Below are 115,343 nucleotides of genomic sequence, written 5' to 3'. Positions count from 1 at the left end.
TGTTGATGAAGGCTTACCTGATTTACCCCAAGGCTATGGCGACAGCCGAATTGTACTCATGCCCCGTGACCCACAGTGGGCGTATACCTACTGGGATATTTCCTTCGCAGCCAAGCAAGAATTACGGCAGCAAGGAGGGCAGCAACTTGCCCTTCGTATTTATGATGTGACCGATGTTAGTCTCCTGGTTCAAGCACCCCATAGCATTCAGGAGTATCCCTGCGATGAGCTAGCGCAGGAATGGTATTTGCCAATTCCCGTTAGCGATCGCGACTATGTAATCGATATTGGCTATCGCTGTGCCGATGGGCGTTGGTTAGTTTTGGCGCGCTCAGCCCCCGTACGGATTCCGCCTATCTATCCATCTGATTGGATTGAAGACTACTTCATCACGGTTCCATGGGAAGAAGAATTGCAGGACAAAACCTATGCTGCTTTGACCGCTCCAGGAAAACGGATGACTGTTAATCCATCGGTTTCTACTTATGAGCCAATCGCTGAATTAACCGAAGTTAAGCAGGCTGATCATATTGCAGGATCGATTTCTATTTATAGCTCCATGCAACAGGCGCAAGTCCCAGGCTCAACTCAACATGTGGCTGGATCAGTTCAACATGTGGCTGGATCAATCCAGCAATCTGTGAGTTCTTATGTGCTGGCTTCTGGCTCTGGTCAATGGGCGGCCCCCGGTGCAGTCACAATGTCCGGAACTGGCATGTCTGGCGTAGGTATAACCATGTCTGGATCTGGCATGACAGCCTCTGGCATTGGCATGACAGCCTCTGGTGTGGGTATGTCTGGGGCTGGCATCTCAGGAGTCGGCATGTCGGGTGTCGGCATGACAGCCTCTGGTGTGGGTATGTCAGGAGTCGGTATGTCGGGTGTCGGCATGTCAGGAGTCGGCATGTCTGGGGCTGGCATGTCAGGAGTCGGTATGTCGGGTGTCGGCATGACAGCCTCTGGTGTGGGTATGTCAGGAGTCGGTATGTCGGGTGTGGGTATGTCAGGAGTCGGCATGTCGGGTGTCGGTATGTCGGGTGTGGGCTTCTCAGCCTCTTTACCCATCAGTCGTCCCCGTCAATTTTGGCTGATTGCAGACGCAGAGTTGATTGTGTATGGAGCTACAGAGCCAGATGCTACGGTGACGGTGGGTGGTCGCCCGATCTCGCTCAACGCGGATGGCACTTTCCGTTTTCAAATGTCTTTCCAGGATGGACTAATTGACTATCCAATCATGGCGGTTGCCGCAGATGGTGAGCAAATGCGAGCAATTCATATGAAATTCAATCGAGAAACTCCAGAGCGCCGGGCTAACACGAAGGAAGACGCGGTTGAGGAATGGATTTCTTAGCTTTTTTTCGTTAAAGTTTCCCTTTACGTTTGCCTCCCCTGACCCCTTTCAGGGGAGTTTTTTATTTTTGGCACTCGCTCTTGCTGATGGTGTTGACCCTGATTATTTAATCCCTACACCTTTCGCTTGATGTAACAGCGATCGCACTGTGCGAATATACTCAAAAACCAATGATCTCAACTGAACTATCTACTCAACTGAGCCAGCTATTTGGAGAAAAGGTCGAAACATTAGCCCCTGGGTCGTGGCAAGTAGATACTCCCGAATTTCGCTTGCTAGTGCTGCTGTCGGATGATCAGTCATGGCTACGCATACTGATAGCGATCGCTCCGGCTCAAGAGGCTCAACCGTTTATTGAGCAACTGATGGAAGATAACTTTGATGTCACTCAAGAAACCCGTTACGCCCTGCAACAAGATGTTTTGTGGGGAGTTTATCAACATAGTTGTGCAGGTTTAAATTCAGAAGATTTTGTCTCCGCCGTGCAACGGCTGCTCCATCTTCGTCAGCGGGGCTTCAGTGATTGCTTTAGCCGCCTCATAGAAGCTAGAGTTCGTCAAATTGTCTATGCTGCTAAACAACAAGGGCAATCTCTCGAAGCAACTTTGCAAACATTAGACCGTTTCTATGAAGAGGGACTGCTGGGCGATATGAAAGCAAGTGCCGAAGCACGGGGAGAAACCCTCAGTGCATGGCGTTACCCTAAGTACAGGACAAAAGTTGTAGGGATTGCACAAAGTCGGACTCATTGGACAAGGATGGATTGAGTACCAAATGGCGCAAATAATCGAACCCTAAGCGAAACAGACTTTTGGCGCGACGACCGTGTTTTTTAATCTTAATGGGCTGCCATTGATGCAACCATAACCCGGTTCGCATCGCCCAACATAAAGCTAAAGTCAACAAGGCAAACAATTTACTCAACCGTTTATCATCGGTAAAGTGCGTCGATTCCAGACAGAACCCGCGAGTTTTGAAAATACCAAACAGCGTTTCAATTCCCCAGCGCAAGGCATAGTCTTTGACCAAATCTTGCGCCTTGAGGGGAGCAATCACCACGAGTAACTCCCCATCATCAAGTCGTAGCGCTTCAACGGCAACTGGGTAGCCCCAGACTCGGCAGGTGCCTGTGAGTTGTTGGGATTGACCGGGTTGCAGATGGGCAAAGACGACTCGCGCCGCCAGCACCCTGCCATCATGCTCAATCTGGTCACTGCTGCGAATCCGTAAGCGAAAGGCGAGGGTAGGTTCGAGTAGAAGATAGCGCACCCAGGCTTGCCCAATGAACTCGCGGTCGGCACACAAGTAGTTCACTCTAGCGGTGGGGAACCGTTTGGCAAAGGTCTCCATTAACCGCATCCGCTCGTCACTGTTGGAATTCCCCCGCTTGTCCAACAGCCACCACAGTACCGGGAAGGCAACTCCTTCATGAACTATGCCCAAAGTCAAAATGTTGTACCACTGAGTGCCAAATTTCCAGGTGGTGCGATCCAGGCTCAACACCCAGTCCTCCGGAATCTGCATCCAACTCACCACGACGCTAGCCAGTTGAGCTTCGTCGAGCGCAAACCCTCGGAAAAATCGCTGCAATCGCTTGTAGCTCGATTCGGGCAATGCCCTACCACCAAAGCCTACACACAGTTCGCTCAAGTTCACTGTCTTGACTTTCAGCAAGGCTAACAAGAACAATGCCAGAAATGAAATCCTCGCTCCGTGCCAGTTCAATTGTTCTTGGAGGACTCGCTTTAATTCGCTATATTGGCTCATAGGGTTTCTCCAGAGTGTGGTAATTCTGATGAAACCCTACCCTGCTCATCCTTTCAAGCTTTTTGTCCCGTACTGAGGGCGTTACCAACTAACGCGGCTATGGGAAGAGATAGGAATTAATCCATAAGGTTCAATCTAGTTTTTCTTGGCAAAAAATAGTACCGATTTAACCTCATCGTTGATAGCGTTTTCAGCAACAGTTATTCCCACAAATTAATTATTTTTTTGCTTTAGGAGATGGAGATGGATACAAGAGAGATTAAGCAAGAAGCCAACAGCTTGTATGCAGAAGTTCTACCTTTGCTGCAAATAAACAAGGAATATGAACGCTCTTTGCTAACGGATTTAGCCCGAATTGTGTTGATTTGTGGACGAAGTAACAATGAGATTACTGCCAATGAACTCCTAGGTTTTATCACGCTGTATGCCTTAATTAAGCAAGATAAAGAACGGCTGAAAGCCGTCTTTGATCAGTGGGAGTTTTTACCGGATGTCCGGCTGAAATATCAAAAGGAAGCTATAAAAATCCTATTGGAACTGCAAAAAGACGCGCCCACAGCTAATAATCTTTCCTTGCCATTGCTGCTGAAAAAAATGGATGAGGAAAAGGGCACAAATTTTCTAAACAAAACAGTAAATAGCTTTTACCGTTTTGCTCAATCTGTTGTAAAGGCAGATGGGAATATCACATTAGAAGAAGCGGGGGCACTAGCAACAATTTGGCAGCTCCTACACACCTACGAAAACTCTGAAAGTGCTTCAAAAACCTCACCTAGCAATCCACAAGAGACGCAGACAAAAGTGACTGATCCGGAAGAGCCGGAAAGCCTAGAAAAGGTTTTAGATGAGCTCAATCAATTGGTTGGAATGACAAATATTAAAGAAGAAATTCGCACATTGACCAATTTTTTGAAGGTGCAAAAAGTTCGTACGGAACGCGGATTAGCAAATACTTCAGTGTCTCTACACTCTGTATTTTCTGGTCCACCAGGAACTGGAAAAACGACGGTTGCTCGATTAACGGGTCGAATCTTTAAAGCACTAGGCTTTTTAAGCAAAGGGCATTTAGTTGAAACCGATCGCGCGGGTATGGTAGCAGAGTTTATTGGTGGCACTGCCAAAAAAGTAGATGAAAAAGTAACATCAGCCTTGGACGGCGTGTTGTTTGTGGATGAGGCTTACGCGCTTGTTCCCACAGATAGCTCGCGCGATTTTGGGCAAGAAGCGGTGGATGTGTTGCTGAAACGGATGGAAGATTATCGCAGTCGCTTAGTGGTGATTGCCGCCGGATACACAGATGAAATGGCGCGATTTGTTGAATCGAATCCTGGATTAAAATCGCGCTTCAATCGCTACTTTTATTTCAATGATTACACGCCCGATGAGCTGGTTGCTATCTTCAAAAAAATGTCCAAAGACAGCCACTTTTTACCCACAGAAGAGGCAAATCAAAAATTGAAAACGTTGCTAATGGAGCTATATGAAAATCGCGATCGCACCTTTGGTAATGCACGGCTGGTACGAAATTTATTTGAGAAAACGATTGAACAGCAGGCAAATCGTTTGGCCGTGATTAATTCATTAACTGATGAAATCTTGACGACCATTTTGCCAGAAGACATTCCAGCGGCAAATGTGGTCGATCCCAGGCAGGCAATGCGCGCGCCGGTTCCAATCACAAACGATGCTGATAGCTCTGCCGCAGAGACTCCGACATCAAGCCCTGAAGCGACGCTAAACCAGTTGACAACGCTGATGCTGCAATCTCTTAAACCCATGGGAGTGGATGCCAAACTGCGAATGATGGGCGATCGCCTCCAGGTCATTTTTGAAGGCGATCCTGCTCCTGATCCCGTGGAAATGTCAGCGTTAACGGTAAGTTTGCTCAAACGAGTGCCCTGGCAAGCCATCAGCCAGATTCAGCTTTATGGGCGGCTACCCAACGCAGACTTCCCCGATTGGAGCCGCGAATTTGACCTCAACGAAGACTCTTAATGTAGCTAGTATTCCCCTCGCTGCTGTATCTTCAAAGTGAAAGCAATCAGATTTATTTGGTGAGTATCTGCGCTGATTGAATTCTAATTTTTCTAAGAGTGTTGATTGCTACTGCTTTATGCACCTAATGTAAAACAGCTTGCAAGTTCAAAGTTGAGATGAAGATTGCTGCGATCGCGCTGTGAAAATGGTTGCAATCTTGTGAACACTAGTGGTGCGCGTCGCGCTCCCCCGGCTAAACCATCCTCTACGTTCGGAGAATTTTCATGAGCACCCCCGCTTTAATCCCTGTAATTTTGGCAGGTGGCAAAGGTGAGCGCTTCTGGCCCCTCAGTCGTCGCAGTCGCCCCAAACAGTTCCTTAGCCTAGATGGCAGCGGTAAAAGCCTGTTGCAGTCAACCGCCGATCGCTTACTAGAAATGGCAGGCAGTTGGGACGCCGTCTGGGTGGTGACTGCCTCTCACTTGGCAGAGCTTGTGCGAGAACAGTTGCCTCAGATGCCAGAAAGCAACCTGTTGATTGAACCCGAAGGTCGAGATACTGCCCCTGCGGTTGCCTGGAGTACCCTGGAAATTGCTCGTCGTCATGGCGATGATGCGGTCGTAGGGTTTTTCCCAGCGGATCACTGGATTGCCGATGAAGCGGCATTTCGAGCCACTCTCGCTGCTGCTGCTGAGCTTGCCCTGAAGGAACCCGCGATCGTCACGTTGGGAATTGCCCCAACCTATCCAGCTACAGGGTATGGCTACATTCAGCAAGGCGAAAAGCAGGGTATTTATGGAGCCGATACTGCAACGAGGGAGGCTGGTTTTGCTGCTTATCGAGTTGATCGCTTTACCGAAAAACCTGATCGCGCCACGGCAGAACAATTTTTGGCAACAGGCAAATTTAGCTGGAACAGCGGCATGTTCGTCTTTCGGGCTGGCGTAGCCCTGGATGAATTGCGAATCCATGCGCCCGAAATTTTGTCTCCTCTAGAGGAAAGCGGCGTGGCGATTTATCCCACCCTTTCCAAGAAAAGCATTGACTATGCCCTGATGGAGAAAACCCAACAGGCATACGTCTTGCCCGTATCTTTTGGCTGGGATGACTTGGGGGATTGGAACGCGATCGATCGCCTGATGAAAAGCGACAAGCCCAACGTGGAACTGGCAACCCATGTCGGCTTGGATACCAGCGGCGCTTTACTTTACACCTCCGATCCAGAAGAAGTCATCGTTACTCTGGGTCTAGAAGATGTCGTCGTGGTGCGAGATGGGAAAGTAACACTGATTGTGAAGAAAGACCGCACCCAGGATATTAAGCAAGTGCTAAAAGAAATTCAAGCAAACCCCGATATGCAAGGGCTATTGTAGGGATCTGGAGTCAAGAATCAGGGGTCAGGCAATAGCTGTATCCCTGTTTTCTTGCCTACTCTTCTTCAAATTCCTCAAATAGATCTGTAAGGACAACATTGGAAAAGAGGAAGCCTTCAGGATTGGTGAGCTTGATTCTTTCGATCGCCGCCATCTCAATTGCGTTTTCTGGCTCAATGGCGACCCATCCAGTTTTGCAATAAGGCTGCAAACGCTGCCACACTCTCGCGATCTCTGCCTCTCCAAATCTTTCCACCAAGGGCGCGATTGCCAATCCCTTCTGCAAGCGTAGCCCCAACATCAGCGTATCCAGTAGCAAATCTAGATTCCCGTTCTCTTGCCTTTCCCCTCCCCCTTGATCTCTAGCCCCTAATTCCACCCACTCATAATACTCCCCAGTTTTTCGGGGGCGGGCAAAGCGATCGCCTGAAATGTAACTGGTTGCGCCCATGCCAAATCCATAAAATGGACGGTTTCCCCAGTAAACAAGGTTGTGGCGACATGGGTAGCCCGGTTTGGCATAGTTAGAAATTTCGTAGTGGCTATAGCCTGCGGTAGTCAAGACTCGATGCGCCGTGCGATACATTTCAGCCGTAGTTTCATCCGAGGGCAATGGTTTGATACCGGGCTTGTATTGCCGACCAAAGGCGGTGACTGACTCCACGGTTAGATCGTAGCAGGAGAGATGAGTAGGAGCGAGGGCGATCGCCTTTTCCAAGTTTGTTTCCCAATCTTCTAGGGTTTGATGCGGCAGTCCAGAAATCAAATCCAGGCTGATGTTGGTGAATCCAGCAGCATGAATATAGCCCAGCGCTCTGTAAATGTCTTCTGTGGTGTGCGATCGCCCAGCGGCTTTCAGTAGATTTTCTTGAAATGCCTGAACACCAACGCTGACTCGATTGACTCCGGCAGCGCGATAGCCAAAAATTTGCGCTTGATCGAATGTACCGGGATCGACTTCCATCGAAATTTCTGCATTTGCGGCAATGCCAAAGCACTGATCTAGCGTTTGCAAAACTTGCTCAACTTGGTCAACTGCTAGTAAGGAGGGAGTTCCACCACCAAAGAAAATGGTGTTAAGTGGTTGGATAGGAATAGAGGCATGAGGCTGCTGCCGAATTTCTTGGCACAGGAACTCCACATATCGCGCGATCGTGCCGGAATTGCTGCCATTGATGCGATCTCCCGTCGTCGGATTCTTATCTCCCACTACCGATACAGGAAAGTCGCAGTAGTAGCAGCGTCGCCGACAGAACGGGATATGAATATAAGCAGATAGCATACTTTTGTCCCAAAGAGAATAGATGGGGAGAGTATAATGAAATATGTCAGCTTGTTAGCGAAGCCAGAATAGTTGCCCGTCCTTTTCCATCTATCATCTATCATGGGCAAATTGGTAATACAGCCCAACTTGGCATTTCCTTGAGCCTTTTGGCATGAGGACCCGTCCTCTAACACACTTGAATCTATGCTAGATGCAATCATAATTATTTCATTCATGCTGTCAGGGGCGGGAATTGGCTTTTATGGCATTGAAGATCTGCCGGCTAGTGTCTTGCAGCAAGTGTCGGACGAGGGCGCGCTCCAGTTTGTCATTGCTGTTTTTGGAGCACTGCTTGGGTTAGTTGTTGGTTTCGCAGTTCAAACTGGTTTTCGGCGGTTAGAGCGTCGAGTCCGCGCTATGCCTGTTGATGTGCTGTTGAGTCGGGCGATCGGCTTGGTACTTGGCTTACTTGTTGCTAATTTGCTGCTAGCTCCAACGTTTTTACTGCCCCTCCCCCCAGAATTTTCATTTATCAAGCCGCTGTTTGCGGTAGTTGGCAGCATCCTATTTGCGGTTTCGGGCACGTCACTGGCAGATACTCACGGACGAGCATTACTAAGGCTAATCAATCCAAACTCGGTTGAAACTCTGCTGTTTGCAGAAGGCACCTTGAAACCTGCTTCGACTAAGTTGCTAGATACCAGTTGTATTATTGACGGTCGGATTGAAGACTTACTCGCAACAGGTTTTTTAGAAGGGCAACTGCTCGTACCTCAGTTTATTTTGCAGGAGTTGCAGCAGGTTGCGGATGCTTCCAACGATCAAAAAAGGGTGCGCGGTCGGCGTGGATTGGATATTTTGAACCGGATGCGGGAATCTTACCCTGATCGCATTGTGATTAACTCTGCTGACTATGATGATGTGCCCACGGTTGATGCCAAACTGGTACGGCTGGCGCAAGAAATCAACGGTACTCTGCTGACGACCGATTACAATCTGAGCAAAGTTGCCACTGTGCAAAAGGTTCAGGTTCTAAATGTGAATGACCTAACTCAAGCAGTGCGCCCTAGCTATTTGCCAGGAGACAGTATTGACTTAAAGATTTTGAAAGAGGGCAAAGAACCGACTCAGGGGATCGGCTACCTGGACGATGGCACGATGGTCGTAGTAGAAGAAGGGCGTAGCTATTTGGGTGGTGGAGAAGTTCAAGTCATTGTCACAAGTGCGCTGCAAACTTCGGCAGGGCGAATGATTTTTGCCCGTCCCAAAGCGTCTTTGGTGGCGTAGAAGTGAGTCGGCGAGTCAGGGAAAAAACCTGCGATCGCTGTACCCAGATATCTCCCATTCTCTACCGCATTCAGCAGGATGCTGCTAAAACTTGGGTATTTGTTTGCCCTGCCTGCTGGGAAAGTGTTAGTCAAGACAATCCGTTTTATGTCTATGGCGGCACTTGGAAGGCGAAGAAGCCTTAAGTACGCTAATAAAGTCTGCGAACTGCACTCGCTCGACAATGCTTTGTCGAAGCCCGTGTTTGTCCACTGCTATTATTCTGCTTGGAGCGTTGTTTTGGACACCATGCGGGTTTTCTTGCGATCGGCTTCTGATAGACCTTCACCGGATTGTAGCCGTGTGGCGTTTTGTTGCAGCACGGTGGCGGCTCCTTCATCGCCCATTTGTAGCGCAGTTTTGGCGGCGGTCTGCATCATTGTCGCCGCACCTGTCATATCACCCTGCCGGAGCCTGCTTTCCGCAATTTTGGTTTGTCGGTATTTTGCCAATGCCAGGATTTGTTGCTGCACTTCGGAGCTGGGGGTGGGCTGAAAGTCGCTGAGATAATCGGCATAAACCGAAATTTTTTCAGAGAGTAACCCCTCGGCGCTGGTAGTGGGGTCATCATAGCGAATCTGTGCCTGGGCGATCGCCTGCGATCCTGCCGCCATTTGATTAAGGTACAGGTTTGCCAAAATGATTCTAGGCACCTCAACCATCAGATCTCCTAATCGCACAATGGACTGTGAGCCTTCGTGCAGCACCGTTAACTCAATCGTGTCGGGTGCCACTTGAGAGATAGGTTTCAGTTCTGCCAACCGCACGCCGGGAGCAAGAGACAACACCAAATGGGCGTTGGTTAACCCAATGGACTGCACGCGGTTTAGCAACCGACTAAACTCTGCCACGGCTTCTTCGGGAGTTTGAATGTAAGACATGGCACCCCCGCCCGCATCAGCAATGCTTTCCAATACATCTTGATTCCAAGCATCGCCTAAACCGAGGGTGTTAATAGTTAGGTTATAGCCCGTTGCCAACTTGGCTAATTTCAAGCAGCGGTCGTTGTCGCCATGCTCATTTTCGCCATCCGTGAGTAGAAATGCCTGCGAAATGGTACCTTGCTTCCCTTTTGCCATTTCTTCAACGCCGAGGCGCAACCCCTCATCGATCGCGGTTCCACCGCTTGCTTTCAGTTGATTAATTTGCAATTTTAAGCTGGCAGGATTATCCACTACTTGGTGGGGTACCAACACTTTCGCTTTGTGATCAAACCCAATAATGGAGATGCGATCGCCCAACGATAATCGATCTACCAATCGCTGAGCCGCTTGGCGAATCGTGTCGATTGGTCGTCCGCTCATAGAACCACTGTGATCCAGAATCAAGCAGAGATTAAGCGGTGCTGTGCGGCTAAATTCATCGGCGATCGCCAACAGTGAAACTGATAACTGTCGCTGACTCAAAGGCTGAGCCACATCCACACTCGCATCGCTGAGGGCAATCTGTAAACCAACTCTCATAATAATGAATTGTCCTGTTGCAGCATTAGATAAAACAAGATTAGGGCTTAAAGGCTGGAATTAGGAGCGTTTAAGGATCAGAAGCTCAATCTAAACTCAAGCATAGGCGAAATGCTGGAATAGCGACTGTCACGCTACTATGAATAAACAGTGCCGTTCTCCTAGGCAAAACATTTCAGGCGATACGCTGCTATGACATCATCTATTCAAGCTGCTCAGTCTCCTTACTATGGTGGAGGAGACTCTTACATGCGGACTCCGCCACCGGATATGCCGTCTCTTCTATTGAAGGAGCGCATCATTTATCTTGGATTGCCCCTTTTTTCATCTGATGATGTGAAGCGGCAAATCGGGATTGATGTGACCGAATTGATCATTGCTCAACTCCTTTACCTTCAGTTTGAAGATCCAGAAAAGCCCATTCGCTTTTACATCAACTCCACCGGCACCTCCTGGTACGATGGCGATGCGATCGGCTACGAAACCGAAGCCTTCGCAATTTGTGACACCCTAAGTTACATCAAACCTCCCGTACACACGATTTGTATTGGTCAAGCATTAGGCACGGCAGCAATTATCTTATCTTCCGGTGCTAAAGGATTCCGTGCCAGCCTACCCCACGCCTCCATTGTTCTAAATCAACCGCGCACGGGCACTCAAGGACAAGCAACGGATATTCAAATTCGAGCAAAAGAAGTGCTGGCGAACAAGCAATCTATGCTGGATATTTTGGCTAAAACCACTGGGCAATCTCCTGAAAAGCTAGCAAAAGACACGGATCGGATGCTTTACATGACGCCACATCAAGCGGTGGAGTATGGGCTGATTGATCGAGTTTTAGAAAGCACAAAAGATATGCCCAAAGAAGTTCTTGCCGCTGCAAGTTAGCATTCTGACTCAAACAATTTTTCTTATTCAAAGGAGTATCTCTTATGCCTATCGGCATCCCTAGTGTTCCCTACCGTCTTCCTGGAAGTACTTACGAGCGCTGGATTGATATTTACACTCGACTAAACCAAGAGCGGATTATTTTTTTAGGACAAGAGGTCACTGATTCGCTGGCAAATTCCACCATTGCAGCAATGCTGTACTTGGATTCAGACGACCAAAACAAGCCTATCTATCTTTACATCAACTCTCCAGGTGGTTCTGTGACGGCTGGCATGGCAATTTACGACACCATGCAGCACATTAAATCTGAAGTCGTCACGATTTGTGTGGGCTTAGCGGCATCAATGGGAGCCTTTTTGCTGACAGCAGGCAGTAAGGGCAAACGATTGGCGCTGCCTCACGCACGTATCATGATTCACCAGCCGCTGGGTGGTACAGGGCGGAGACAAGCTACTGACATTGAAATTGAGGCGAAGGAAATTTTGCGAATTCGCCATGAGCTTAATGGTCTGATGGCAGAGCGGACAGGGCAATCGATCGAAAAAATTCAGAAGGATACCGATCGCGACTATTTCATGTCTGCCCAAGAAGCAAAGGAATACGGCTTGATTGATAGCGTGATTGAAACGGTTAATTAGGAATTATCTTCAGTTTCTTGTCACTAAGTTACCTCAGCAATGGCAGAATGCTTATTATTTTGCTGTTGCTGAGCTTGATGAATTCTATAGAATGCTATCGATTGCTGGGACTTTCCGGTGGGGCTTCCTTTGAGGATGTCAAAGCTGCATATAGAGGTTTGGCAAGAAAATATCATCCCGATGTTAGCTCTGGCGATCAACAAGCAAAAGATAAGTTCATTGAAGTAACCATGGCTTACAAGTGGTTATTAAATACGTTGCCCCGTGAAACGAGCCAACGGCATGATGAACCAATGCCTCCTAATCGTCATACTTCTTCGTCAACTTCAAGCTCTGGAAAGCAGTCTAAACAAACGGTGCAGGTTCAAGTAAACCCATCGCTCTCTCCTTTAGAGCAACAGTTAAAGGCTAGTTCGTACCAACAGTTGCAACAGCTATTGAGGAGTCAAAAATTTCCGAGGGCGATCGCTCTGGTAGAAAGCTTGGCTCAACGAATGTCCCGCGATCCAGAGGTGATTCAATGGCAAGCGATCGTCTATCAGCAGTGGGGTCGTTTTCTGATTCGAGAACATCAGATTGACAAAGCCCGCGTTTATTTAAGAAAAGCTCTACAGACGGATCCACATAATCGCTCGCTATGGGCAGAAGTTGAAAAAGACTTTCGCTATATTGAGCAAATAAAGAAAACTGAGTTCTAAATAAATCGCCCTTTACAACCCTTATGGGACGGTGAGACTTCCTTCCATAGGTGCATTTTCAAAGGGACTTTGATATAATTTAAGTGAAAGGTTGCATTCAGGACTGCGGTTTCACACTTTAAGATTTGCTTTTCAAGCACGATTTCTCTAATTTTTTAAGATTGAGCTCATAAAACTAGATTAGCTAAGAACTTCAGTATTTCTCATGAAGAGTTTACAAACTTGATTTATTGCTAAGGCAGCACTTTTTCATTGAGTTGTCCGTTTGACCTGTTGAGTTTTGCAGGGTTTTTAGAGTGGTAGCTATTTCTTCTCAGTCAGTGAAGCGAAGTTGGAACACGGTTAGCTTTGCTTCAACTCTTTATTTAGTCCCTATTTTGGAGTTGCTGCTAGCAGAAATTCCACCCCAATGGCGACCAGAAGTAAAGCTGGGGTTGCAAGAGGCTTTGGTAAACGCAGCGAAGCATGGGAATAAGCTAGACCCTAGCAAGACGATCTTAGTTCGTTTTTCAATTATCACCGACCAATATTGGTGGATCATTTCAGATGAGGGATCTGGGTTTAGACCACCCCAGTTTTGGGAAATCGGGTTAGATCAAAGTCCAGCTTGCCAAGAGCGAGAATGCGGTCGTGGACTTTATATTCTTCACCAAGTTTTTGATAGAGTGCAGTGGAATCGTCAAGGGACAGAACTCCGCTTATGTAAGCAAGTGCACAATCTATCCAAGTTACCAATGGTGCCTTGATAGGGGTATTCTAATTTTTTACCTGCATAAAAATATCATTTCTGATCACGAATCAACCTTTTTTGTGGAAATGAATGACTCTATGAAGTGGTAAGGCGGCAGAGCGGTTTCAACCGAAAATTGGTAGAGTGTGTAATGTTCTTGCCATATTTTGATCATATTTTGAATAACTTCCTCTTCTGTTTGCTTTGCTAGCAAAAAGAGGATTTTTTCAGTCGTAGCAGTCTCGGTAGATAAGATTGCCGGCCAAAATTGATTAATTATTTCTAGCAGTTGCTCAAATTGAGTCAACTGCAATTGATGCTGGTCCTGTTGCGTTTGTATTTGCTGCTTTCTAGCGAGAAAATAGTTTTTTCCTTTAAGACTCGGTGAAATTGGAGTGTCTAAAATTTCCAAAGGAACGAGTTTCAAGCGATATTCTGCTTTTCCGTTGAAATACTTGAGGTAAGCGAGATAGCGGGATTGATTCGTATTCAGGTCGGCAATGAGCTCTTTCTCTGGAAGAAACGCGCTGAATCGGAGCGGTAGTACGGTTGTTTGTAGAAATAGAGCGCGAATGATGCGATCGTGAGCCAGGATTGCTTGTAAAAGTAGCGTGTCATCCTGTTGTAAAACCTCTAGTTTAAGATTTGGTTCTACAACAATCGATAAAGCTCCATTGCCGATCAGTTGCAAGGTTTCTAGGGTTCCTTCTGGAAGCGTCAAATCTATTTCGGCGTTCACAATGGCATAGGAATGCATTCGTCGAATCCATCAAGAAGGGCGAAAAAGGTGATCGTGTTTTGGATCGTACAAGCGCGATCTCGCTTGTGAAATGGTAGCAGAGGAGGTGTGACTAGCGATCGATGCTGGCACCGTGGCAGCAGCCAAAGCAGGGCTGATAATATACATCGTTGTGCGAATAAAATTTTCTGCCTGGGTCACCTTTGCCATATCTGTCAGCGGCACGAGCAAAATTTTTTCATCCTGCCAACCAATGCGAAAGCAAATTGCAACGAGGGTGTGTGCAGGATAGTGTTGCATTAATCGTTGTTGAGCATCCTCCACGTGTCGAGCGCTGAGATATAAGCAAAGACTTGCCTGATGTGCTGCTAAGCTTGTCAACTCTTCTGACTCGGGTACTTGAGTGCGTCCACTAATGCGGGTCAAAATGATGCTTTGAACGACTCCTGGAACCGTTAGCTCAACTCGCAATTTTGCAGCAGCAGCTTGAAAGGCGCTAATCCCTGGAATAACTTCGAAGGGAATCTCGGCTTCTAACAGGGCTTGCATTTGCTCTTGAACTGCTCCATACAAACAAGGATCGCCTGAATGAAGCCGCACAACTGACTTACCTACCCGCACTCGCGCCACCATCAGTGGTAAAACTTCTTCTAAGGTTGTGTGCGCAGTCTGAATCACCTCGGCATCAAACCGGGCAGATTGCAATATCTGCTTAGGCACCAGTGAATCAGCAAACAGAATAACATCCGCTTGTGCTAATAATCGTTGTGCTTTAACTGTCAGCAGATCTGGATCGCCAGGACCAGCACCGACAATGTAAACGGCAGGCTGAAGCAATTGTTGAATAGGAGTTTTCAACGGACTCGTCATAGATTTTGCAATTTAGATCAAATTTCTCCGGATAGGAGTCTGAATTTTAGAAGAAAGAAGTGGTAGATGCACCCTGATTAAAGCCCTAGAGTTTATCTCTGGGGTTTTCTTTTTTATTGCTTTGAGTAAACACTCAATCTATAAATAATCGACTCAATGCTCAACTTCCTGAATTTTATTGGTTAGAATCACTCAAATCCGTTTTTTGAAGTGCAGCAGGCACCACATCGGGTAGCGATCGCCCCAGCTTGTATAGCCAAATTAATCCAAAAACGCCCACAGTAATTTCAACTAGGCTGATCACTTGAGCAATGCGGAGCGTACCCAACATCAAGCTATCGGTTCGCAATCCTTCAATCCACAGCCGTCCAGAGCTATAAGCAATCAGGTAAACCAAAAACAGCGTTCCTATTTTGAGTTTAAGTTTGCCTTTCAAGTCTCTAAGAAACAGCACTATTAACAGAGTGAAAACCATCAGATTCCACAGCGATTCATATAGAAAAGTGGGATGGTAATACTCGACAGTTTCAAAGCCAACTGGACGGCGATCTCTTGGAATAAACAATCTCCACGGTAAATCTGTCGGACTGCCAAATGCCTCAGAGTTAAAGAAATTGCCCCAGCGTCCAATTGCTTGCCCCAAAATCAACGAAGGCGATACCAGATCAGCTAACTGCCAAAAAGAAATCTGCTTTAAACGCGAAAAAATCAGTGCTGCCAGCAACCCGCCCAGGATGGCTCCATGAATTGCAATGCCCCCTTTCCAAATCGCGATGATTTGCTCAGGATGGTTGGCATACTCTTGCCACTGAAACAGGACATAGTATAAGCGGGCGCTAGGAATAGCAGCAACGACTAGCCAAATCGCCAAATCGGCTATCAACTCTGGATCTACCCGACGGCGGCGCGCTAAATACTGAGATAAGTTCACTCCAATCAATACCGCCGATGCAATTAGCAAGCCATACCAGCGAATCGAAAACCCAGTTCCCTGAAACAAAGGAAGCTCCGACCCTGGCGAAGTAAATTGAAAAGCAGAAAGCAGCAAGGAAGAAACCAAGGGACGTTCTCCTAAGAACGATTGACAGGCAACGGCTGCAAATAACTACCGTGCCACAGACTTGATTCTAAGTTGCTACAGGCGATTTTGGAGGATGCTCCCTCGATTCCCCATGAGGATAAGCTTAATAGTTGCTTGGGTTCAGGCACCATTCAAGCACTTCACAGGCAAATCGGTTAACTGTTTTGTTTTCTAGAATGCGCCCTTTTTGTTCAGCACAACTAATACTGTTTTTAGGATTAATTGCAAATCGTAAAGAATTGACCATTTCGCTTGGTAAGCTACATCCATTTCCACGATCGCTTCAAAGTTCAATACGGTTGATCGCCCGTTTGCTTGCCATTCCCCTGTAATTCCGGGCTTTACGTTCAATCGCTCCCAATGGTGCCGTTTATATCCCATAACTTCATCAACCGTTGGAGGTCGGGTTCCCACTAAACTCATGTTGCCTTCTAGCACATTCCAAAACTGAGGAAGTTCATCGAGGCTAGTTTTACGTAAAAATCTGCCAACACGAGTGACTCTAGGGTCGTTGCGATTCTTGAAAATGCCGCCTTTCGCCTCGTTATGAACGAGATGTTTTAATTTGTCCGCATCCACAACCATGGAGCGAAATTTCCAAATTTTGAAGGTTTTACCTTGGTGTCCGCACCGAATTTGGCTATAAAAAAGTGGACCAGGGTTGTCAAATTGAGTTGCGATCGCAACTGGAATGGCAACAAGCACGGTGATAATTAACCCAATCAACGCACCGACGATATCAATTAAACGTTTAATGCTGCTTTGAACGGAAGGATGTACCACAGAAGGGCAATCTTGAGCTTGCCTGGGTGACAGGGGAAGATGACTTGCTTGCTCTAACAGGGCTGATTTGACAGTTGATGAATTAGTGATAATCACGGTCCTAGCCTGCACAAGTAGGAAAAAATAAATTGCCTCAGGACAACCATACGTAATTACGCTGAGAGTACCTAGGGAAATTTAAAGCATTTGCCCAATCTTTGAACTGGCACCGCTTGTTTAAAGTTCCGATGTTTTTTCACAGCTAGATACATTTTGCTGCTAGTACAAAAATTAAGGATGAATCGCCACATCCAAACTATTTTCTGGAAAACCCGCGAATATTTTGGGTAGATAGAGGCATCCTTTTTCACATTGAACGAGTGAACTAGAGAGAGATCGCACCGAATCTGGTTTTGCAGATAATTGCATTTTCCCAGTCAAACGGGCTAAATCAGCACTAATTTGCATGGCAACAACTGCTGCTCCATGGCGATTCAAATGGCTAGGATCGGCAAAGTAGCGATTTGAGTCAAGTCCTGGCTGCAAACCTAGATCTTTAAATCTCAATCGTCGAGACCTTTCAAACCGTTGCATCCCTCTGCGAAACTGATCTTCATATGCAAATCGAGCGGCATCCAAATAGGTTTGCGTCAGTGGAAGATTGACAAATACGAGCGGAATCTGCTGTTTATTCGCAAAATTGACCACTCGCTCTAGGGCATTGATTTGCCTGCCAGCGAGAGTAAACCTGATGTAGTCCGCATCGTAGTAACCCGATACTTTAGGAAACCGTTGAAAGTAGACTTTGGGGTCAAATTGAGTGTTGACAACTTGAAAGCCTAAAGCTTCAACGGCTGTCATAGATGGCATCAACGGCGAGGATGAGGAAATTCCTGATCGGATCGTCACTTTTGCAGTTTGATGACAGGCATCGTTCATGGCACTCAATGGCACTTCTCTAGGTTGAGTCGATATGGATTTGAGTTGAGGGGTCAATTGCAGCGGCAGTATATCCATGCAAATTTGCCCAACTTCTAAACCACTCGTTTGGGAACTAGGTGGACGACGAATTCCTGCACCAACCTTGTAGCCCTGGGAGGCACGAATCTTATTGAAGGTATGGTCAATCCGACCACTGTTAAAGGCGCGTGCTCCATCTGCCCAAACAATCAGACGAGGCAGTTGCTCGGTGGTGAGTAATTGCCGCAGCAGCCAGTCTACAACCTGTGCAGTGGCCCCATTGATTCCAAAGTTGAAGATTTTTAGGTTGGGATAGCCGCGTTTGGCGAGGGCTTGCTGAAGGGCCATCGGATCGACTCCTTGTAATGCGCGAGAACTGCCCACAATCAAAATGTCGGGCTTGCCAAATTGGGCTAAATAGTGAGTATAAAGCTGTAGTTGGCGATCAAGTTGCTGGCTATTAAATGAGGGATAGGAGGAGGAGAAAGGGCCTTGGGCTGGAAGAGTGGAAGTGTCTTTGGGAAAAGATGGAAGTTGGATAGGCTGCTGAAACGGAGGCTGCGATTCGTGAAACGATCCCTTTGGGAATCGCTCGATTGGTGACTCAATTTTAATTTCTACTACAACATCGCCGGGTGCAGATGTCGCTGATTCAATACCTAGAGCAATCGTGCATATTAAAGTGTTTAATATCGCTAGACCCAACCTTGTCCGTTTAAGCCATTCCATATCAAACATAAGAACGCGTTAACTCAAGTCAACCATAGCGTTCTCTAACTCCGCAATCTTCTGCGACCTAATATTGATTAAATCGCTCGTTTTTGCTGGGGCGGGCGACTCGCATTTTTGGCTTGTCGGATCGGTTGTTTTAATCCGTAAGCTACTTGAGGCACTACACATCCTATAGGAATTTCAACCGTTTTGGTGTAACTCTGCATTAGCTGAAAAAACTGTGAGGAGCTAAAGTTTCTAGGGTCCATTCGCTGCCCGGAGCGATCAACGGCTCTATGAGTTGTGATGCGAGTATCTGGCACACCAGTTTTAGAAATGACCCAGGCAAGAGAGTGATATTGCTGGATTGTATAGCCACTGTGAGTAGGGGCATTTGTATTGCCATCGGGTGGGCTTTCCAGCGCAACATGATAGGAAAAGTTATTTACTGATGGCGGAAATTTAGGATGCGTTTTAACGGCTTCTGCAACTCCATTTACCCCAAAAAAGATTGAGTTGCCAGCACCATAAGCCCGTTTGTCCGGAGGAACAAGATACAAAACTGTGCCATCTCGCTGAATCAACGTGTGGTAGCTGGCTTGGTCCTTCTCGTTAGGGTGCCGAGTGCGGAACAAGTTTAAAGTGCCGCCAGCGGACCCAACTGTTTCATGCAGCACCACCAGGGGCGGTAAGAGAGCAGAGTTTCCATTTACGTCTCTTACGTAGCGATCGCCATAGTTTGTCGGATCGATCAAAAAAACCGCTTCTCGTGGCTGATAGCTAGATTGAGCGGATCTTATCAGGTTGCTTGGGTCAGATGGAGCGATCGCGTTGGCAGCCAACGTACGTCGGAAGCGCTCTAACTCAACGGGTCCCAAAGGACGTTGCATTGAATTTGATGAATTTCGCAATCTGGAAGATTTATTAGCTTCGGGTTGCAAAGCACAGTCTAAAGGGTTTACAGATTGGCTGACTTTAAGAATTGCCGGGACAGCTTTTATCGGCTGACTTTTTGCAGGTTGCACCTTTGACGGCGCGATCGGTTTTACTAATGGTTTGATATTGACAGACTTAAAGGCAGTAGGAGACTCAAACTCGGTGCGTTGAGTCTGTCCAGTTGCCACACTGATTATCAGTGTTAGGGCGCAAAGTGTGATTAATAGAGTAGCAGTGAACAGATTTCGCCTCACAATTTGCAATCCCCTCACGGCTTGTATAGAAAAATTACGCTTTGGAATACGATAACGGCTCACTTATAAAATTCAAAGGATCATAAATTGTTAAATTTTGCAACCTCCTTCAGTGTTGTTTAAGATACATTCTCATAGCTTATTTTCAAATATTCTGACAAAATAATTCTTGAATCTTCCCAGTCAGCAATTCACTATTTACAATTCCTCCTCATCCATATTTATGCTGTTTGTTCAATAAGCTATCAAGGAGACTTTTGAAGAGTGAGTAATCGATACATTTATGTTCCCCGCCGTCAGGTCATTCGAGGGATTTTAGCAACAGCAGCATTTGGTGCAACTTCTAAGCTCTGGACGGGATGTTCGTCTTCTCCAACCGATACTGCCAGCACAAGTGGTGGTAGTGCTAGCCCAGATGCAGGCAAACCTATCACAATTGGCTTTATCTACAACGCCCCCAAAGCTGACTATGGTTGGAATCAAGCCCATGCTGTTGGTGCTGCCGCGATCGCCAGCACACCGGGCATCAAGATCATTGAGCAAGAGAGCGTTCCTGAAACCAAAGAGGTACAGGAAGTCATGCGCAACATGATTGATCAAGATGGCGCAACTGTTATTATTCCTACCTCTTTTGGCTATTTTGATCCTCACGTGTTAGAGGTCGCCAAGTCTTATCCAGATGTGCAGTTTTTGCATTGCGGTACGCTTTGGAAAGAAGGTCTGGCTAACAATATCGGCAGCTTTTTTGCGCTGGTCGATGAAGGGCAATACCTTGCCGGACGAATCGCCGCCCAAGCGAGTAAAGAGGGCAAAATTGGCTTCGTAGGCGCAAAGCCTATTAATCCGGTGATTCGGAACATTAACAGCTTCATGCTAGGGGCACGCAGCATCAAGCCAGATATCAAAATGCAGGTAATTTTTACGGGCGACTGGTCATTACCTGTAAAGGAAGCAGAAGCTACTAACTCTCTTGCCGATCAGGGTTTTGATGTCATCGCCGTACATGTTGATAGTCCCAAAGTTGTGATTGAAACAGCGGAAAAACGAGGGGTATTATCCAGCGGCTTCCACTCCGATCAGGCTGCTTTGGCACCCAAAGGCTATCTAACTGGAACAATGTACAACTGGGGCACGATCTATAAGAACTATGTGGAGCTGTTTAAAGCTGGCAAAACGCTGATGAATAGTGGTGTGCCGCACCAATTTATTGGCGGCATTGCAGAAGACTACATTGGGCTTGCAACCTTTGGTCCAGCCGTGACTGAACCGATCAAAAAAGATGTAGAAGCAGCGAAAGCGAAGCTTGTTGATGGTTCAAGCGTTGTTTATAAAGGTGCTATTAAAGACAATGCAGGCGCAGTCAAAATCCCTGCCGGTACTACCTATAAAGTCACCGCTCCTGAATTGACCAAAATAGATTGGTTGGCTGAAGGCGTTTCTGGGAAGACAAGTTGATATGGCACTAAGTCGTTCCAACTGGCGATCTACGGCGGAGTCTATCGCGATTCCGCTAGCAGCATTGCTGGTTGCTTTGGTCTTGTTCGGCATCTTTTGCATGTTTAGCGGCAAAAATCCCTTTGCGATTTATGGTGCCATTTGTAAAACCGCGTTTGGAAGCTGGAATGCTTTTCAAGGAACCTTGCTGCGGGCTGCTCCTTTGATGTTGACAGCACTTTGCACTGCGCTTCCAGCTCGATTGGGATTAATGGTGATTGGAAACGAAGGAGCCTTAGTTTTGGGAGGGTTGGGGGCGGCAGCGATGGGGCTGATTTTGTCCTACGGCAGCATTACGCCTTCTCCAACACAACTGCAAGCGACGCTAGGGCTGGCTCCGACTTTAGTTCAGATTGGCATGGCGCTTGGAGGGATTGTTGCTGGTGGTGTTTGGATTGCGATCGTCGGTGCATTACGCCACTATCGGGCGGTTAATGAAACGATCAGTAGTTTGCTGATGAACTATATCGCGATCGCCCTGCTCAACCACCTGGTAGAGGGTCCCTGGAAAGATCCTTCTTCTTTAAACAAGCCTTCCACTTTCCCGATTCCAGAACTCTATCGGCTGGGAAATATTGGCTCTACCCGAATTCACTACGGGCTGATTTATGGATTGGTGGCTTGTGCGATCGCATATTTTTTGATTCAGCACACAACGTTTGGATTTGCCGCTCGCACTGCTGGCGGCAATGTCAAGGCTGCTCGCATTGCGGGATTGCCTGTGGGTAAACTGACCATCATTATTTGCTTCTTGGCTGGCTCTTGTGCTGGGTTGGCTGGCATGGTCGAGGTGGCAGCCGTTCAAGGGCAGGCAAACGCATCGATCATTGCTGGCTATGGCTATGCTGGCATTCTCGTCGCCTTCATTGCACGGTATAACCCTTTGGCAGCAGCGGTTGTGGCGATTTTGCTGGGCGGCATTATCAACAGTGGTGGTGCGCTCCAGCGATCGTTTGGGATGCCCGATGCCACGGTTCTCGTATTTCAAGGACTGGTCTTTCTAGTGGTTCTATACAGCGAATCGCTGTATGGGCGCTTTAAAGTCTTCAAGGAGCCAGAGGTTCCTCTATCTCCACCACCTGTGTCATCAACAGCAGTGACTGTCTAGGGGTGGGTTCATCGTTGATTATTGCGATCGGTTTGATCAAGTTTGGCAATTGATTTGGAGGATCTCCTTAATGGCAGCAGAAGCACTGGGTTGGTGGGGGGTTCCATTGGGCATCTTGGCAGGTACCCTGCGAGGAAGTGCGCCCTTTCTTTTCGTTAGTTTGGGGGAATGCCTAACTGAGAAAAGCGGCAAGATTAATCTGGGTTTAGAAGGAACCTTGCTCACAGGTGCAATGAGCGCTTATGCCATTTCCTATCTGGCTTCCGATAAATGGGGCATTCCAGCGACAATTTCTCCCTGGTTGGGTGTATTTGTGGCTGGTTGTGCGGGCATGATTTTGGGCTTCATTCATGCCTGGTTGTCTCAGCAACCCAAGGTGAATGATATTGCGGTTGGGATCGCCATGATTATTTTTGGTAGCGGGATTGCCTTCTTTTTTGGCAAAGCTTTCATTCAGCCCAAAGCACCTCAGCTACCAACCATCGATTTGGGTGGATGGAGTACGATGCCAGCTCTCCAGTCTGCCCTTAAAATTAGTCCCCTGTTTATCGTTGGGGTCATTCTGGCTCCCTTGATGGCATGGTTTTTCAAATCGACCCGGTGGGGTTTATTTGTGCGTGCGGTTGGCGACAGTCCTGATGCTGCGTTAGCAATGGGAGTTTCCATTAAGCGTGTGCGTATGCTTTGCATCATTGCCGGCAGCTTTTTGGCAGGAATCGGCGGAGCGTGTTTGTCTCTTTACTATCCAGGGCTTTGGTCGGAGAGTATTTCGAGTGGTCAGGGTTTAATGGCAGTGGCTCTAGTCATTTTCGCCCGTTGGAATCCGGTTCAATGTCTGTGGGCATCCTTATTTTTTGGCGGTGCCCAGGCGATCGGTCCAGCTTTACAATCGGTTGGCATGGATCAAGGGCGCTACCTTTTCAATGCCATGCCTTATATTTTGACTCTGCTAGTTATGGTTATTACCTGTTCGCCTAAGAAGACTCTATCGGGGGCACCGGGTGCGCTAGGAACGATTAATGGCTAAGTGCGATTCATACAACGATCGCCGCGAGAATCGCCAGAACACAGTCTAAATGCTAGAGATTTACGCAAAGCAATCGGAGATTTTAAGATGGCAGAAGTTGCGAACCCAGTTGACCAGGTTGATCAGGCTACCCCGGATGTGATTCATTCCGCTGCTCCCCCAGATTTAGAAGTGGTCAACATGACCAAACGGTTTGGCAGCCTCATTGCCTTAGACAATGTGTCGCTTCATCTCAAGCCTGCTACTTTTCATGCGTTGCTCGGCGAAAATGGTGCCGGAAAAAGCACCTTGGTGAAATGCATCATGGGCTTTTATCGCCCGACCCATGGAGATGTGCTGATCGATCAATATTCCCGCGAAATTGACAGTCCTCGCGACGCTCAACGGTATGGCATTGGCATGGTGTATCAGCATTTCACCTCTGTACCTGCTATGACTGTTGCCGAGAATCTGGTCTTGTCGCGGCTTGAAAGTCCTGGAGTGATCAATTGGAAGCAGGAGATGGAGCATCTTTCTGCCTTTATGGAAAGTTCGCCTTTTAAGGTTCCTTTAGAGGTGCCCGTGGGACAGCTAGCGGCGGGGCAAAAGCAAAAGTTAGAAATTCTGAAACAGCTTTATCTGAAAAGCAAAATTTTAATTTTGGATGAGCCAACCTCTGTGTTAACACCCAGTGAAGCGGACGAAGTGCTGGGTTTGATTCGCGAACAGGTCACGGACGGCAAGTTAAGCGTGCTGATTATTAGCCATAAGTTCCGAGAAGTGACAGCATTCTGCGACGAAATTACGGTGCTGCGGAAAGGAAAATTTGCCGGCACGGGCTTGGTCAAAGACTTAGCTGTCTCAGATATGGCTGAGATGATGATGGGTGAAAAGCGTGAGCCGACCCCCGTTGATAAATCTGCTCATAGTGAAATGATGCCTGTTTTGCAAGTACAGGAGATGCACGCCAACAAAGATAACGGTGTGGAAGCGGTTCAAGGATTAAGCCTGACGGTTAACAGCGGTGAAATTGTTGGCATTGCTGGAATCTCTGGAAATGGGCAGCGTGAATTTGTTGAGGTGTTGGCCGGACAGCGAGCAGCAACAGGCGGGAAGATTTTGGTGAATGGCGAGACATACAGCATGACGCGTGCTGAAATGTATAAACACCGGGTGTTTGTGCTGCCAGAAGAACCTCTAAAAAATGCGTGTGTTTCCCATATGAGCGTGGCAGAGAATTTGGCATTGCGGACATTTGATCGGCCTCCGCAAGCGAAAGGCATTTTGCTGCTGTTTAAAGCCATTCGTGAAACGGCGAGTAGCTTAATTACCTCGTTTAAAATTAAAACGCCCTCTCCTGAAACTCCAGTGGGTCACTTATCTGGAGGCAACGTGCAGCGAACAGTTCTCGCACGTGAACTGTCAGCCGATCATATTAATCTGTTGATTGCTGCAAACCCTTGTTTCGGTCTGGATTTTGCGATGGTGGATACGATTCATACGCAAATTTTGGCAGCCCGAAATCGCGGTGTAGCAGTGCTGTTGGTCAGTGAAGATCTAGATGAATTGCTGAAACTGAGCGATCGCATCCTGGTCATTAGCGAGGGAAACTTTACCTACGATAGCCCGATTGATCAAGCAGACTTTAAGGCGATCGGTCAAGCAATGGCAGGACACTAATCATGACAACGATCGCTGCTCTTCCCTATGAATATGAGCTACCAGAATCAGGCAAGGTGGCGCTGATAGTAATTGATATGCAACGAGATTTTCTAGAGCCAGGGGGGTTTGGAGATGCCTTGGGCAATAATGTGAGCCTACTACAGGCGATCGTGCCTACCCTCAAGTCACTCATAGAAGGGTTTCGCTCTATGGGATTGCCCATCATCCACACCATCGAGTGCCACCAGCCCGATTTATCCGACTGCCCACCTGCCAAACTCAAGCGCGGCAAGGGAAATCTGACGATTGGCAGTGAGGGCGGCATGGGACGAATTTTAGTGAAGGGAGAAGTGGGCAACGGCATTATTGCAGATCTCGCGCCCTTGCCAGGAGAATTTGTGATTCATAAGCCGGGTAAGGGGGCTTTTTATGCCACCACTCTCGACTCGATTTTGAAAGAGCAGGGGATTACCCACTTGTTTATTACCGGGGTGACTACTGAAGTCTGTGTGCAAACCACCATGCGAGAAGCGAACGATCGCGGCTACGAATGTCTGATGGTAGAAGACTGCACCGAGAGTTACTTCCCTGAATTTAAACAAGCGACTCTCGAAATGGTGAGAGCGCAAGGCGGCATTGTTGGATGGACGGCGATCGCGGCAGAAGTACTCAACGGTTTGAAACACTGGCAGCCTGCTAAAGCGTTGGTTTAGTCAGAGTGCGTTTCGGCTGCGCGATCACACTTTGCGCACTCACACTCTGCGCGATCGCGATGTATTTGTCATTCACCCTTCACCTATCGCTTCTCTCGGCACAAAGGCTTTCCCGTTATAATTCCAGGCGATACCTTCGGGGTCGAGCGTTTGGCTCCATTCGCCAAAATTTGTTCGTTCTTTATAGCGGCTGATCGTACTGCTGCTGACTCCAAGGCGTTGGGCAAGTTTCCTGCCAGAGAAGGATTGAGTCTCCGTTTCCTCCATCCACTCCATGTAGGCATCCCAGAAAACCAACAGGAGCGCCATCGCCATCATGGCAACGATTTCTGGTCGCTGCAAAACGGTTTGCAAAGAACTCCAATCCTCATTTGCCAAGCGTGTATCAGTTTGATTTTTTGGTTCAACCAATGCACTGCTTGGTTCAGTCAATGGATTTGATAGTTCGGTTAATTCATTTATTGGTTCAACCAATGCACCGCTTGGTTCAGTCAATGCACTGCCTAGTTCAGTTAATGGATTTGTTGCAGACGATGGTGCAGGGCGTTCAGGTGAAAAGCTGGACAGATTAATCGCTGGGTTTGACATAGCACTTGGGAAAGAAAAAGGAGAGGTCGCTTGAAAGGGTGCTTCAATCGTCTGCGTCCACAACATAGCGCGATCGCCCCGATGCTGCGCATTAATTTCTACCGTTGAAATTTCATCAATTGCCAATTCACTGATCAATTCATACACTAGACGCACCGTAGGCTCCTGCTCGATGCTAGAGAACGTTTCAATGAACACCGATAGGTAATTGCCTAAACGGATGACGCTAGCGGTAGCGTCGTAGTGCTGAGGTAGAGTGTGGCTGAGGATCGTGGCGATCGCAGTAGCGTCACCTCGTTTTGCCAGTTCCAACGTGATTGCAGAAGGCATAATCAGTCAAGTGTAAACTGTGGAGATGGGCATTACGAGGAATTATAGGAGGGTTATTCGCTAGTGGATAGTCAAATGGATAGTGAAAAACTGGCCGGTTACATTGAGGCGACCAATGGCATCTCCAAACCTTGGCTGCTGACCCAACTACGTCTCAAAAAACTACAAGAAATGCGAGAAACTTTGTCAGCAGATGAATATGAAACCGCGCTTACGGATATTCATGCAGACCTAATGAATTTGGGAGAATGGTGGATTGGGCAAGAAGATGAGGTATTTGGTTAATCATGCCTAGACGCAAAATTTCGATGCCGGCTGAGCTAGACCTGAGCGAAACACAATACTATTTCAGCCGTGAACTCAGTTGGCTAGAGTTTAATAACCGCGTGCTGAATGAAGCCTTTGATCCACGCACTCCCCTACTGGAACGGCTGAAATTTTTAGCAATTTTTAGCTCCAACTTAGATGAGTATTTTATGGTGCGGGTCGCTGCCTTGAAGCAACAGGTCGAGGCACAAGTCACGAAGCGATCTCCCGACGGACGAACTGCCCAAGAACAGCTTGACCTAATTCGGCAGCGCTTGCATCCGATGGTATCTCAAGCGCATCTCCATTTTGATCAAGCGCTCCGTCCGCCCCTCTCTTCTCACGGCATTTACCTGCTCGATTACATCGATCTCAACCAAGAGCAGCGCACTTATTTTCAGCAATATTTTGATGAGCAGATCTTTCCAGTGCTCACACCGCTTGCGATCGACCCTAGCCATCCGTTTCCCTACATCTCTAACCTCAGCCTCAATCTTGCCGTTGTCATGAAAGAAGGGGAAAACGGTAAAGAATTGTTTGCGCGAGTCAAAGTGCCTAAAATTCTGCCTCGGTTTTTGACACTGCCTGAAACCCTGCGGCATCAACAGAAAAATGTCACTGCCATCTGGACGGGCGTACCCCTAGAGCAAGTGATCGCTCACAATTTGGCGGAGCTATTTCCAGGAATGGATATTCAGGAATATCATCCCTTTCGGGTGACCCGCGACAGTGATCTGATGCTAGTGGAAGATGATGCAGATGATTTACTGCTAGCGATCGAACAAGAACTGCACAAGCGGCGGGTGGGTGGTTCTATCGTTCGTTTAGAAATTCATACATCAATGCCCGAATTGTTGCGAACCATGCTGATGGAGGAGATGGATCTAACAGCAGCAGATGTCTACGAAGCGAATGGTATTCTCTCGTTGCGAGATCTGATGACGTTTTTAGAAATACCATTGCCCGATCTGAAAGATCCACCGTGCTACTCCTCCGTACCCCAACCATTGCGTGATAGCAGCAAGATCGGCTTGGATAGCACTGAGCAAGAAGATAATTTATTTGCCATTATTCGTAAGCAAGATCTGATGGTGCATCATCCCTACCATTCCTTTTCGCGCACCGTCCAACGATTCATCACCGAAGCTGCCGAAGATCCAGATGTACTGGCAATAAAAATGACTCTGTACCGCACATCCGGGGATTCGCCGATTGTGCAGGCATTGATTACAGCCGCAGAAAACGGCAAACAGGTGGCGGCATTAGTGGAAATCAAAGCCCGATTTGACGAGGAAAATAACATTAACTGGGCACGCAAGCTAGAAAGTGCAGGCGTTCATGTCATTTATGGGCTGGCGGGTCTCAAAACCCATACAAAGGTGGTGCTGGTAGTCCGACGCGAGGAAGGGCGCATTCGCCGCTATGTCCATGTTGGTACAGGAAACTACAATCCAAAAACCTCGCGCATCTACACCGACATCGGCTTGTTGAGCTGTCGGGAAGATTTGGGGGCTGATTTGAGCAATCTATTTAACTATCTGACCGGTTACTCTCGCCATCACACTTACCGAAAATTGCTGGTGGCCCCTTCAGGTTTACGCAATCGCATGACGGAATTGATCAACCGAGAAGCCGCGATCGCTCGGCAAGGTCACCATGCGCGGATTGTTGCCAAAATGAATGCGCTGGTTGATCCAAAAATGATTGCCACGCTATATCACGCATCCCAGGCAGGGGTACAAATTGATTTAATTGTGCGGGGTATGTGTTGCTTGCGTCCAGGAGTAGCAGGCGTGAGTGACAATATTCGTGTGATCAGCATTGTGGGGCGCTTTTTAGAACACTCGCGGATCTTTTATTTCCACAATCAGGGTCAAGAAGAGATCTTTATTGGCAGTGCAGATTGGATGACGCGCAACCTGGATCGACGTGTGGAAGCCGTTGTGCCGATTGAAGACCCCGAGATCGCCAAAGACCTGCAAGAAATCTTAGGCATCATGCTGACAGACAATCGCCAAGCGTGGGATCTACTCCCCGACGGACGATATATTCAGCGTCATCCAGTCGGCGATAGCCCCGAACAAAACTCTCAAAAAAATTTGATGGAAATTACGTAATCATTTTCGCCATCCTCGTGTAGGATAAAGCCTTAGTTTGGATTGACGGAAAGAGCGACTTTAATTCAGTTGCTTGGAAGTAGATTTGAATCTTTTTTACAAGTATTCTTCTGCTTCACAATTCTCACTACTTCGCCGCTCAAAACTTTTGATGAGTCAGTTTTTATAGCGACTCATTCATCGCTGCTTGAAATCCTTTTAAGGAAATGGGCGGTTTTTGCAAAACATCTTGAATGCCCCAATGTTTAATACAAAAATTTAGACTTTTTTTGGAAGTAAGGGGTGCATTTACCAAGATTTTTGATAGAGTTGGAGGCAATTTTACTCAACTTTTTCCTAAAGCTTATGTGAGTGTGTATGAGTGCCGAATCGCCTTCTAAAATTAGCCAAATTGATGCTGAAGTAAGTTCCCTTGAACAAGAATTTGATGTCGATCTCTCTGCTGAAATTGATATTGACTTGGATGAACTGAACAGTTTAGAGAAATTTGAAACGGTTGAATTTGCTCCTAGTAAACCACCCGTTAAAATTAGCAAAGCAGAACGTTTAGGGCTTACAGATGATTCAGTTGGGCTATTTCTGCGTGAGATGGCACGCTACCCGTTGCTGACTCAAACTCAAGAAATTGAGTTGGCACGCGAGATTGCCAAAGGCGGTCCCCAGGCGGAGCGCGCAAAACGTAGATTGGTGCGTTCAAACCTACGTTTGGTTGTTTCTATTGCGAAGAAATACTTAAATCGTGGAGTTCCTTTTTTGGATTTAATTCAAGAAGGTGCCATGGGTTTAATGCGGGCCGCTGAAAAGTTCGACTATGAGCGTGGCTATAAATTTTCAACCTATGCGTATTGGTGGATTCGTCAGGGAATTACCCGCGCGATCGCATCCCAATCTCGAACGGTTCGTTTGCCCGTTCACATGGTAGAAAAACTTAACCAAGTTCGTAAAGCTCGTCAATTACTTTCTCAAAAGTTTGGACGTAAGCCAACGAAGCAAGAAATTGCAGCAGAGTTAGACATTGATGAAGATAAGTTAGATCACGTTTTAGATGTGAGTCAGGGAACTCTTTCTCTTCATGCCTGGGTAGGTCGAGAAGAAGATACCGAATTAATGCAATTGATTGAAGATTCGGATAATGTTGCACCAAACGATTGTTTAGATCACAAACTACTGTGCGATCGCCTCGATTCGGTTTTAGAACACTTGAGCGATCGAGAAAGAGAGATCATTAGACTGCGGTTTGGTTTAACCGATGGGCAACATTACACCCTTTCTGAAATCGGTGAACGGTATCAACTTTCGAGAGAACGAGTTCGCCAAATCCAAGCAAAAGCCATGCGGAAGCTACGCCATCCCAGACGGCAAGCGCTTTTGAAGGATTGGATGCGCTAAGGGAAAGAGACTCACATTACAAGCTTCTGAGCAATCAGGAGATAGAAGCTAGAAGCCAGGAGAGCCTACAAACTTCCCCTGGCTTTTTCATGCGGAGTTAGACCCTCACCGCTCGGCTAATACGGAATTGCGGAAGGCAGTACTTTTTGACCAGATTAAATTGCTTGAATCCAATCAAAGCCCACTTTGCCTTGAACTATCACAGGATGCTGCATCAACCATTGGCACCGCTTGACTAAGACATCCTCTAAAGCATCAAGATTGTCAAACACTTGATTAGCGATTGCTTCGCGCAGCAAAGACCAGACACATTCAGTGGGTTGCAGTTGGAGGGTATAGGGCAATAGCGGGTAGAAGAAAATGCCGGGGGGCACCTGAAGTTTTTGGCTCATATGCCACGCGGCCTGATCAACCAATAGAATGATCAACTGCTGACGATGGGGATTGACCTGAGCCGCAAATAGCTCTAACGCCATCTGCATCATGGAGACATTGGCACGGGGCAATAAAAGGAAGTAGCTCGCTCCAGTGGCAGGATGGACAAAACCATAGGTGTAGACCCATTGATAGCGGCGAGAATGATGCGCTGATGGGCGTTCTCCTATGGGTGCCCAAACCCGCCTGACAATGGGTTGCAAGCCTAATCGAGCTTCGTCTTCCGCCCAAATTACAATCTCCCGATTGGGAAACAACGAGCGCAACCACGCCACATGACCTGCTAATCCTGCTTTGAACTCTGCTTGCTGCTCAAGGGTTGCGCTTTGATGATGCACCGGACGCGGCACCTGCAAGCTCAACCCCAAACGTCGTAGATACTTCCAGGCTGTTGAGGGGTGTAAGCAAATGCCAAAGTAGGTTTCGATATACTCCCCAACTTTCGGTCCACTCCAGAGTCCGCCATCATCCGGGGCACTCTGTAAGCGTTGCCGCAATAGCCGTTGCTGTTCATCACTTAAAGCCAACCGATTGCCCCCAGGGTTCAAGCGTTGCCGATTGACTAGTCCGACCGCACCCTCGGCGTTGTAGCGACGGGCAATTTTCCGCACTCCACTACAACTGAGTCCACAAATCTCAGCGGTTTGTTCGATGCTCATCGGAGTCTTTGGATGACTGAGCAATCGAATCACCAACCAACGGTTTTTCTCGCCAGCATCTTGGCACTGAACATACCGCTGAGTTAGATCTGCGTAGTCTAGATGAGGGCTAATTTGAGTGCGGGGTCGAGGCATGGACAGAGTACCTTTTTCATCTTGCTAAATGATACTCCCCTACTCAATTCCGTATAAGCTCGCCCAGCCGACTATCTCACGTCAAAGCTCAGCCCTACCCTATTAGGAGAGAGAATTTGGAAATTTCTGAATTCTTTCTTGATGGAGAAGAGTTTGGGGTAAGCGCTGCAAAGGTAAATGCATCCAACATCTCCAACACCATAGTTTTGGATTCATTACTAAACAGTCATCATCGCAACACAGCGAAACATTGATTTTCAGTTTTTTAGCAGGTATGAGAATGATCTTAACGATTGAATTTATTTTTGCTTAACAAGCTATTAAAACGTTCTTAAAACACTCAATTTTTTATCGAAAAGATATAGCTTGAATTATCGAAAAAGAAGAGAGTGACTGAAAGAGAGAATATTGGCAAACTCCCATCCCTTAAGGGCGATCGCGCCACGAAAACTAGTTCCCCATGATACAATCAATAGGCTGAAGGTCACCTTTTTGAGAACACAAATTCAGTTAAATTTGTTCGTTTTTCAAATGCTGTTCCTTTCGCGAAAATACTGAATCTCTCGGAGTCTTTCACACTATGACTTTTTCCCAGGAGCCGCCTCAAGATCGCATCGTCCCAACAGATTTACGAAACGAGATGCAGCGGTCATACCTGGAATACGCCATGAGCGTAATTGTTGGACGCGCGCTACCCGATGCTAGAGACGGGTTGAAACCAGTCCACCGTCGAATTTTGTATGCCATGCATGAGTTAGGCTTGGCACCCGATCGCCCCTTTAGAAAGTGCGCCCGTGTGGTGGGGGAAGTGCTAGGTAAATACCATCCTCACGGCGATACGGCGGTTTACGATGCATTGGTGCGGATGGCGCAAGACTTTTCCATGAGATCGCCCCTGATTGATGGTCATGGTAACTTTGGTTCGATTGATAACGATCCACCCGCCGCCATGCGGTATACCGAGTGTCGCCTGCGCCCCTTAACGCGGGATTCACTGCTGCAAGACATTGAATCGGAAACAGTCGATTTTGGCGATAACTTTGATGGTTCGCAGCAAGAACCGTTGGTATTGCCGTCTCGTATTCCTCAACTCTTGCTGAATGGGTCTTCTGGAATTGCCGTCGGCATGGCAACCAACATTCCGCCCCACAATTTGGGAGAACTAATTGACGGGCTGGTTGCCCTGATTCACAATCCCGACATCACGGTTCAGGAGTTGATGCACTACATTCCCGGTCCTGACTTTCCCACGGGAGGGCAAATATTGGGTTTGACGGGCATTCGCGATGCCTACAATACTGGGCGCGGTTCCATCATCATGCGCGGGGTTGCCAGCATTGAAACGATTGAACATCGCGGCAGACCTGATCGCGATGCCATTATCATCACCGAGCTACCCTACCAAACTAACAAAGCCGCGCTAATCGAGAAAATCGCGGAAATGGTGAATGAGCGCCGCTTAGAAGGTATTTCGGATATTCGGGATGAGAGCGATCGCGACGGGATGCGGATTGTCATTGAACTGCGGCGCGACGCCTATCCTCGCGTTGTCGTCAATAATCTCTACAAGCAAACTCCCCTCCAGACAAACTTTGGAGCTAACATGCTGGCGCTGGTGGATGCCTACCCGCAACTGCTCACCCTCAAGCATTTCCTCTCTGTTTTCCTAGATTTCCGCATCGTTACCATCACCCGTCGTACGCAATACCAATTGCGAAAAGCGGAAGAGCGAGATCACCTCCTGCAAGGGTTGCTGATTGCGCTGCTGAATCTGGATGCCATTATTAACCTGATTCGTGGTGCCGCTGATGCCCCCACGGCTCGATTGGAACTAATTGAACGGTTTGGTCTGTCAGACGTACAAGCGGATGCCATTTTGCAAATGCAACTGCGCCGACTCACTGCCCTAGAAGCCGAGAAGATTCAGCAGGAACACGATGATCTGCAAACTCAAATTGCGGACTTGCGGGATATTTTGGCACGTCGAGAACGGATTCTGACGATCATTGAAACGGAACTGGCTGCGATCAAAGCTGCTCATGCCACTCCTCGCCGCACGGTGATTGAGCAGTCTGAAGATGAGATCATGGATGCGGATCTGATTGCCAATGAACGAGCGGTAATTTTGCTGACCGAGCAAGGCTATATCAAACGGATGCCCGTCAACACGTTTGAATCTCAAAATCGGGCAACACGGGGCAAGTCAGGCACCCGGATGAAAGAAGATGATGCGGTAGAACAGTTCCTCGCCTGTCGTGATCACGATAGTGTGCTGTTTTTTAGCGATCGCGGCGTGGTTTACTGTCTGCGGGCCTATCAGATTCCGGTCAGTTCTCGGACTGCCCGTGGCACTGCCATCGTGCAGCTACTGCCCATTCCTCACAACGAAAAAATCACCTCCATCATTCCCGTCAGCGAGTTCAGCGAAGATGAGTATCTGGTGATGCTGACCAACAAAGGATACATCAAAAAAACAGCGCTCTCGGCGTTTGGTAATATTCGCGCCAATGGATTGATTGCCATCTCGCTAGAAGAAGCCGATCTGTTGCGTTGGGTTCGTCGTGCCCGTGCTGAAGACACCATCTTAATTGGCTCCCACTTTGGTAAATCGATTCACTTTCGGGCAAGCCACGATCAATTGCGTCCTTTGGGTCGTGCCACCCGAGGCGTGAGGGCAATGGCACTGCGCCAGGGCGATAGTTTGGTGGGTCTAGATATTTTGCCAAGCGAGATTGTAGAAACTCTTGCGGCTGATTTGGAGTCTGATGGAGGTGGTGAAGATGAGGTGACCTGCGACGACGCGACGGAACTGGAAACAGCACCTTCTGGTCCCTGGATTTTGACGGTGACTGCCTATGGCTATGGCAAACGGGTGCCCGTGACTCAGTTCCGCTTACAAAATCGGGCGGGTATGGGGATTGTGGCAACAAAGTTCCGCAAACCTGGCGATCATATGGCATCGCTGCGAATCGTGCATGAAGGCGAAGAACTGATGCTGATCACCAATCGTGGCATCATCATTCGCCAAGCAATTAATGCTATTTCTTGTCAATCCCGCGCTGCCTCTGGGGTTCGCTTACAGAGACTGGATGAAGACGATGAGATTGTAGCAGTGGCACTGGTGCCTGCTTCCGATGCCGAGGAAGATGCGCTGTTGGATGGGGACGTGGAAAGTGGGGAAGGGGAGATCGCGATCGCAGCCTCTCCAGTTTTAGAAGCGAGCACAGCAGCAGAAAGTGCAGCCGTGGAAGAGTAGTTCAATTCGCAAGGTGCGCTTAGACTTCTTTTGAATTTGGGTTTGGGCTATGGGTGCCCTTTGCTAGCAAATTACCAGCTGCCCAGTTGAAGCGGTCACTACTTTTCACACGGCCATCCCGATTTTGAGGTGCTTCAAAGCATAGAAGTTGCGCTCTGTGCCTACGCTTGCGACAATGGACCCTATGACTTCCGAAAAGACCTCCGAGCAAAAAACATCCCTGCCGATCCCTGTGGTCAAATCTCCTGCTCAGATTTGGTGGGACAACTTTCAAATTCTGTTTATTGCGCTGATTTTAGCGCTGCTAATTCGCGTGTTTGTTGCCGAGCCGCGCTTTATCCCCTCGGATTCGATGGTGCCAACTCTAGAAGTAGGCGATCGCCTTGTAGTTGAAAAAGTCTCCTATCGGCTTCATCCGCCAGAGGTTGGCGACATCATTGTTTTTGATCCGCCACCGCAACTCCAGAGCTTAGGGTTTGCTAAAGATCAGGCATTCATTAAGCGCATTATTGCCACGTCGGGTCAAACGGTTCATGTACTCAACGGCAAGGTGTATGTCAATAATCAAGCACTGACCGAACCCTACATTGCCGCGCCGCCCAATTATTTACTGGAGCCGGTGAAAGTTCCGCCTGGTCAATTTTTTGTTATGGGCGACAACCGCCCCAATAGCAACGACTCCCATGTCTGGGGCTTTTTGCCCAGTCAAAACATCATTGGGCGGGCAATGTTGCGATTTTATCCATTTGATCGAGTGGGTAGGGTGAAATAAGGTAAGTGATTATTTCCTGATATCTGGTTTCACTGATGAAAAAAGGAATCTTAGCGTCACTCATTTTTACAGCTAAAATAGCGCTGACTAGCTGTGTTTACTGATCATTGTTGCTGATTTGTAGGGCGATTCTTCTAAAAGATCTGCTTCGCGATTTTGCAAAACAGAAGTGAAATAGTGGCTTGGAGGGACTGACGGTAGGGAGGAGATGCTATGGTCGGCAAACAATCAAATCCGTTTGAACTAACCCAACCTGATAGCTCTAGCAACCCGGTGGAGTTAGAGGAGGAAAGTTCTCAGTTAACGGTGTCGTTAGAGAAAATCAACCGTTCCCCTGTCCCCTCGCTATGGTCTAGGATGAAATCCTGGCGTTGGCTGTTGGTTAGCGTCAGTATTTTTTGTGTGGTGGGCAGTATTAGTGCCGCTGCGCTGTGGTTGTTGACAACGCCGCCGCCTTCAGCCGACTGCCAAAAAATATCAGCGTTATCCACGGATATGGAGCAACTCTACTGCGCCCAAGAAGCGGCTCGGACTGGAAAGTTGCCCAAATTGCTAGCCGGAATGGATACCTTAAACCAGTGGACACCTGACCATCCGCTCTATCGAGAAGCACAGCGGTTGATTGCAGAATGGTCACAGCCCGTTTTGACAGCCGCCCGCGATCGCATTGCTCAAAGTGATCTCACCGGAGCGGTGGAACTGGCAAGCAGTATTCCTAAAACGAGTCCACTTTACCCAGAGGCCCAGGCAAACATCACAAAGTGGCAGCGATTTTGGCAGAAAGGGGAAGCGATCGCTACGGCTACCAAAACTGCTTTGAAGGCTCAACAATGGGAGATCGCCACAGCAAAAATTGGCTTATTGCGAGAGTTTACGCAAGACTATTGGCGCTATGAACGACCCAACGCTCTTACCCAACAGCTTGAATCGGAACAGCGCAGTCGTCGCTATTTCGCCCAGGCTCAAGACGTTGCAACGCTCAACCAGCCGGAGCAATTGGGAGCCGCGATCGCGGTGGCAAGCCGCATGGATACCACAACCTATGCCTGGATTGATGCCCAAAAATTACTGAGCCAGTGGAGCGAAACGCTCCTATCGTTGAGCTACCAAAATTGGGTCAAGGGTCAGCTGGCGCAATCGATGGCGCTGGCAAGGCTGGTGCTTCCAAATCCCAATCTGACCCAAACGGCACAAGATTTAATCTGGCTGGCTCAGGCACGCAGCCATTCTTTGGACAGCCGCACGACGCTGAAGCCAACGTTGCCCCAACTTTGGAACCTAACCGCCGCGATCGCTACCGCAGATTTGCTTCAGCCTGCCAGTCGCTACTATCCCCAAGCCCAAGCCAATTTAAAAAGTTGGAAGGCACAACTTCAAGATTTTTCTTTACTTCAGTTAGGCTGGGCAGTGGGCAGTTTGCCGCATCCGCAAGCGATTCAACTGGCTCTCTGGCAGGGGCAACAGATCGCCAGCGATCGCCCCCGCCGTGCCCAAGCCCAAACCCTGGTTGCATACTGGCAGCAAGAATTGCTCAAGTCTGAAGATTTGCCCTATCTTGCCTATGCCCGCAAACTTGCAGAAAAACGCTCGATTCCAGCCCTACAAGCTGCGATCGCTCAGGCAACTGTTATTAAAGCGGGTCGTCCTTTACACCCAGAAGCTCAAACCTTCGTTGCTGCCTGGACTGGAAACATCCAAACCATTCAAGACCAGCCCATCTTGGATCGCGCTTGGGCACTGGCATCCCAAGGAGATTTAAACGGAGCCATTCAAGCTGCGGCGGAAATTGCCCCCAAGCGATCGCTGTATGAGCAAGCTCAAGGCGCGATCTACAGTTGGCAAGCTGAAATTAGAGCAGCAGAAATTGCTCGGATTCAAGCGCAAGAAGCTGCGATCGAGCGTTCCCGCCGTTCCTTAAAAGAAACTCCATTAGCTCAACCAGATGAGCGCTTCCCGTCCAATTCTGAAGATTTAGCGCCAGAAGATGAAAATTTACCAGCCGATGAGCCTTTAACACCCGAAGACTCAGGTAGTGGTGCCCCCTATCAACCCTATACGCCACCGCCTCGCCGTCCCTTCACCTATCCCTCACCCGACAGCGCTCTCCCCCCGCCCGTGGAACCTGCCCCGCCGCCAACTGAGCCAGCCCCCCCGGTTTATGAGCCTTATGAACCTGCGCCGCCCCCAGTTCGGTAGTAGAAACAACGAATGACAATGGTAATAGGGATTAGCGATCGCCTTGGTGCCGCCTATGATTTTCGGAGGGGAAAGCGATCGCTGCCGTTGAGAAGTGCCTGAAAGCGAGGGTCAGAGCGGATTGAGTCAAAGTTGGTGTCGGTGGCTACCATCTCGTAGCATTTGTTGGGGGCAAGTTGGAGGGCGTGCTGCAAGTTATCAATGGCAAGTTCAACGTTGCCCTCTAACCCATGACAGCGGGCTTTGTTGTACCAGGCTGCGGGGTCGTCCGGTTTGATTTGCAGCGCCCGGTCAAAGCTGGCGATCGCGTCCTTGATCCGTCCTAGTTCTCCCAGTGTAATGCCCCGGTTGTTCCAGGCTGCGGGGTCGTCCGGTTTAAATTGCAGCGCCCGATCATAGCTGGCGATTGCCTCATCTGTCCGTCCCAGTTCTCCCAGTGTAATACCCCGGTTGTACCAGGCTTCATGGGAGTCCGGTTTAAATTGCAGCGCCCAATCATAGCTAGCGATTGCCTCATCTATGCGTCCCAGTTGTTTCAGTGCCACACCCCGGTTGAACCAGGCTGGATAGTCGTCCGGTTTGAAGTGTAGCGCCCGGTCATAGCTGGCGATTGCCTCCTCTGTCCGTCCCAGTCGTCCCAGTGCGTTGCCCCGGCTGAACCAGGCTTCGTGTTTGTCCGGTTTGATTTGCAGCGCCTGGTCAAAGCTGGCGATTGCCTCCTCTGTCCGCCCCAGTTCTCCCAATGCCACACCCCGGTTGAACCAGGCTGGATAGTCGTCCGGTTTGAAGTGTAGCGCCCGGTCATAGCTGGCGATTGCCTCCTCTGTCCGTCCCAGTCGTCCCAGTGCGTTGCCCCGGCTGAACCAGGCTTCGTGTTTGTCCGGTTTGATTTGCAGCGCCTGGTCAAAGCTGGCGATTGCCTCCTCTGTCCGCCCCAGTTCTCCCAATGCCACACCCCGGTTGAACCAGGCTGCGTGTTTGTCCGGTTTGAAGTGTAGCGCCCGGTCATAGCTGGCGATTGCCTCCTCTGTCCGTCTCAGTTCTCCCAGTGCGTTGCCCCGGTTGAACCAGGCTGCGTGGGAGTCCGGGCTGAATTGCAGCGTCCGATCATAGCTGGCGATTGCTTCCTCTGTCCGTCCCAGTCGTCCCAATGCAATGCTCCGGTTATACCAGGCTGGATAGTCGTCCGGTTTGAAGTGTAGCGCCCGGTCATAGCTGGCGATTGCCTCCTCTGTCCGTCCCAGTTGTCCCAGTGCGTTGCCCCGGCTGAACCAGGCTGCGTGTTCGTCCGGTTTATATTTCAGCACCTGGTCATAGCTGGCGATTGCGTCCTCTGTCTGTCCCAGTTGTCCCAGTGCATAGCCGCAGGCAAAGGACTCGGCAGCTACGGGATAAGTGGGATCTTGACTTGCCATCTGACCGAGTAACCGCAAGAGGCTGGGCAGATAGCGCCCCACATCCACCGCCTCCGTTTTCTTCGCCTCAATTTGCCCATCCTTCGGCTTAAGGATATGCTCTATAGTCACCAGGTAGCGCAGCGCGGGTCGCAAATGCCAACCCTGCCACCAGCGCCGCAGCCCACGCCCTGGCAGCAAGAGTTTGGCGGTTGCTTTCAGCATCGGTGCCGTCAACGACAGGTTTAAGCTGCTGAGTAACTCCACCGCATCATACCCATGCGCCACCAGCGGATAGCGTTGCACCGCTCTGTTATATTTCTGCCGCCAGGTCTGATCTAGCCTGGGTGAAAACTGCTGATCATTTACCGCCAAGCCCTGACTGTAGGCACCGTCCAGATTCGCCGTCATATTCCGAAAGGTGCCATCATTTCGCCGCGCAATCTGCTCATACTCTGCTGGCACACCGTCTAACCCCGCCACCGCCACACAGTCCGTCAACAACTTCACCAGGGCAACCGGCGACGGCTCTACCAGCAGGTAAGGCTTAAACTCACCCCAAAACGCTTTGTACTTTTCCCACTGGAGCTTCTGCCACGGGGTTGGTTTCCCTGGCTTATCGGGTTCCCGCTCATCGCGCGCGGTGGCAATCACTCGCACATGGTTCAGCTTGCACTGCGCCTCAAAATAGTCCAGCAATCGCGGCAACCGCTCCTGCATTGGCTCCCGCAGCGGACGCGCCAAATCTTCCCCCGCTTTGGGATGAATCTGATTCGGATTGCTCGCATCCATCCAGCGGTTCAGATCATCCAAGAAGAACAGCAGCTTATCGTCCTTGCTAATTTTACTCGGAAACCCCTTCGGCACATCCAGCCATTCTCCCGGTTGGTCATCCAGCTTTAGCACCGTCCAGCCTTCCTGGTTCAGCACATCCGCCAAGTGTGCCGCTTCTCGCGTTTTACCCAAGCCCGACTTGCCCAAAATCAAAACCCAGTTCTTCTCCACAAACGCTTGCTCTAGCTCTTGGCAAACAGCGCGATCGGGCTGGCGTTCTTGATAAGGAATTTTGTAGTCAGCTAGGGGGTTCTTCTCATCACCGCCCATAATCTGCTTCAGCAGGTCGGGGCTGCGCGGCTTAATCACCTCAAACGGGAAATCACCAGCGGGAATTTGGCGGATGCGCGATCGCCGTTGACGGTCCTGCTGCCATTTAACAAGTCCCGCAATCCCCGCGCTGAAGATGACCGCGATCGCGGCAAGCAGTTCCCACTTCTCGGTGATCAGCTTGGTAATGTCGGCAAAATTTGGCATCGACTAGAGGCATGAATGGAGCTTGCCCACAATCTTAGTCCGGAGGATTAGAGTCTGATAGAAGTGGTGTGATAGCACAGTGCCAAAGGCATATTACTCGTTGTATTCGCACTTTTCTATCGCAGTGCTTCCTCAAACTTTTGCTGTTCCCAAAGCGATTGGTACAGACCATTTTGAGTGATCAAAGTTTCATGGGTTCCCGATTGCACAATTTTGCCCTGATCCATCACAAAAATCCGGTTTGCCATGGCGGCGGCAGACAGTTGATGAGAAATGAAGATCACAGTTTTGCGATCGCTGCCTTCAGAAAGATTCTTCAGAATTTGGGTTGCCGTCTGATTGTCTACACTGGAGAGAGAATCATCGAGAATCAAAATCGGCGCATCAATGACTAGGGCACGTGCCAAAGCAGTTCGTTGTCTCTGTCCGCCGGATAACGTAATGCCTCGTTCACCCACGACCGTATCGTATTGCTGGGGAAAGTTGAGGACTTCATCATGAATTTGGGCTTGTTTAGCCGCGGCTAAAACCGCTGATTCCTCCGCATGAGGAACGCCGTAGCGGATGTTGTTGCGAATGGTTGTGCTGAACAAAAAGCTTTCTTGAGGAACGTAGGCGATCGCGCCACGCAGATCGTGAATCCGCAGTTTAGTAATGTCATAGCCGTCGAGAAATAGCTGATTGGGCGCTATCTCTAACAGGCGAGGTAAGGCATTTGCCAGCGTGGATTTACCAGACCCAATCGGACCGACGATCGCCACAGTTTCTTGAGGAGACACGCGAAAGCTGACATTATCCAGCGCGGCATGAGATGAACCGCCGCCAAATGAAGGATAGGTAAAAGTGAGATGTCGAGCAATCAATTCTCCCTTCACCTGCGATCGCTCGAGAGACAAAGCACCCACTGCATCTTGAATTTTGGCTTCCACCGTCAAGATCGATTCAATCCGGTCAATACTCACCTCGCCCCGCTGATATGCCGTGATCGTGAAGCCCAGCAGCGCCGTTGGAAATACTAGCCGCTCCACATACAGCAGCAGGGCAACAAAATCGCCGACTGAAATCGACCCATTGCTGATTGCTCCCACTCCAAACCACAGCACCACCAGCAAACTCACACTCGCCAAACCCCGCAGTGCTGAAAATAAAACGGTGCGCGTTTTTGCCAAAGTCAGGTTTGCCCCCAGCAAGTCTTGATTGAGTACTTCAAAGGCTTGCCGCTCATTCTCTTCTTGGGCATAGATTTTGACCAGATTAATGCCGCTCATGTCTTCCTGAATCAGTTCACTGATGTTGGAGAGTTCTTCTTGAACGGTTTGCTGCTGTACCCGCAGGCGATCGCCCGATATCATTACTACCACTAGCATCACCGGATAGACTGCAAGTGCCAGTAAACTCAGCCTCCAGTCAATCGACAACATCACCGGCAGCGTCAGCGCATAGGCGAAAATTAGATTTGCCAAACTCAATACCGCAAAACCCAACAACCGTCGGATATTATCTACATCGCTGGTTGCCCGATTGATTAAATCTCCCACCGTATTCGCTGCAAAGTAGGACGGTTCTAGCGTCAGAAAATGAGCAAATAGCTTTTGCTTCAAATCAAATTCGACCTGTCGCCCCACCCCAAACAGTGCCACCCGCGACACCATTCGCGCCACCCACATAAACGATGCCAGCACAAATGCCAACACCACGAAATACAACACCTGGTTTAAGTTAAAAGCAACCTGCACCTTGTCGATCGCATCGCGAATCAACAAAGGTATGTACGTGCCCAACAAATTCACGATAAATAGCGAACCCACTCCTAGAGCAGCGCCTCGCCAGTGAGGGCTTAGATATTGCCCTAGCTTTCGCAATCGAGATTGAGCCATGAGGATTACAGCCAGGATTCAGTAGAGAGGCTTTCCTATCCTAAACGAATCAGGTAATTGCTGAGCCACACCGGAAACTTCAGGCATTAAACTGTTCGCACACAACCTCTTTACCATCTTTGACCAGGAGATTCAGTTCTACTAGGAGATTCATTTTCACCATAGGTTCCAGTCTCGCCAGAAGTCCCAGTTCCACCAGCCGTTCCACCAGAAGTCCCAGTCTCACCAGAAGTCCCAGTCTCACCAGAAGTCCCAGTTCCGCCAGAAGTCCCAGTTCCGCCAGAAGTCCCAGTTCCGCCAGAGACTCCAGTCTCGCTAGATGTTCCAGTTTCGCTACGGATTCTAGACCTACTCTCTGGAACTTGTTGAGGCAGCGGGCAGCGCGGATTTAGAACTGTAAGAGGTTTGATCCAACCGCGCAAAAAGTAATACAGCGCATTGAGATATTCCTGAAATGCCTTAGAACTCAGCCAAAAAGCATCCACTGTCGGTAAAATATCGGTAATTAAGACATCCCGTTCAATTAGATCTCGCCCACTGGCAACGCGACGCAGCGAGTCAGGTGTGGGAATGCTGAAGAAGTCGGTTGGGCGCACCCCAATACAGCTTTCATCAAATACTCGCTGAAAGGTAAGCGCTGCCCGGTTCATATTTAGTGCGCTGCCAACCAAAATAATTTGCTGACCATAGTTAATTTGCCGCTCTTCCAGCAGTTTTTTCACCTCTACAGCACTGCTGTGAATGTTGCCATTGTTGTGATCCAGCAGAATGTCATCTTCCGGAATGTTGAAGGTGCGAGTCAGCATTGTTTGAATATCCCGCGCTTCGCTAATATCTTCGCGATTTTCTCCCTCTTTTTTGATCCGATCCGCTCTACGTCCCGCGCTGACCGCAATTAATGTGTCTATACCCCGGCCAACTTCTTCTCGATAAAGCTGGGCAGCATAGACAATGCGATCGCCTGCCTCAGTCATTTGAATCGGTAACTGACTGAGCACCTCAAATTGAAATGGTGTAACGGGTCGTTCTATTTTAGGTGGATTAGTTGGTGGTGTATCTCTGCGGGGTTTCAACTGTAACCGGGTTGTATTTTGCCCCAACAGCACAATTACCTGACTCGCTCCTGGATCTAAAACCCGAAGTGGCGCAATTAACTCAGTGGCTTCTATTTCTAACTCCTGGGCGAGCCAATATGACACGACTGGAAGGCTGCCGATCGCCAGCAAAACCAGCCCGATCATAATCAATCGTTTTGCCCAAACTGCTTTCACTGCGCCTAGCAGAATTGCCGATAATAGAATCATCCCCAAGCCAAAGGGAGTCAGCGGAAAGGAAAGCAGCCGCCACACGATCTCCAAAATGCTGCCCGGTTCATCAATTCCGCCCCTAAAAAAGGACAACGCAATCACTGACAGAAATAGCAGCAGCACCAGTAAACCCAAAAACTCTTTCTTGAGAATGTTTTGGAGAAAATACCAGATGATGAACCCAACAACGATCCACAGCAGGATCTGAGTAAGCAGCAAAAAAACATCAGTGAGAAGTAGAACCATGACCCTGCTGCTAAACTTCCGTCGCTAGCTATTCTAGAGCAGCGTATTGCTTGCGATCGCCCAAACTGGTCTTACTATGTAACAAAGTTTATCCAACCAACCCACGGACGACATGTATCCCGCAGAATTACTGGTCAACTTACTTCATTCAGTTGCTTTCTCTGGATCTTCTGATTGGTTCTCTTTATTTCCGATTCAGTTACCTTCAATTCAGCCGTTATTTGCCACTGTTGCCGCCACTGACACGCCCCTCGTGCTGGCAGGAATGCTTTTAAGCCTGGTTGTTATCTATGTGAGTAGCAAAATAGGTGGTGAACTGTGCGATCGCATCAACCTCCCTCCGGTTCTAGGAGAGTTGGTGGCGGGAGTCGTGGTCGGCATTTCTGCCTTTGATATTCTCGTCTTTCCAGGAACCGGAGAAGATGGCAGCGGCTCATTGATCATGACTCTGCTTAAACTAACTTCCACTATTAGCCCAGAAGCGGTCACATCTATCTTTGAAGCGCAGAGCGAGGTCATTTCCGTTTTGGCAGAGCTGGGCGTGATCATCCTTCTGTTTGAAATCGGTTTAGAGTCCGATTTGAAGGAACTGCTGCGGGTAGGTCCTCAAGCAACACTCGTCGCTGTAGTTGGAGTGGCAGTTCCTTTCGCTCTGGGAACGACTGGCTTAATTTTGCTATTCCATACCCCTTTGATACCCGCAATTTTTGCAGGAGCCGCTCTCACTGCAACCAGCATCGGCATTACAGCAAAAGTACTGGCAGAAATTCAGCAGCTTACCTCTAGAGAAGGGCAAATCATCATTGGGGCAGCCGTGCTGGATGATGTCTTAGGCATTATCGTGCTGGCAGTGGTTGCAAGTTTGGCGCGGGAAGGCACTGTTGAAATTGGCAAAGTGGTTTATTTGATTGTGAGTGCGGCTACTTTTTTGGTAGGGGCGATTTGGGTAGGGCGCTTACTGATTCCAGTGTTTGAATCGGTGGTAGAAGGGATGAAAACACGAGGGCAATTGCTAATTTCAGCATTAGTCTTTGCGTTTACCCTGGCATATATTGCCAATGTGATTCAGCTTGAAGCCATTTTAGGATCATTTGCAGCAGGACTAATTTTGGCAGAAAGCCAACGGCGACGGGAGCTGGAGGAACAGATTATTCCGATCGCGGATATGTTCGTTCCGATCTTTTTTATCGTGGTCGGTGCCCGTACTGATGTCAGCGTCCTCAATCCATTTGTGCCAGAAAATCGGGAAGGATTAATTGTGGCAAGCTTCTTGGTAGTGGTTGCCATTTTGGGCAAAGTTGTGACTGGGCTGGCGGTATTTGGGCAACCCGGCATCAATCGACTGGCGATCGGCATTGGCATGATTCCTCGCGGCGAAGTAGGCTTGGTCTTTGCGGCAGTCGGTTCAGCCAGCGGTGTAATTTCTAAATCGCTCAACGCCGCCATTGTCGCCATGGTGATCCTCACGACCTTTGTGGCTCCTCCCTTCTTGCGGCTTGCCTTTACGACATCCAGCGCCACGGCTGAGATCAGCGAGGAGAAAGCAGAGTAGGGGTGAGAGAGATCAAGGTTTTGGGTGTAGGGACGTAGTGCAGCTATTCTGACCCCAAACCTTTGCACTTCCAAAAAACGGCGATCGCTCTAACAAACATCGAGTATAGTTGGTCGCAGCTTTCTGTTAAAGCTCGCCTAGCAATCGGTTCAGCTTAAACATGAGTTGTCATGTTCAGACTAGGCTGTCCTGCTGCGTGAAATTAAATTGTTCACCTAATACTCTTTCGTCTCTGCACCGTGGCACCGTGACAAATTTAAACCCGTGGTTGTGAAATTTTTCGCCTCACTCATTCGTTGGTTCAACTCTCAGCAGCAGTCTCGTAGATTCGATCAGTTTTCTTATTTCTTACTGGTCTCCCTTTTTTCAATATTGGTAGCTGCTCCTGCAAAAGCGGCTCGGTTGGAATCTTGGCGATTTAATGCCAGCCAGAACCAGCTTGAAATCACAACCGATGAGGGAGTGCAGCCAAAAGCTCAACTGGTCTCTGACCCGACTCGGCTCGTGATTGATCTGCCTGGAATCGTGCTAGGTCGCCCCGTCATCAATGAATCGATGAGTGGAACGGTGCGATCGGTTCGGATTGGGCAATTCGATCGCAATACCACTCGTATCGTGATGGAACTGGCACCCGGTTATACCCTGGAACCCAGCCAGATTAAGTTTCGGGGCATCACTGATCGTCGTTGGCTGATCAAACTTCCGACCCCTCAGCTAGCATCCACTTCTACGCCGCCGATTGTTGTAGCGCCCAAAGTACCCACTGCACCCTCTCGCTCTGCTGAATCTGAGATTGCCGCGATCGAGTCAGTGGAACTAAACGGCAGCAGCAATCAACTGATGATTCAAGCAAGTAAACCGATTCGGTATACCTCCCGCTGGGATCGTTCCTTGGCACTTTATCGGATTGAAATCAGTCCGGCGCAATTGAGTAACTCGGTAAAAGGACCGCAGCTAGGATCGGGCGGCCCAATCTCACGGGTAAAACTGCGGCAAGAAAATTCGCAAACTGTTGCAGTGTTAATCCAGCCGGCAACCGGAGTGGAACTGGGACAGGTGAATCAGCCTAGTCAGCGATTGGTCACTTTAGAACTTCAACGAGCGCGTTCACTTCAGTCTGCTACTACAGCAGCGCCACGGGCGATGAATGTCTTCAATCCAGCCGTGGCAACCACGCAATTACCGCGATCGCCCAACGGGAGGATGGTGGTGATCATCGATCCAGGGCACGGCGGACCTGATCCGGGCGCGATCGGCATCAACGGCCTTCAGGAAAAAGGAATTGTGCTAGATATTGGCAATCAGGTAGCGGTTTCCTTACAGCGCCAAGGGATTCAAGCTCTACTAACCCGTGCCGATGATCGCGATCTCGACTTAGACCCTCGCGTCCAGATGGCTGAACAGAGCAATGCAGCGGTGTTTGTGAGTATTCATGCAAATTCGATCAGTCTCAGTCGCCCGGATGTTAACGGACTCGAAACCTACTACTACGATTCCGGCAGAGGGCTGGCACAAACCATTCATCAGAACGTTTTGCAACTCACGGGGGTCGGCGATCGCGGCGTTCGCAAAGCACGTTTCTATGTCTTACGAAAAACATCCATGCCATCTGTTTTAGTAGAAGTGGGGTTTGTCACCGGACGGGATGATGCATCCAGATTATCAAATCCGGCTTACCGAACTCAGATGGCAGACGCGATCGCTCGTGGTATTTTACAATACCTGCAACAAGCGGCGGGGCTGTAATCTTTTAAGGTAATAGTCGCGATCGTGCGTCTAGGTGTGGTGTTTTATACGTTACGAGGTGTGTGGAGTGTTTGGAAGTCAAGATTCTATCAGCAGTTTGCCAACGAATGGATTGCTTAATGCAGCTCCAATCGGATTGTTTGACAGTGGTTTAGGCGGCTTGACGGTTTTACGAGAACTCTATCGCCAGATTCCGCAAGAGTCGGTGCTATATTTTGGCGACACCGCTCGACTGCCCTACGGCACCAAATCTCAGGCTCAAATCCAGCAGTATTTTCGCGAAATTCTCACCTGGATGGAGCAGTGCGGAGTCAAAATGGTGGTGATGGCTTGTAACACTAGTTCTGCCCTGGCGCTGGAAGCCGTACGCGATGAGTTTACGGTGCCAATTTTGGGTCTAATTTTGCCTGGTGCCCGTGCTGCCGTCCAGTGCGGTCGCCGAATTGGAGTGATTGCCACTCCCGCAACGGCAGCCAGTGATGCCTATCGGCGTGCCATTTTGGAAGTGGATGCCACCGTGGACGTTTGGCAAGTCGGCTGTCCAGAGTTTGTGCCCTTGATTGAACAAAACCGAGTGGAAGATCCTTACACTTACAGGGTTGCGCAAGCTTATTTGGAGCCGTTGCTGGCGGAAAAAATTGACACGCTGATCTATGGTTGTACCCACTATCCTTATTTGGCTCCGGTGCTGCAACGCATCTTGCCCTCCTCGGTGCAACTGGTTGATCCGGCAGTCCATGTGGTCGCCGCAGCCGCGCAAGAGTTGGATCTGCTGGGTTTGCGGAATCTGCGATCGCCCCAACCCACCCGCTTCTGCGTGAGTGGTTGCCCAGAAACCTTCAATCAGCTAGCAACCCACTGGCTTGGCTATACTCCCGTTGCTGAGCAAATTCAGTTGCCGCAAGTGATTCATCAATCCGCTGCCCTAGAAGCTGTTGAATAGTGGTCTTGTTGCTTGGAAAACGCGATCGCGCCATTTTGTCCACCGAAGCCGAAGCTGAGGCAGAGGGCATGGTTCACAGTGGCAGCGCGAGTCTGGGTGACAAAATCCAGGTCAAAGTCTGGATGCTGCAAGCCAATATTCGGCGGTAGCTGTTGATGTTTGAGTGCCATCAGGCAGAATGCGGCACCCAATGCTCCAGATGCGCCAATCGTATGTCCCGTTGCACCTTTTGTCGAGCTAACTGGAGCGTTTGGCAAAAGCTGCTGAATTAATGCCGCTTCGTTGCGATCGTTGAGTTGTGTGGCGGTGCCGTGGGCGTGAATGTAGCCAATATTTGAAGGGGTCAAATCGCTGCGCTCAAGACATTGTTGAACTGCGATCGCAGCCGCTCGACTATTGGGTTCCGGGGCACTCGTATGATATCCATCAGCGGTGAAACCCCACCCCCTGATTTGACCGTAAGGTTGAGCCTGTCGCTGTTGGGCTAACTCGGCTGACTCCAATATCAATACCGCACCGCCTTCGCCCAAAACCAGTCCCTCACGATGGCGATCAAACGGATAAGCCCCCGTTTGCGCTAAAGCGCCCATCTGGCGAAATCCAGTGAGGGTCAGTGGTGTAATCGGCGTTTCCACGGCTCCTGCAACCACGCGATCGCAGTAGCCCGTTCTGACCAATTCATAGGCCTGAGCGATCGCCCACAATCCAGTGGCACAGGCTGCCATCGGCGACAGTACTTGAGAGCGAGTACCCAGCAGCCTTGCCGCCGCGATCGCGGCGCCATTGGGCAAGGTATCCAGCCAACCCCGCAGCCTATCATCTTGGTAATGTCCATCAACAGACTGCCTTGCCAAGGATTCCCACTGTGCCTGATGACCTCGACTCGATCCAATCACTACCCCGCAGTCAAGCAACGGCGGATCTAACCCCGCATCCTTGAGTGCTGCAAAAATGACCCGTTCAGTCAAAGTTGCTAGAGCGATCGGTTGAGTTTCAATCAGTGCAGCAGGAAACGGTTTTAGGTCAAAAAAAGGCTGATGGTATTCAATTCCAGAGCTGCCTGTTAACAAATGCTGCCAGGTTGACTCCAAGGAACCGAGCGCAGAAACTAGCCCAATTCCCGTAACTACAACATCCATACACTAAAATCGCAGCGCTACAGTCAACCGGGTGAAATCGTAGTTCAGCCCTTCACTGCTGATTGATCGCTTTACCTAAGTGCCTTTTTTCAAATTGCCACCGCTGACTACTTTGATCGACTCAATGCGATCGCCCTGTTGAATCTTATCAACGGTTTCCATCCCTTTCGTCACATAGCCAAAAACTGCGTAGTCACCATCCAGAAAGCTTAAATCGGTGAGCGCGACGTAAAATTGCGAAGATGCAGAATCCGGTAGGGAAGAACGAGCCATCGCGACCGCGCCACGAGTATGGCGAAGCTTGGGTTTTACAGAGATACCCGCTGTTGCAAAGGTTTGAGAATAAAGTGGCTTATCCGCACCCTGAGGCTTGATTTCTAAGGGTATGTAACGAGGCTTAGACGTTGCTGGATCAATAAAGCTGCCGGTTCCCAATCGTTCAGATGGGAAGTTGGTATCCTTACTCTGAGGATCACCCCCCTGTACAACAAACGGTTGAGGTTCACGCACAACCCGATGAAAGACCAATCCTGTGTAGACCCCTTTTTGTGCCAGGTCAACAAAATTTCCTGCTGTGACTGGGGCGTTGGTGCCATCAACTTCAACGGTGATCGGCTCACCTTTCACAACCATCTCAATAGTAGCCTTACCCTCTAGCTTGGGCAGATTAGTCGGCTGAGTAGCCGCTGCGATGGCCGTTGGAGTCTCTGTTGGGCTTGCCGATGCTTGAGTAGTTACCTGAGATGAACAACCCACGATAGTCAACGCACCTAGAACCAGAAAAAGTGACAAAAAACGCCTAAAAACCTTCATGTTGCTACCCAATTTCCAAATTCAAAGCCTAACCAAACCAATAGAAACTGAGATTAGCTCAATTTCTTCACTCAACTTATAAGTTTAAGTTTGAGCATACTGAAGAGGTTAGAAACAACCTCTTCTTGCCAAAGGCACTATAGACCTTCCAAGGGAACGCCTAAAAAGCGAGCTAAATCAGCCCCTTGATTCTCAAGCGCAGAAAGCGGCAAGGGTTGCCCCACTCGTGTTAATGGCACATCTCGTATGCCTTTGACGCGCAAGTACAATGACCGCTTTGGGTTAATCCCTTCTCTCAAATCCACCCGAATTGCCTGGACATCTTCTGTCTTGCATGTCACCTCAATCTGGCGATTTTTCCCAGGAAATCCCCACCGAAAAATTTTGACTTGACCGGTGACGCGATCAAATTCGTTATAGCCACCACCCACATCCCAAAGAATTGTTAACCACAGGTAAAGCGCAAATAATGTGCCCACGGTGCCATAGAATCCCATCGCAATTCCCTGAGGAATAAAAACTAGACGGGTGGGATCGGAAAATGGTAGTAGATTTATTCTGAGATAGCTCGAAATGCCAGCTAGCAGAAATCCCGTCCCTCCAATTGTGACAACAGCAGCCGATAAATAGTTGCTGGCGCGACGAGAGCCGACTACAGTCTGCCGCAGGAGTTGCTGTTCTTTAGACGGTGTTTGTGCAGTCATAAGTACAACTCAGTTCGTGTTAATTAGATGGATGATGTTCTTTCTATCTCATCTTATCGGATAGGAAGCCTCTCGCAGCCTTGTCGTATCAGAAGCCACAACTTGACGATTGATCTCTAGACTTTAAACACAAAGTTTGAACATTACTGAGAATCTACGTATCAGTTTGTAAAATTTCTGATTTCTCCTATGATGTATAGACATATGAGCCTTTTAACTCTAGACATTTTGCACTTTTAGTAACCCTAGAGGATTTGAATCCATGACCGTAGCAATGGGGCGCGCGCCTGCAAAACAAGGGCTGTTTGACGCTCTTGACGACTGGCTGAAGCGCGATCGCTTTGTCTTCATCGGCTGGTCCGGCTTACTGCTATTCCCCTGCGCCTACATGGCAATTGGCGGATGGCTAACCGGCACCACCTTCGTCACCTCCTGGTATACCCACGGACTCGCATCATCCTATCTAGAAGGCTGCAACTTTCTGACCGCAGCCGTCTCTACCCCCGCCGATAGCCTCGGGCACTCCCTCCTGTTCTTGTGGGGACCCGAAGCTCAAGGTGACCTGACCCGCTGGTTCCAACTCGGCGGTCTTTGGGCCTTCGTTGCCCTGCACGGTGCATTCGCCCTCATCGGCTTCTGCCTGCGCCAAATCGAAATCGCTCGCTTGGTGGGCATTCGTCCTTACAACGCGATCGCGTTCACCGGACCGATTGCTGTGTTTGTCTCCGTCTTCTTAATCTATCCCTTGGGCCAATCGAGCTGGTTCTTTGCACCCAGCCTGGGCGTAGCGGGCATCTTCCGCTTCATCCTGTTTGTTCAGGGCTTTCATAACTTCACCCTCAACCCCTTCCACATGATGGGCGTTGCCGGCATCTTGGGCGGTGCATTGCTCTGCGCCATCCATGGAGCCACCGTTGAAAACACCTTATTTGAAGATGGCGAAGGCTCCAACACCTTCACCGCTTTTTCGCCCACTCAGGCCGAAGAAACCTACTCCATGGTGACCGCGAATCGCTTTTGGTCACAAATCTTTGGCATTGCCTTTTCCAACAAACGCTGGTTGCACTTCTTCATGTTGTTTGTGCCAGTCACGGGACTATGGATGGCATCGATTGGTATCATCGGTTTAGCGCTCAACCTGAGAGCGTATGACTTTGTTTCTCAGGAAATCCGGGCAGCGGAAGACCCTGAGTTTGAAACGTTCTACACCAAGAATATTCTGCTCAATGAAGGCATCCGCGCTTGGATGGCTCCTCAAGACCAGATTCACGAAAACTTTATCTTCCCTGAGGAGGTGCTTCCACGTGGTAACGCTCTCTAATAATTCAATGCTTGTAGGCGCAGGTCGTGACCAACAATCCTCTGGGTTTGCTTGGTGGTCTGGAAACGCCCGTTTAATTAATCTCTCCGGCAAACTGCTGGGCGCTCATGTTGCCCATGCGGGTCTAATTGTCTTCTGGGCTGGTGCAATGACCTTGTTTGAGGTTTCTCACTTTGTCCCAGAAAAGCCTATGTATGAGCAGGGCTTGATATTACTTCCTCATCTAGCCAGTCAAGGCTGGGGCGTTGGTGCGGGTGGCGAAGTCATTGATATTTTTCCTTACTTTGTAGTAGGTGTACTTCATCTCATTTCCTCTGCTGTGCTTGGATTTGGCGGTCTTTATCATGCCATTCGTGGTCCTGAAGTTTTGGAAGACTATTCAAGCTTCTTTGGCTACGACTGGAAAGATAAAAACCAGATGACCAACATTATTGGTTATCACCTGATTCTGTTAGGCTTGGGTGCATTTTTGCTAGTCGCTAAAGCCATGTTCTTTGGTGGGCTTTATGACACTTGGGCACCCGGTGGTGGTGATGTTCGCGTGGTTACCAACCCCACCTTAAATCCTGCTGTTATCTTCGGCTATTTGGCTAAGTCTCCTTTTGGTGGCGATGGCTGGATCGTTAGCGTTGATAATTTGGAAGATATTGTTGGTGGTCACATCTGGGTGGGTTTAATCTGTATTGCTGGCGGTGTCTGGCACATTTTGACAAAGCCTTTTGGTTGGGCACGACGTGCTTTGGTATGGTCAGGCGAGGCTTACTTGTCTTACAGTATTGGCGCTTTGTCGTTGATGAGCCTAATTGCTGCTTGTTTTGTGTGGTTTAACAACACTGCATACCCTAGCGAGTTCTATGGTCCTACGGGTCCTGAAGCTTCTCAAGCTCAGGCAATGACCTTTTTGGTTCGTGACCAACGCTTGGGTGCAAACGTGGGTTCTGCACAGGGTCCAACAGGTTTGGGAAAATACTTGATGCGATCACCCACTGGCGAAATCATTTTTGGTGGAGAAACCATGCGCTTTTGGGACTTCCGTGGTCCTTGGTTAGAGCCTTTGCGTGGACCTAATGGTTTGGACCTCACCAAGATCAAGAATGATATTCAGCCTTGGCAAACTCGTCGTGCGGCTGAGTATATGACTCATGCTCCTTTAGGTTCCATCAACTCTGTGGGTGGCGTAGCAACTGAGATTAACTCATTTAACTACGTGTCTCCTCGTGCATGGTTAGCATCGTTTCACTTTTTGATGGGATTCTTTTTCTTAGTTGGCCACCTCTGGCATGCAGGGCGCGCTCGTGCGGCTGCGGCTGGCTTTGAGAGAGGAATTGATCGTGAAGATGAAGCGGTTTTATCAATGCCAGATCTTGACTAGCTTTTAGTCAAGCGAGATTGTATCTTCACAAAAAAGGCTCCTGTGTTAACACAGGAGCCTTTTAGTTGTTTAAGTTTGAAAACTAGGTTTGTACATTTTGAACTTCAGATTTTTCAGTCGGTGCAACACTAGCAATTGAACGAGAACACATCCAATGGCTAGGTACGGAAGCGGGCCAGCCCATTCTAAGAGCTTCAGGGCAAATAGTATAAATCGTTAATTGGCAATCGATCATTTGAAATCCGGCCCTATCAACTTGCTTTAGCCCTTGCTTCCAAATTGAGTCATTTTCAAACTCAATCGTGCGGTTACATTGCACACACACTAAATGGTGATGATGGTGGGGTGAAGCAGAGTTTAATTCATAATGTTTATGACCTTCAGCAAGTTCAAGTTCACGCAAAATGCCCATGCGCGCCATTAATTTGACGGTGCGATAGACCGTAGAAAGGCTGACTGGATCTCCGCGCTGACCTAATATTTCATGCAGTTCTTCTGCACTCAAGTGATTTCCTCTAGGAAGAGTTTGAAATACCTGTAGGATCGTCTCCCGCTGAGGAGTCAAACGCCAGCCTTTTGAATTTAATTCCGATTTGAGCGAACCAGCCGTGTAGGAAAACATATTCGCCTCTGGAAAATAAGGCTTGCATTTGATGTTGACATCATAATTCTAACGTCATTCAATTTCAAGAAGACAGCTTATTGAGAATATATTGCAGAGATTTGCCTTAATCTGATGTGATTTGAGTGAGCCATCCATACTTAATGACCGTGCTGAGGACATGCGCTAGGGTACTCTTCATTTTCTGAGTTTGCTAATACTTTAAAGAAGCTAAAGATAAAACTATGCGATCGCGCTCATGACATAGGCTAAGTTGATGATTTTAATTCCCATCAGCTTGTAATTTGATGAAAACTTCTTTGAAGAAGTGACGCAAAGACAACGAGCTTTTATCCAGTTGGATGTTTCAAATTGCCTAGCTGAACTTAAGGAGGTGCTAATATGCTCGATTTTGCAGATGTTCTGCGGTTAGTGCATCCGGCGATCGCGGTTACTGTTGTCTTTCCTATCATCGGCATGGTGCTAAGAATGGCGTGGTTGACTCGTGAACGTAGACTCAAAGTCGCTGGGGAGGGAAAGAGCATAATTCCGCCTGGTGTGGGGCAAGACCACCTAAAACTAGGACGGTGGCTAGCTGGAGCCGTCGTTGGAGTAGAGCTACTTGGCATCACACGCCCCATGTTTAGCAAGATTGCGAAAGATCAACTGTGGAACACTGATCCATTCAAATTTATCTTGATCTTATTGATGTATGTGGTCACTATTGGCTCTCTAGTAATGCTTTACAGAGTGCAGAAAAAGCTTTGGCGAGGAATTTTTGCGACCTTATGCGGCGCGGCTCTCGTGGTTCTTAGCCTACAAGACGGTATCTATCGTCGAGATAATGAATGGTTTGTCTCCCATTTTTACTTTGGGGTGACTGCCACGCTATTAATGATTTTTTCTCTGGCAATCATCCAAGATATCTACCAAGACCGCAGTCAGCGTTGGCGCATTGCCCATGCAGCTTTAAATTCTGTTGCCGTATTGCTCTTTATTGCTCAAGGAGTGACCGGAACCCGCGATTTACTCGAAATTCCGCTTTCGTGGCAGGAGTCCCATGTCTATCAATGCGACTTTGTGAATAAGAAGTGTCCAGAACCCGCACCACAGAAATAAGTGCGGAGTAGGGATATGGAGTGAGAAAAGGTGCGAGTAATAGGAAGTAGTTATGAGAAATTTAAGTGATGAGTTTCAAAGTTGGAGTCGATAATCAAAACTCACTATCAAACCTCTCTTAAAAATAGATTAAAGATTTCAAATACTTAGAGAGTCAATCTACTTCTTCTGCCCTGAAGGGTTGCTATTGCGTGGATTGCTAACAGCTGAAGTGAGAAATGGTGGCAAACCTCACCGAAGCTAAAGCAAAATAATTTTGTGCAACTGCTTCACTGTATTGGTAGGTTTAAAGTCGCGCTGAAACCGTGGCTGTAGTCAAAGCTAGCTACAGGAAAAGTAGTTACGCTTGTCTTACCTATCCAAAATACAGCGGATTGCAGTCAGATAGAGGACAATGAAGGATTACAACGTTGGGTCAAAAATGAAGCCGTATTCCATAGACTTTCGAGAGAAGATTGTAAGTGCTATGGAGAAGGGTGATAGCTCGATCCGAAAAGTTGCTGCCCGCTTTGCTGTCAGCAAGAGTTGCGTCGAGAGATGGATGATTCAGAAGCGCACAGAAGGTCACGTCGTTCCCCATAAGCAGGGTGGTTCGGTGAGTCCTGTGATGGAGCACAAAGACCAGTTAGTGGCGATCTTCGAGAACCAGCGCGATGCGACCTTAGCGGAATATTGTGAGCTACTCTTTGATGAGACTGGGCTATGGGTTAGCCAAAGTACTATGTGCCGAACCTTTCAGAGACTCAATTTACCGCGCAAAAAAAAACGCTCCGCTCCAGCCAAGCCACCAGCGAACGAGTCCAACTCCTGAGACAGGAGTACTGGGCACAGGTGACGAGTATAGAACTCAAAGATTTAGTGTTTCTCGATGAGATGGGTGTTCTACTGGGACTCATGCGAACCCATGCCCGTGCTGCACCTGGGGAACGAGCGTATGACTTCAAACCTTTTTATCGGGGCAAGAAGGTGAGTGTCATGGGCGCGATTACCGTCTCAAAGGTGCTGGCTGTGATGACGATAGATCAGTCGATGGACGCGGTTGTCTTTGAGGTGTACGTCTCAAAGTGTCTTGTGCCTCAACTGTGGAAAGGGGCTGTCGTGGTCATGGATAACCTGCCTGCTCACAAGGTAAAAGCCATTGCACCTTTAATTGAGGCGGTTGGAGCGAAGGTTCTGTATCTGTCTCCTTACTCTCCCGAATTTAATCCGATTGAGCATTGGTGGTCACAGTTAAAGGCTTTCCTAAGACAGTTCTCGCCGACAACCTCGAAAAGGGTAGATACCCTCATTGCCACAGCGATGGATTTGATAGATCCTCAACATTTGCACAACTGGTTTGCACACTGCTGTTACTGTCCCTCTTAACACTGCAATCCGCCGTAGTTCAATCGCTACAGCGTTCTATTGCCCAGGGGTTACCTCGACGATGATAGCCATTTCGCTCCCAAAAACCTAGGTCTTCTTGTTCAAGGAACTCCAGCCCATTAATCCATTTGGCACTTTTCCAGGCGTAGAGATGGGGAACAACCAAACGCAACGGACCACCGTGCTCTGAAGGCAATGGCTCACCAAACAATGTATGGGCAAAAAAGTTCTCTTCCCGCAAAAAATCATCTATTGCAATGTTTGTAGTGTAACCGCCATAGCAATGTGCAAGGATATGAGCGGCTTGCGGCTCAACTTTAACTTGCCGCATAAAATCTAGAACCTTGATCCCTGTCCACTGCACATCTAGCTTTGACCAGCCCGTGACGCAATGGAAATCGTCAGTGAAGGTGCTTTGAGACATAGCCATCAGATCTAACCAGCTAAAAAGCACTTCCTTTGTCAGGCCCCATACTTTTAATTGCCAGTCAGTGACATTGATCGAAGGGGTGTCACCAAAGGTCAGCACCGGAAACTTATTTGTTAAGTGCTGACCGGGAGGAACACGATCGCCCATTCCAGTTTCAGAACTTTGGAAGAATTGCCGTAGCCGTTCAGCGGCTAGTGAATCATCGCGTTCCATATCATCAAACTTGATGTAAAGGTAGCGCATACATACTAACCGAAATGTTTTGTCGAGTACTCCTATGCCTCTAAGCAATATGTTTCATGTTGATATCAATTTATACTTTTCCCAAACTATTTGAGCGCTTTCATGAAGAGTTTCGCTGTGCCGAATTATCTTATGAAACTGAAAAATGCTTCTAAGAAATTAGATTTTCAATATGTGTAATCTCACTAACAAATTTAATGTCTTTCACCTTTAGGTAAGTTAGCGCGTGGAATGCTAATGACTAGTCATCTTTATTACTGAGTCGTTCGGCGGTTCGCAGAATTTTTCCGGCTAGCATGGCGGCTCCAAAACCGTTGTCGATATTGACGACACCGACTCCAGCGGCGCAGGAGTTGAGCATAGCAAGCAGCGCGGCTAAGCCGTTGAAACTAGCTCCATAGCCAATGCTGGTGGGCACGGCAATCACGGGGCAGTCGGCTAAGCCTGCGACGACGCTGGGCAAGGCTCCTTCCATGCCTGCAACGACGATCAGCACATCGGCATCGACGATCGCGTCTCGCTGGTTTAGCAATCGATGAATTCCGGCAACGCCCACGTCCCACAGGCGTTTCACCTGAAAGCCACAGAGTTCTGCGGTAATCGCTGCTTCTTCGGCAACGGGTAAATCGGAGGTGCCAGCCGAAAGAATGCTGATTAAACCAGGGTGAGCAAAGTTTGCATTCTGCGGATTGATGTCAGGCTGTGCTTGCACGGTGCAAATTCGCGCCATTGGGTAGTAGTGCAAGTCTGGCACTTGCGATCGCAGTTGCTCATACACATCCGGTTCAATTCGGGTTGCCATGACCACCGGTGTTTGTTGCCGCATCACTTCTATAATTTGGGCGATTTGCTCCGGCGTTTTGCCCAATCCCCAAATCACTTCAGGAAATCCAGTTCGCAGGGTACGGTGATGATCAATATGGGCAAAGTCACCCACTGGCTCGTAGTTAAAATACTTAAGCTTGTCGAGGGCACTATCCGGGGAAACTTCCCCTTGGGCAACAGCGTTGAGTAGATGGCGAATCGCTTCAGGTTGAGTCACAGCAAAAAGAAATACAAATGGATATGGATGCAATTTCTACTTTAGGGCGATCGCTTCAGTTTGTGAGAACCGCTCCTCTGATTTACACAAGTTTAAAGCACAAGGTTTGAAGTTGCTGATCAATCGGCGATTGCTATATCTCCCACGGAGACGCTATGCGAACGTCATTTGCCAGTCGTCATCTTCAAATCCTGAATATTCCACAAGCCCCAACTCGGTAAGCCAGAGTATCGCAAGCCTTGAACGGTGTTGCGGGCAGCCATCAAAGCGCGATCGTTAACTAGAAAAATGACGGGCAAATTCTCTTGCACCACGCGCTGATAGTCTGCATACACTTGCCTACGTTTTGCTTCATCTAGTTCCCGTGCGCCAGCAACCATCAGGCGATCGATTTCCTGTTCAAACTTGTAAGGCTGCCAACCTTGGATAGGCGGCTGACCGGGCTGCTGCTTCAAATTGAAGGAATGGGATGCGCCGCTACTGAGCCAGAGGTTTGCCGCTGAGTGAGGCTCAATGCCACCCGTAAAGCCGATCATGTGGGCGTCCCATTCGCGGGAGCCAGAGGTTTTTTCTACCAGCACGTTGAAGTTCAGCGGCGTGAAATCGACCTGGATGCCAATTTTGCTGAGGTCTTCTTTTACCTGAGCGCCGATCGCCTCTCGCACTTTATTTCCAGAATTGGTCATCAAAGTAAAGCGAACGGGGTGACCCTCTGCATCCAAAAGCTGATTTTGCTTATACTGAAATCCGGCTCCTAGCAGCAGTTGTTTTGCTTTTTCTAGATTGTAGTCGTAGGTCTTTAAACCTTGCTCTGGCTTCAGAAAATAGGGACTTTGCACCGAAATCGGCGAGTTCAACACAATGCCCAGGCCGCGAAAGATATTGGTGTTGATTTTTTGGCGATCAATGGCGTGGGCGATCGCCTGCCGAAACGACAAATTGCTAAACCAACGCAGTTTAATTGGGTCTACAAACGGCTTCCCATCTTTATTCGTCGCCTTGTTCAGATTAAATGTGAGATACAGCACCCCCGACCAAGGACCGCCATTGTAAACCTGAAAATTTCCGCGTGCTTCTTCACGCTTCAGCAAGGAATAATATTCTGGGCGCAGGGGACGGGCATCACCCATCACATCCAGTTCGCCCGAGCGAAACCGTAGAAGCTGCGTGTCAGTGTTTTCGATAAACTGCCAAATGATTCGCTCCACATAGGGCAAAGGATTGCCTTGGGCATCTTTGCGCCAGTAGTAAGGATTACGCCGAAACACGAGCCTTTGTCCTGCCACATAGCTTTCCATTAGATAGGGGCCGTTCACCACCACCTTTTTTGGGTCGGTGTTGGTGCCCCAGGTAGACAAAAACGTTAGGTTTCCATCTGATCCTTTTGTGGTCAAAGTTTCTGCCAAAATGTGTTTTGGCTGAATAGCAATGCCATCCGGACCAGCTGTTGCCCGAAGAAAAGGCGCAAAGGGTTCTGGCAGTGTGAATTCAACGGTTAAATCATCCAACTTGCGGGGCTGAGGATAGGCTTTATTCTCGCCAATTTGAATGCTCTCTTTGGCATCTGTGGGAATGGCGGGGTTGGCAACAATATCTTGATAGGTAAAAACGACATCATCAGCAGTCAGTGGTTGCCCATCCGACCATTTCAACCCAGGACGCAGCTTAAACACGACTCGTTTATTATCTTTCGACACCTGCCAAGATTCTGCCAGGGCAGGCTCAATTTCCCCAGTCACGCCATTTTCATTCGTCAAGCATTCGTACGTAAACAGGAAAATGTTGGGGAAGGTGTTTTTGTTGGCAAAGTTGAAGGTATTGGGGTCACTGAGGGTGCTGAGAATAAGTTGAGATTGCGCTGCCGCTTTGGTTTTGTAGAGGGTTGGCTGGCAACTGCTGAGCGGCACAAGTAACGCGATCGCTAGGAACAAGAGGAGCGATCGCTGCCCAACAGCATCAATCCACCGCACGATCTGGCTTACATCAAAATTACGGCTAAGCCAAAGCCCTACGTCCCATGTCCAATTCCATCTTTTCAAAGATTTCTTCCTCTTACCCAACGACCACCCTAGCCCCAAACCTCGACTTCCGGTTGACACACTATTAGTTCTCTAAGGCGATGGTGTGGGAGATGGAGTCACAATTCCATTTGGAGCGATTGGCGTAACCAGCGCATCGGGTACTTGCCCAGGAATAGGGTTTGCCCCAGGCACAGGGCTGGTGCCAAATGGCTCGAAGGGATTAAATGGCGATGCAGTAGGGCTGGGTACGGCAGATGGATTGGTAGGTAGAGAACCGGGTGAGGGTGCAGCGGCAGGTGTTGTTGCTAAAGTGGCGCGATCGCCCCCGACTGACCGCATCAGATCTAGCACTTGAATCACATCATTGTAAAAGGCTGTGGGAGAAGCATTTAGCACCAGCAGTCCTGATGGATTTTGCTGCACGTACAGTGTTAATAGTTGAGCGAGTTGAGCGCGATCGACGGGTTTTTGATCTGCATAGAGTTGACCTGTCGGCGCGATCGTCACTGTAACCATTTCTCGATTGCTGGTGAGAGGCGCACCGGTAGTGACTTCAGGCAAACTGGTGTTGATTCCCTGCTGACGGGTGAACTGAAGCGCCGCCAGAATAAAAAACGTCAGAATGCAAAAGATCACATCAATCAGCGGGATGATCTGAATTTGTACATCTTCCGAGGGCGCATCGGTATGGATTTTCATAGGGGTAACAGGGCTAGCGGCTAGGAGTTAAGTGATTGAGGGATCATGAGGTGAACGAAAATCGGCTGACTGAGTTGCCTCTGTTTTAACAAATTCTTCCCCATCCAGATCGTTCAACACTTTGCCATCCGTTTGCGCCCAGCGCTGGCGATAGAGCAATTCCAATTCATTGCCCGACTTGCGAAAGACTTTAGTTTGATTGAACAAAAACGCTTGGAAAGTACGATAAAACACGAGCGCAGTGATGGCAACAACTAGCCCAGCCGCCGTACTAATCAATGCTTCTCCAATACCAGAAGTGACTCCAGCAGCAGACCCACCACCAATATCACCAATCCGAATATTTTGTAGGGAGATGATTAGACCAACCACCGTTCCCAACAAGCCGAGCAGAGGAGACAAGGCGATTACAGCCTCCAAAATTTTGTCTCCCCGCCGCATTCCTGCTAGTTCGTCGTCCGCAGAAGCTTCTAAGGCTAGACGCACCAGTTCTGGATCGGGATTTTTAAGTTGCAGTGGACTGTATAAAAAACGCCCAATCGGTTGATCGTATGCCTGTCTCGCAATCTCGGCGGCAGTCACCCAATCATTGCGCCGAATTGGATCTAGAACACGGTTAACGGTTTCTCGCTCTTTGGTTAACACACCAAACCAAAACCACGATCGCTCAAAAATGGCTGTGAGCGCCAGGATGGAGAGCAACAGCAGCGGCACCATGACGGGTCCACCTTTTTGAAATATCTCTGCAACATTCACCGCTCATCCCCTCCTTAATACTGCGCTGTCATAACCAAATTCAAAGCACTCTAATTCTAGAGACTCTGTAGCGCTTTCATGACAGTTTGTTGAATATTTTTCTAATCGCGCGCTCGCGAAAGGTGCGGAGTGCGCGTCGGGGTGGAATGCTGAATCATCCAGCCACTGACGAATCTAGGCAGATTAACGTTAAGGTTTTTTGAATGAAGCATCTAAGGTGTCTTGCGGGGATTCTTCGACTGGCTGATGATGAGCACTGTTTTCTAAGGCGAGAGTGTCAGCGTGGATTTGCTGGGGAATGCCGACTTGAATGTTATTTTTAGCAAGAGCACGACGAATGCGGCGGCGGAATTCTCGCCCAATGTTCCACTGCTCGGAGGGTTTAGTTTTAATCCAAGTGCGAATAGTCATGTCTATGTGGGAAAGATTTTCAACTCCCAGCACTTTGGGCGCTTCTAGAATACGATCGCTCCATTCAGGTTCGGCATAGAGTTGTTGAGCGACTTCATCCACAATCGCGATCGCCTTATCTACATCGGTTTCATAGTCAATCTGGAGATCAAAATTCACTCGTGACCAAGTTCGGGTTAAATTTTCGACTTTGATAATAGAACTGTTGGGAATGGTGATCAATCGCCCTTCTACATCGCGAATTTGAGTGACGCGCAGGTTCATGCTTTCCACCAAACCCGTTGTCCCGCTAATGGAAATCGTATCTCCCAAGCCGTATTGGTCTTCCCACAAAATTAAGCAGCCATTGATTAAATCCTTAATCAAATTTTGGAAGGCGAGAGAAACCCCAAAGGCAACGAGCGCGCCCCCTGTTAGCACGGAGCCAATGGGAATGCCAAACACCTGAAGGGCCAGTGCGCCGCCCATCGTCCACACGGCAAAAGTTTTCAAGCCTCGCAATGCGGTAATTGCGGTTGAAATTCGCAGTGACTTGCGCTGAAGATCATCAAACTCAAAAATTTGAAATGCCCTCAACTGATCGGTTTCCCAGGCAAGGGCGAAGCGATCGATGAGAATTTCGCCAATCCAGTTTGCCAGCACCATCAACAACCAAATCAACAGCAGTAGAGTAGGAATGCCGAGTAGATCGGCACTCAGACGATTGGTTTGAGGAAAATAGCTGAGAATTGCCGCCAAACCCAAGAGGTAGACTGCCACTTGCCCCCAGCCCAAAAGCCAGCGAAAGATGTTTAATAAGTGGCGATGGGATAACACCAGGGGCGATCGCCCCGCTTCCAATTGTTTTGTGGGCTGAACAGTGGAGCTGGTAGGGGGTGTGGTGGTCGCTGATGGCTCAATTTTGGTAAGGATATCTTGCTGACCCCTCGCCTGCTGAGCTTTCAGCCGTTTATCTTGTCGTTCCAGAGATCGCTGGATTAACCACAGCAATAAACTAGCGCACAGGGCAAGCAATCCGGCTGTTGTGGCAGCTTGTATGCGTTTTTCAGATTTTTCTGGGAGCCGATCCTGCAATTTAGCATTCAGCTCTGTACTTAAGGTGGTGTGCCATTGTTTTGCTAAATCCTCTATCGACAGCCCATAATACTCGGCATCCAGATTGGTGACGGTGAGCAACGATAAGCGCTGAGTCCGGTAGTTGTCTGTTGCTACTATCACCGTTTCTCCTCGAACCTTGACAAGAGACACTTGGAGCGTTTTGGGGTCAAATCGGGTGGAATAGCCTCGTTTTTTCTGAATATCTTGGGGCTGATCTTGAACAATGACTCGTTTCAGATTGGCTTCTACTTGGTTTGCCCGCACTTCAACCGGAACTTGTTGACCTGGATTTTTGCGATCGAGAACCGTGGGCGAAGCGACCTTAAACAATTCTTGCTCATCTAAAACAACAGAGGCAACCTCAATTGCGCCATAGCGTTGAACGCCTGCCGGAGGTTTATTGGCAGCATCTAATGTTGCAGGAAAAGAGGGCAGGGGCAACTGTCCCATCGATAGGTTGGTAGACAGCCCGGTCGAAATGGCGCGATCGCTCAAAGGGGATAGCAGCAGGATCGCGACGCTACAAGCTAGGAACGCCAGGAATAACAGCCGTCTCATTTTTGGCAGAATCGCCTTGCTATTCATCGTCGTTTTCACTTGCACTCGCTTCACTCTCACCTATTCCTGATTCACTCATTTACTATCCCCTACGAGCGGCGATTCGGCACCCGTGATCCGATAAAGTGCACCCATAGAATGATCAGGCTGAAGTTCGATGATCAAATCCGCTCTTTTTAAGGCGGTTGGCATGAATAATGCTGGATGCAGCGATCGCCAAAAATAATCAACAAATGCGTCGATCTCTGCATCACCCATGCCCGGTTTACCCGCTGCTCTCATTTGCTGTTCTGCTTGTTTGCGCCATTGCTTGCTGAGCCGATAATCTGACAAATTCAGCACCCAGAGGCTATCTAGCCGTTGCCATAGGGGGAGATATGCCTGCAAGCGAGCATTGATATCGCGGGCAAAGGCACGGTCTGCTTCAGTCAAAATCGGTGGCGGGGCTTGATCAAAGGCTGTTGAATCAATGGGCTGCACACCGACAAACCAGCCTTCAAACAAGATGATGTCAATGTTTTGCGCCTGTTCAGGAGTGGCGCGATCGCCCGCTCCGTTATGCAAAGACTTGTCAAATCGCGGGATAGAAATTATCTGATCAGAAGATTGGCAAAGGAGATCGAGGGTTTCAATGCCCAATGCTACATCATGGGTTCCCGGTGGACCGCGCCAGACTAGCCGGGGGTCTTGAGCTTGCAGCCGCTGGCGATCGCTGAATGTTTTATACAAATCATCCAATGACCAGTTAAGCGCGTTCAATCCCATCTGCCGTAACAGCACGGTCAGCAGCTTACTCAAGGTTGTTTTCCCCGTTCCCTGCCCACCTAAAATTCCCTGCACAAACGGTCGTCCAACCTGTTGATGGCGATTGGCAAGTTGTTGGGCGATCGGCAACCACACCCGCCACAGCGTTGTGAGAAAGTCAGCCGGATTGCCAAGGGTTGCCTGACAAAAAGCACGAAACTCTGGATACACCAGCCGAAGCAGCACTGCCCGCCGTTGAATGTCGTGTTTGACTGTTATCTCTGACAGATCAAATGCCTCTGCTCGTTGCTTGTCTGCTAATGCATCCTGTTCCAGCGATCGCCAGTCTGCAATCTCCAACGGGTTGCCAGCCACTAAATTGTTGAGAATGGGTTCAAGCATGGCGGCTTATAAAAAACGGACAATGGCAATTGACGTTACGATCGCGATCGTTTCACATTTTCATCTTTAGTGGTAGTCAATGTCGCTTACTCAAACTATCCCAGTTTTAGATCTGCAACTGTTTCAGGCTGATGATTTTAATCGTCAACGGTTTATAATCCAGCTAGGTCATGCTTTAGAGACCAATGGCTTTTTCGCAATCATCAACCACGGCGTCGATGCAATGCTAATCCAATCTGCTTATCAGGCAGCACAGCATTTTTTTGAATTGCCCACGGCGACAAAATGTCAGTACGAAGTGCCAGCCCTCAATGGACAGCGGGGATTCACCTCTTTTGGCAAGGAACATGCCAAAGACAACGCTGCACCCGATTTAAAGGAATTTTGGCACATCGGGCGAGAGTTATCGCCTGCTCATCCCCTTGCCGCCGCTTATGCAGCCAATTTGCAGGTGGCAGAAGTTCCCCAGTTCCACCCCGTTATGACTCAGCTTTATGCTCAACTAGAAGCCTGCGCGAGCAAGCTGCTGCAAGCCTGTGCCCTCTACCTAGGGGAACCGGAAACCCGGATGGCAGAGATGGTGCGGGATGGAGATACCATTCTGCGCATCGTTCACTATCCACCGATTCCACTGACTACTGATCCTGCCAGTCTCAGGGCGGCTCCTCACGAAGACATCAACTTGATTACGCTGCTGTGTGAAGCCACGGATGATGGACTGGAATTGTTGCAGCGAGATGGTTCTTGGTTACCGATTCGATCGCTGCCAGGGCAAATCATTGTAGACAGCGGCGATATGTTGCAACAACTGACCAATGGCTTGCTGAAAAGCACCACTCATCGGGTGGTCAATCCCGGTAGCGATCGCGATCGGCGCTTCTCTATGCCCTTTTTCGTTCATCCTCGTAAAGACGTTGATTTAACTCCCTTACCAAGCTGCGTTGACAAAACTGGAACCCAGCAATTTCCCTCAATTACTGCCGGAGCTTACTTGATGCAGCGCTTGCGAGAAATTGGATTAGTCCCATGAACCTGACCAACCGATCAGCCACCCGCGGCAAAGGTCGCCATGATTGCGGCAGACAACACCAAGCCAGGAGACAACATCAAAATCAACATCAGTAAGTCGTGAGTATTCATGAGCGTGGGTTGAACTCCAATAGGATCGGCCTTGCTACCTTAATGCTAGTCAGTTCAGGCAACACTTTTCACGAAAAGTGTTGAAAAAAGCTAAAGATTGGCACCAGAATACCAGAAACCTTTTATCCCTGAAGCGAAATGCAAGAAACCACATCCGCATTAAAAGAATGGCAGGTTGCAGTGAACGCCCTAGAACAGGGAGAAACCATTTTGTTATTACGGAAGGGCGGCATTCGGGAGACGGAAGGAAAATTTAGCGTGCAGCATGAAGAGGTGTTGCTATATCCTACCTATGAACATCAGCAACCAGAGTTGCTCAAGCCAGATTATGCGGCTCAGGTGCAGCCTGTGGAGTCTGGTTGGCATCCCAATCAGGTAAGAATTGGGTCATGGGCAAAAATCACGGACATTATCCAGATTACAGAAGCAGACGCGATCGCTCGTCTGTTGCCGCTTCATATCTGGAATGTGCAATGGGTTATAGAGCGGCTCAAATGGAAGCCCAATCAGCCAATACATGGACTACTGCTTAGAACATACCTATTGCCTGAGCCACAGATAATTCCCTACACCAAATCCTATGGCGGTTGCAAATCGTGGATTGAGCTACAAACCGCGATCAGCTTGAGTGACCATCACCCTGTGCTAAGTGAAGCAGAATATGAACAACAGGTGAAGGCGATTCGAGCAGAGGGTGAAATCACGGAAGAAAAGCAGTATTGCTAGATGACAGGGCAAATCAGCTACAAACAGGAACATTAGAGACTTTGAGATAGTCAAATTGACCACAATTGATCCAATTATTTGGCGACGCTCATGTTTTCAAAATATGTTTTCTTTCCTCTTTGCTAGCCAACTTAAACTCAATCTTGGTTTGAATAGGCTAAGGTCTACACAATCTACTGCGTGTGCATCTGTTCGATTTTTAGCGTCAAGAATGGTTTTCTCTGTGTACTACCAATGCTCATGTATAAGAATCAATTTGCGCTACTGATAGCGATCGCTGCGGTGACAATGACAGGATGCTCTACAAACACAACCTCCAAAGCATCCAGTTTGATAATAGACACTTCAACAAGAGAGCGCCAAGCCAAAAGCTCAGTTGACTCTACTCTCTTCAACCAGCAGACTTATTTCTTAGAGAAAAAAGCTTTTGCTAGTTCTTTTGATGCCTTGAAAGATGCAGATAGTATCAACACCAAAGACTACAGCTATCGGATTGTTTTAAAGCCTGATAAATTTAAGGGCGTTGCGGTGGTGGCAACATCTAAAAATCCCAAACTTCGCAGTTACACTGGCGTTGTATACGTCGTCAAATCAAAACAAGCTGGAAATGTCACCTTATCTCAGCTTTGTGAAACAAGAGAACCCTCTAAGGTTGCTCCATCAGCGCCTACCAGCCCTAAGCGTGCTTCCGATAAAATTCGCTGTCCGGCAGGTTCTCGTTCTGCATTTGAACTGTTGGCGTGAGAGTGATTAGTCGAGCAAGTCATAGATTTCTACTCAGAAGCTAACGATCTGTGGCATGATTGCGGCAATATTTGCCCACGATTTGGCAAATCGTCAAATTGTGGGCGCTTTGGGTTAATGATTTGGTTAGCCTTTGGGCGATCGCTGATATTCTAAATACTCATGAAATGGAACTCAACCATCGGACTCACACTCATCTTACTGGTGTCTATGCTAATTGCCGGAGTCTTTAGTGGGATCGCAGGTACAAGCATTGGACGCGAGGCCCTAAAAGGCATTACCCAGCCAGATACCCGACCCAACAATTTGGCAAATCGCAAAGGCGATCTCCCTCGGAAAGATGAAGTGTTGATTTTGCCAGAAGATAAGATTATTGCCAACGTTAAAACCCGCATTAGCGGAGGCAAAGCAGCGGCTGTGGTAGCCAAACCCGTCTCCGCTGCGACTAGTAACGTGGCAGCGGCTCAAGCAAAGTTTCCACTGACTACAGAGAGTGAAGATGTAACCCTAGAAATTCGATCCGTTCAGCAACAGGGCGATTCTTTAATCATCTCGGTTAGCTTGCGAAATGCCAGTAAAGCTCCCGTCAAGTTTCTATACAGCTTTTTGGAAGTTAAAGACAACCAAAATAGAACTCTCAGCGCCAATACCGAAGAGCTACCCTCTGAATTGCCTGCCGATAATCAAGTGTATGCAGGCATCATTCGGTTGCCAATGGCATCGGTTGATAAGGCAGAAAAGTTGTCTTTAGCGCTGTCAGATTATCCTGACCAGAAGGTTCAGCTAGAAGCTGCCAACATTCCGGTAGTGCGATAAAGGGTTAAAGACTTCGGGGGAAGCCGTGGTCGAAATTCGGTGGCAGTTAATTTTGTGCACCGACTGATTTGCGTTTGGCTAGTGATCCCTTGAGGGTCGAGTCGTCATAGCGGACTGCTCTTGAAGCGATCTCCATCCAGCTTGCCAAAGCGTTTTATCCTTCAAAAGCTTGGCATTGAGCCAAAATCGTACTTTTGGATCGCAGGAAGCCACCATTTCTGCAAACACCCAGATTCCCTGGTTTTTTCGATTTGTCACTTGAAAATGCCGCCAACCATCAACTTCAGCATGGGCTGTCCACTTGGAACCCACTAAATAGGGAAATTTTTGTTTATGTTGCATGGTTAAGCAGAAATATCCTAATTAACTCGACTTGATTACCCTGACCATGGCACCGTCAGCATCTCATATTGATTCTATGAAAATATTGATCTTGATACTTGGTCAAATGGCAAGAGCGATCGCAATCCTACTCCAATAACTAAAAGGGAAGGAAAAATTTGATGGGTTAGATTTTGCGCTAGGCATCCAAATCGACCTCTGCCTACAACTCCACTGAACAGGGACAACCATAATAGCAATATAAAATTTTACTCGGAGGTGCATAAACCATACGGACTTGCTTGGAACAGGCTTGTAGATCACCTTAAGAAAAACCACATCACGAAAGGAGAATCATGAGACAGCATGTTTGGAGGATGGGTTTAGGGTTGGGGTTGGCAGTCAGCATGACATCGGCAGCGATCGCGGTTGCTCCTGCGCCTGTGACCCAAAACTCAAAGGTGGCATGGTCGGAGGTTGTCAGCGATCGCTTTGACGGAATGCTGGTTTACGACAAAAACTTTGATGGCGGCGGCAAATTTGTTTTTGTCAGTAGCTGGGCACCCCAAGGCATTCGTGCCACCTACACTGAATATCATTCAGAAGTGGTGGATTACAAGACGGTTTGGCGCAGCAAGTGGATTACCGAAAAAGGTAAACGCCGCGAAGTACAGTATCGCGATCAAGAGCCCATCTATCGCAAATATCAAACTGATCGATCGCCCAAAACTATCAAGTTCGCGATTAATAATCAGGTCTACACCTACGAACAGGGCACCGTTCCTGCTGAACTCGCTGCGGCTCTTGCCAATGCACCTTTAGAAAATATGACCATTCGCCTAGTGTGGGAAAACGACGCAACTACCGATATCGAGATTGGGAAAGGCACTGTCGCTGCCTGGAAAACTATTTTCAAACCGAGCGCCCAGTTTGGCATCAATCAGCCTTTAGCTCCCAGCCCCTAATCGCGAAAAGGTGTCGTTCAAGAACTCGTTTAGTGCGCGATCGCCAAAATCAGGCACAACCAGGGTTGCACCCACTGCATACAGATCCTCTCGCAAATGGGTTGAAGCAATGCCCACAGTTAAAATGCCAGCACCTACCGCAGACCGAATCCCAGAAGGTGAATCTTCAAAGGCGATCGCGCAGTTTGCAGTAGCACCCAAGCGCTCTAATCCAACCTGGTAGGCGAGTGGATCAGGCTTAGCGCGTTCCAGAGTCTCCGCCAGCACAACTGTTTCAAACTGTTGAGTCAATCCCAACACTTGCAGCATGAATTCAGCATTCTCTTGGGGCGCGTTAGTCACTACAGCTTGATTTAACTGCCGATCATTTGCCCACACCAAAATTTCACTTAAGCCTGCGAGAGGTTGCAATTCCCCGGCTGTGCGGCTGCGAAACTCCGCCTCTTTCTGATTGCTTAACTGCCGACCTTCTAATTCAGTGAGATGGGGCAGCAAATCTTGGACGATCGCCGCATTGGTTCGTCCACTAAAATTTGCTTCGTAAAACGGGCGGTCAATAGTCAGCCCATAGTCTTTCAAGATATCTTTCCAGGTTTGGAAGTGAATCGGGTCTGTGTTTACCAGCGTCCCATCCAAATCAAACAGCAGCGCAGTTAACATGCAAAGATCCTTGCGTTTGAGCCAAATCTAGTCATTACCCCTTGACTCCGCTGGCAGCTTCAGTCGGCACAATGTAGCGCTGCATCAGTAAGAAGAATAGGATAATTGGCGCAATAGAGATCACAGAACCCGCTGCAATTAAGCGCCAATCTAGTGAAAAGGTGCCAGCAAGGGAGGCAACGCCTAGGGGCAGCGTGTAGTATTCCGGGCGATCGAGCACAATTAGAGGCCACAAAAAATCGCTCCAAGAGCCGATGAAGACGAAAATTGCCAGGGTGACTAAGGCCGGACGAATGGACGGCAGCATCACATACCACCAGATGCCTAGCTCAGTGCAGCCGTCAATTCGCGCCGCTTCTTCGAGTTCCTTAGGAACGCCTTGAAACGCTTGCCGCAGCAGAAAGATGCCAAAGGCAGACGCGATCGCCGGAAAAATAATCCCCAGATAGCTGTTTCGTAAGCCCAACTGCACCGCCAGCACATACAGCGGAATCATCACAATCTGAAACGGAATCATGATGGTCGCCACGATCGCAGTGAAAATTGCTTCCTTTCCCCGAAACTGGAGCCGCGCTAAAGGATACGCTGCCAGTGAACAAAACAGCAAATTCAGCGCCACCGTCAACACCGAAACAATCACGCTATTGGTGATATAGCGCTCGAACGGATGGGACTTCCAAACCGTGACGAAGTTCTGAAACGTTGGCTGACTAGGAATTAGGCGCGGCGGAAACTGAAATAGGTCTTCCGTTGGCGATTTCAGCGAGGTGCTAACCAACCACACCAACGGAATCAACATGGCGATCGCGATTGTCCCCAACAGGGCATACATTCCAACTATTTTCCAAATGGTAGAACGTTGCTTGTGCTGCATAAGTTAGGCTAAGAACTTGAAATTGAGGGTTTATGAAACTAACACCATCAAAAGATTTTTTTCATGTCGATTTTTTTAGGTCATCTCGATGACTATCCTAGACAGTCGCATTTCCCAAAAATAACTTTACACCTTGCAATGCTCATCATGTCCATCTGGCTTGCGTCCCTGGCTAAAAACACCTTGAAAAGCGGTTTGTTCAGCGATCGCTTTGCCTTCATTCAGCAAATAATCGAAAAATGTTTGGGCAATCAGCGACAACTGCTTGCCAGCCGGATAAATCACATACCAATAGCGCTGAATCGGGAAGTCTTCCACATCCAAAATAGTGAGTTGGCTGTTGGTTCCTTCTAGGGCAAGGGTATGCAGAGAAAGCACGGAAATACCCAGCCCACCGGCGATCGCTTGCTTGATCGCTTCATTACTGCCCAAATCCAGCTTCACTTTCAGTGGTAAGCCAGAGTCATCAAACACTTTTTGAATGGCTTTGCGCGTTCCAGAGCCGGGTTCTCGCATGATAAATGTTTCCTCCGCCAATCGTTTCAGCGGAATATTGACTTCACTGGCTAGAGGATGATTTCGCCATGCCAGCACCACCAGAGGATTCTCTAAAAACGGCTGGACTGTAACATCTAAATCTTCTGGTGGCTGACTGAGAATATATAAGTCGTGGCGATTATTTGCCAAACTGTCAATTACATATTCGTGGTTCGTCACCGTCAGCGACACATCAATCCCTGGGTGACGTTGACAAAAGGGTCCCAAGAGTCGAGGAATCACATATTTTGCAGTGGTCACTACCGCCAGTTTCAGTGCCCCCTGCTTGAGACCTTTAATGTCAGCGATCGCCGTTTCAAACTCTGACAATCGCTCAAAAATCTCACGGCAGGTCGTATACAGTTCCTTGCCCGCGTCAGTCAAATACAGGCGTTTGCCTACTTGCTCAAATAAAGGCAACCCTACTGCTTTAGAGAGTTGTTTCACCTGCATTGAGACAGTTGGCTGTGTTAAAAATAGCTCTTCGGCAGCTCGGGTAAAACTGTTCTGGCGAGCGACTGCTTCAAAAACTTTAAGCTGATGGAGGGTTGCTTGCCTCAAGAGCGGATCTCCCAAAATGCTGTAAGAATCATAGACTCGGTTCGATTATTCTAATCGGAAACAATGATTTTTGTTTATGGACTTAAACGTTATCATGATTTTCAAGAGTCTATCTCCCTTCCAAACCAGCGTTGCACAGATGGATGCTTAGCAAGATTTTTGATAGCCCAAGTTTTTCTTTGAAAAAAACTAAATAATGCTAATTTCTGTTGCGTGCAACGCTTATTTAAACTTTCTGGGTCTATTGCTAATAAGCTCTAATAAGGTGATTATTCACCAGAATTAAGTTGTTAGCCTACTTCTACTGAAAAGATGCTGTTTTGTCGCGATCTCAAATCATTAGATCTCAAAGAAAAGTATAAATCAAGTTAATTATCTTCAATGTAATGACTATTGGTTAAACGATGAATAACCATAATTTCTATGGAGATTGATTCGATATTGAAGAACAATCATTTTTCTTATTGATCGTTAAATTGGGATCTTAAATCACTGTACTTTGCAGCTCATAGAACTATGCCTGATATTGTTGATATTGCAGTAGGCGCTGGATCATTTAGCACACTAGTTGCTGCGGTCCAAGCCGCAGGGTTAGTTGAAACCCTCAAAAGTCCAGGACCTTTCACAGTGTTTGCTCCTAATGATGATGCATTTGCTAAACTTCCACCTGGAACGATTCAAACGTTAGTTCAAAATACTCCTCAGCTTGCCCGTATTCTTACGTTTCATGTCGTTTCTGGCAAGCTGACAAAGGCTGATCTCTCTCAGCTGGGCACCGTAACCTCAGTTGAAGGGTCTGTTATTCCGATTGACTGCTCAGACACTTTTGAAGTTAAGAATGCAACTGTTTTGGCAGCCGATATAGAAGCAGACAATGGCATTATTCATGTAATTGATACCGTTATGTTGATGGGATAGTTTGTTCGCTTTAATCAGTGGAATGATCGTTTTTGCCAGCTATAAAGCTCAGGTTAAACAGTAGATCTAAACCGTTAAATAATGCTTGGAAAAACAAGCTTTTTTAAGTCAAGTAAGCTCTAAATACCTGGACTAGACTAGATTGAAAAATAGTTATTCATGTATAGAGTTTAATTGATAGCTTGTGAGAGCTTTTTCAATGAGCGAATTGATTAAATAAAAGTCATAACACTCATTGTAGATGTTGATGTTTGTTTGGATGCCTGTTGTGGCCGGCAATAGAGCCAATCGTTCTATTATTAATTGAATAGGCATATTCACCTTTAGACATTGACTATGCTAAATAGTATTTAAGTTAAAGATTGAAAAAACTTGATACTTTGCATAAATTTAGGGTTTCTTGTTTTCTTAAGCCATCCTAATTTTTCCGTACTTAAAATTTCCTGATTCATATGAGGTGGGTAAATGGCTCCTCCACTCGTTCAAACTATCTGGCTAGTGCCTTTTTATTCGCTAATTGGTGCGTCATTGTCAGTTCTTTGGTTTCCTTCTATTACTCGACGTACCGGTCCTCGTCCCGCTGGATACATTAACGCGGCGATGACTCTGCTTTCTTTTGTTCATGCACTTTTGGCATTGCCAGCAACATGGAATCAGCCTGCCTATGAAATATCTTTTCAATGGCTGAATGTAGCTGGATTGGATTTGACGATTCCAGTGCAGGTTTCGTCACTCACTGTTGGCGCGATCGCCCTCGTATCCGGACTAAATTTGCTAGCACAGATCTTTGCGATCGGTTATCTCGAAATGGATTGGGGCTGGGCACGCTTCTATTCATTGCTGGCGTTGTTTGAAGCGGGGATGACGGCTCTTGTCTTATGCAACTCCCTGTTTTTTAGTTACATCATTCTAGAGATATTGACTCTGGGCACCTATCTTTTGCTGGGCTTCTGGTTTAATCAGTCGCTCGTTGTCACTGGGGCACGCGATGCCTTCCTGACCAAGCGGATTGGTGACTTATTTCTGCTGATGGCGGTGATTGCTATCTATCCTCTGACAGGCACCTGGAATTTTTCTGAGATGGTTAAATGGGCAACCACGGCGGAGGTTGATCCAATTGTCATTACCTTAATTGGATTGGGTTTAATTGCGGGTCCAATGGGCAAATGCGCCCAGTTTCCGCTGCACCTGTGGCTGGATGAAGCAATGGAAGGTCCAATTCCTTCGACAATCTTGCGGAACTCGGTGGTAGTGGCTACGGGAGCCTGGGTTTTGGTCAAGTTAGAGCCGATCTTAGCGTTGTCGCCCTTTGTCCTTTCCACGACGGTTTTTATTGGTGCCGTCACAGCAGTAGGCGGTTCTTTGATCGCGCTGGCACAAATTGATGTGAAGCGAACCCTGTCTTATCTCGTCAGCGCTTATATGGGGATTGTGTTTATGGCGGTGGGCACAGGGCAAACTCAAGCCGCACTGATGCTCGTGTTCACCCATGCAATTTCGATGTCGCTGCTGATTATGAGCATTGGTGGCATTATTTGGAATAGCGTGACCCAAAATGTGACTCAGTTGGGTGGATTGTGGTCTCGTCGCCCCATGTCTGGGTTGGCATTTATTGTGGGGACTTTGGGGCTGGTGGCATTTCCACCCTTTGGCAGCTTTTGGGCGCTGTTGGAGTTGGTTGATGGGTTACGAGAGACTCATCCCTGGTTGGTAGGTGTGCTGCTGTTGGTGAATGGATTGACTGCTTTTGGGCTAACACGAGTATTTTGTTTGCTGTTTGCTGGGAAAGCGAAACCAATGGCACAGCGATCGCCCGAAGTACACTGGCCCATGATGCTGCCCATGATGGTTCTGCTAGGTTTCACGTTACATTTGCCTTTGGTGCTGCAAGCCTGCGACCTTTTGCCAAGCTGGGTAGACATCGATACGAGCTTGGCGGTGCTGCTGATCGGGTCTAGCATTTTTGGCGGCAGTTTGAGCGCGCTGGTTTATTTAGGCAACGTCGTTCCTAAACCCGTTCGCTTTCCGGTGCAATCTCTGCAAAATCTTGTGGCATACGACTTTTATACACCCACGCTATATCGTTCTAGCTTTGTGTTTGGAATCGATTTGATTTCTCGCCTCACCTCCTGGATCGATAAATATTTAGTAGATGGTGTAGTGAATTTATTTGGTTCTGTCACTATTTTTGGCGGACAAAATCTGAAATACAGCACTTCCGGGCAGTCTCAGTTTTATGCCCTCACTGTTTTATTTGGCGTGGTGCTGCTTGGATTTTTTCTGTGTTTCCCCCTCTTATCCAACATGGCATTTATATTCGCGGCAAATTTCATCCATCAAACCGTTGGTTAGTACCCATCCATCATCCTTTTTACCTATGCTTAGTACCTTAATTTGGTTGCCTTTATTCGGTGCTGCTGTGATGGGTTTCTTGCCGGGAACGATCGCTGCTAGTCAGTTTCGTTTAGGCGCGATTGCGATCGCTAGTGTGCTTTTGTTGTGGACGGCGGCTCTGTTTACCCAGTTCGACATCTCCACCGCCACGATGCAAATGCAGGAATATCTACAGTGGATTCCCACATTGGGCATTAACTATTCCTTGTCAGTCGATGGTTTATCACTGCCATTGGTCATGTTGAGCAACTTGCTGACCTTAGGGGTAATTTACAGCGCAGAGTCTCTAGTTGCCCAAGGTCAGATGATGCAACGTCCTCGTCTGTTTTACTCCTTAGTTTTTTTGATTAATGCAGGCATGGCAGGAGCATTAATGGCACAAAACCTGCTGATGTTCTTTTTGTTCTACGAGTTAGAGCTAATTCCGTTTTATCTATTGATCGTGATTTGGGGCGGCACCAAACGCGAATATGCCGGAATGAAGTTTTTGATCTACACGGCAACCTCCGGCATCCTCATTCTGGCGGCGTTTTTGGCGACAGTTTGGCTTTCTGGTTCTGGCAGTTTTGATTACAACGCCATTTCTACGGCTGATTTGCCGCAGCGAACTCAGTTAATTTTGCTGACCTTATTGCTGATTGGCTTTGGCATTAAAATTCCTCTGATCCCGCTGCATACCTGGTTACCCGACGCTTACGTGGAAGCGTCAACTCCTACCGCCATTTTGCTGGGTGGTGTGCTGGCAAAACTGGGCACCTATGGCTTGGTTCGGTTTGGCATTGGTCTATTTCCTGAAACCTGGTTATTAGTGACACCCGCGCTGTCTTGGCTGGCGGCAATTTGTGTGATCTATGGGGCATTGGCAGCGATCGCCCAAAAAGATATTAAACGCATGGTTGCCTATAGCTCCATCGGACATATGGGCTACGTAATGCTGGGAATGGCGGCTCTGACTTCGCTGAGTATGGTGGGTGCCGTCTTGCAAATGGTTAGCCATGGCTTGATTTTGGCGCTGCTGTTCTACATTGTGGGTGTGATTGAAGTGAAAGTTGGCACTCGTGACTTAGATGTGTTGAATGGGCTGCTCAACCCGATTCGAGGATTGCCGCTAACCAGTTCTCTGTTGGTGTTAGCAGGTATGGCAAGCGCAGGGATTCCCGGAATGGTCGGTTTCGTTGCCGAGTTTCTTGTGTTTCAAGGTAGCTTTACGGCGTTTCCGCTGCCAACCCTTTTGTGTGTGGGTGGAACTGGTTTAACCGCCGTTTATTTTGTCATTTTGCTGAACCGAACTTGCTTCGGTCGGCTAGACACTAAAACGGCTTACTATCCTCGCGTTACCTGGAGGGAGCAGACTCCCGCTTTGATTTTGACTGGGTTAATCGTTTTCTTGGGCATTCAGCCAACCTGGTTAGTGCGGTGGAGCGAAACCACAACTGCGGCACTCGTGGCAGCGGCTCCAATCAATCGCCAAGTGATGAACCCACCCGCGATTTTGCAAAGTGCATCCCTCACGGGAATCGCTCAAAGTTTGAACAATGCTGACCATCTGTGAACTTAGAAAATCTGACAACAGAAATTTTTGTGTAGGACTTTATGGCGATCGCTGCAAGCCTTCCAAAAATCTCTTTACCTCCGTACTCCACACTCCACACTCCGCATTTTTATAAAATCCTATCCTCCACTTGCTCAGTCTTATGAACATGTCTGCCCCACCCACTAAAATTCCTCCTTCCAACCATCCTTACGCTGACATTATCTATCGGTTGGAAGCGGGGGGAGCGATGCTGCCCGATACCCCAGAAAACTTGATGCAAATCATCGGCATCTACAAAGCTTATGCAGTGCCGATGGATTTTTACTGGCGCGATCTTTTATATATTGGCGAACAGGTATTTCTGAATCCTTTGCCGTTTTTCAAGTACTTTATTTCGGATGAGTATCTGCAACGTCACAATCACTATGCAGGCGACGATGCTGACCTGCGAATTTGGCGAGGGCGGGCAACCGTTCACCCAGAACTAGAGGAATTCATCCAGAAAGGCGAAACGAAAAATATGCCTCGTCTGCTGCATCATCTTTGGCACGATCGCATCAACATGGAATTTGCTGAAGCCTGTATGCAGGCGATGCTGTGGCACCGAAATATGTATGCGCCCGTCAATCAATTTGACCCTTATTTAGATAGCGATGAATATAAAGCCAACGCCGATCGCGCGATTCGGGCTTACTTCAAAGGCAATCCGGCAATGTTGGGTTTGTACAAACTCTTTCCAGATATGTTTTTGGAGCAGTGCCGCCAAGCTTCCTACTATGCCAATTTGGGCTTATTTTGGGAAGTGATGGCTCCCGTTTTCTTTGAAATGTCAGATTTGTACGATGAGGGTAAAATTGCCAGCGTTCCGGATGCCATGAACTTTTTGACCAACGGAATTTTTGCGATCGCGGGTCGCCCCATCTATCACCATGTCTATGTTAAAGGTGAGTGCTACGAAATTATTCCCAAGTCCAAAGGGTTCACTTGGCTATATGAAGCGGCACTGCCTTATGTAGAAGCAGTATTTTATCGCACGGCTCCCTTCCGGGGCACCAAGTCTTACAATGCTCAAGCAGGGCAAGTCCCTGACGATCAAAAAGATTTTCACTACGGCGTACTTTATGCCGACCTATTTCCGGTGGGCACGGCAGGCATTCCTCCCACGCTTTTAGCTCAAGATATGCTCCACTTTTTGCCGCCCTATCTGGTGGATTACTACAAAGAGCATTGCCGTGGTGAAGATGACATGCTGATTCAATTGGGAGTTACCTTTCAGCGATCGATGTATTGCGTTACATCCGCTGTCATTCAAGCGTTGCGATCGGCATTGCTGTATCCACTGGATGATCCCAATCCCAAGCATTTGATGGCAAACCGCAAATTTTTTGAGGCGCAAATGGATCGATTTCTTCGTCCAGAGGCACGCCTAAACGATATTCAGAGTGCAAACTATCGCTAAAGCGACGGCGGCATAAACTGAATAATTCAAAAAAGAAGGACAATTGGATAAAGTTTGGCTTGATTGTCCAGATTTAGAATCATTAAGCATTTTTATGTACAGAGATTTGGATAGTTGCATTTTAGCCGTAGCAGGTCTAAGTAATGACGAGTGAAAAATGGGCGGCAAACTGTCATCAGTTATTTCCAACGCCGCTATTTGTTTTTAAGCTGCATGAACACGAGTTGCTCGACCAAGGGCTATTTCAGGTTATTTCACAGCAACGATCGCACGATACCAATGGGCAAGCAGTATCGAATGTTTTGGGCTGGCATAGCCAAGGCAATTTGTTTGCCTTAGATGAGTTGAAACCATTTAAGGAATTGGTCGATTCGGCGATCGCGGAAGCTGCCGTTGCCATGGGGTATGAAAATGTCCGCATGAAGGCAGCAAACTGCTGGGCAAACATTAACCCGAAGCACGCTAGCAATAAAATTCACGACCATGCTAACTGTTTATTTAGCGGCGTTTACTATGTTAAAGCGCCCAAAGAGTCTGGCAATTTGATGTTTTACGATCCTCGAGCAGCGCGCACTTTTTATAAGCCGACGGTGCAAAACTATACTGCTTTTACGGCTGACGCGATCGCCCATGTTGCCGAAGCAGGACTACTGCTGATCTTTCCAAGCTGGCTCAGGCATGGTGTAGAACCCAACCTGAGCGATGAAGAACGGATCAGCATTAGCTTTAATTACATTTTTGGCTGATGGAGAAAACACATTAGTTCATTACATTAATTCATTGAATTGAACGCTCCATACTCCACAAATTGAGTGAAATTTTCAACACAGTGGGTATGCTTAGTTATCCGGATAGGACTTAGTTTCGGACGTTAGAGTATCAATACATATCTTTTATTGTCATCAGGGTGCAGCCACGATTAACCCTATTTCCTCAAAAATTGAGGAGGTGCTATGGATCTCTCCTATTTGGCGGTGCAATTGGTCATCGCTTCTGTTTGCGGATTGCTTGGAAATTTTTTAATTCCTCGCCACGTTCCAGGAAAATTTCTTGGTCTAGTGTTGGTTGGGTTTGTTGGAGTGTGGTTTGGTGCTTGGGGTTATCATTTGCTGAAAACTCAATATGGTGTTGCGGCTCCGTTTTTAAGTTGGAATGTTGTCAATGTTCCTATCATTCCATCCATCGTGGGGAGCGCAGTTGTGATTTATGCACTCACAACTGTTTTAAGGTGGGGACGCTATAACCCATAGGGGTTTCCTGACCTATCGGCGTGGATTGCTAGGAAGATGAAAGGCTGCTTGATAAACTGCTGATAACCCTGGTTGTTAGCACTTTTGCATGGGCTCAACTGAGCAAATAATTGCTCAAGGAAAATCCTTTATTCCACAATTCGATGGTTCCTAGTGCCAAAATTCAGGCGTTCAAGCCCTATCTTCCGCTAGTCAGCGATCTCTGGATAGTGAGCCAACGCTACGATCTGTTTTTTTTCATTGGAAGCTGTGTTTTTACCCTGTTTTTTTTTGGACTTTATCACGTTGCAGATCAGTTCCATTTCTTTCTTCAGGGCGACTCAATTCTAATTACTTACTTTCTGTTTTCTGCACTGTTCGATCAGCCCCATATTTTTCAAACTTTTTCGCGCACTCATGGCGATCGCATTGAGTTTAAGCGACATAAAACTATTCATACTGTGGGGCTTGGATACTTAATTGCAATGGGCTTTCTGCTGACTAGCCTTAAGTTAGAAGCTGAACTGATTGTGTTTGCTGCACTGTTTGGCAGTTATCACATTATTCGCCAACATTATGGATTTTTAAAAGCCTATAAAAACCTTAACCAAGATAGAAATCGCCTGGATGATTGGCTAGATTTTGGCACTTTTTATAGTGGGATGTTTGCTTGCTTTTTTTATGATTACTCTGGCATTGAAGCACCCATTGTGATTTATAAAGATTTTCAGTGCAACTTTCCTAATATTCCTGATGTTTTTGTAGAAATAATCTGGGCGATTTTCATCGGTTTTCTTGCCCTGTTTCTGCTGCGGCAACTGGTGCGCTGGTGGCGTAAAGAGCCGTTAAATCTCCCCAAGCTTTTGCTGATGCTGGCAGTGTTGTCTACTCACTACCTAATCTTCTTTGTCACTGCTACCCCATTTTTAGTGGCAGAAGCGTTAGAAACGGTTTATCACGATGTGCAGTATCACGGTTGGATGATGCACTATCAAACTCAACAGTTTCCTGCACTAAAGCACGTTGCCCTCAAAGGGTTAGCGATCGCTCTGCTCTACGGTGTTGTCGTTGGGGTGATTGAGCTAAAGGGACTGCTTTATCAAGATGTGTGGCTGTGGTTGTTTATGCCTTTCACCATGATCATCCTTTATCACTACTGCGTTGATGGCATTATTTGGAAATTTAGCAGGCAGCCCGAACTGCGCCCAATGCTGGTTGCAGCTAAAACGACAGCAGGGGAAAACAAGACAAAATAGTATTGGCTCATGCCGAGTTCATCAGCGATCGCGTCAAGGATAAGTTCTCGCCCAAATGCTCCTTATAGCGGCGATCGCTTGATTCAATCTAAACTCCATCATTCTTGTCGAATTTACTGCTTTCCACTGAGTCTTCATTTAGGGCTTACATAGCGTTGGGCGATCGCTTAATTATACGGAATTGAGTAGGGGAGTATCATTTAGCAAGATGAAAAAGGTACTCTGTCCATGCCTCGACCCCGCACTCAAATTAGCCCTCATCTAGACTACGCAGATCTAACTCAGCGGTATGTTCAGTGCCAAGATGCTGGCGAGAAAAACCGTTGGTTGGTGATTCGATTGCTCAGTCATCCAAAGACTCCGATGAGCATCGAACAAACCGCTGAGATTTGTGGACTCAGTTGTAGTGGAGTGCGGAAAATTGCCCGTCGCTACAACGCCGAGGGTGCGGTCGGACTAGTCAATCGGCAACGCTTGAACCCTGGGGGCAATCGGTTGGCTTTAAGTGATGAACAGCAACGGCTATTGCGGCAACGCTTACAGAGTGCCCCGGATGATGGCGGACTCTGGAGTGGACCGAAAGTTGGGGAGTATATCGAAACCTACTTTGGCATTTGCTTACACCCCTCAACAGCCTGGAAGTATCTACGACGTTTGGGGTTGAGCTTGCAGGTGCCGCGTCCGGTGCATCATCAAAGCGCAACCCTTGAGCAGCAAGCAGAGTTCAAAGCAGGATTAGCAGGTCATGTGGCGTGGTTGCGCTCGTTGTTTCCCAATCGGGAGATTGTAATTTGGGCGGAAGACGAAGCTCGATTAGGCTTGCAACCCATTGTCAGGCGGGTTTGGGCACCCATAGGAGAACGCCCATCAGCGCATCATTCTCGCCGCTATCAATGGGTCTACACCTATGGTTTTGTCCATCCTGCCACTGGAGCGAGCTACTTCCTTTTATTGCCCCGTGCCAATGTCTCCATGATGCAGATGGCGTTAGAGCTATTTGCGGCTCAGGTCAATCCCCATCGTCAGCAGTTGATCATTCTATTGGTTGATCAGGCCGCGTGGCATATGAGCCAAAAACTTCAGGTGCCCCCCGGCATTTTCTTCTACCCGCTATTGCCCTATACCCTCCAACTGCAACCCACTGAATGTGTCTGGTCTTTGCTGCGCGAAGCAATCGCTAATCAAGTGTTTGACAATCTTGATGCTTTAGAGGATGTCTTAGTCAAGCGGTGCCAATGGTTGATGCAGCATCCTGTGATAGTTCAAGGCAAAGTGGGCTTTGATTGGATTCAAGCAATTTAATCTGGTCAAAAAGTACTGCCTTCCGCAATTCCGTATTATTTGGAGTTCAATGGGCGATTGCTCGTGGGTTGAATAGAGCGATTGCATTCCTAAACTCGTCATCCCGAAATTCAGGCTGCATTCCTGCTTATGATAAAAACAGAATAATCAAACATGGAAAATTACAATGACGGATGATGAACTCAGACAACTGATTGCTTCAAATGCCAGAGCCATTGAAGCAGCCGCTAGTGAGCGTATAGAGATGAGAACGGCAATCCTGAAATTAACAGATCTTCAGGAAGGAGTTATTAATTTATTGAGCCGTTTGGATGAAGAACGTCCGACTATCTTGCGAAAACTCAACACAATTGAAAACAAGATTGATCAGCTTTTGCAAAGTGAATAAGGCGATCGTCCGAGTAATTAGATTCAACATTTGAAGTAATGGGACAATCGCGCTTCTCCTTCACAGCTTAGGCGATCGCACCCTATCAAAAAATTTCCAACTATAACTTTTGCTTACAGCGTGATCAAATCGCCGACTTGGATTGTTTTTCCAGCTTCGGAGGGGTGGGTGCGGGTGTTGACTGCCAAACGGTAATAGTGGTTAAACCGCGAGGCTTCTGCCCAAGTGGGGAAGGTGGCTTTGCGGTGTTCTACAAACATTTTTTGAAAGTCGGGGTAGGGTTCTCCGGTGAGCGGGTCGCGGGTGGGAACGATGCAGCGCTGGCAGGGATTTACGCCCAAGAATTGAACCGCGCCGATGTGAAAGGGAACCAGGTTGCCTGCGGTGCTGAATAGCTGCTCTTCCCAAAAGGGTTCGGCGGCAATTTCTAGGGTGGTGCGGAGGCGCGATCGCATGTTCTCCACGCTCACCGGAAACCATGCCGCAACTGCTTCTACTGTTTCAGTGCTGATGATGGTTGGAGCGGGAGATTCTGTGTCGTCGGGGAAGCCCATTTCTGGGTTTTGAATGAGTTTGACGGGAAAGCCGAAGTAGCGGCCTAGCCAACTTTCTAAAGGGGTACGATCGCCGTCTAAACGAAAACTGAGCGATTCTGAGGCATCTTGAACCTGTAGAGAAACGGTGCGCTGTTCCAGATCAAAATTGGCGCGAAGTTTATGAATGGCAGGAAAGCGTTTGCCGTTCACAAACTGGCCCTGATAGTCGATGATGGCAAATTCTCGATCGCCCTTCAGCGCTCCACTCGTCAGCAGCGTTGCCTTGGTTACCGCGACGCCATCGAGGGATTTAATCGGATAGATGAGAATCTTGGCAAGATGAACCATGGTGGTGTCTACTTTTCGGCTTCTCGAATCAGGTCACTCCACACTGCAACGCCTGCAAATAGGCTGGCGACTAGCAGGGCGATGCTCTGGCTATGGGTGCTAAACAGGGCAACTAAGCCAATCACCACTAACGTGGGTAACTTGCGTTTGACAAACACGGTCTGGATTTGGTTCAAATCATGCCACAGACGTTGTTGCTCTGCAACGCTACAGTTGCCTAGTAAATGGCTGACCAGTGTACCTGTCGTCAGCAAGCTATATAAACGGCTGCGGCTAGCGGGATAGCAGAATGGGTTCAGTGAAAGGGCTTCGTCAAAGCTGGCGATCGCGCCTTCAAAGCGCCCCAATCGTCGCAACGATAACCCACGTTGATACCACAGATGAAACTCGTGGGGCAGTAGCTTTAAAGCGCGATCGTAGCTGATCACTGCGTCCTCTTCACGACGCAAATGGCTGAGTGCCTTGGCTTTATAGATCCATAGCTCGGCATCATCAGGATTTAGTTCTAGCGCTTTATCATAGTTTTCTAAAGCTACGTCTGGCTGTTTTTCTTTGAATAGCAAGCCTCGCAGTCGCCAAGCAGAATGCTCTTTCGGATCAGCCGCAATGGCGCGATCGCAACTTTCTAAAGCCTGTTCGCGCTGGTGTAGTCGTGCCATTTCCAGTGCTTTTAGGCTCCACACTTCCGCTGCATCAGGGTTAAGCTCTAGTGCCTTTTCCAGGCTTGCCAGCCCTTCCGCTTGTTGCTCCAACTGCAACAACACTACACCGCGATCGCGCCACAGTGAATAGTCATTCGGATCTCGCTCAATTGCAGCGGTGTAATCCTTAAATGCTTCGTGATAGCGTCCTAGTTTGCTCAACAGGCTTGCCTCCCCTTTGAGCGCTGGCAAGTAATCAGGATTCGTTTGAATAGCCTGTCTGTAACTGGCGAGGGCTTCCTCATCGCGCCCCAACTGCTTCAGCGCATCGGCGCGATCGCTCCATGCCGGATAATAATTGGGCTGAGCATCAATTGCCTGGTTGTAGTGGGCGATCGCCGCTTCAAACTGCTGCTTATCTGCCCATTGTCGCCCGTGCTGATGCAGCTGTAGCACTTTCATCTCGATTGGTGTCGCTGCATCTTCAATCTGCTGGCGGTATTCTGCTGGCGTTAGGTCAAGAGCTTTTTGATAGTCTGCCTGAGAATCGTTCGGTTGCGTCATAGAAGGTGACACCAAAATAGTAGACTGACGAATGGAAACTGAGATCCTCTAAACACCTAAGGAAACCCGATGAGTGCAGAACTTGACCCCGTAACGTTGATGAAAAAACAAGTTGGAGCCGCCGCCGCCGCAATGGTGCAATCTGGTTCCATTGTAGGACTGGGAACTGGGTCAACCGCAGCATTTATGATTCAGGCATTGGGCGATCGCCTGAAATCGGGCGACCTGAAAGATATTCAAGGCGTGACCACTTCATTTCAAGGGGAAGTGCTGGCACGAGAATGCGGCATTCCACTCACGACGCTGGATATGATTGACGGCATTGATATCGCGATCGATGGAGCGGATGAAGTCGATCCTGATTTGAACTTGATAAAAGGCGGTGGTGCCGCCCATACCCAAGAGAAGCTCGTGGAAGCTTTTTCTAAGAAATTTATTGTGATTGTAGACAGCGGCAAGCTAGTGGATAAGCTGAATTTGAACTTTTTGCTGCCTGTTGAAGTGATTCCGAAGGCACTGAACCCAGTGACTAAAGCGATCGAACACTTAGGCGGCAAAGTGACGTTACGAATGGGCGTCAAAAAATCAGGTCCCGTTGTCACTGATCAGGGAAATTTGATTTTGGATGTGAAATTTGCCAATGGCATTGATGATGCCGTCGCCCTCGAAAAAAACCTCAACAACATTCCTGGGGTGCTAGAAAATGGCTTGTTCGTCAACATGGTAGACCTCGTGCTAGTGGGCGAAGTGATTGATGGTCAGCCTGTCGTGCGGGAGATTAAGCGCTAAGTTAAGAGGCAGTGGGGAGTGCAGAGTGCGGAGTTTTGAACCTGAAACCCCGAACTCTGTATCCCCAACCCTGAAGCCTGACATCCCAACTCCGAACCCCTATGCTTTACCGACGTTTTGGACGGACTGAACTACAAATGCCTGTGTTCTCTTGCGGGGGAATGCGATATCAATACAAATGGCAGGATGTAGCGCTAAAAAGTATTCCGGCGGATAATCAGGCAAATTTGGAGGCAACGATCGCGCGATCGCTCAAGGTCGGCATCAACCATATTGAAACAGCGCGGGGCTACGGCAGTTCAGAAATGCAGCTTGGGCAAGTGCTGCACCAGTTTCCCCGCGAAAAGTTGATTATTCAAACCAAAACTTCCCCCAAAGAGAACGTCAAAGAGTTTCGCAAAACGATAGAGCAATCCCTGGCGCATCTAAAGCTGGACTACATTGATCTATTCGGGATGCACGGGATCAATACTGACGAAATCCTACAGTGGGTGGTGCGTCCTGGTGGCTGCATGGAGGTGATTCGCGATTTGCAGCAGCAGGGCAAAATCCGCCATGTGGGGTTCTCGACTCATGCGGCAAACCCGCAAGTGATTGTCCGTGCCTGCGAAACCGGACAATTCGACTATGTGAATCTGCATTGGTACTACATTAATCAGCGCAACTGGGATGCTGTAGCCGCCGCCACTCGTCAGGATATGGGCGTTTTCATCATCAGCCCCTCCGATAAAGGAGGAATGCTGTATAGTCCGCCCCAGCGCTTAGTAGATCTCTGTGCGCCGCTTAGCCCGATTGTTTTTAATGATTTATTTTGTCTGAGCCATCCGCAAATTCATACGCTCAGCGTCGGTGCGGCTCGACCCCAAGATTTTGATGAACATTTAAAGACATTGGAGTTGATCGATCGCGCCAATGAAGTGCTGCCGCCAATTTTGCAGAGGCTAGAGTCAGCCGCGATCGATCGGCTGGGCGAAGATTGGTACAAAACCTGGCATGTGGGATTGCCTACCCATGATGAAACGCCGGGTCGGTTGAATATTCCGGTCGTGCTGTGGCTGTGGAACCTGGCGATCGCCTTCGACCTAACCGAATATGCCGCCATGCGCTACAACCTGTTGGGGCAGGCAAGCCACTGGTTCCCCGGTGCCAAAGTCAATGAAATTGATGTCAACTCGCTCAAGCCTTATCTAACAAACAGTCCCCACGCCGATAAAATTCTTACCATCTTGCAAAAAGCCCATGACTTACTGAGTGGAAAAGACGTCAAGCGCTTATCTGAGACCTAAAGTTTTTTTGTCATGACATCGCAACTGATCTCTCTGTAATTTTAATGAGTGTTTTCTTTTGGCATTTCATCAGAACTTTATAATTCGCCGCCTGTGGAGCTCGTTAATAAAGTTTCTGTAAAGCTTTAGTCCATATACGTCTGTGACAAGACCGCATCCGTAAGTCACTTCAGCAAGATGGTCTAAGCAATTTTGCTTAACCAGTCCTTCAGTTGCAACACAGACCAAGAAAACTACCATCTGGAGAGTTCAAATGAGCCTGCAAAGATCAAGTGCAGCCGTCGCTTTAGCGGCTGCGGTAACGATGTTCGATGTAATGAGTGTCGCTAATCCAGCGGCGGCAGTGAGTCTAACGGGTTTGGATCTGCAAAATAATCTAGTTTTCTTCGACTCCAACACTCCTGGCACTGTAACTGGGAAAGTTGCAGTTACCGGACTTCAAACGGGCGAGTCGCTTGTTGGCATTGATTATCGTCCCTCTACCAGTGGGCTGTTCGGAGTTGGCAGTACTAGCCGCGTGTACTCGATCAATACCGCAACTGGCGCAGCAACGGCAGTGGGCGCGGCTCCTTTTAGCCCCGGCTTAAGCGGCAACGCGTTTGGTGTTGACTTTAATCCTGTTCCAGATTTAATTCGTGTAACTAGCAATGCGGGTCAAAACTTGCGATTGAGCCCAGTCACGGGCGCACAAGCTGCAAACTCACCCGATGCCTTGCTTGCCTTTGCCGCTGGAGATGTCAACTTTGGTCGGCCTGCTAACGTTGTAGCGGCTGCCTATGCGAATAACATCGCTGGCGTCACCGCTACGACCCTTTATGGAATTGATCCGCTCTTGAACGTGTTGGTGCGTCAAGGTAGCCTTAATTTTCAGGCGGGAAATCCCAACACTCCTGTGTCTCCTAACACAGGACGACTGTTCACGGTTGGATCGCTGGGTGTTGCACTGGGCACTAACTTAGTCGGGTTCGATATCTTCACACAGAATGGCACGGATATTGCCTTTGCAACGGCGGGTTCAAACTTGTACAACATTGATCTAAGCTCAGGTGCAGCCACGTTGCTGGGCGAGATCGGAGATGGTTCAAACCTCCAAGGAGTTGCGGCTGTGCCGGAGCCAACGACCATTATTGGCTCTGTGATTGGTGGCGGCATTCTGGCGCTGAAACGTCGCCGTCGTGCTAAGTCATCTGATGCAGCAAGTAACTAGATTCGGACTGAAGCTGAGAAGCACTGAAAATCCAAACCAAAAATCAATCGTGAGAGATTGCGTTATGCGATCGCACATTGGGGCATAGAGGACTGTGCCCTTTCTTTATGGGTAAAAATATGAATAAAAATGCAATTTTTTATAAGATCTATTACTCAAAATTGTTGAGACGCTTGACTAAATTTGGTTTAGGGTAGTACTTATGTTCTTCTAAGATTTTTTGGTGATGCCCCTGAATTGTTCGCGTCATGCTAAGAAATTGCGATTCTCCTTGGGAGAGGCTACGTCAACGCCTTACCTAAGTTGGCAGCAGAGCCAAGACCTGATCGACAAATGCCTGATGATCAATCACTGGCTTAGAAATATAACCGTCTGCACCACTCTGTTTCAGAAAATTTTCGCGATCGCCCTCCATGGCATGGGCAGTCACCAAAATAATCGGCAACATAGCGGTATTGGGGTCACTTTTTAACATTTGGGTAATTTTAATTCCATCTACTAACTTTCCTTGATACATACTTCGCGACAACGACACATCCATCAAAATAATATCTGCCTCGCCGTCCTGGGTAATCTGCATCACCTCATCCACATTCTCGGTGTGCCGCACATTCAACCCGCCTCGCTTCTGCAAAATTTTCGAGAAAATCTTAGCATTCATTAGGTCATCTTCCACAATCAAAGCTGTCTTCATACAGGCTCCTTACTAAAATGTTCCAGCATGAAAAAGTTGGCAAAACAACAAATAAGACTTTATATCCAAGGAATAGAGAAGATGAGTCCTCAAGTTGCCATTATGCTAAATGGTGTCAGTTCTAGATTACACAACGTGCGTGAGAAGTGCAGATAGTAGGAAAAGCTCATGGCTAAACAATTAGATGTGTTTTCTGGTGGACAGGTGATTGCGACTGCCTTGCATACCGAAATGCAACAGTCCTATCTCGAATATGCCATGAGTGTCATCGTCGGACGGGCGTTGCCAGATGTGCGTGATGGACTCAAACCCGTGCATCGTCGCATTTTATACGCTATGCATGAATTGGGGTTAGTCCCCGATCGCCCCTACCGCAAATGTGCGCGGGTTGTGGGGGATGTGTTGGGCAAATATCATCCCCACGGCGATCAATCGGTTTACGATGCCTTGGTTCGCTTGGTGCAAGAGTTTTCCAGCCGTTATCCATTGCTGGGCGGTCATGGCAACTTTGGTTCTGTAGATGACGATCCACCCGCCGCCATGCGCTATACCGAAACGCGGCTAGCGCCAATTGGCAACGAGGCATTGCTCACCGAGATTGGCGATGCCACTGTTGATTTCATCGGCAACTTTGACAATTCACAGCAAGAACCCACGGTGCTGCCTGCGCAGTTGCCCATGTTGCTGCTGAATGGCAGTTCAGGCATTGCCGTCGGCATGGCAACCAATATTCCACCCCATAACCTGGGAGAAGTCGTAGACGGACTGATTGCCCTGATTGACAACCCCACGTTGCCCGATGAAAAACTGGTGCAACTGATTCCTGGACCGGACTTTCCCACGGGCGGTGAAATTATTGACACGCAAGGCATTTGGGAAGCCTACACCACTGGTAAAGGCAGTGTGCCCGTGCGCGGCGTATCGCGGTTTGAAGAGGTTCCCTTTGGACGCGGACGGAATCGCCGCACTGCAATCATCGTCACAGAACTGCCGTTTCAGGTGAACAAGGCGGGTTGGATCGAGAAGATGGCAGACTTGGTTAACCAGGGAAAGCTAGAGGGCATTGCTGACTTGCGCGATGAGAGCGATCGCGATGGCATTCGGGTGGTGATTGAACTGAAGCGAGATACCAATCCGCAAAGAGTTCTCAACGCGCTCTATCGTCAAACTGCCCTTCAGAGCAACTTTGGCATCACAATGCTGGCATTGGATCATGGCTTGCCTCGCCAAATGCCGCTGCGGGATATGCTCCAGTGTTTCATAGCCTTTCGGGAAGAAACTCTGACGCGCCGCTATCAGCATCAACTGACGGAAGCCGAAAACCGTCACCACATCTTGCAAGGGCTACTGACTGCGCTCGAAAATCTGGATGCAGTGATCGATATTCTTCGCAGTGCGCCGGATGGCAGTACGGCAAAAGCTGAGTTTCAGCAGCGATTGAACCTTAGCGATCGCCAATCAGATGCCATTCTCGCCATGCCGCTGCGCCGCCTCACTGGGATTGAGCGAGAAAAATTGCAAACCGAAGCGAAGGAACTGACCGCCGAAATGGCAGGATTGCAAACGCTGTTAGGTGATCGCCACGAATTGCTGAAATCTCTGAAAAAAGATTTGCGATCGTTGAAGAAAAAATTTGGTGATCCACGCCGCACAAAAATCTTGGCGATCGGCAATCAGGCACCAACAGAAGAACCAGTAGAAGTTAAAAGCCGAGACTCTGCCGGAAAAAAATCTCCAACTCCTGAGTCCTCACTCCCGACTTCTTATGCCTCCCTAGAAGAAACCGAAGTTACAGAAACCGTACTGGAACTGACTCAGCGTGGCTATGTCAGACGCATCACCCCTAAAGTGTTTCAACGGCAATCTCGCAATCGCACTGGAGATACATCTTCTGTCACTTTGATTGAACTGGACGATTTTACGGTACAAACCCAGTTCACGACTACTGCCAAGGAGTTGATAGCGCTGACTCGCAGCGGCAAAGCTTACGTCACACGAGTAGAAGATGTTCCACAAGCGACAGCACGTTCTAAAGGTGCCCCTTTGATTACGCTATTGCCTGCTGCTGCCCAGAACGATCCGGCTGGAGTTGTGGGTAGTTTTATTCTGCCGGATGACCGCGAAGGCAAGAACCTGCTGATTGTCACTCAACAGGGGCGGGTCAAGCGGTTACCCTTAGAAGACTTTGTTGGCTTGACTGGCAGAGGTTTAACTGCCCTCAAGTTAAAAGAAGCCGATCAAATTGCCAGCATCACGATCGCTCAACCCGGTGAACAACTGGTGATAGCCGCATCCAGCGGTAGGATGGTGCGTGTGGAAGTAAATGACGATTATCTACCGATGCAAAGCCGCACGGCTCAAGGGCAATTGGTAATGCGATTGGGCAAGCGAGAACGATTGGTCGGTGCGGCAACCGCTTCTCAAGGTGGAGTCTTACTGCTGACGACCGAAAGAGGCTATGCCAAACGGATGCCGATTGCAATGTTGCGCCTGTCTACTCCAGGCGAATTGGGTGCCTATGGAATGCAATTCAAGATAAAAACCGATGCCCTAGCTGGACTGGCTGCTGTGCGCTCTGAAACTGAGGTGATACTGCTCACGAACCAAGACCGCATGGTGCGCCTCGATCTAGCGGCGGTGCCAATGCAAGGACGAGATACGGCAGGCGATCTCATCCTTGACCTGGATCAAAACGAAAAAATCGAAACGCTGATTGCTATTCCAGTCCCCGCTACCGGGTCTGATGGTGAATCATGATTCTGTACGGGAAATTCTGCTGCGATCGCGTCAACTTATGAAAGAGAAGCGTGATCGCTATTTGATTGCATTGGGAAGTGCGATCGCTCTTTACTTGTAAATTTTCAAAACTTTGAGTGCATGTAGATAGACTGCCGCTAATATCTAGAATTAACCTAACCAGCCCAACGGCACAGTTGAGCGGCAGTAAATACCCCTGAACTAAGCACTCAGATCTCTCGGTTGTCCGCTCCAATAAAGTGTTGGGCTGCTGTCTGCACCGCTAGGGCTATTGCAGACTCGACAACCATTCATTTGTAATTTGTGGAGATTGCAAATGGACGACAGATAGATGGGCGTATTCCTGTTGCTGAAATAGTACAGGATACTTTTTACGATTTCGTTGATAGGTTTGCAACATCCATAGCAAGATAGATTCCTGACTGAAGAACGATTTCCTAATATCTTCACGATTGCCATTCCAAAGTTCTTCTTGTTTAAGAGATCGTCGCAATGTTCGCCGCAAGAGTCGCCCCATAATTAGCCAGAAAGAGTAATCCAGAAACACAATTGTCTCAGCTCGACTCCAAACGATGTTACGAACTGCACTGTAGTTGCCATCCACAACCCAGCAATCACGACTCAAAGCCTCGGTTACTCGATCCCGAAATACTTGAGGCGGAGGGGCTGTCCAATTCGGCTCCCAGTATAGTGCGTCTAGCTCGATGTAAGGAATCTGGAAGTGCTGAGCGACTTGTTGCGCTAAAGTCGTTTTCCCAGAGCCCGTAGTTCCTACAACAGAAATTCGCTTGCCACAATGCTGAAGACTTTTTTGCATAGACCCAATTTCTAAATCTCAAGCTCGCTGCTCCGCTTATTTGAGCTTAGTTAATCGCTTCATAGATAGATTGAAGCGATTTAACTTTTGACACCCAACAAGTGCTCTTTGTACACTGTCCCAGCCAAGAGCTGAAAGCAGCCCAACTATTGATTATGCAGAAACTTTCCGTATATCTCCCCTCACCTTCCATCAGATATTTTGATTTTAGGTACGAGTCAGGTTAGCGGCTTCTTGCCCCGTCATCGCATCCACAACCAGCAAAACTTCGTGGGGTTGCACAAGACTTTTGATATTCTTTGCAATCTTACTTGCGTCCTCATAAGATTGCGTATTATATTCCACCACCTGGCAAGTATAAAGATTCTTATTCGCAAACACATGAATATATATTCATACGTTAAGCTGTTTATATAATTGAAAAGAGGTGATTTATGTCTACTGTTAGTCAAATGAAATGTGCCTGCGAATCTTGTCTGTGTGTAGTTTCGCTATCAGATGCCGTGACAAAAGACGGTAAGTCCTATTGTGGTGAAGCCTGCGCAAATGGTCATCCGGCAGGTGAAGGCTGTGGACATACCGGCTGTACCTGCAACACTTAGATCACGTCCAATGCGATTTATCGATGCCAGACAATCTGACTGAAATCATTACCGAAAATTTTGAGGATGGGGAAGATTTCTGTTGTGAGCTTCCCCATCCTGATCACTCTGACCCTGCTGATCTCGCTCAAACTGAAACATTGACGGTTGAGCAAGCACAACGCATGTCGGAATTTTTTGGTTTTTTAGCCGATACAAATCGGTTACGAATTCTCTCCAAACTGGCAGCTAAGGAAATGTGTGTTGGTGATCTAGCGATCGCCCTAGAAATGAATGAATCAGCCGTATCCCATCAATTGAGAACACTCCGCACGATTCGTTTAGTTAGTTTTCGCAAGCAGGGGCGGCATGTATTCTATCGCTTGCAAGATCATCATGTTCTTAATTTTTATCAGGCGATCATTGAGCATTTGGATGAGACACTCACATGATGGCTAACTCAAGTTTTCTAACGCTACCTGAAACCAATTCCGCGAAAACCAATTAAGCAAAAAGCCCCAACTCCGAACAATTCAATTTCTTTCATCTTCTAATCTTCAAAACAGCCGTTCTATGATTGGATTGGGTTGAGTAACTCTAGCAGTTCTGATTCTGATAGCAAAGCTACACCAAGGGATTGGGCTTTCTTCAGCTTGGAGCCTGCTTCTTCGCCTACTACCACGTAGCTCGTTTTTTTGCTCACTGATCCTGTCACCTTGCCTCCTGCCTGTTGGATCAAGGCTTCAGCTTCGTCGCGTTTGAGGGTGGGCAGGGTTCCAGTGATAACGAAGGTCTTGCCGACAAAAGGAGTTGGAAGCCGAGAGTCGTCCGACGTGCGGAGTGCGGAGTGGAATTGGATTCCGGCGGTTTGCAGGCGATCAATCAGATGACGGTTGGCGGGGTTTTGAAACCATTGGTGAACAGATTGGGCAATTTCACTGCCGATGCCATAAACGGAAGCGATCGCGTCTACCGTCGCTTCAGACAAGGCTTCCACGCTGGTGAACTGCTGGGTTAGCACTTGTGCATTGACGCTGCCCACATGACGAATACCTAATCCATAAAGCACTCGTGACCAGGGCTGCTGTTTAGAAGCAGCGATCGCGCTGACCAATTTCTCCGCCGACTTTTGCCCCATCCGCTCCAACGACATCAGTTGCTCAACGGTGATGTCGTATAAATCAGCAACGGATTGCACTAAGCCCGTATCGACAAATTGCAGCACCCATTTTTCGCCGAGTCCGTTAATATCCATGGCATCGCGGGCTGCCCAATGCTCTAAAGCTCCCCGGATGATCGCCGGACAGGATGCATTGATGCAGCGCGTCACCGCTTCCTTCTCTGGTTTAACTAGGGGTTGGCTACATTCGGGGCAATTGATCGGCATTTGGAACGGTTCAGTGGTTTCAGGGCGCAGTTCATACAAAACCCGCACCACTTCTGGGATAATTTCCCCGGCTTTGCGAATGATCACTGTATCCCCGACGCGAATATCCAGTTCGGCAATGCGATCTCGATTGTGCAGCGTTGCCCGTGCGACCGTGGTTCCTGCCAATAGCACCGGGCGCATTTCTGCCAGGGGGGTGACGGCTCCAGTCCGCCCTACATTGACGCTAATTTTTTCGACTACCGTGGGTGCTTCCTCTGCCGGATATTTGAGCGCGATCGCCCAACGCGGAAACTTTTGCGTAAAGCCCAACTGAGCCTGTACTGCCAGCGAGTTCAGCTTCACTACCACGCCATCCGTCATGTAAGGCAGAGTACGGCGCTCAATTGACCAGCGATCGCAGTACTCAACAACCTCTGGCAAACTCAAGCAAAGTGCCCCCTCTGGATTGACGCGAAACCCCAGAAGCTTCAAACTTTGAAGCACGTTCCATTGATTGGAGAGAGTCGGGAGCCGGGAGTCGGAATTGGAAGCAATGTCTTCAGCCCCTAGACTCGCGCCCTCCACTCCAAAATGCAGCGTATAAGCAAAAAAGTCTAGCTTCCGTTTAGCAACAATTTTGGAATCCAATTGCCGTAAAGTGCCAGCGGCAGCATTGCGAGGATTAGCAAATAAGGCTTCGCCTGCCTGTTCGCGTTCCTGGTTAATTTGGGCAAACGAGTCGAGGGGCAAAAAGGCTTCGCCGCGCACTTCCACTACAGTTGGCGGGTTTTTCAGGTTGAGCTTGAGGGGGATAGAGCGAATCGTTTTCACATTTTGAGTAATATCTTCCCCAGAAATGCCATCGCCGCGAGTGGCTCCTCTGACCAACACGCCATTCTCATACGTTAGAGATAACGACGATCCGTCAATTTTCAATTCGCACACATACTCAAAGTCTGCAATATCTGAAGCCACTCGCCGCCAGCGATCCTGCCACTTTGCTAAATCCCCGTTGCCAAAGGCATTTTCTAGGCTGTAGAGAGGAATATTGTGGCGGACAGAGGTGAATTGGCTGGCGGGACGTTCGCCCACCCGCTGAGTTGGGCTATCGGGCGTAATCAACGAGGGATACTGAGTTTCTAGCGCAATCAGTTCGTGATAAAGCGTGTCGTAGACCGGATCTTCAAGAATGGGAGCATCTAAAATATAGTAGGCGTAGCTGGCATTTTGCAGCAGTTGCCGCAGTTCTTGAAGGCGCTGCTCAATACCGTCGGGAACCTGTTCAAGCGTTAATTGCGTCGAGTCCATCTACCCACAAAACTCAAATCTATTTTTAATCAGTTTAGCGAGGCCGCGGCAAGTCGCAATCAAATTTTGCTCAGCGATCGCTCCAAACTGTCAAAGATCCGTTATCCTGCGGTGTAGTTGAATGTGCAAACTCTGGGTCACTTCATGCGACTTTGGCTAACCAGTTTTATCTTGCTATTTGGGGCAGCGGAATTGTGGCAGTGGGTGGAACAGGCATCCTTGCCAACGCCATTTTTTGTGCTGGGCGGTGCGTTTTTGGCGATCGCCTCTAACTATGGCAAGCTTTCAATGCCGTATCACCTGGATTCTAAAGCAACCGATTCTTCATCCAAAAAGGTCGCTCCAAGTCAATCAACTAAAGCGGTGTCGCCTGCAACCTCTACAAAATCCTTAACCCGCCCCAGCGTGGTTTCCTTTGAAATTCAAAAGCCCTTCAAACCCGGAGATTAACCATCTAGATGCTGGTTAACGGATCAAAACTGATAGTTGACGCTGAAGTAGAAGCCAGAATCTTGGACATCATTGCCGCGATCGCGCAGACGCAGAAACGATGCTGCATAATCCAGGCGGATATTTAGGCCGGGATAGGGTTGCCACAGGAAGCCCAGCCCAGCCCCTGCTAAAAATCGCTGATCGGCTTCAGGATTGGGATTAGAGGACTTATTCCAGACTTTGCCCATGTCAATAAAAGGGGCAATTTGGGCGATCGGGCTGCCAGCTTCATCGCGCAAAAAAGTAATCCGATCTTCAACCGAGAGCCGGAAGCCGTTATCTCCTGAACGGGCATTTTGCCGAAAGCCACGCACCGATTGTCCACCGCCAATCACAAACTGTTGAGAGGGCAACAGCGCATCGGGCGTAAGCTGCAAATCGGCTTGAAAAATCACCAGATGGCTGCTGCCAAAGCGTTGTACTCGCTGCACCTGTCCCAACCAGCTAAAAAACCGTCCATCTGGAATAGGCGACTCATTGATCGTAGCGTTGAGAATATCCAACCCGATGCTGAACTGCGATCGCAGTGCCCATGCCCCTAATGGATCACGCTTCACATAGTCTTGCCCCAGCTTGAGAACTCGCGTGCGGCTATTGCCCTCCTGATCGGGACCAATCCCAAAGGGAAATGGAATATCACTAAACAGGAAGGTTTGCCCATTTTGGGCCGTAAACCCGATCGATAATCCCAACTCTTGACGCGGATTGCGGATAATTGGATGCCGAAAACTGATTTCATAGAGCTGAGAACTGCCTTGAATATCCAACGCTCTGAACGCCGGATCAATAATTCGGTTCCAGTTTGGGGCAAACCGAAACTGAACAGTGCTGTTTTGGGGCGTGACGGGCACCCGATAAACCAGATCGAGCGTGTCGGCACCACCCGCCGTCGTGCGGTAGTACGTCAGCCCAAGATCATCTCCATAACCTGTAATATTGCGATAGCCGAGAGAGCCGCCCAACCGCACAGAACCCACGCTAGGCGGTGAGTAGTTATCCACGCCAATCAAACCGCTGAGTGCTTTTGCCTCGGTCACGCGCACAACCAACACGCTCTGCCCCAGGTTGGTGCCTGGTCTCAGGCTGGCTTCCACATTGGTAAATAATGGATCGGCTTTCAACAAGCGCAGTTGATCTTCTAGTTGATCGCGGTTCAAAGGCGGCTGCGCACCTAAGCCAATGCGACTGCGGATATAGGCAGACTTGACCCGCTGATTGCCCTCCACCGTGATCGCTTCCAGGGACCCTTCAATCACTCGAATTTGGACTGTGCCGTCGGTTACAGCTTGCTCAACCAGCACCGATCTAGAGGTAATGTAGCCGCGATCGAGATACAGTTGCGTGATGCTATCTGCTGCCTGTTGCAACTCGCTCAAACTAACCGATCGCCCCTGCAATGGCTGAATAATTGGATTCCAATTTTTAGGACTTAAAACGGTGCTGCCAACCACCTCAATGGTTTTCACTGAAATTTGCACCGCTGGCTGATCAGGCGCAGGTGGCATGATGGGGGCAGTTGGGGTCGGAAGTGTAGGCTGAGTTTGGGGCAACGGCAGCGGAGTGGGGGTCGCACCTGGCTGAATCAAGCGATCGCGATTTGGATCGGGAGTCGTGCGGCTTGGATCTGGCAGTTGTGCCACAAGTAACGGTGCAGAACTGTTGAAATCAACGCCTTGTTCCGCCAAAGCGGTTTTTGCCAGCATCCCAACCGAAACAGCCTGAGCTAAACAACCCATCGCTATCGCACCAGCGCAGCCAAAATTATTTGCCCTAGAAAACTCCCACCATTTACATTGAAGATATTGCATAGAAACAGCCATGCTGCGCTAGTTTACTCCGAGAGAATTTTACTCTCCTTATTCAAATCCTCGTGAGAATTGCAACAAACCCGGACAAATCTTAGAGCTGACGGAGGACTGAGAAATCGTTAGTAAATTTTGATGTTCGATCGATGAAAGTGACTTGATATTAAGCTGCGTAGGCGGATTGCAGATCAGGCATGATGATGAATGAGATTGGTACCGTGAGTTCGCAATCAACAGATTTTATTTCCACTTGTTATTCGCCACTCGTTATTCGTCATGTCTCTTCAAAAATATTCTTCGCCTGGTTTGTCAAAACGTCGCAAAAATCTTTGGTTTGAGCGATTCATGGCGATCGCAGCAGTCACCAATCTGGCACTTATCACCTTCGATCTCACCTATGTGCCATGGCGAAACTTTTGGCTGCAAGGAAACCTGGGCATTCCCTTGACTAACTTCAAGCTGAATATTCCGCTGCCCACGAACATCTGCCGCGATCGCTCAGTCGAAACAGGGCAACCATCGCGCACCATTCAGCAGTCAGCAGTTATCTGCCTCTATGACCCCGTTAAAGGAATCGAGCCACACCGAGACACCCAAGCCTATTTAGATGCCGTTGCCCAGCTTGAAAGCCAACTTGCCCAAAAGGGAGTGGAAGCCGGATTGCAAGATGTCGCCGTTCAAGCCACCTTGACTAAACTGCAAAAACTAAGCACCGAAATGGTTGAGACCAACCCATTTGCGGCATCCGGCAAAAGTGGTGCCCTAGAAAAAATTAAAAACAATATCCGAAATCGTGTTGCTACTCGGACAAACACGAAGGTGTCTACCAAGGAAGCCTTTAATATTTTTTGGAGTACTAACAATTCCAGATATCCAAACTACCTCTCTCCCACAACCTGGAACAGCGAGATTGCCTGGTTTTCTCAAACCATCCGACCCTTAATACAGACTAATTACTATCGCACCGTGGATGAGAACGGCAATCCAACCAACAATTTTTGGCTGCTGGATGCTCCGTTTGTGATCCTATTCTTGTTAGAGTTTCTGGCGCGCACTTACTACATCAGCCGTCGCTATTCTAGCTTGACCTGGCTAGATGCCATGATTTGGCGATGGTACGATATTCCGCTGTTTGTACCGTTTAGTCTGTTTGCTCCCACTTGGACACTATTACGGGTGTTGCCAACTACCCTCCGGTTGCATCAGGCACAGCTAATTAATCTGGAGCGAATTCAGGCGCGGGCACGGCAAGGTTTTGTGTCGGCGATCGCGAGTGAAATGGTAGAGGTGATCATTGTCCAGGTGATTAACCAAATCCAGGGTTCCATTCGCCGTGGAGAACTGACGAATATGCTACAGCGTGCCACCTCCCGTCGCTATGTCGATGTGAATAATGTCAACGAGATCGAGGCGATCGCGGCGCATCTGACGCAAATGATGGTGCATCAAATCTTTCCAAAAATTCAGCCCGATTTAGAAGCATTAGTGCGCCACAGCATTGAGACCGTGATGAATCAATCGCCTGCTTATCGAGGATTGCAAGCAATACCCGGCATTGGCGCTGTACCTGCTCAAATCACCGAGCATCTGGTTCATGATATTACCCAACTCATCCACAACACCTTAAAGACCGCCCTGGATGACCCCAAAACCGCCGAATTGGCTGCTCGCCTCATGCAAAATTTAAGCGGTTCCTTTATTCAACAGGCCCAGCAAAGCAACCTACAAGAGGTGCAAACTCTGATTACCGACCTGCTCGAAGAAATTAAAATTAACTATGTTCAAAATCTGTCTGAAGAAGATGTCACGTTGATTCTGGATGAAACCCGACAGCTACATCAGAAAAGGACCCGAAAATAGATATAGAACAGATCAAGTGTATTAAAGTAAGAGGGCTATCCAATCCACTCCTCTACCCCTTCCCTTCTCTACCATGCCCCTCAAATCTTCTCAAATCTTAGCGCTGCTTAAAGAGAAACGAGCCGATTTTGAGCGGTTTGATCACACGGCACAGCAAGCTTTTCAGAAATATCGTGTCGCTTTGGCAAAGGCTTCTCATATGTCAGAAGATGCGATTCTCAAGGATTTAAGCGACTGTGCTCCCAGCGATCGCGGCGCGGAACCCTTGGAATCGCTGGTCAATGATGGTAATTGGGTGAAATCCTCTGGGCTGGTATGGCAAAGCCGCGAAGACAGCCATGCCTGGGTGCGCGATCGCCTGACGGACATTTCCACCTTTGCAGTGGATGGCTCCCAAATTTATCCTGGCAAGGATATCTCTCTTCCGATCGCGTTGATCCAAATTGGCTGGTTTGAAAACTTTCATTCTGCTAATAAACACTACGACAAAGATATTGCCGTGGATGTGATGACTCCCGCAGATCTGAAAGCAAGTAGCAGCGGTGATCCGGTGGATCGGCGGGTGAACATGCGCCGATTTGAAATGGAAGTGGAGCGACTCATTCAATACATGGAAGATCGGGCGGGCGATCGCGCCTGTCTGGCATTCTTTGATGGTTCCCTGGTCGTCACTTTTGCAGAAGCGTTTGATCAGACCACGCGAGATTTTTATGTGAAATGCGTTGTGCGGCTGTTGCAGGCAAGCGAACACTACCAGGTGCCCGTGGTGGGCTACATTGACACCAGCTATGCGCGGGATTTGACAGTCATGCTGCAACGCCTGTTCAACCTGCCCGATGCTCCTTCGATTCACGATGCACCGCTACTCGGAACCTTTATGCAGTGGGGAGATCGCACGCCGCTTTTTTCCTGCCGGCGCTCTGGTGTTTTACATGACTACCCTGTAGCGATCGCTGACCAAATCAGCTTTACTTACCTCAAAGCCCACGACGGTTTACCCGTGCGTTTAGAACTACCTCAATGGATTTATGACTGTGGACGGCTGGAGCAAATTTTAGACTGGGTGCGGTGCGAAGTCATCATCGGCGGTGGCTATCCCTATGTGATTGAAACGGCTGATCAAACCGCAGTGCTCAAAGCTGAAGATCGCCAACTATTTTTCCGGCTGCTGCAAGACTGGGCGGAATCAGAGGAATTAACCCTGCGACTCTCTCGCAAAATGGTCAGCAAAGCCAGGCGACGATAGATGATATGAAATCCGGCTAAGTAGTTATCGTTAAGCATTAGCTTCCTGCCACCAGTGAAAATGAGTCAGACCTCGAATAAATTCGTGCTGCTTAAGCAGTGCACAGCAGCGGTCACAAAGTACTTGTTCAAGGTCTTCAATCTTCTCAAAGATACGATTTACAATCGGTTCATCCAAAATTGACCACAGGCGTTCTGCGGGCTGTAACTCAGGTGAATAGGGGGGGAGAAATTCCAGGTGCAAACCTTCGGGTAATACTACCTTGTCACTCGTGTGCCAACCCGCTTGGTCAACGCTCAATAAAACATGTTTGTGCTGACCCAATCCAAAATGCTGAGCAAAGTCTGCTAAGACTCGATTGAACAAGTCGATGTTGACTTTGGGCATGATCCACCAGTACGTCTCGCCGGAGGCAGGATGAACAAAACCGTAGACCCAGACCCACTCATAACGCCACTGCACTTTAGCAATTGGGTTTTCCCACCAAGGCACCCAGATGCGCCGCAGCACGGGCTTGAGACCGATTCGATGTTCATCCATTGCCCAGAGTTGAATCTCTGCCTGAGGATACTGCTGACGCAACTGCTCTACTCGCACGGGCAGTTTTTTTTCCAGGCTTCCTGTTCTTGCGGGTCTTGCTGCTGATGCTCAGGGCGCGGCACTCGCAGGCGAAACTCCATCTGCTTGAGGTATTCCCACCCTCGCTGAGGCGACACTGGACGCTCAGCACTCGACTCATCCAATCGGCAACCTTGCGTCCATTCCACAAGCCGTTTTCAGTCGTAGGCGTTGCAATCGCTTGCAGGAGTTGGGCTTGTTGAACTTCATCGAGTAAAGGTTCGGCTCCACAATTGTGCTGCCGACCATCCCCCACACTTGCGTCTCCCTTTCGATTGTAGCGATTGGCTATCACCCGTATCCAGCGCAACGAATACCCCGTTACCTCGCGCACCTCTGCCGTCCGCTTGTCCTTCGCCAGTAGCCACAGAATTTGGTACTGACTACGTTCGATCCCCTCTTTCGCTTGACGATACCGCTCCTCCAATTCTTCACAACTGAGATGAGGCTCAAGGGTTAGGCGTTTGGGCATAGGACTTTCTAGGCTAACTCTATGCAGTAAGCTTACACCCGGATTTCATATGACTTGTTGGCAGTCTAATGGACAATGGGCATAGGCACCATCCAAAGGCGGCAGGCAATGAGACTATTAGTCAGTAATGATGACGGCATTTTTTCACTAGGCATTCGCTCGTTGGCAAACACTCTGGCAGAAGCCGGACACGAGGTTTTTGTGGTCTGCCCTGATCGCGAGCGATCGGCAACGGGGCATGGACTGACGCTCCACCAGCCGATTCGTGCTGATCGGGTGGAATCGGTGTTTCATCCCGCCATCAAAGCATGGGCATGTTCTGGAACACCTTCGGACTGCGTCAAGCTGGCGCTATGGGCATTACTTGAGGAAAAACCTGATCTAGTGCTATCCGGGATTAATCATGGGTCCAATTTGGGCACAGATGTTCTGTATTCAGGCACGGTATCCGCCGCTATGGAAGGTGTGATTGAGGGTATTCCTGGCATTGCATTTAGTTTGACCAGCTTTTCATCTCAAGACTTTGTGCCAGCAGCAAATTTCGCGCGATCGCTGGTTGCCAAGCTCGAAAAACGGCCCCTTCCTCCCTCGATGTTGTTGAATGTGAATGTGCCTGCGGTCAAGTCGGAGGCGATCGCGGGTGTTGCTGTCACTCGTCAGGGGGTGCGCCGATACATCGATGTGTTTGAAAAGCGAGTTGATCCACGGGGCAAAACCTATTACTGGCTAGCAGGAGAACTGCTGGAGGAGGTAGAAGACTCATCGGAGTTCGCCGAGGTCATTCCCACGGATGTTCAGGCAAATCGACAAAACTACATTACAATCACGCCGTTGCAATATAATTTAACCGCTTCAAAAGGTCTAGAAAATCTAAAAGATTGGGCAAAAGAGCTATCTAACTATGCGCCCTTGATCAGTTGAGCTATGACGGCGCTCAAATCTGCGAAAGAGCGGAGCGATCGCTCTATTGAACCCCAATAATAGAGCGGTCTCCCCACGTTGTGAAGGAGCAGCGCGATCGCCCCAGCATACTTAAGAAATGGCACTCCAGTTAATCTAAATCTTCCTCTGTCAATCCCGCATCTTTGAGAAGACTTCTTAAAGTGCCAGTCGGTAAATCTCGATTGCTATGAACAGGAATTGAAAGAATCACGGTTTCACCTTCTTTAGCGTAAATGTGATGACTACCAGTGATGCGTTTCAACTCCCAACCATACTGCTCAACAATCTTGCACAACGCTTTACCGGAAATAGACTTCATACAGTTAATTCAATCAACTGTTTTTCTGGCTCAAGGGTTTCTTGCTGTCCAGCAACTTCAAGCCAACCTTGAATGGCATCCTCTAACATTTCTAGTAATTGCTCGTAGCTTTCTCCCCAAGTATGGCAACCCGGAAGAGCTGGTACAGAAGCACACCAAACACCGTCCTCCTGCCAGATAATCGCCTTAATTTTCATCTCAAATTTCTTATGCTGCTTCGTATTAACAGTTTAGCGTGAGCGATCGCCCCAGGCTGGGAATAAGAAGAGAGATCGCCCCAAGTTCCGATGGAGAGGGGCGATCTCTCTATTGAAGTCGAATAACCACGCGATCGCCCAAGCCTGTAAAGGTAGCAGCGATCAACTGATTGGGCTATTTGCTGATGAACCTGAAGCAATGGATCAAATCATGTCAGAGATTGCCTGAGATCGCGGTTGACGGGTAGGTAGATTAGTAAACCCTTGCGCCCTATCGTCAGATGCACCAGGAAGTTGCTTTGGTAGTGAGGTGGACAAGTTTTGGACGGTTTCGGCGAGGTCGATGCCAGTGGTTTGGCGGAGTTGCTCGATGAAGGTAGCGAGTTGGGTGGCAGTGTTGCTGTTGCTGCTGTCTACCATAGTGATATTTTGCACGGTGACATCGGGAACAGCGGCAGTGAGGGTTTTCAGCAGGGTTTCTAGGCGCTGCAATAGATAGATGTCGCGGGCATTAGAACCGGCATCGCGCCAAGATTCCGCAAGGCGTAGGGTGCCTTCGGCTCTGGCTTTACCGTCTTCCAGGATTTTGGCGGCGTTACCTTGGGCTTGGGCGATCGCCTGCTTCGATTGTGCCTCTGCGGGGGCAATCACATCTGCCTGCAACTGCTGTTTCACCTGCTTGATGCGTTCTTGCTGAACGGGCACTTCGGCTTGAATTCGGGCAAGCTCGGAGGCGATTTCGGCGATCGCTTCGGCAATCACCGCCTCGCGCATCGTGGTTGCGTCGGTAAGGCGACGTTGAGCATCGGCTTTGGCAATTCCCATATCGCGATCCAGACGACTGAGCGAGGTGATTTTGCTATTTTCCGAGGTTTGAATCGCGGATTCTGCTTTTGCCTGGGCTTCAGCAATCCGAGAGTCGCGCAGCATGTCTGCCTGCTGCTTGCGTCCGATCGAGTCAAGATAGCGGACATCATCGGAAATGTTTTGGATTTGCAGCGTGTCTAACACCAAGCCCAATTTTTCCAGGTCATCTTCGGCTTCATCCAATAAGCTTTTAGCAAAGGCGATTTTGTCTTCGTTCACCTGTTCTGGCGTGAGGCTGGCAAGAACACCGCGCAGATTGCCTTCCAGGGTTTCCTTTGCCATCTGTTCAATTTCGGCACGGTTTTTGCCCAATAGTCGCTCGATCGCATTGTGAATGGCGGGTTCTTCCCCAGCAATTTTGATGTTGGCAACCCCTTCCACCTTCAGCGGAATGCCACCTTTGGAGTAAGCATTGGCAACTTTTAGATCAATAATCATATTGCTCAGATCCATCCGCAGTGCCCGCTCCAGCAAAGGCACCCGCACACTGCTCCCGCCTTTGACCAGGCGATAGCCCACTCTGCGCCCGTTGGCAAGCTCATGAGAACTTCCGGCAAAAATTAATACTTCGTTGGGCTGACAAATGTAATACAGGTTGCGGATGGCGAATAAGCCCGCGCCCGTCCCCAATCCCAAAATTCCCAGCAGGGCAATAATCGATTCAAACATGGTTGTTTTCCTATGACAATTCGCAGAATGGGAGGATATTACGGATTATTTTTGCGATCGCGCTGGCGATTGAGGGTCGATGCTACGTCAATTCCTAAGGTTTGATCGACGCGATCGAGAAACTGACGGACGATTTCGGGATAGACATTCATCAGGCTGGCGAGGGTTTTGCCATCACCGTTGTCGATCACGTTAATGTTTTCCAAGTGCAAACGGTTCGGAATTTTGGCAGCTTCTTGCAGCACCATTTCAATTTGCTGAATCAAAAACACCTCTGCCGCATCCACGCCCGTTTTCTGCCAAACCTCTGAGAGCATATCGTTGACCAGCGCCGATGCCTTGGCGTTTTCTGAGAGTTCGGCGGCGGCACCCTTAGCGTAAAAGGTTTTGGCTTCGCGATCTGCTTCGGCGGGTAAGACTTGATCGGCTTCCAACCGCAACCGTTCTAGCTCTGCCCGGACCGTCTGAAATGCCTGCTCAGCGCGCGCCCTTGCTTCTTTTTCGGCGGCTTTGGTGCGTTCTTCTTCTGATCGCGCCCGCTGTTCTAGCTCAGCTTTCACTTTTCGCAGTTCGTTTTGTCGTTGCTGAATGATGGCGAGTGCTTGGGATTTGGCAACTTCCGACTGCTGCTGACAGTCGGCTTCAATCCGATCTGCCTGACTGACGGCTTCGGCTTCCGCAATTTCTGCATCGCGGATGATTTGAGCGATACGTTTGCGTCCAATCGATCGCAGGTAGTCCACATCATCCGCTACATTTTGAATCTTGAAAGTATCGAGTTGCAGTCCTAGCTTGACCAAATCACGGGTGACATCTTGAGCAATCCGTTCGGCAAACTGGAGACGATCTTCATTCACCTGTTCGGGGGTCAGCATGGCAACAACCCCACGCAGATTGCCTTCCAAGGTTTCTCGCGCCACACGGGCAATTTCGGAGCGATCGCGATCCAAAAACCGCTCGATCGCGTTACCTACAATCGCTGGGTCGCTAGAAGTTTTGACATTGGCAATGGCCTGAATGTGGAGGGGTGTACCGCCTTTGGAGTAAGCATTTTTAACCTCTACGGGCACGGGCATACTGGTGACATCCATTCGCTTCACCGTTTCCAAAATCGGAATCGCGATCACCCGTCCGCCAAAAATCACCCGATAGCCGACATCTTCCCCTTCCTTGTTGCGATGCTTGCGACCCGACAAAATTAAAATCTCGTTGGGGTTGCAGATTTGCATGAAGCTTTTGATAAACCAGGCGAGCAAGATCACTCCGGCGATCGACAGCACGATTGGAAAAACGGCTAACCAGCTACCTGACTCCTCAGTCTGAGGCGCGACGGCTGGATTGGATTCCGCTTGAGCGAGTTGCACCGTCACGCTGTCTGGAGCTTGAGCGATAGGAATTTGGAGTAGATAGGAAGAAGGTTGATTCATAAGATTTAGATGGCATTGAGAGAAGAATTCAGGTTGCAGGAAAGGTGGCATGGTGAGTCATCAATTATTGTTGACTACTATTCCCCGGCTGCCGATTCCTGACTGGAGGACTTCAAGCTATCGGTGGAGACGACCCAAAGGCGATTTTGGTCGGTGCCAACAACGAATACCTGTTCGCCAGAATGGAATTCTTTAGCTTCGTCGGTGTAGGCAATCACATCGAGAATGCTGCCTTTGATTTTTAGCCGCACTTTTCCTCGGCTAGTAGCGTTGAAAGGCACTTCCACCGTTCCCGCGATGCCAACCAAATCGGCAGAGCGCACGAGGCTATCTGCTTGTTGATGGCGTAAGGCCCGCAGGCTACCCGATACCAAGCCCCCACAGAGAATGCCCATCATTACAGACGAGATCGCCACGACTGCCGCAGGCAATGGCACTGATAAATTGGACAATACCAGCCCCGTTAGCCCAAAAAAGCAAATCCCAAAAGTCCAGAACTTGAGACTTTTCATTATCGCTAGCCAACCCCAAGGGTTTCGGGAGCGATTCGTGAAACGCTTCCGTTGGGAGTTGGGGCGTGGCGTATTCTGACTGTCACTCCCCGGATCGACTAGCTCAATATCTGTGTCGAGATGAACAGCTAGATCGGCATCGTGGTCAAGGTCATGATCCAAGTCAAAGTGATCCAGTCCTCCTAGCAGTGCCAGAAGCACAAATACTCCCCCGATCGCAAAACAAAACCAGTAAATTGTCAGCATTGCGGCAGGTCAACCAAAAATCATCCCCATCTTGGCATTCCTAGCCGCCGGAAACTCAGATTTGGCACGATTTTTAACCTATTTCCTATTGCCCTTGTCCCCGCCTATCGTCTAATTCGCAGCACATAGGGCGCTGTACGATTCTTGGCATAGGAACTGACCCAAATCTCATACTTGCCAGCCAGCCATTGCCCTGCTACGCCTGGGTTCTTCCCAACAAAATCATCGTTACACCAAGCGCCACCTGGTCCTCGAATGGTTAGGGCGGTATCCTCTGCGCTTTCTACCAAAATGCTGAGCGACTCGGTAAACCCTTTTAAGATGACCGTATGGGACGGCGCAGCGTTGGCAAAGCCGGTACAGGACCCTGTGGGCGTGGCGGCTCGTCCAACAATCTCATTAACTGGAGTAGAACCGCCTGTTGAGCCACGGAGTTCAACAGGCGAAAATTGAGGACTGAGGTTGACACTGGCTGGCTGAGATTGAGCAATGTAAGCCCAGACGTTTAGCGTGGTGGCAACAGCAGCGATCGCCATCAAGCCCCTCTTCCACTGTGATTGGTTGAAATTGATTCCGGTTGCCATCATTTATGCTCGTTCAACTGCTAACTCTTGATGACGACAGCGCCGAAATAGAGTTCCTTATTTTGCAATCTTCAACGCTGCTTGCAGGCGATCGCCATCCCAGCCACGGTGATTCAACAGCAGCCAAGACTGGATCAGATCAGGTCCTTTCGTTTCCCCGGTGAAAGCAACTCGCAAAATTGGCTTCAGTTGTCCTTCTTTGCGCCCTAAATCTTTAGCAACCTGCTTGATCAAGTCCGGCGCGTTCGTCTCTGTCAGCGGGGAATAGTTAGGAATCGCAGCAGCAATGCCTTTGATCACATCAGCACAACCTTCCTGTTGCAGCTTCTTTGCGCCCTCTTCATTGATTGGGGCATCGGCAACAAATAGATAGCGCGTCATGGCAACGGCATCGTCTAACCGGGTCAGGCTGGCACCTATCAAGGCAGTGACTTGCTCCAGCCAAGGGCGATCGCCCGTCCAGTCAAATTCATAGTCTGCTTGCCAGTAGGGAATCAGCAAATCGGTCAACTCACCAACGGGCATAGGGTGAAGATACTGACTGTTGAGCCACGTGAGCTTATCCCAATCAAACTTGGCTCCGGCTTTGTTAACGCGATCGAAGGTAAAGTGTTGAGCAGCGTCTTCTAGGATGAAGATCTCTTGAGTAGAATCAGGTGGCGACCAGCCCAACAGGGTCATGTAGTTGACCAATCCGGGCGCGACATATCCCATTTTCTGAAAGTCTGCAATAGAGGTGACCCCATCTCGCTTGGAGAGTTTTGCGCCTTGCTCGTTCAAAATCAGCGGCGTGTGCCCAAATTCTGGCACAGGAACACCTAAAGCTTCATAGAGCAGGATTTGTTTAGGAGTGTTGGCGATATGGTCTTCGCCGCGAATCACATGGGAAATCGCCATATCAATGTCATCCACCACCACCACGAAGTTGTAAAGAGGTTGACCAATGCTAGTTGCAGAAGCCGCGCGGGCAATTACCATGTCGCCGCCCAAATCCTGCCCTTTCCAAGTCATGGTGCCATGAACTAGGTCGTTCCAACTGATTTCGCGATCGCTCTCAATCTTGAACCGAATTACCGCTGTTCGACCTTCCGCTTCGTAAGCTGCCTGTTGCTCAGCCGTTAAATTGCGATGGCGATTATCGTAGCCCGGTGCTTCACTGGTCGACTTCTGGGCTTCTCGCATGGCATCCAATTCTTCAGGTGTGTCATAGGCGCGATATGCCAAGCCCTTGTCCAATAACTCCTGAATTTTCTGACCATATAATTCCAGGCGCTGGCTTTGGAAAAAAGGACCTTCATCCCAGTTCAAACCTAACCACTTCAAGCCTTCCATGATGTTGTTGGTAAATTCAGGCTTGGAGCGTTCCAGGTCAGTATCTTCAATTCGCAAGACAAAGGTGCCGCCATGGTGACGAGCAAACAACCAGTTAAAAACGGCAGTCCGAGCCGTACCAATATGAAGGTTACCTGTAGGACTAGGAGCAATACGAACACGAACGGTCACGGCAAAACTCTCAAGAATTGTAATCTTCCTATGCTATCTGAACTTTGAAGCCCCGCGCAGGCTCTTCCGGTGCATATTTGATGGCATAGGCATAGCATTTGCCAAACGATTTAACGGCTATGAGATCCGCTTTTGCTCAAAGGCTGCGCCCCTCTGTAATAACGCTTCGATCTCAGTGTTATTGCGATTCAACGTGCCAAACTGAAAGCAACGATTTGAGTAAAACCCTAGGGATGGAATTGTGGTCTCAACAGAACAGCGGGTTTGAACCAATGAGGCATTCATGGCGCTACTTAAAGATGAGCATCGCTATGAGTTGGTAAATGGAAATGTAATTCTAGTACAGCGTTCGCCTTAAAAAATGGAAATAGGCGATCGCCCACTAACCCTTCATTTATCTCAGCACAATAATTTACTGCTTGGTGAGAAGCATGTGGGACAACTAACAAGAACGGGATCGACGAGGCTCGAACTCGCAACTTCCGCCGTGACAGGGCGGTGCTCTAACCAATTGAACTACGATCCCACGTAGTTCCTCTTTTAGAGGAGACTCTTATTGTGTCAATCGTCAGCCCATTTGTCAAACATCTGACGAATTTTTTTAGGATTTGACCTATGCAAGAGCGAAAAACGCGATCGCGTCTGGCGTTCTATTTCTCTATTGCGAATGATAGACATTGCCGTGAATGCTTTTGAAGCACCAATGCAGAGTCCACTTTGTGATAAATTTCCAGCCAGCATTAATGATTCAACAGAGAAGCATGATCATTCGAGATGCGGTAGAGGCAGATTTGCCTGCGATCGTTGAAATTTATAACTCCACTATTTCCTGTCGCTTAGTCACTGCCGATATGGAGGAGATCTCTGTGGAGAGCCGCCTATCCTGGTTTCACAGTCATACTTCCGATCTCCGCCCTTTGTGGGTGGTCGATCCAAGCCTTGAACAAGAAATGGAGTGCAATTCCTTGAAAGATGGTATCCGCTGTGACATTGCAGGATGGCTGGGCTTTCAATCTTTTTACTCCGCTCGCAAAGCCTACGATAAAACGGCGGAACTGAGCATTTATATTTCTCCAAATTATCGGCGACAAGGCATTGGGCGGATTTTGCTGCAACAGGCGATCGCCCGTAGCCCTGAGTTAGGCATTAAAAATCTGGTGGGCTGCATTTTTGCCAACAATGAACCCAGCCTTAAATTGTTCAAAAATTTTGGGTTTGAGCAGTGGGGCTATCTGCCCGCGATCGCCGAGTTTGAATCGGGCACGAACGACTTGGTAATTGTGGGACGGCACTTAAGCAGTTAGGTTCCAAAAACACCTACGACCCAACGCGCACCTTAACAGACAGAGTGCGTCATCATAAAGTGCGTGTCGAAATGAACAGCATGACATTAACAGAACAGTTTTTTTCGCAGTTACCAGCAAATGCTTTGGCAGGATTGCGGCACACAGATGAACTTTGGCGATCGCTGCGATTGGGGGCTTTACCCTTGCCAACCGTTGTCCAAGAAAGTCCAGAACTACTAGAGTCTGTTGATTGGGATGTGGTTATTTGTGGCGGCACCCTGGGTATTTTGATTGGGGCGGCACTAGTGCAACGGGGCTGGCGGGTGGCGCTGTTGGAGCGGGGCAGTTTGCGGGGACGGGATCAAGAGTGGAACATTTCTCGCCGCGAATTGGATGTGTTTGTGTCGCTAGGCTTGTTGACCAACGCCGAACTGGAGCAGGCGATCGCCACAGAATATAACCCAGCACGCATCAGCTTTTTAGGTGGGGATGAAGTCTGGGTCAGAGATGTACTCAACATCGGCATCGATCCGGTTTATTTGCTGGAAACTCTAAAGCAGAAATTTCTTCAAGCAGGCGGACAGTTGTTTGAGCAAACGCCATTTTCAGGCGCGATCGTCCATCCCAATGGGGCGATTGTGCAAGCGGGAGAACGTAGGCTGTCAACGCGGCTTTTGCTAGATGCTATGGGGCATTTTTCACCGATTGTGCAGCAGTCACGACAGGGTAAAACGCCCGATGCCGTCTGTTTGGTCGTAGGCAGTTGTGCGACGGGCTTTCCCTCCAATGAAACGGGCGACTTGCTCGTCTCCTTCACGCCTATTCAAAATCAATGTCAGTACTTTTGGGAAGCGTTTCCTGCCCGCGACGGCAGAACAACGTACCTGTTCACCTATGTCGATACTCACCGCGATCGCCCCAACCTGGAAGCCCTGTTTGACGATTACCTCCGGCTCATGCCTAGCTATCAAGGCGTGAAACTAGATGAAATTCAGCCCAAACGCGCCCTGTTTGGTTTTTTTCCTTGCTATCGCAATAGCCCTTTGAAACCCGTTTGGAACCGAATTCTGCCCATTGGCGACAGCAGTGGCAGTCAGTCTCCGCTGAGCTTTGGTGGATTTGGGGCAATAGTGCGTCATTTGCAGCGATTAACCAACGGCATTGATCAGGCATTGCAGGCAGATGTGTGCGATCGCCGCGCTCTTTCCCGACTTCAGCCCTATCAGCCCAATCTTTCTGTCACCTGGCTATTTCAGCGCACCATGAGCGTCCGCATTGATCAAAAAATTGCGCCCAATCAAATTAACGACACCCTATCCAGCGTATTTCAAGGCATGGCAACCCTCGGCGATCCAGTCCTCAAGCCCTTTTTGCAAGACGTGGTGCAGTTTCCTGCCCTCTTCCAAACTTTAACCAAAACTGCCTTAACTCGCCCCCATGTTGTCGCCAGCGTCATTCCTCAAGTTGGCATTCCTGCCCTCGCAAACTGGATGCGGCACTACATCAACTTAGCAACCTATGCCGCTCTTTATCCCCTCAGCCAACCCCTGATCTCTCCCTGGCTGCCAACCCTTTCACCCACTGCGCGATACTATAGTCAGCGCTGGCTGGATGCGTTTAAGTATGGCTCAGGCAAGGATTATGACGAATGATCTTCGCATAGTGTCTCCGCAGGAGTTGTGAGAAATGGGAAAGGGCGAATAAACGTAGGCGAAACGCACCGTGAAAAATTGAGAGATGGATAGATGATGGGAGCAGCAAGGTAATGGATTTAGCAGGACGGCGGTTGTTTGGGGAAGAGATTCAACGGCCAGATCAGGCGATTAATCTAGAGCGGGCAGCGCTGTACATTGCTCTGGAAGAATATCCCGATCTGGACGTGGATGCCTGTATCAAAGCCTTGGATGAAATGGCAGCGGCAGTAAAAGAGCGACTGCCAGCAGAACTGTATCCGCTGAAAATCTTGAAGACCATTCAGCAGTATCTATATGATGATCTGGGCTACTCCGGTAATCGCACAGAATATTACGATCCGCGTAATAGCTTTTTGAACGATGTGATCGATCGCCGCACGGGCATTCCCATCACGCTGTCAATGGTTTACTTGGCGATCGCGCGTCGGATTGGCCTGCCCATGGTTGGCATCAACATGCCGGGTCATTTTCTCATTCGCCCGATCGCTGAGGATATGGAGATATTCGTCGATCCTTTTCACGGCGGCGAAATTTTATTTTTGCAAGACTGCGAAGAGTTGCTGGTGAAAGTGTTCAATCGCCGTGTGGAACTTCAGCCCGAATACTTAGCACCTGTCAGTAATCGGCAATTGTTGGGACGCTTGCTGACGAACCTGAAAGTTATCTACATCAACCAGCGAAATTTTTCCAAAGCCGTCCAAGTCTCAGAACGAATTTTATTGGTATTTCCTGATACTCCGTTAGAACTTCGCGATCGTGGTGTCTTGTACTACCGCAGCGATCGCCTAGCCGAAGCCCGTCAAGACTTTGAACGCTATCTAGAACTTGCCCCTCTCGCCGAAGATGCCCAGTTCATTCAGGGGATTTTAGACGAAATGTCGGAATAGGAAAGGGACAAAATGAGAATGCCATCTGATCACCACTCCGTACTCCGAACCCCGAACCTCGTACCCCAAATTTCTTCCTAGCTCTTAACTCCCGTTAGATACACTTCTTCTGCTATTCGCTTAATGCGACGTAGTTGACTTTGCATGTCCTGCTGAGTCCAACGGGCGGCAAAGGTATCAAAACCAAATCGGATGAGGGGATTAGGAATCGTGAACTCAAAGCGGTTGACTAAGCGGGTGCCTTCTAGCTCAGGGTTACATTCCCAGCGATCGCGCCCTGTAAAAAAGCCCTTAAACGCCCAGACCACTAAACCCGGTTCTCGCTCCACAACCACATTCGTGAGAGTGGGGTGCAAAACAGGCATTTGCACCACAAAACGGCTCTGGCTACCGATTTCTGTAGACCAATCGCCCACAGGTTCGCAGCGCAAAGCGGGGTTTAGCCAGCGATGCATCAGCGTTAAGTCTGTAATGCACTGTTCTACCGCTATGGAACTGGCATTGACCTGAATCGACTGTTCAAATACGCGCGAAGAAACCATGCAAAAATCAAAACTAAACTTAAATGCTACGGATAAAACGCCAGTTGCGGCAATCCTAGTTGTTCATCCCAATCCATCATAATGTTGAGACACTGAATCGCCTGCCCAGCTTGTCCTTTCATCAGGTTGTCGATCGCTGATATGACAATCACACGCCCCGTCCGAGGATCAACTTCCAGCCCAAGGAAGCAAAGATTGGTATGACATGCCCACTTCGTTTGGGGGAAAACGCCGCTCGGCAAAATCTTCACCCAGGGAGAATTGCGATAGAAGGCGGTGAAAATTGTCAGCAAATCTTCCCGCACTAAACCGGGATCGCGGAGAGTGGCGTAGACGGTTGCCAAAATGCCGCGCGGCATGGGAACAAGGTGAGGCGTAAATTGCACCATCACTTCATGACCCGCGAGATCGCTGCAAATTTGTTCGATTTCTGGGGTGTGGCGATGGCGGGCAACTCCATAGGCACCAAAGGAGCCAGCCGCTTCTGCCAGCAGCATATTGGTCTTTGCTTGTCGCCCACCGCCCGAAGTGCCCGATTTGGCATCGACAATGGCGGTTTCTGGCACAATCAAGCCTTGTTTAAGCAATGGCGACAGCGCAAGTAGACTAGCGGTTGGAAAGCAACCTGGACAGCCGATTAGCTGAGCCTGAGAAATGCGATCGCGATATAGTTCCGGCAAACCATACACGGCGGTCTCAGCAACTTTCTCATCCGTGCGTTCAATGCCATACCAGGTTTTGTAAACCGCCAAATCCGAAAAGCGATAATCCGCCGACAGATCTATTACCTTGCAGCCTTTTGCCAGCAACGTCGGAGCCATTTTGCAGGCAAGTCCGTTGGGGAGTGATAGAAAAACGACTTCACACCGCTCGGCGATTATGTCCAAATCAATGGGTTCAATCACCTGCTCAACGTGAGATTCCAAATGAGGATACAGATCCGAAAATGACTGTCCGGCGCTGCTATCTCCACCCAGATAAGCGAGTTCTAAATTCGGGTGATCCATCAAAATGCGGACAAGCTGCACGCCACCATAGCCCGATGCGCCAACAATTCCAACCGGGATACGTCCCCCATCACCCATGATGCTTTTACCTTATTGCGGATTAAATACAGAGAACTTTGCTGCATTGTAGTACCAGACAAAAGATTTGTGGAAGTCAGAGTGAGTCAATTGCAAGATCAAGAAGAAATTGCGCCTTACCCTCTTAGTGCTGTTGATAAGTTGCTGATAATTTTTCATACGATCGCGATCTCATTGCTATGAGTGTGACGATCAGTC

102 protein-coding genes, 1 tRNA gene and 1 pseudogene (1 of these 104 running past the window's edge) are annotated in these 115,343 nt (G+C 48.7%); 56 read left to right on the top strand and 48 right to left on the bottom strand.

Translation table 11 applies throughout. The features are described from left to right. Positions 1 to 1,351 carry the 3' portion of a DUF4912 domain-containing protein gene (locus JOY44_RS00520; RefSeq protein ID WP_171571859.1) on the top strand. It extends 248 nt beyond the left edge of the window, so the window shows 1,351 of its 1,599 coding nt (coding positions 249-1,599); its start codon lies beyond the left edge, outside the window; its stop codon occupies positions 1,349 to 1,351. 170 nt (positions 1,352 to 1,521) lie between these two features. After that, positions 1,522 to 2,118, top strand: coding sequence for a hypothetical protein (locus tag JOY44_RS00515; protein ID WP_197984849.1), 597 nt, complete (start codon positions 1,522 to 1,524; stop codon positions 2,116 to 2,118). On the opposite strand, the gene JOY44_RS00510 is transcribed toward JOY44_RS00515, so the two are convergent. Then, complete coding sequence (locus tag JOY44_RS00510; RefSeq protein WP_171571858.1) at positions 2,054 to 3,118, bottom strand: IS4 family transposase; 1,065 nt, start codon at positions 3,116 to 3,118, stop codon at positions 2,054 to 2,056. The genes JOY44_RS00515 and JOY44_RS00510 overlap by 65 nt on opposite strands. A 243-nt stretch (positions 3,119 to 3,361) precedes the next feature. On the opposite strand from JOY44_RS00510, the gene JOY44_RS00505 reads away from it, so the two are divergent. Next, positions 3,362 to 5,113, top strand: a complete 1,752-nt coding sequence (locus JOY44_RS00505; protein WP_197984848.1) for an AAA family ATPase — start codon at positions 3,362 to 3,364, stop codon at positions 5,111 to 5,113. A gap of 266 nt (positions 5,114 to 5,379) precedes the next feature. Beyond that, on the top strand, positions 5,380 to 6,468 hold the full coding sequence (locus JOY44_RS00500; protein ID WP_171571857.1) for a mannose-1-phosphate guanylyltransferase: 1,089 nt from the start codon (positions 5,380 to 5,382) through the stop codon (positions 6,466 to 6,468). Positions 6,469 to 6,523: 55 nt separating this feature from the next. Here the strand turns inward: JOY44_RS00500 and hemW are convergent, their stop codons facing one another. Continuing rightward, positions 6,524 to 7,750: a radical SAM family heme chaperone HemW gene (gene hemW / locus JOY44_RS00495; protein ID WP_171571856.1), complete on the bottom strand. Its 1,227-nt coding sequence runs from the start codon at positions 7,748 to 7,750 to the stop codon at positions 6,524 to 6,526. Between the two features lie 186 nt (positions 7,751 to 7,936). On the opposite strand from hemW, the gene JOY44_RS00490 reads away from it, so the two are divergent. Then, positions 7,937 to 9,019 carry a PIN/TRAM domain-containing protein gene (locus tag JOY44_RS00490; protein WP_171571855.1) on the top strand — a complete coding sequence of 361 codons (1,083 nt, stop codon included), beginning with the start codon at positions 7,937 to 7,939 and terminating at the stop codon, positions 9,017 to 9,019. Positions 9,020 to 9,021: 2 nt separating this feature from the next. Continuing rightward, positions 9,022 to 9,204 carry a hypothetical protein gene (locus JOY44_RS00485; protein WP_171571854.1) on the top strand — a complete coding sequence of 61 codons (183 nt, stop codon included), beginning with the start codon at positions 9,022 to 9,024 and terminating at the stop codon, positions 9,202 to 9,204. Between the two features lie 72 nt (positions 9,205 to 9,276). Here JOY44_RS00485 and JOY44_RS00480 read toward each other — a convergent pair whose 3' ends face one another. After that, on the bottom strand, positions 9,277 to 10,521 hold the full coding sequence (locus tag JOY44_RS00480) for a vWA domain-containing protein (protein ID WP_171571853.1): 1,245 nt from the start codon (positions 10,519 to 10,521) through the stop codon (positions 9,277 to 9,279). A 192-nt stretch (positions 10,522 to 10,713) separates the two neighbouring features. Between JOY44_RS00480 and JOY44_RS00475 the strand changes: the two genes are divergently transcribed. The 4 genes from JOY44_RS00475 to JOY44_RS00460 all read left to right on the top strand — a co-directional run bounded on the left by JOY44_RS00475 (position 10,714) and on the right by JOY44_RS00460 (position 13,494). After that, positions 10,714 to 11,409: an ATP-dependent Clp protease proteolytic subunit gene (locus JOY44_RS00475; RefSeq protein ID WP_171571852.1), complete on the top strand. Its 696-nt coding sequence runs from the start codon at positions 10,714 to 10,716 to the stop codon at positions 11,407 to 11,409. A 44-nt stretch (positions 11,410 to 11,453) separates the two neighbouring features. Continuing rightward, the gene (locus JOY44_RS00470; RefSeq protein ID WP_171571851.1) at positions 11,454 to 12,050 is read left to right on the top strand and encodes an ATP-dependent Clp protease proteolytic subunit; all 597 of its coding nucleotides are present in this window, start codon (positions 11,454 to 11,456) and stop codon (positions 12,048 to 12,050) included. Positions 12,051 to 12,097: 47 nt separating this feature from the next. Beyond that, complete coding sequence (locus JOY44_RS00465; RefSeq protein ID WP_245404898.1) at positions 12,098 to 12,748, top strand: J domain-containing protein; 651 nt, start codon at positions 12,098 to 12,100, stop codon at positions 12,746 to 12,748. Between the two features lie 296 nt (positions 12,749 to 13,044). Continuing rightward, the gene (locus tag JOY44_RS00460) at positions 13,045 to 13,494 is read left to right on the top strand and encodes an ATP-binding protein (protein WP_171571849.1); all 450 of its coding nucleotides are present in this window, start codon (positions 13,045 to 13,047) and stop codon (positions 13,492 to 13,494) included. A gap of 45 nt (positions 13,495 to 13,539) precedes the next feature. Here JOY44_RS00460 and JOY44_RS00455 read toward each other — a convergent pair whose 3' ends face one another. The 6 genes from JOY44_RS00455 to JOY44_RS00430 form a co-directional block, all read right to left on the bottom strand. Further along, entirely contained in the window at positions 13,540 to 14,235 is a 696-nt protein-coding gene (locus JOY44_RS00455; protein ID WP_171571848.1) for a GvpL/GvpF family gas vesicle protein, read from the bottom strand. A gap of 12 nt (positions 14,236 to 14,247) precedes the next feature. Further along, a complete protein-coding gene (gene cobM, locus JOY44_RS00450) occupies positions 14,248 to 15,087 on the bottom strand; it encodes a precorrin-4 C(11)-methyltransferase (protein ID WP_171571847.1) in 840 nt (279 codons plus the stop codon). A gap of 175 nt (positions 15,088 to 15,262) precedes the next feature. Continuing rightward, the gene (lgt, locus tag JOY44_RS00445) at positions 15,263 to 16,147 is read right to left on the bottom strand and encodes a prolipoprotein diacylglyceryl transferase (RefSeq protein WP_171571846.1); all 885 of its coding nucleotides are present in this window, start codon (positions 16,145 to 16,147) and stop codon (positions 15,263 to 15,265) included. A 192-nt stretch (positions 16,148 to 16,339) separates the two neighbouring features. Further along, positions 16,340 to 17,047, bottom strand: coding sequence for a sugar transferase (locus JOY44_RS00440; RefSeq protein ID WP_197984847.1), 708 nt, complete (start codon positions 17,045 to 17,047; stop codon positions 16,340 to 16,342). 174 nt (positions 17,048 to 17,221) lie between these two features. Continuing rightward, entirely contained in the window at positions 17,222 to 18,619 is a 1,398-nt protein-coding gene (locus JOY44_RS00435) for a hypothetical protein (RefSeq protein ID WP_171571845.1), read from the bottom strand. A gap of 77 nt (positions 18,620 to 18,696) precedes the next feature. Continuing rightward, entirely contained in the window at positions 18,697 to 19,725 is a 1,029-nt protein-coding gene (locus JOY44_RS00430; RefSeq protein ID WP_197984846.1) for a peptidoglycan recognition family protein, read from the bottom strand. 330 nt (positions 19,726 to 20,055) lie between these two features. Between JOY44_RS00430 and JOY44_RS00425 the strand changes: the two genes are divergently transcribed. The 5 genes from JOY44_RS00425 to JOY44_RS00405 all read left to right on the top strand — a co-directional run bounded on the left by JOY44_RS00425 (position 20,056) and on the right by JOY44_RS00405 (position 25,774). Further along, positions 20,056 to 21,246 (top strand): BMP family ABC transporter substrate-binding protein, encoded by a 1,191-nt coding sequence (locus JOY44_RS00425; RefSeq protein WP_171571844.1) that lies wholly within the window; start codon positions 20,056 to 20,058, stop codon positions 21,244 to 21,246. Between the two features lies 1 nt (position 21,247). Further along, complete coding sequence (locus JOY44_RS00420; RefSeq protein WP_171571843.1) at positions 21,248 to 22,393, top strand: ABC transporter permease; 1,146 nt, start codon at positions 21,248 to 21,250, stop codon at positions 22,391 to 22,393. Between the two features lie 70 nt (positions 22,394 to 22,463). After that, a complete protein-coding gene (locus JOY44_RS00415) occupies positions 22,464 to 23,420 on the top strand; it encodes an ABC transporter permease (protein ID WP_171571842.1) in 957 nt (318 codons plus the stop codon). Between the two features lie 87 nt (positions 23,421 to 23,507). Next, a complete protein-coding gene (locus JOY44_RS00410) occupies positions 23,508 to 25,079 on the top strand; it encodes an ABC transporter ATP-binding protein (protein WP_171573614.1) in 1,572 nt (523 codons plus the stop codon). A 2-nt stretch (positions 25,080 to 25,081) separates the two neighbouring features. Beyond that, positions 25,082 to 25,774: a cysteine hydrolase family protein gene (locus tag JOY44_RS00405; protein WP_171571841.1), complete on the top strand. Its 693-nt coding sequence runs from the start codon at positions 25,082 to 25,084 to the stop codon at positions 25,772 to 25,774. Between the two features lie 72 nt (positions 25,775 to 25,846). Here the strand turns inward: JOY44_RS00405 and JOY44_RS00400 are convergent, their stop codons facing one another. Next, the gene (locus JOY44_RS00400; protein WP_171571840.1) at positions 25,847 to 26,692 is read right to left on the bottom strand and encodes an HTH domain-containing protein; all 846 of its coding nucleotides are present in this window, start codon (positions 26,690 to 26,692) and stop codon (positions 25,847 to 25,849) included. 75 nt (positions 26,693 to 26,767) lie between these two features. On the opposite strand from JOY44_RS00400, the gene JOY44_RS00395 reads away from it, so the two are divergent. The 3 genes from JOY44_RS00395 to JOY44_RS00385 all read left to right on the top strand — a co-directional run bounded on the left by JOY44_RS00395 (position 26,768) and on the right by JOY44_RS00385 (position 30,504). Further along, entirely contained in the window at positions 26,768 to 26,977 is a 210-nt protein-coding gene (locus JOY44_RS00395) for a hypothetical protein (protein WP_171573613.1), read from the top strand. A 2-nt stretch (positions 26,978 to 26,979) separates the two neighbouring features. Further along, positions 26,980 to 29,115, top strand: coding sequence for a polyphosphate kinase 1 (ppk1, locus tag JOY44_RS00390; protein ID WP_171571839.1), 2,136 nt, complete (start codon positions 26,980 to 26,982; stop codon positions 29,113 to 29,115). Between the two features lie 357 nt (positions 29,116 to 29,472). After that, a complete protein-coding gene (locus JOY44_RS00385; protein WP_171571838.1) occupies positions 29,473 to 30,504 on the top strand; it encodes an RNA polymerase sigma factor RpoD/SigA in 1,032 nt (343 codons plus the stop codon). A 155-nt stretch (positions 30,505 to 30,659) separates the two neighbouring features. Here JOY44_RS00385 and JOY44_RS00380 read toward each other — a convergent pair whose 3' ends face one another. After that, positions 30,660 to 31,733, bottom strand: a complete 1,074-nt coding sequence (locus tag JOY44_RS00380; protein WP_171571797.1) for an IS630 family transposase — start codon at positions 31,731 to 31,733, stop codon at positions 30,660 to 30,662. A gap of 580 nt (positions 31,734 to 32,313) precedes the next feature. Here JOY44_RS00380 and gyrA point away from each other — a divergent pair. From gyrA to JOY44_RS00365, 3 genes are all read left to right on the top strand, one after another. Continuing rightward, the gene (gene gyrA, locus JOY44_RS00375) at positions 32,314 to 34,989 is read left to right on the top strand and encodes a DNA topoisomerase (ATP-hydrolyzing) subunit A (protein WP_171571836.1); all 2,676 of its coding nucleotides are present in this window, start codon (positions 32,314 to 32,316) and stop codon (positions 34,987 to 34,989) included. 184 nt (positions 34,990 to 35,173) lie between these two features. Then, entirely contained in the window at positions 35,174 to 35,761 is a 588-nt protein-coding gene (gene lepB, locus JOY44_RS00370; RefSeq protein ID WP_171571834.1) for a signal peptidase I, read from the top strand. 213 nt (positions 35,762 to 35,974) lie between these two features. Beyond that, positions 35,975 to 37,957 (top strand): hypothetical protein, encoded by a 1,983-nt coding sequence (locus JOY44_RS00365; protein WP_171571833.1) that lies wholly within the window; start codon positions 35,975 to 35,977, stop codon positions 37,955 to 37,957. Between the two features lie 53 nt (positions 37,958 to 38,010). On the opposite strand, the gene JOY44_RS31205 is transcribed toward JOY44_RS00365, so the two are convergent. The 3 genes from JOY44_RS31205 to JOY44_RS00350 form a co-directional block, all read right to left on the bottom strand. Beyond that, complete coding sequence (locus JOY44_RS31205) at positions 38,011 to 40,662, bottom strand: tetratricopeptide repeat protein (protein WP_197984843.1); 2,652 nt, start codon at positions 40,660 to 40,662, stop codon at positions 38,011 to 38,013. Between the two features lie 116 nt (positions 40,663 to 40,778). Further along, positions 40,779 to 42,539 carry an ABC transporter ATP-binding protein gene (locus JOY44_RS00355; protein ID WP_171571831.1) on the bottom strand — a complete coding sequence of 587 codons (1,761 nt, stop codon included), beginning with the start codon at positions 42,537 to 42,539 and terminating at the stop codon, positions 40,779 to 40,781. Positions 42,540 to 42,649: 110 nt separating this feature from the next. After that, entirely contained in the window at positions 42,650 to 44,092 is a 1,443-nt protein-coding gene (locus JOY44_RS00350; protein ID WP_171571830.1) for a YdcF family protein, read from the bottom strand. A gap of 112 nt (positions 44,093 to 44,204) precedes the next feature. On the opposite strand from JOY44_RS00350, the gene JOY44_RS00345 reads away from it, so the two are divergent. The 3 genes from JOY44_RS00345 to murI all read left to right on the top strand — a co-directional run bounded on the left by JOY44_RS00345 (position 44,205) and on the right by murI (position 48,333). After that, positions 44,205 to 45,644 (top strand): cation:proton antiporter, encoded by a 1,440-nt coding sequence (locus tag JOY44_RS00345; protein ID WP_171571829.1) that lies wholly within the window; start codon positions 44,205 to 44,207, stop codon positions 45,642 to 45,644. 372 nt (positions 45,645 to 46,016) lie between these two features. After that, on the top strand, positions 46,017 to 47,390 hold the full coding sequence (locus JOY44_RS00340; RefSeq protein WP_242541696.1) for an N-acetylmuramoyl-L-alanine amidase: 1,374 nt from the start codon (positions 46,017 to 46,019) through the stop codon (positions 47,388 to 47,390). Between the two features lie 67 nt (positions 47,391 to 47,457). Then, positions 47,458 to 48,333, top strand: coding sequence for a glutamate racemase (gene murI / locus JOY44_RS00335; protein ID WP_171571828.1), 876 nt, complete (start codon positions 47,458 to 47,460; stop codon positions 48,331 to 48,333). On the opposite strand, the gene JOY44_RS00330 is transcribed toward murI, so the two are convergent. The 3 genes from JOY44_RS00330 to JOY44_RS00320 all read right to left on the bottom strand — a co-directional run bounded on the left by JOY44_RS00330 (position 48,303) and on the right by JOY44_RS00320 (position 50,989). Further along, the gene (locus JOY44_RS00330; RefSeq protein ID WP_171571827.1) at positions 48,303 to 49,472 is read right to left on the bottom strand and encodes a beta-ketoacyl-ACP synthase; all 1,170 of its coding nucleotides are present in this window, start codon (positions 49,470 to 49,472) and stop codon (positions 48,303 to 48,305) included. The genes murI and JOY44_RS00330 overlap by 31 nt on opposite strands. A 75-nt stretch (positions 49,473 to 49,547) precedes the next feature. After that, positions 49,548 to 50,228 carry a peptidylprolyl isomerase gene (locus tag JOY44_RS00325; RefSeq protein ID WP_307821799.1) on the bottom strand — a complete coding sequence of 227 codons (681 nt, stop codon included), beginning with the start codon at positions 50,226 to 50,228 and terminating at the stop codon, positions 49,548 to 49,550. Positions 50,229 to 50,422: 194 nt separating this feature from the next. Beyond that, positions 50,423 to 50,989, bottom strand: coding sequence for a photosystem I assembly protein Ycf4 (locus tag JOY44_RS00320; RefSeq protein WP_171571825.1), 567 nt, complete (start codon positions 50,987 to 50,989; stop codon positions 50,423 to 50,425). Positions 50,990 to 51,251: 262 nt separating this feature from the next. On the opposite strand from JOY44_RS00320, the gene psbD reads away from it, so the two are divergent. Together psbD and psbC are read left to right on the top strand one after the other, a co-directional pair. Then, a complete protein-coding gene (gene psbD, locus JOY44_RS00315) occupies positions 51,252 to 52,310 on the top strand; it encodes a photosystem II D2 protein (photosystem q(a) protein) (RefSeq protein WP_171571824.1) in 1,059 nt (352 codons plus the stop codon). Positions 52,311 to 52,317: 7 nt separating this feature from the next. Then, a complete protein-coding gene (gene psbC / locus JOY44_RS00310) occupies positions 52,318 to 53,682 on the top strand; it encodes a photosystem II reaction center protein CP43 (RefSeq protein ID WP_197984840.1) in 1,365 nt (454 codons plus the stop codon). An 82-nt stretch (positions 53,683 to 53,764) separates the two neighbouring features. Here psbC and JOY44_RS00305 read toward each other — a convergent pair whose 3' ends face one another. Continuing rightward, positions 53,765 to 54,304, bottom strand: coding sequence for a Fur family transcriptional regulator (locus JOY44_RS00305; protein ID WP_171571822.1), 540 nt, complete (start codon positions 54,302 to 54,304; stop codon positions 53,765 to 53,767). Between the two features lie 381 nt (positions 54,305 to 54,685). Between JOY44_RS00305 and JOY44_RS00300 the strand changes: the two genes are divergently transcribed. The 3 genes from JOY44_RS00300 to JOY44_RS00290 all read left to right on the top strand — a co-directional run bounded on the left by JOY44_RS00300 (position 54,686) and on the right by JOY44_RS00290 (position 56,767). Beyond that, complete coding sequence (locus JOY44_RS00300) at positions 54,686 to 55,402, top strand: DUF4079 domain-containing protein (protein WP_171571821.1); 717 nt, start codon at positions 54,686 to 54,688, stop codon at positions 55,400 to 55,402. A gap of 394 nt (positions 55,403 to 55,796) precedes the next feature. Then, complete coding sequence (locus JOY44_RS00295) at positions 55,797 to 56,213, top strand: helix-turn-helix domain-containing protein (RefSeq protein ID WP_171571820.1); 417 nt, start codon at positions 55,797 to 55,799, stop codon at positions 56,211 to 56,213. Further along, positions 56,126 to 56,767 (top strand): IS630 family transposase, encoded by a 642-nt coding sequence (locus JOY44_RS00290; protein WP_171571819.1) that lies wholly within the window; start codon positions 56,126 to 56,128, stop codon positions 56,765 to 56,767. The genes JOY44_RS00295 and JOY44_RS00290 overlap by 88 nt, the downstream gene beginning before the upstream one ends. A 19-nt stretch (positions 56,768 to 56,786) precedes the next feature. Here JOY44_RS00290 and JOY44_RS00285 read toward each other — a convergent pair whose 3' ends face one another. The 7 genes from JOY44_RS00285 to JOY44_RS00255 all read right to left on the bottom strand — a co-directional run bounded on the left by JOY44_RS00285 (position 56,787) and on the right by JOY44_RS00255 (position 65,171). Continuing rightward, positions 56,787 to 57,410, bottom strand: coding sequence for a sulfite oxidase-like oxidoreductase (locus JOY44_RS00285; RefSeq protein WP_171573610.1), 624 nt, complete (start codon positions 57,408 to 57,410; stop codon positions 56,787 to 56,789). Between the two features lie 271 nt (positions 57,411 to 57,681). After that, positions 57,682 to 58,482: a nickel pincer cofactor biosynthesis protein LarB gene (larB, locus tag JOY44_RS00280; RefSeq protein ID WP_171571818.1), complete on the bottom strand. Its 801-nt coding sequence runs from the start codon at positions 58,480 to 58,482 to the stop codon at positions 57,682 to 57,684. A 164-nt stretch (positions 58,483 to 58,646) separates the two neighbouring features. Further along, on the bottom strand, positions 58,647 to 60,521 hold the full coding sequence (locus JOY44_RS00275; RefSeq protein WP_197984838.1) for an ABC transporter substrate-binding protein: 1,875 nt from the start codon (positions 60,519 to 60,521) through the stop codon (positions 58,647 to 58,649). A gap of 72 nt (positions 60,522 to 60,593) precedes the next feature. Continuing rightward, the gene (locus JOY44_RS00270; protein ID WP_171571817.1) at positions 60,594 to 61,202 is read right to left on the bottom strand and encodes an ExbD/TolR family protein; all 609 of its coding nucleotides are present in this window, start codon (positions 61,200 to 61,202) and stop codon (positions 60,594 to 60,596) included. A 27-nt stretch (positions 61,203 to 61,229) separates the two neighbouring features. Further along, positions 61,230 to 61,958 (bottom strand): MotA/TolQ/ExbB proton channel family protein, encoded by a 729-nt coding sequence (locus JOY44_RS00265; protein ID WP_171571816.1) that lies wholly within the window; start codon positions 61,956 to 61,958, stop codon positions 61,230 to 61,232. Positions 61,959 to 62,147: 189 nt separating this feature from the next. Further along, a complete protein-coding gene (locus JOY44_RS00260) occupies positions 62,148 to 64,079 on the bottom strand; it encodes a mechanosensitive ion channel family protein (RefSeq protein ID WP_203031903.1) in 1,932 nt (643 codons plus the stop codon). Between the two features lie 21 nt (positions 64,080 to 64,100). Next, positions 64,101 to 65,171: a glycerate kinase gene (locus tag JOY44_RS00255; protein ID WP_171571814.1), complete on the bottom strand. Its 1,071-nt coding sequence runs from the start codon at positions 65,169 to 65,171 to the stop codon at positions 64,101 to 64,103. Positions 65,172 to 65,250: 79 nt separating this feature from the next. Between JOY44_RS00255 and JOY44_RS00250 the strand changes: the two genes are divergently transcribed. The 4 genes from JOY44_RS00250 to JOY44_RS00235 all read left to right on the top strand — a co-directional run bounded on the left by JOY44_RS00250 (position 65,251) and on the right by JOY44_RS00235 (position 68,597). Then, positions 65,251 to 66,201, top strand: a complete 951-nt coding sequence (locus tag JOY44_RS00250) for an isopenicillin N synthase family dioxygenase (RefSeq protein ID WP_171571813.1) — start codon at positions 65,251 to 65,253, stop codon at positions 66,199 to 66,201. 248 nt (positions 66,202 to 66,449) lie between these two features. Continuing rightward, entirely contained in the window at positions 66,450 to 67,037 is a 588-nt protein-coding gene (locus JOY44_RS00245) for a DUF1802 family protein (protein WP_171571812.1), read from the top strand. 240 nt (positions 67,038 to 67,277) lie between these two features. Beyond that, positions 67,278 to 67,781, top strand: coding sequence for a type IV pilin-like G/H family protein (locus JOY44_RS00240; protein WP_171571811.1), 504 nt, complete (start codon positions 67,278 to 67,280; stop codon positions 67,779 to 67,781). 162 nt (positions 67,782 to 67,943) lie between these two features. Beyond that, on the top strand, positions 67,944 to 68,597 hold the full coding sequence (locus tag JOY44_RS00235) for a hypothetical protein (protein WP_171571810.1): 654 nt from the start codon (positions 67,944 to 67,946) through the stop codon (positions 68,595 to 68,597). Positions 68,598 to 68,675: 78 nt separating this feature from the next. Here the strand turns inward: JOY44_RS00235 and JOY44_RS00230 are convergent, their stop codons facing one another. Next, positions 68,676 to 68,939, bottom strand: a complete 264-nt coding sequence (locus tag JOY44_RS00230) for a TIGR02450 family Trp-rich protein (RefSeq protein WP_171571809.1) — start codon at positions 68,937 to 68,939, stop codon at positions 68,676 to 68,678. A 335-nt stretch (positions 68,940 to 69,274) separates the two neighbouring features. Here JOY44_RS00230 and JOY44_RS00225 point away from each other — a divergent pair, with 335 nt between their 5' ends. Further along, positions 69,275 to 69,883, top strand: a complete 609-nt coding sequence (locus tag JOY44_RS00225) for a hypothetical protein (protein WP_171571808.1) — start codon at positions 69,275 to 69,277, stop codon at positions 69,881 to 69,883. Here the strand turns inward: JOY44_RS00225 and JOY44_RS00220 are convergent. The 3 genes from JOY44_RS00220 to JOY44_RS00210 form a co-directional block, all read right to left on the bottom strand. Then, complete coding sequence (locus tag JOY44_RS00220) at positions 69,866 to 70,543, bottom strand: HAD family hydrolase (protein WP_171571807.1); 678 nt, start codon at positions 70,541 to 70,543, stop codon at positions 69,866 to 69,868. The genes JOY44_RS00225 and JOY44_RS00220 overlap by 18 nt on opposite strands. Before the next feature lie 34 nt (positions 70,544 to 70,577). Beyond that, positions 70,578 to 71,417 carry a carbohydrate ABC transporter permease gene (locus JOY44_RS00215; RefSeq protein ID WP_171571806.1) on the bottom strand — a complete coding sequence of 280 codons (840 nt, stop codon included), beginning with the start codon at positions 71,415 to 71,417 and terminating at the stop codon, positions 70,578 to 70,580. 126 nt (positions 71,418 to 71,543) lie between these two features. Further along, the gene (locus JOY44_RS00210; protein ID WP_171571805.1) at positions 71,544 to 72,515 is read right to left on the bottom strand and encodes a LysR family transcriptional regulator; all 972 of its coding nucleotides are present in this window, start codon (positions 72,513 to 72,515) and stop codon (positions 71,544 to 71,546) included. A gap of 516 nt (positions 72,516 to 73,031) precedes the next feature. Here JOY44_RS00210 and JOY44_RS00205 point away from each other — a divergent pair. The 9 genes from JOY44_RS00205 (at position 73,032) to JOY44_RS00165 (ending at position 82,995) form a co-directional block, all read left to right on the top strand. Next, complete coding sequence (locus tag JOY44_RS00205; protein WP_171571804.1) at positions 73,032 to 73,433, top strand: fasciclin domain-containing protein; 402 nt, start codon at positions 73,032 to 73,034, stop codon at positions 73,431 to 73,433. A gap of 465 nt (positions 73,434 to 73,898) precedes the next feature. Continuing rightward, positions 73,899 to 75,785: an NAD(P)H-quinone oxidoreductase subunit F gene (locus tag JOY44_RS00200; RefSeq protein WP_171571803.1), complete on the top strand. Its 1,887-nt coding sequence runs from the start codon at positions 73,899 to 73,901 to the stop codon at positions 75,783 to 75,785. A gap of 25 nt (positions 75,786 to 75,810) precedes the next feature. Then, positions 75,811 to 77,379 carry an NADH-quinone oxidoreductase subunit M gene (locus tag JOY44_RS00195; protein ID WP_171571802.1) on the top strand — a complete coding sequence of 523 codons (1,569 nt, stop codon included), beginning with the start codon at positions 75,811 to 75,813 and terminating at the stop codon, positions 77,377 to 77,379. Positions 77,380 to 77,521: 142 nt separating this feature from the next. Beyond that, positions 77,522 to 78,820: a CO2 hydration protein gene (locus tag JOY44_RS00190; protein ID WP_171571801.1), complete on the top strand. Its 1,299-nt coding sequence runs from the start codon at positions 77,522 to 77,524 to the stop codon at positions 78,818 to 78,820. A gap of 143 nt (positions 78,821 to 78,963) precedes the next feature. Beyond that, positions 78,964 to 79,566 (top strand): TIGR02466 family protein, encoded by a 603-nt coding sequence (locus tag JOY44_RS00185; RefSeq protein ID WP_171571800.1) that lies wholly within the window; start codon positions 78,964 to 78,966, stop codon positions 79,564 to 79,566. A 207-nt stretch (positions 79,567 to 79,773) separates the two neighbouring features. After that, positions 79,774 to 80,070, top strand: a complete 297-nt coding sequence (locus tag JOY44_RS00180) for a hypothetical protein (protein WP_171571799.1) — start codon at positions 79,774 to 79,776, stop codon at positions 80,068 to 80,070. 143 nt (positions 80,071 to 80,213) lie between these two features. Next, positions 80,214 to 81,305, top strand: coding sequence for a hypothetical protein (locus tag JOY44_RS00175; protein ID WP_171571798.1), 1,092 nt, complete (start codon positions 80,214 to 80,216; stop codon positions 81,303 to 81,305). Between the two features lie 228 nt (positions 81,306 to 81,533). Further along, positions 81,534 to 82,607 (top strand): IS630 family transposase, encoded by a 1,074-nt coding sequence (locus JOY44_RS00170; protein ID WP_171571797.1) that lies wholly within the window; start codon positions 81,534 to 81,536, stop codon positions 82,605 to 82,607. A 166-nt stretch (positions 82,608 to 82,773) separates the two neighbouring features. Beyond that, a complete protein-coding gene (locus JOY44_RS00165; RefSeq protein WP_171571796.1) occupies positions 82,774 to 82,995 on the top strand; it encodes a hypothetical protein in 222 nt (73 codons plus the stop codon). A 113-nt stretch (positions 82,996 to 83,108) separates the two neighbouring features. On the opposite strand, the gene JOY44_RS00160 is transcribed toward JOY44_RS00165, so the two are convergent. Both JOY44_RS00160 and JOY44_RS00155 read right to left on the bottom strand, forming a co-directional pair. Beyond that, positions 83,109 to 83,879 (bottom strand): MOSC domain-containing protein, encoded by a 771-nt coding sequence (locus JOY44_RS00160; protein ID WP_171571795.1) that lies wholly within the window; start codon positions 83,877 to 83,879, stop codon positions 83,109 to 83,111. Positions 83,880 to 83,887: 8 nt separating this feature from the next. After that, entirely contained in the window at positions 83,888 to 85,084 is a 1,197-nt protein-coding gene (locus tag JOY44_RS00155; RefSeq protein WP_171571794.1) for a tetratricopeptide repeat protein, read from the bottom strand. Positions 85,085 to 85,153: 69 nt separating this feature from the next. Between JOY44_RS00155 and rpiA the strand changes: the two genes are divergently transcribed. The 3 genes from rpiA to JOY44_RS00140 all read left to right on the top strand — a co-directional run bounded on the left by rpiA (position 85,154) and on the right by JOY44_RS00140 (position 88,366). Then, positions 85,154 to 85,873 (top strand): ribose-5-phosphate isomerase RpiA, encoded by a 720-nt coding sequence (gene rpiA, locus JOY44_RS00150; RefSeq protein ID WP_171571793.1) that lies wholly within the window; start codon positions 85,154 to 85,156, stop codon positions 85,871 to 85,873. 101 nt (positions 85,874 to 85,974) lie between these two features. Continuing rightward, positions 85,975 to 87,159, top strand: a complete 1,185-nt coding sequence (locus JOY44_RS00145) for an aldo/keto reductase (RefSeq protein WP_171571792.1) — start codon at positions 85,975 to 85,977, stop codon at positions 87,157 to 87,159. 253 nt (positions 87,160 to 87,412) lie between these two features. Further along, positions 87,413 to 88,366 (top strand): DUF4394 domain-containing protein, encoded by a 954-nt coding sequence (locus JOY44_RS00140; protein WP_171571791.1) that lies wholly within the window; start codon positions 87,413 to 87,415, stop codon positions 88,364 to 88,366. A gap of 298 nt (positions 88,367 to 88,664) precedes the next feature. Here JOY44_RS00140 and JOY44_RS00135 read toward each other — a convergent pair whose 3' ends face one another. Beyond that, positions 88,665 to 89,060: a response regulator gene (locus tag JOY44_RS00135; RefSeq protein ID WP_171571790.1), complete on the bottom strand. Its 396-nt coding sequence runs from the start codon at positions 89,058 to 89,060 to the stop codon at positions 88,665 to 88,667. 168 nt (positions 89,061 to 89,228) lie between these two features. Here JOY44_RS00135 and JOY44_RS00130 point away from each other — a divergent pair, with 168 nt between their 5' ends. Next, positions 89,229 to 91,817, top strand: coding sequence for a DNA topoisomerase (ATP-hydrolyzing) subunit A (locus JOY44_RS00130; protein ID WP_171571788.1), 2,589 nt, complete (start codon positions 89,229 to 89,231; stop codon positions 91,815 to 91,817). A 268-nt stretch (positions 91,818 to 92,085) separates the two neighbouring features. On the opposite strand, the gene JOY44_RS00125 is transcribed toward JOY44_RS00130, so the two are convergent. Continuing rightward, positions 92,086 to 92,634: an AAA family ATPase gene (locus tag JOY44_RS00125; RefSeq protein ID WP_171571786.1), complete on the bottom strand. Its 549-nt coding sequence runs from the start codon at positions 92,632 to 92,634 to the stop codon at positions 92,086 to 92,088. A gap of 207 nt (positions 92,635 to 92,841) precedes the next feature. Beyond that, the gene (locus JOY44_RS00120; RefSeq protein WP_203032012.1) at positions 92,842 to 92,979 is read right to left on the bottom strand and encodes a hypothetical protein; all 138 of its coding nucleotides are present in this window, start codon (positions 92,977 to 92,979) and stop codon (positions 92,842 to 92,844) included. Between the two features lie 89 nt (positions 92,980 to 93,068). On the opposite strand from JOY44_RS00120, the gene JOY44_RS00115 reads away from it, so the two are divergent. Together JOY44_RS00115 and JOY44_RS00110 are read left to right on the top strand one after the other, a co-directional pair. Next, positions 93,069 to 93,236, top strand: a complete 168-nt coding sequence (locus tag JOY44_RS00115; RefSeq protein WP_171571784.1) for a metallothionein — start codon at positions 93,069 to 93,071, stop codon at positions 93,234 to 93,236. A gap of 23 nt (positions 93,237 to 93,259) precedes the next feature. Then, positions 93,260 to 93,667, top strand: a complete 408-nt coding sequence (locus tag JOY44_RS00110) for an ArsR/SmtB family transcription factor (RefSeq protein WP_171571782.1) — start codon at positions 93,260 to 93,262, stop codon at positions 93,665 to 93,667. Positions 93,668 to 93,786: 119 nt separating this feature from the next. On the opposite strand, the gene ligA is transcribed toward JOY44_RS00110, so the two are convergent. Then, entirely contained in the window at positions 93,787 to 95,892 is a 2,106-nt protein-coding gene (ligA, locus tag JOY44_RS00105) for an NAD-dependent DNA ligase LigA (RefSeq protein WP_171571780.1), read from the bottom strand. A 144-nt stretch (positions 95,893 to 96,036) separates the two neighbouring features. Between ligA and JOY44_RS00100 the strand changes: the two genes are divergently transcribed. Further along, the gene (locus JOY44_RS00100; protein ID WP_171571778.1) at positions 96,037 to 96,342 is read left to right on the top strand and encodes a hypothetical protein; all 306 of its coding nucleotides are present in this window, start codon (positions 96,037 to 96,039) and stop codon (positions 96,340 to 96,342) included. Between the two features lie 23 nt (positions 96,343 to 96,365). Here the strand turns inward: JOY44_RS00100 and JOY44_RS00095 are convergent, their stop codons facing one another. Then, positions 96,366 to 98,204: a ShlB/FhaC/HecB family hemolysin secretion/activation protein gene (locus JOY44_RS00095; RefSeq protein ID WP_197984836.1), complete on the bottom strand. Its 1,839-nt coding sequence runs from the start codon at positions 98,202 to 98,204 to the stop codon at positions 96,366 to 96,368. A gap of 261 nt (positions 98,205 to 98,465) precedes the next feature. Here JOY44_RS00095 and JOY44_RS00090 point away from each other — a divergent pair, with 261 nt between their 5' ends. Together JOY44_RS00090 and JOY44_RS00085 are read left to right on the top strand one after the other, a co-directional pair. Further along, positions 98,466 to 100,049 (top strand): hypothetical protein, encoded by a 1,584-nt coding sequence (locus JOY44_RS00090; RefSeq protein ID WP_171571777.1) that lies wholly within the window; start codon positions 98,466 to 98,468, stop codon positions 100,047 to 100,049. A 73-nt stretch (positions 100,050 to 100,122) separates the two neighbouring features. Beyond that, positions 100,123 to 101,295, top strand: coding sequence for a DNA double-strand break repair nuclease NurA (locus JOY44_RS00085; protein WP_171571775.1), 1,173 nt, complete (start codon positions 100,123 to 100,125; stop codon positions 101,293 to 101,295). 30 nt (positions 101,296 to 101,325) lie between these two features. Here JOY44_RS00085 and JOY44_RS00080 read toward each other — a convergent pair. Continuing rightward, positions 101,326 to 102,385 (bottom strand): annotated as a pseudogene (locus JOY44_RS00080) (IS630 family transposase). A gap of 108 nt (positions 102,386 to 102,493) precedes the next feature. Here JOY44_RS00080 and surE point away from each other — a divergent pair. Then, positions 102,494 to 103,306: a 5'/3'-nucleotidase SurE gene (surE, locus tag JOY44_RS00075; protein ID WP_171571773.1), complete on the top strand. Its 813-nt coding sequence runs from the start codon at positions 102,494 to 102,496 to the stop codon at positions 103,304 to 103,306. On the opposite strand, the gene JOY44_RS00070 is transcribed toward surE, so the two are convergent. From JOY44_RS00070 to JOY44_RS00030, 9 genes are all read right to left on the bottom strand, one after another. After that, on the bottom strand, positions 103,285 to 103,431 hold the full coding sequence (locus JOY44_RS00070) for a hypothetical protein (protein ID WP_203031902.1): 147 nt from the start codon (positions 103,429 to 103,431) through the stop codon (positions 103,285 to 103,287). The two genes, surE and JOY44_RS00070, sit on opposite strands and share 22 nt — an antisense overlap. 5 nt (positions 103,432 to 103,436) lie before the next feature. Continuing rightward, entirely contained in the window at positions 103,437 to 103,646 is a 210-nt protein-coding gene (locus JOY44_RS00065; protein WP_171571771.1) for a type II toxin-antitoxin system HicA family toxin, read from the bottom strand. Then, on the bottom strand, positions 103,643 to 103,843 hold the full coding sequence (locus JOY44_RS00060) for a type II toxin-antitoxin system HicB family antitoxin (protein WP_171571769.1): 201 nt from the start codon (positions 103,841 to 103,843) through the stop codon (positions 103,643 to 103,645). The genes JOY44_RS00065 and JOY44_RS00060 overlap by 4 nt, the downstream gene beginning before the upstream one ends. Positions 103,844 to 104,047: 204 nt before the next feature. Further along, the gene (locus JOY44_RS00055; RefSeq protein WP_171571767.1) at positions 104,048 to 105,379 is read right to left on the bottom strand and encodes a flotillin family protein; all 1,332 of its coding nucleotides are present in this window, start codon (positions 105,377 to 105,379) and stop codon (positions 104,048 to 104,050) included. Between the two features lie 38 nt (positions 105,380 to 105,417). Then, positions 105,418 to 106,806 carry a flotillin family protein gene (locus JOY44_RS00050; protein ID WP_171571766.1) on the bottom strand — a complete coding sequence of 463 codons (1,389 nt, stop codon included), beginning with the start codon at positions 106,804 to 106,806 and terminating at the stop codon, positions 105,418 to 105,420. 77 nt (positions 106,807 to 106,883) lie between these two features. Continuing rightward, positions 106,884 to 107,564: an NfeD family protein gene (locus JOY44_RS00045; protein ID WP_171571764.1), complete on the bottom strand. Its 681-nt coding sequence runs from the start codon at positions 107,562 to 107,564 to the stop codon at positions 106,884 to 106,886. A 104-nt stretch (positions 107,565 to 107,668) separates the two neighbouring features. Beyond that, positions 107,669 to 108,151, bottom strand: a complete 483-nt coding sequence (locus JOY44_RS00040) for a hypothetical protein (RefSeq protein ID WP_197984835.1) — start codon at positions 108,149 to 108,151, stop codon at positions 107,669 to 107,671. A gap of 54 nt (positions 108,152 to 108,205) precedes the next feature. After that, a complete protein-coding gene (gltX, locus tag JOY44_RS00035; RefSeq protein WP_171571763.1) occupies positions 108,206 to 109,651 on the bottom strand; it encodes a glutamate--tRNA ligase in 1,446 nt (481 codons plus the stop codon). Between the two features lie 452 nt (positions 109,652 to 110,103). Then, positions 110,104 to 110,177 (bottom strand) — tRNA-Asp (locus tag JOY44_RS00030). A 235-nt stretch (positions 110,178 to 110,412) separates the two neighbouring features. Here JOY44_RS00030 and JOY44_RS00025 point away from each other — a divergent pair. The 3 genes from JOY44_RS00025 (at position 110,413) to JOY44_RS00015 (ending at position 113,518) form a co-directional block, all read left to right on the top strand. Continuing rightward, entirely contained in the window at positions 110,413 to 110,955 is a 543-nt protein-coding gene (locus JOY44_RS00025) for a GNAT family N-acetyltransferase (protein ID WP_171573606.1), read from the top strand. Positions 110,956 to 111,035: 80 nt separating this feature from the next. Then, the gene (locus JOY44_RS00020) at positions 111,036 to 112,589 is read left to right on the top strand and encodes an FAD-dependent oxidoreductase (protein ID WP_171571761.1); all 1,554 of its coding nucleotides are present in this window, start codon (positions 111,036 to 111,038) and stop codon (positions 112,587 to 112,589) included. A gap of 113 nt (positions 112,590 to 112,702) precedes the next feature. Continuing rightward, positions 112,703 to 113,518, top strand: a complete 816-nt coding sequence (locus tag JOY44_RS00015; RefSeq protein WP_171571760.1) for a SirB1 family protein — start codon at positions 112,703 to 112,705, stop codon at positions 113,516 to 113,518. 77 nt (positions 113,519 to 113,595) lie between these two features. Here JOY44_RS00015 and JOY44_RS00010 read toward each other — a convergent pair whose 3' ends face one another. Further along, a complete protein-coding gene (locus JOY44_RS00010; protein ID WP_171571759.1) occupies positions 113,596 to 114,060 on the bottom strand; it encodes an SRPBCC family protein in 465 nt (154 codons plus the stop codon). A gap of 26 nt (positions 114,061 to 114,086) precedes the next feature. Then, entirely contained in the window at positions 114,087 to 115,145 is a 1,059-nt protein-coding gene (argC, locus tag JOY44_RS00005; protein WP_171571758.1) for an N-acetyl-gamma-glutamyl-phosphate reductase, read from the bottom strand. Positions 115,146 to 115,343: the final 198 nt, after the last annotated feature.

It is taken from the genome of Leptolyngbya sp. Cla-17, from assembly GCF_016807185.1.
GTDB lineage: Bacteria > Cyanobacteriota > Cyanobacteriia > Leptolyngbyales > Leptolyngbyaceae > ULC077BIN1.
The sequence above is the reverse complement of the archived record's forward strand: the minus strand, read 5'-3'. Positions and strand labels throughout refer to the sequence as shown.

Coding starts and splice junctions, on each gene's coding strand:
- JOY44_RS00515 (WP_197984849.1), top strand. CDS start 1,522: ATGATCTCAACTGAACTATCTACTCAACTGAGCCAGCTATTTGGAGAA.
- JOY44_RS00510 (WP_171571858.1), bottom strand. CDS start 3,118: ATGAGCCAATATAGCGAATTAAAGCGAGTCCTCCAAGAACAATTGAAC.
- JOY44_RS00505 (WP_197984848.1), top strand. CDS start 3,362: ATGGATACAAGAGAGATTAAGCAAGAAGCCAACAGCTTGTATGCAGAA.
- JOY44_RS00500 (WP_171571857.1), top strand. CDS start 5,380: ATGAGCACCCCCGCTTTAATCCCTGTAATTTTGGCAGGTGGCAAAGGT.
- hemW (WP_171571856.1), bottom strand. CDS start 7,750: ATGCTATCTGCTTATATTCATATCCCGTTCTGTCGGCGACGCTGCTAC.
- JOY44_RS00490 (WP_171571855.1), top strand. CDS start 7,937: ATGCTAGATGCAATCATAATTATTTCATTCATGCTGTCAGGGGCGGGA.
- JOY44_RS00480 (WP_171571853.1), bottom strand. CDS start 10,521: ATGAGAGTTGGTTTACAGATTGCCCTCAGCGATGCGAGTGTGGATGTG.
- JOY44_RS00475 (WP_171571852.1), top strand. CDS start 10,714: ATGACATCATCTATTCAAGCTGCTCAGTCTCCTTACTATGGTGGAGGA.
- JOY44_RS00470 (WP_171571851.1), top strand. CDS start 11,454: ATGCCTATCGGCATCCCTAGTGTTCCCTACCGTCTTCCTGGAAGTACT.
- JOY44_RS00465 (WP_245404898.1), top strand. CDS start 12,098: ATGCTTATTATTTTGCTGTTGCTGAGCTTGATGAATTCTATAGAATGC.
- JOY44_RS00455 (WP_171571848.1), bottom strand. CDS start 14,235: ATGCATTCCTATGCCATTGTGAACGCCGAAATAGATTTGACGCTTCCA.
- cobM (WP_171571847.1), bottom strand. CDS start 15,087: ATGACGAGTCCGTTGAAAACTCCTATTCAACAATTGCTTCAGCCTGCC.
- JOY44_RS00435 (WP_171571845.1), bottom strand. CDS start 18,619: ATGGAATGGCTTAAACGGACAAGGTTGGGTCTAGCGATATTAAACACT.
- JOY44_RS00420 (WP_171571843.1), top strand. CDS start 21,248: ATGGCACTAAGTCGTTCCAACTGGCGATCTACGGCGGAGTCTATCGCG.
- JOY44_RS00415 (WP_171571842.1), top strand. CDS start 22,464: ATGGCAGCAGAAGCACTGGGTTGGTGGGGGGTTCCATTGGGCATCTTG.
- JOY44_RS00410 (WP_171573614.1), top strand. CDS start 23,508: ATGGCAGAAGTTGCGAACCCAGTTGACCAGGTTGATCAGGCTACCCCG.
- JOY44_RS00405 (WP_171571841.1), top strand. CDS start 25,082: ATGACAACGATCGCTGCTCTTCCCTATGAATATGAGCTACCAGAATCA.
- JOY44_RS00400 (WP_171571840.1), bottom strand. CDS start 26,692: ATGCCTTCTGCAATCACGTTGGAACTGGCAAAACGAGGTGACGCTACT.
- JOY44_RS00395 (WP_171573613.1), top strand. CDS start 26,768: ATGGATAGTGAAAAACTGGCCGGTTACATTGAGGCGACCAATGGCATC.
- ppk1 (WP_171571839.1), top strand. CDS start 26,980: ATGCCTAGACGCAAAATTTCGATGCCGGCTGAGCTAGACCTGAGCGAA.
- JOY44_RS00385 (WP_171571838.1), top strand. CDS start 29,473: ATGAGTGCCGAATCGCCTTCTAAAATTAGCCAAATTGATGCTGAAGTA.
- JOY44_RS00380 (WP_171571797.1), bottom strand. CDS start 31,733: ATGCCTCGACCCCGCACTCAAATTAGCCCTCATCTAGACTACGCAGAT.
- gyrA (WP_171571836.1), top strand. CDS start 32,314: ATGACTTTTTCCCAGGAGCCGCCTCAAGATCGCATCGTCCCAACAGAT.
- lepB (WP_171571834.1), top strand. CDS start 35,174: ATGACTTCCGAAAAGACCTCCGAGCAAAAAACATCCCTGCCGATCCCT.
- JOY44_RS00365 (WP_171571833.1), top strand. CDS start 35,975: ATGGTCGGCAAACAATCAAATCCGTTTGAACTAACCCAACCTGATAGC.
- JOY44_RS31205 (WP_197984843.1), bottom strand. CDS start 40,662: ATGCCAAATTTTGCCGACATTACCAAGCTGATCACCGAGAAGTGGGAA.
- JOY44_RS00355 (WP_171571831.1), bottom strand. CDS start 42,539: ATGGCTCAATCTCGATTGCGAAAGCTAGGGCAATATCTAAGCCCTCAC.
- JOY44_RS00350 (WP_171571830.1), bottom strand. CDS start 44,092: ATGGTTCTACTTCTCACTGATGTTTTTTTGCTGCTTACTCAGATCCTG.
- JOY44_RS00345 (WP_171571829.1), top strand. CDS start 44,205: ATGTATCCCGCAGAATTACTGGTCAACTTACTTCATTCAGTTGCTTTC.
- JOY44_RS00330 (WP_171571827.1), bottom strand. CDS start 49,472: ATGGATGTTGTAGTTACGGGAATTGGGCTAGTTTCTGCGCTCGGTTCC.
- JOY44_RS00320 (WP_171571825.1), bottom strand. CDS start 50,989: ATGACTGCACAAACACCGTCTAAAGAACAGCAACTCCTGCGGCAGACT.
- psbD (WP_171571824.1), top strand. CDS start 51,252: ATGACCGTAGCAATGGGGCGCGCGCCTGCAAAACAAGGGCTGTTTGAC.
- psbC (WP_197984840.1), top strand. CDS start 52,318: ATGCTTGTAGGCGCAGGTCGTGACCAACAATCCTCTGGGTTTGCTTGG.
- JOY44_RS00305 (WP_171571822.1), bottom strand. CDS start 54,304: ATGTTTTCCTACACGGCTGGTTCGCTCAAATCGGAATTAAATTCAAAA.
- JOY44_RS00300 (WP_171571821.1), top strand. CDS start 54,686: ATGCTCGATTTTGCAGATGTTCTGCGGTTAGTGCATCCGGCGATCGCG.
- JOY44_RS00295 (WP_171571820.1), top strand. CDS start 55,797: ATGAAGGATTACAACGTTGGGTCAAAAATGAAGCCGTATTCCATAGAC.
- JOY44_RS00285 (WP_171573610.1), bottom strand. CDS start 57,410: ATGGAACGCGATGATTCACTAGCCGCTGAACGGCTACGGCAATTCTTC.
- JOY44_RS00270 (WP_171571817.1), bottom strand. CDS start 61,202: ATGAAAATCCATACCGATGCGCCCTCGGAAGATGTACAAATTCAGATC.
- JOY44_RS00255 (WP_171571814.1), bottom strand. CDS start 65,171: ATGCTTGAACCCATTCTCAACAATTTAGTGGCTGGCAACCCGTTGGAG.
- JOY44_RS00250 (WP_171571813.1), top strand. CDS start 65,251: ATGTCGCTTACTCAAACTATCCCAGTTTTAGATCTGCAACTGTTTCAG.
- JOY44_RS00245 (WP_171571812.1), top strand. CDS start 66,450: ATGCAAGAAACCACATCCGCATTAAAAGAATGGCAGGTTGCAGTGAAC.
- JOY44_RS00240 (WP_171571811.1), top strand. CDS start 67,278: ATGTATAAGAATCAATTTGCGCTACTGATAGCGATCGCTGCGGTGACA.
- JOY44_RS00235 (WP_171571810.1), top strand. CDS start 67,944: ATGAAATGGAACTCAACCATCGGACTCACACTCATCTTACTGGTGTCT.
- JOY44_RS00230 (WP_171571809.1), bottom strand. CDS start 68,939: ATGCAACATAAACAAAAATTTCCCTATTTAGTGGGTTCCAAGTGGACA.
- JOY44_RS00225 (WP_171571808.1), top strand. CDS start 69,275: ATGAGACAGCATGTTTGGAGGATGGGTTTAGGGTTGGGGTTGGCAGTC.
- JOY44_RS00220 (WP_171571807.1), bottom strand. CDS start 70,543: ATGTTAACTGCGCTGCTGTTTGATTTGGATGGGACGCTGGTAAACACA.
- JOY44_RS00215 (WP_171571806.1), bottom strand. CDS start 71,417: ATGCAGCACAAGCAACGTTCTACCATTTGGAAAATAGTTGGAATGTAT.
- JOY44_RS00205 (WP_171571804.1), top strand. CDS start 73,032: ATGCCTGATATTGTTGATATTGCAGTAGGCGCTGGATCATTTAGCACA.
- JOY44_RS00200 (WP_171571803.1), top strand. CDS start 73,899: ATGGCTCCTCCACTCGTTCAAACTATCTGGCTAGTGCCTTTTTATTCG.
- JOY44_RS00195 (WP_171571802.1), top strand. CDS start 75,811: ATGCTTAGTACCTTAATTTGGTTGCCTTTATTCGGTGCTGCTGTGATG.
- JOY44_RS00190 (WP_171571801.1), top strand. CDS start 77,522: ATGAACATGTCTGCCCCACCCACTAAAATTCCTCCTTCCAACCATCCT.
- JOY44_RS00185 (WP_171571800.1), top strand. CDS start 78,964: ATGACGAGTGAAAAATGGGCGGCAAACTGTCATCAGTTATTTCCAACG.
- JOY44_RS00180 (WP_171571799.1), top strand. CDS start 79,774: ATGGATCTCTCCTATTTGGCGGTGCAATTGGTCATCGCTTCTGTTTGC.
- JOY44_RS00175 (WP_171571798.1), top strand. CDS start 80,214: ATGGTTCCTAGTGCCAAAATTCAGGCGTTCAAGCCCTATCTTCCGCTA.
- JOY44_RS00170 (WP_171571797.1), top strand. CDS start 81,534: ATGCCTCGACCCCGCACTCAAATTAGCCCTCATCTAGACTACGCAGAT.
- JOY44_RS00165 (WP_171571796.1), top strand. CDS start 82,774: ATGACGGATGATGAACTCAGACAACTGATTGCTTCAAATGCCAGAGCC.
- JOY44_RS00160 (WP_171571795.1), bottom strand. CDS start 83,879: ATGGTTCATCTTGCCAAGATTCTCATCTATCCGATTAAATCCCTCGAT.
- JOY44_RS00155 (WP_171571794.1), bottom strand. CDS start 85,084: ATGACGCAACCGAACGATTCTCAGGCAGACTATCAAAAAGCTCTTGAC.
- rpiA (WP_171571793.1), top strand. CDS start 85,154: ATGAGTGCAGAACTTGACCCCGTAACGTTGATGAAAAAACAAGTTGGA.
- JOY44_RS00145 (WP_171571792.1), top strand. CDS start 85,975: ATGCTTTACCGACGTTTTGGACGGACTGAACTACAAATGCCTGTGTTC.
- JOY44_RS00140 (WP_171571791.1), top strand. CDS start 87,413: ATGAGCCTGCAAAGATCAAGTGCAGCCGTCGCTTTAGCGGCTGCGGTA.
- JOY44_RS00135 (WP_171571790.1), bottom strand. CDS start 89,060: ATGAAGACAGCTTTGATTGTGGAAGATGACCTAATGAATGCTAAGATT.
- JOY44_RS00130 (WP_171571788.1), top strand. CDS start 89,229: ATGGCTAAACAATTAGATGTGTTTTCTGGTGGACAGGTGATTGCGACT.
- JOY44_RS00125 (WP_171571786.1), bottom strand. CDS start 92,634: ATGCAAAAAAGTCTTCAGCATTGTGGCAAGCGAATTTCTGTTGTAGGA.
- JOY44_RS00115 (WP_171571784.1), top strand. CDS start 93,069: ATGTCTACTGTTAGTCAAATGAAATGTGCCTGCGAATCTTGTCTGTGT.
- JOY44_RS00110 (WP_171571782.1), top strand. CDS start 93,260: ATGCCAGACAATCTGACTGAAATCATTACCGAAAATTTTGAGGATGGG.
- ligA (WP_171571780.1), bottom strand. CDS start 95,892: ATGGACTCGACGCAATTAACGCTTGAACAGGTTCCCGACGGTATTGAG.
- JOY44_RS00100 (WP_171571778.1), top strand. CDS start 96,037: ATGCGACTTTGGCTAACCAGTTTTATCTTGCTATTTGGGGCAGCGGAA.
- JOY44_RS00095 (WP_197984836.1), bottom strand. CDS start 98,204: ATGGCTGTTTCTATGCAATATCTTCAATGTAAATGGTGGGAGTTTTCT.
- JOY44_RS00090 (WP_171571777.1), top strand. CDS start 98,466: ATGTCTCTTCAAAAATATTCTTCGCCTGGTTTGTCAAAACGTCGCAAA.
- JOY44_RS00085 (WP_171571775.1), top strand. CDS start 100,123: ATGCCCCTCAAATCTTCTCAAATCTTAGCGCTGCTTAAAGAGAAACGA.
- surE (WP_171571773.1), top strand. CDS start 102,494: ATGAGACTATTAGTCAGTAATGATGACGGCATTTTTTCACTAGGCATT.
- JOY44_RS00065 (WP_171571771.1), bottom strand. CDS start 103,646: ATGAAGTCTATTTCCGGTAAAGCGTTGTGCAAGATTGTTGAGCAGTAT.
- JOY44_RS00060 (WP_171571769.1), bottom strand. CDS start 103,843: ATGAAAATTAAGGCGATTATCTGGCAGGAGGACGGTGTTTGGTGTGCT.
- JOY44_RS00055 (WP_171571767.1), bottom strand. CDS start 105,379: ATGTTTGAATCGATTATTGCCCTGCTGGGAATTTTGGGATTGGGGACG.
- JOY44_RS00050 (WP_171571766.1), bottom strand. CDS start 106,806: ATGAATCAACCTTCTTCCTATCTACTCCAAATTCCTATCGCTCAAGCT.
- JOY44_RS00045 (WP_171571764.1), bottom strand. CDS start 107,564: ATGCTGACAATTTACTGGTTTTGTTTTGCGATCGGGGGAGTATTTGTG.
- JOY44_RS00040 (WP_197984835.1), bottom strand. CDS start 108,151: ATGATGGCAACCGGAATCAATTTCAACCAATCACAGTGGAAGAGGGGC.
- JOY44_RS00025 (WP_171573606.1), top strand. CDS start 110,413: ATGATCATTCGAGATGCGGTAGAGGCAGATTTGCCTGCGATCGTTGAA.
- JOY44_RS00020 (WP_171571761.1), top strand. CDS start 111,036: ATGACATTAACAGAACAGTTTTTTTCGCAGTTACCAGCAAATGCTTTG.
- JOY44_RS00015 (WP_171571760.1), top strand. CDS start 112,703: ATGGATTTAGCAGGACGGCGGTTGTTTGGGGAAGAGATTCAACGGCCA.
- JOY44_RS00010 (WP_171571759.1), bottom strand. CDS start 114,060: ATGGTTTCTTCGCGCGTATTTGAACAGTCGATTCAGGTCAATGCCAGT.
- argC (WP_171571758.1), bottom strand. CDS start 115,145: ATGGGTGATGGGGGACGTATCCCGGTTGGAATTGTTGGCGCATCGGGC.